General features: G+C 70.3%; 105 protein-coding genes and 5 tRNA genes (1 of these 110 cut by a window edge). 68 read left to right on the forward strand and 42 right to left on the reverse strand.

The genetic code is table 11. From position 1 onward, the window contains the following. The coding region (locus ACZ4UU_RS41155) for a helicase HerA-like domain-containing protein (RefSeq protein ID WP_471908565.1) at window positions 1-1731 on the reverse strand (1731 nt) is incomplete at its 3' end. Window positions 1732-2121: 390 nt separating this feature from the next. Here ACZ4UU_RS41155 and ACZ4UU_RS41160 point away from each other — a divergent pair. Beyond that, the gene (locus tag ACZ4UU_RS41160) at window positions 2122-2418 is read left to right on the forward strand and encodes a type II toxin-antitoxin system VapB family antitoxin (protein ID WP_003999914.1); all 297 of its coding nucleotides are present in this window, start codon (window positions 2122-2124) and stop codon (window positions 2416-2418) included. Window positions 2419-2565: 147 nt separating this feature from the next. Further along, window positions 2566-3189: a LytR C-terminal domain-containing protein gene (locus tag ACZ4UU_RS41165; protein WP_471908668.1), complete on the forward strand. Its 624-nt coding sequence runs from the start codon at window positions 2566-2568 to the stop codon at window positions 3187-3189. Between the two features lie 30 nt (window positions 3190-3219). On the opposite strand, the gene upp is transcribed toward ACZ4UU_RS41165, so the two are convergent. After that, entirely contained in the window at window positions 3220-3855 is a 636-nt protein-coding gene (upp, locus tag ACZ4UU_RS41170; protein WP_471908566.1) for a uracil phosphoribosyltransferase, read from the reverse strand. A 149-nt stretch (window positions 3856-4004) separates the two neighbouring features. Here upp and ACZ4UU_RS41175 point away from each other — a divergent pair, with 149 nt between their 5' ends. The 9 genes from ACZ4UU_RS41175 to ACZ4UU_RS41215 all read left to right on the forward strand — a co-directional run bounded on the left by ACZ4UU_RS41175 (window position 4005) and on the right by ACZ4UU_RS41215 (window position 9333). Further along, the gene (locus ACZ4UU_RS41175; RefSeq protein WP_471908567.1) at window positions 4005-4190 is read left to right on the forward strand and encodes a hypothetical protein; all 186 of its coding nucleotides are present in this window, start codon (window positions 4005-4007) and stop codon (window positions 4188-4190) included. Between the two features lie 318 nt (window positions 4191-4508). Beyond that, window positions 4509-5039, forward strand: coding sequence for a tRNA adenosine deaminase-associated protein (locus ACZ4UU_RS41180; protein WP_471908669.1), 531 nt, complete (start codon window positions 4509-4511; stop codon window positions 5037-5039). Between the two features lie 65 nt (window positions 5040-5104). Beyond that, window positions 5105-5536, forward strand: a complete 432-nt coding sequence (tadA, locus tag ACZ4UU_RS41185; protein ID WP_471908670.1) for a tRNA adenosine(34) deaminase TadA — start codon at window positions 5105-5107, stop codon at window positions 5534-5536. An 83-nt stretch (window positions 5537-5619) separates the two neighbouring features. Beyond that, window positions 5620-5704: transfer RNA gene (locus ACZ4UU_RS41190), tRNA-Ser, on the forward strand. 84 nt (window positions 5705-5788) lie between these two features. Next, a complete protein-coding gene (locus ACZ4UU_RS41195) occupies window positions 5789-5968 on the forward strand; it encodes a hypothetical protein (protein ID WP_471908568.1) in 180 nt (59 codons plus the stop codon). Window positions 5969-5979: 11 nt separating this feature from the next. Next, window positions 5980-6273: a Dabb family protein gene (locus ACZ4UU_RS41200; protein ID WP_471908569.1), complete on the forward strand. Its 294-nt coding sequence runs from the start codon at window positions 5980-5982 to the stop codon at window positions 6271-6273. 166 nt (window positions 6274-6439) lie between these two features. Then, a complete protein-coding gene (locus tag ACZ4UU_RS41205; RefSeq protein ID WP_471908570.1) occupies window positions 6440-7303 on the forward strand; it encodes an RNA polymerase sigma factor SigF in 864 nt (287 codons plus the stop codon). Between the two features lie 268 nt (window positions 7304-7571). Then, on the forward strand, window positions 7572-8459 hold the full coding sequence (locus ACZ4UU_RS41210; protein ID WP_217208751.1) for an RNA polymerase sigma factor SigF: 888 nt from the start codon (window positions 7572-7574) through the stop codon (window positions 8457-8459). A gap of 49 nt (window positions 8460-8508) precedes the next feature. Next, window positions 8509-9333 carry a hypothetical protein gene (locus tag ACZ4UU_RS41215; RefSeq protein ID WP_471908571.1) on the forward strand — a complete coding sequence of 275 codons (825 nt, stop codon included), beginning with the start codon at window positions 8509-8511 and terminating at the stop codon, window positions 9331-9333. A gap of 12 nt (window positions 9334-9345) precedes the next feature. Here the strand turns inward: ACZ4UU_RS41215 and ACZ4UU_RS41220 are convergent, their stop codons facing one another. Then, window positions 9346-9546, reverse strand: coding sequence for a hypothetical protein (locus ACZ4UU_RS41220; RefSeq protein ID WP_383449570.1), 201 nt, complete (start codon window positions 9544-9546; stop codon window positions 9346-9348). Window positions 9547-9751: 205 nt separating this feature from the next. On the opposite strand from ACZ4UU_RS41220, the gene ACZ4UU_RS41225 reads away from it, so the two are divergent. From ACZ4UU_RS41225 to ACZ4UU_RS41240, 4 genes are all read left to right on the forward strand, one after another. After that, window positions 9752-10216 (forward strand): MarR family winged helix-turn-helix transcriptional regulator, encoded by a 465-nt coding sequence (locus ACZ4UU_RS41225; RefSeq protein WP_471908572.1) that lies wholly within the window; start codon window positions 9752-9754, stop codon window positions 10214-10216. A gap of 88 nt (window positions 10217-10304) precedes the next feature. Further along, a complete protein-coding gene (locus ACZ4UU_RS41230) occupies window positions 10305-12755 on the forward strand; it encodes an MFS transporter (RefSeq protein WP_471908671.1) in 2451 nt (816 codons plus the stop codon). A 107-nt stretch (window positions 12756-12862) separates the two neighbouring features. Then, window positions 12863-13696, forward strand: a complete 834-nt coding sequence (locus tag ACZ4UU_RS41235; protein WP_471908573.1) for a YceI family protein — start codon at window positions 12863-12865, stop codon at window positions 13694-13696. A 4-nt stretch (window positions 13697-13700) separates the two neighbouring features. Continuing rightward, a complete protein-coding gene (locus ACZ4UU_RS41240) occupies window positions 13701-14171 on the forward strand; it encodes a PPOX class F420-dependent oxidoreductase (protein WP_471908574.1) in 471 nt (156 codons plus the stop codon). An 83-nt stretch (window positions 14172-14254) separates the two neighbouring features. Here ACZ4UU_RS41240 and ACZ4UU_RS41245 read toward each other — a convergent pair whose 3' ends face one another. From ACZ4UU_RS41245 to ACZ4UU_RS41270, 6 genes are all read right to left on the reverse strand, one after another. After that, window positions 14255-15031: a TetR/AcrR family transcriptional regulator gene (locus ACZ4UU_RS41245; protein WP_471908575.1), complete on the reverse strand. Its 777-nt coding sequence runs from the start codon at window positions 15029-15031 to the stop codon at window positions 14255-14257. Between the two features lie 127 nt (window positions 15032-15158). Further along, window positions 15159-16652 carry an MFS transporter gene (locus tag ACZ4UU_RS41250; protein ID WP_471908576.1) on the reverse strand — a complete coding sequence of 498 codons (1494 nt, stop codon included), beginning with the start codon at window positions 16650-16652 and terminating at the stop codon, window positions 15159-15161. Between the two features lie 96 nt (window positions 16653-16748). Then, window positions 16749-18908, reverse strand: coding sequence for an ArnT family glycosyltransferase (locus tag ACZ4UU_RS41255; protein WP_471908577.1), 2160 nt, complete (start codon window positions 18906-18908; stop codon window positions 16749-16751). Further along, entirely contained in the window at window positions 18905-20359 is a 1455-nt protein-coding gene (locus ACZ4UU_RS41260; RefSeq protein ID WP_471908578.1) for a bifunctional glycosyltransferase family 2/GtrA family protein, read from the reverse strand. The genes ACZ4UU_RS41255 and ACZ4UU_RS41260 overlap by 4 nt, the downstream gene beginning before the upstream one ends. Window positions 20360-20373: 14 nt before the next feature. Then, on the reverse strand, window positions 20374-21960 hold the full coding sequence (locus tag ACZ4UU_RS41265; protein ID WP_471908579.1) for a sensor histidine kinase: 1587 nt from the start codon (window positions 21958-21960) through the stop codon (window positions 20374-20376). Continuing rightward, window positions 21957-22697, reverse strand: coding sequence for a response regulator transcription factor (locus ACZ4UU_RS41270; RefSeq protein ID WP_234763872.1), 741 nt, complete (start codon window positions 22695-22697; stop codon window positions 21957-21959). The genes ACZ4UU_RS41265 and ACZ4UU_RS41270 overlap by 4 nt, the downstream gene beginning before the upstream one ends. A 307-nt stretch (window positions 22698-23004) precedes the next feature. On the opposite strand from ACZ4UU_RS41270, the gene ACZ4UU_RS41275 reads away from it, so the two are divergent. After that, window positions 23005-24312 (forward strand): M23 family metallopeptidase, encoded by a 1308-nt coding sequence (locus ACZ4UU_RS41275; protein ID WP_471908580.1) that lies wholly within the window; start codon window positions 23005-23007, stop codon window positions 24310-24312. 109 nt (window positions 24313-24421) lie between these two features. Here the strand turns inward: ACZ4UU_RS41275 and ACZ4UU_RS41280 are convergent, their stop codons facing one another. Together ACZ4UU_RS41280 and ACZ4UU_RS41285 are read right to left on the reverse strand one after the other, a co-directional pair. Further along, window positions 24422-25327 (reverse strand): DUF2797 domain-containing protein, encoded by a 906-nt coding sequence (locus ACZ4UU_RS41280; RefSeq protein ID WP_471908581.1) that lies wholly within the window; start codon window positions 25325-25327, stop codon window positions 24422-24424. 38 nt (window positions 25328-25365) lie between these two features. After that, complete coding sequence (locus ACZ4UU_RS41285; RefSeq protein ID WP_471908582.1) at window positions 25366-25746, reverse strand: HGxxPAAW family protein; 381 nt, start codon at window positions 25744-25746, stop codon at window positions 25366-25368. Between the two features lie 91 nt (window positions 25747-25837). On the opposite strand from ACZ4UU_RS41285, the gene ACZ4UU_RS41290 reads away from it, so the two are divergent. After that, a complete protein-coding gene (locus ACZ4UU_RS41290; RefSeq protein WP_471908583.1) occupies window positions 25838-26323 on the forward strand; it encodes a MarR family transcriptional regulator in 486 nt (161 codons plus the stop codon). Between the two features lie 287 nt (window positions 26324-26610). Next, window positions 26611-27171, forward strand: a complete 561-nt coding sequence (locus ACZ4UU_RS41295) for a GtrA domain-containing protein (protein ID WP_471908672.1) — start codon at window positions 26611-26613, stop codon at window positions 27169-27171. Here the strand turns inward: ACZ4UU_RS41295 and ACZ4UU_RS41300 are convergent. Genes ACZ4UU_RS41300 through rutA form a run of 3 tightly spaced genes read right to left on the reverse strand, consistent with a single transcriptional unit; the run spans window position 27084 to window position 29328 of the window. Further along, window positions 27084-27608 carry an NAD(P)H-dependent oxidoreductase gene (locus tag ACZ4UU_RS41300; RefSeq protein WP_471908584.1) on the reverse strand — a complete coding sequence of 175 codons (525 nt, stop codon included), beginning with the start codon at window positions 27606-27608 and terminating at the stop codon, window positions 27084-27086. The two genes, ACZ4UU_RS41295 and ACZ4UU_RS41300, sit on opposite strands and share 88 nt — an antisense overlap. Beyond that, window positions 27605-28264, reverse strand: a complete 660-nt coding sequence (locus ACZ4UU_RS41305) for an isochorismatase family protein (protein WP_471908585.1) — start codon at window positions 28262-28264, stop codon at window positions 27605-27607. The genes ACZ4UU_RS41300 and ACZ4UU_RS41305 overlap by 4 nt, the downstream gene beginning before the upstream one ends. Next, window positions 28261-29328: a pyrimidine utilization protein A gene (rutA, locus tag ACZ4UU_RS41310; protein WP_471908586.1), complete on the reverse strand. Its 1068-nt coding sequence runs from the start codon at window positions 29326-29328 to the stop codon at window positions 28261-28263. The genes ACZ4UU_RS41305 and rutA overlap by 4 nt, the downstream gene beginning before the upstream one ends. A gap of 163 nt (window positions 29329-29491) precedes the next feature. On the opposite strand from rutA, the gene ACZ4UU_RS41315 reads away from it, so the two are divergent. The 6 genes from ACZ4UU_RS41315 (at window position 29492) to ACZ4UU_RS41340 (ending at window position 37277) form a co-directional block, all read left to right on the forward strand. Beyond that, window positions 29492-32812: a SpoIIE family protein phosphatase gene (locus ACZ4UU_RS41315; protein WP_471908587.1), complete on the forward strand. Its 3321-nt coding sequence runs from the start codon at window positions 29492-29494 to the stop codon at window positions 32810-32812. Window positions 32813-32894: 82 nt separating this feature from the next. After that, entirely contained in the window at window positions 32895-33746 is an 852-nt protein-coding gene (locus tag ACZ4UU_RS41320) for a PP2C family protein-serine/threonine phosphatase (protein ID WP_471908588.1), read from the forward strand. Continuing rightward, entirely contained in the window at window positions 33743-34792 is a 1050-nt protein-coding gene (locus ACZ4UU_RS41325) for an MASE1 domain-containing protein (RefSeq protein ID WP_471908589.1), read from the forward strand. The genes ACZ4UU_RS41320 and ACZ4UU_RS41325 overlap by 4 nt, the downstream gene beginning before the upstream one ends. Window positions 34793-34800: 8 nt before the next feature. Then, complete coding sequence (locus tag ACZ4UU_RS41330) at window positions 34801-35025, forward strand: hypothetical protein (RefSeq protein ID WP_471908590.1); 225 nt, start codon at window positions 34801-34803, stop codon at window positions 35023-35025. A gap of 33 nt (window positions 35026-35058) precedes the next feature. Next, the gene (locus ACZ4UU_RS41335) at window positions 35059-35466 is read left to right on the forward strand and encodes a DUF6233 domain-containing protein (RefSeq protein WP_471908591.1); all 408 of its coding nucleotides are present in this window, start codon (window positions 35059-35061) and stop codon (window positions 35464-35466) included. Window positions 35467-36254: 788 nt separating this feature from the next. Next, window positions 36255-37277, forward strand: coding sequence for a hypothetical protein (locus ACZ4UU_RS41340; protein ID WP_471908592.1), 1023 nt, complete (start codon window positions 36255-36257; stop codon window positions 37275-37277). A gap of 78 nt (window positions 37278-37355) precedes the next feature. On the opposite strand, the gene ACZ4UU_RS41345 is transcribed toward ACZ4UU_RS41340, so the two are convergent. Both ACZ4UU_RS41345 and ACZ4UU_RS41350 read right to left on the reverse strand, forming a co-directional pair. Continuing rightward, window positions 37356-38030 (reverse strand): YdcF family protein, encoded by a 675-nt coding sequence (locus ACZ4UU_RS41345; protein WP_471908593.1) that lies wholly within the window; start codon window positions 38028-38030, stop codon window positions 37356-37358. Next, on the reverse strand, window positions 38027-38821 hold the full coding sequence (locus ACZ4UU_RS41350; protein ID WP_471908594.1) for a GntR family transcriptional regulator: 795 nt from the start codon (window positions 38819-38821) through the stop codon (window positions 38027-38029). The genes ACZ4UU_RS41345 and ACZ4UU_RS41350 overlap by 4 nt, the downstream gene beginning before the upstream one ends. A 578-nt stretch (window positions 38822-39399) precedes the next feature. On the opposite strand from ACZ4UU_RS41350, the gene ACZ4UU_RS41355 reads away from it, so the two are divergent. The 14 genes from ACZ4UU_RS41355 to ACZ4UU_RS41420 all read left to right on the forward strand — a co-directional run bounded on the left by ACZ4UU_RS41355 (window position 39400) and on the right by ACZ4UU_RS41420 (window position 49908). Then, complete coding sequence (locus ACZ4UU_RS41355) at window positions 39400-39669, forward strand: DUF6284 family protein (protein ID WP_471908595.1); 270 nt, start codon at window positions 39400-39402, stop codon at window positions 39667-39669. Next, window positions 39666-40112, forward strand: coding sequence for a Pycsar system effector family protein (locus ACZ4UU_RS41360; RefSeq protein ID WP_471908596.1), 447 nt, complete (start codon window positions 39666-39668; stop codon window positions 40110-40112). The genes ACZ4UU_RS41355 and ACZ4UU_RS41360 overlap by 4 nt, the downstream gene beginning before the upstream one ends. Then, the gene (locus tag ACZ4UU_RS41365) at window positions 40112-40396 is read left to right on the forward strand and encodes a hypothetical protein (protein ID WP_471908597.1); all 285 of its coding nucleotides are present in this window, start codon (window positions 40112-40114) and stop codon (window positions 40394-40396) included. The genes ACZ4UU_RS41360 and ACZ4UU_RS41365 overlap by 1 nt, the downstream gene beginning before the upstream one ends. Window positions 40397-40452: 56 nt before the next feature. Further along, on the forward strand, window positions 40453-41517 hold the full coding sequence (locus ACZ4UU_RS41370; RefSeq protein ID WP_471908673.1) for a conjugal transfer protein: 1065 nt from the start codon (window positions 40453-40455) through the stop codon (window positions 41515-41517). Window positions 41518-41864: 347 nt separating this feature from the next. Then, complete coding sequence (locus tag ACZ4UU_RS41375) at window positions 41865-42185, forward strand: hypothetical protein (protein ID WP_471908598.1); 321 nt, start codon at window positions 41865-41867, stop codon at window positions 42183-42185. Next, the gene (locus ACZ4UU_RS41380; RefSeq protein WP_471908674.1) at window positions 42182-42358 is read left to right on the forward strand and encodes a pRL2-8; all 177 of its coding nucleotides are present in this window, start codon (window positions 42182-42184) and stop codon (window positions 42356-42358) included. Before ACZ4UU_RS41375 ends, ACZ4UU_RS41380 begins: the two co-directional genes overlap by 4 nt. A 105-nt stretch (window positions 42359-42463) precedes the next feature. Then, window positions 42464-44593, forward strand: a complete 2130-nt coding sequence (locus ACZ4UU_RS41385; protein ID WP_471908599.1) for an FtsK/SpoIIIE domain-containing protein — start codon at window positions 42464-42466, stop codon at window positions 44591-44593. Between the two features lie 204 nt (window positions 44594-44797). After that, window positions 44798-45262 carry a hypothetical protein gene (locus tag ACZ4UU_RS41390; RefSeq protein WP_471908600.1) on the forward strand — a complete coding sequence of 155 codons (465 nt, stop codon included), beginning with the start codon at window positions 44798-44800 and terminating at the stop codon, window positions 45260-45262. Between the two features lie 11 nt (window positions 45263-45273). Next, window positions 45274-45696 carry a hypothetical protein gene (locus ACZ4UU_RS41395; protein ID WP_471908601.1) on the forward strand — a complete coding sequence of 141 codons (423 nt, stop codon included), beginning with the start codon at window positions 45274-45276 and terminating at the stop codon, window positions 45694-45696. A gap of 94 nt (window positions 45697-45790) precedes the next feature. Then, window positions 45791-46747 carry a bifunctional DNA primase/polymerase gene (locus ACZ4UU_RS41400; protein ID WP_471908602.1) on the forward strand — a complete coding sequence of 319 codons (957 nt, stop codon included), beginning with the start codon at window positions 45791-45793 and terminating at the stop codon, window positions 46745-46747. Continuing rightward, window positions 46744-47097, forward strand: a complete 354-nt coding sequence (locus tag ACZ4UU_RS41405) for a hypothetical protein (protein WP_471908603.1) — start codon at window positions 46744-46746, stop codon at window positions 47095-47097. The genes ACZ4UU_RS41400 and ACZ4UU_RS41405 overlap by 4 nt, the downstream gene beginning before the upstream one ends. After that, window positions 47094-48239 (forward strand): DUF3631 domain-containing protein, encoded by a 1146-nt coding sequence (locus ACZ4UU_RS41410; RefSeq protein WP_471908604.1) that lies wholly within the window; start codon window positions 47094-47096, stop codon window positions 48237-48239. The genes ACZ4UU_RS41405 and ACZ4UU_RS41410 overlap by 4 nt, the downstream gene beginning before the upstream one ends. A gap of 185 nt (window positions 48240-48424) precedes the next feature. Next, window positions 48425-48625, forward strand: a complete 201-nt coding sequence (locus ACZ4UU_RS41415) for a helix-turn-helix domain-containing protein (RefSeq protein ID WP_471908605.1) — start codon at window positions 48425-48427, stop codon at window positions 48623-48625. Next, window positions 48625-49908: a tyrosine-type recombinase/integrase gene (locus tag ACZ4UU_RS41420; protein WP_471908606.1), complete on the forward strand. Its 1284-nt coding sequence runs from the start codon at window positions 48625-48627 to the stop codon at window positions 49906-49908. The genes ACZ4UU_RS41415 and ACZ4UU_RS41420 overlap by 1 nt, the downstream gene beginning before the upstream one ends. Window positions 49909-49988: 80 nt before the next feature. Here ACZ4UU_RS41420 and ACZ4UU_RS41425 read toward each other — a convergent pair. Next, window positions 49989-50061 (reverse strand) — tRNA-Arg (locus ACZ4UU_RS41425). A gap of 207 nt (window positions 50062-50268) precedes the next feature. Then, window positions 50269-50359, reverse strand: a tRNA-Ser gene (locus ACZ4UU_RS41430). Window positions 50360-50563: 204 nt separating this feature from the next. Between ACZ4UU_RS41430 and ACZ4UU_RS41435 the strand changes: the two genes are divergently transcribed. Beyond that, complete coding sequence (locus ACZ4UU_RS41435) at window positions 50564-51070, forward strand: SSI family serine proteinase inhibitor (protein WP_471908607.1); 507 nt, start codon at window positions 50564-50566, stop codon at window positions 51068-51070. Between the two features lie 317 nt (window positions 51071-51387). Beyond that, window positions 51388-55662, forward strand: a complete 4275-nt coding sequence (locus tag ACZ4UU_RS41440) for a hybrid sensor histidine kinase/response regulator (protein ID WP_471908608.1) — start codon at window positions 51388-51390, stop codon at window positions 55660-55662. Between the two features lie 133 nt (window positions 55663-55795). Here the strand turns inward: ACZ4UU_RS41440 and ACZ4UU_RS41445 are convergent, their stop codons facing one another. From ACZ4UU_RS41445 to ACZ4UU_RS41470, 6 genes are all read right to left on the reverse strand, one after another. Further along, a complete protein-coding gene (locus ACZ4UU_RS41445; protein ID WP_471908609.1) occupies window positions 55796-57472 on the reverse strand; it encodes a long-chain fatty acid--CoA ligase in 1677 nt (558 codons plus the stop codon). A 141-nt stretch (window positions 57473-57613) separates the two neighbouring features. After that, window positions 57614-58174 carry a SigE family RNA polymerase sigma factor gene (locus ACZ4UU_RS41450; RefSeq protein WP_471908610.1) on the reverse strand — a complete coding sequence of 187 codons (561 nt, stop codon included), beginning with the start codon at window positions 58172-58174 and terminating at the stop codon, window positions 57614-57616. Window positions 58175-58320: 146 nt separating this feature from the next. Further along, window positions 58321-59487: a lipid-transfer protein gene (locus ACZ4UU_RS41455; protein WP_471908611.1), complete on the reverse strand. Its 1167-nt coding sequence runs from the start codon at window positions 59485-59487 to the stop codon at window positions 58321-58323. Further along, window positions 59484-59882 carry a MaoC family dehydratase gene (locus ACZ4UU_RS41460; RefSeq protein ID WP_471908612.1) on the reverse strand — a complete coding sequence of 133 codons (399 nt, stop codon included), beginning with the start codon at window positions 59880-59882 and terminating at the stop codon, window positions 59484-59486. Before ACZ4UU_RS41460 ends, ACZ4UU_RS41455 begins: the two co-directional genes overlap by 4 nt. Further along, window positions 59869-60861 carry a bifunctional MaoC family dehydratase N-terminal/OB-fold nucleic acid binding domain-containing protein gene (locus tag ACZ4UU_RS41465; protein WP_471908675.1) on the reverse strand — a complete coding sequence of 331 codons (993 nt, stop codon included), beginning with the start codon at window positions 60859-60861 and terminating at the stop codon, window positions 59869-59871. The genes ACZ4UU_RS41460 and ACZ4UU_RS41465 overlap by 14 nt, the downstream gene beginning before the upstream one ends. Before the next feature lie 390 nt (window positions 60862-61251). Further along, window positions 61252-61578, reverse strand: a complete 327-nt coding sequence (locus ACZ4UU_RS41470; protein WP_471908613.1) for a hypothetical protein — start codon at window positions 61576-61578, stop codon at window positions 61252-61254. A 375-nt stretch (window positions 61579-61953) separates the two neighbouring features. On the opposite strand from ACZ4UU_RS41470, the gene ACZ4UU_RS41475 reads away from it, so the two are divergent. The 5 genes from ACZ4UU_RS41475 to ACZ4UU_RS41495 all read left to right on the forward strand — a co-directional run bounded on the left by ACZ4UU_RS41475 (window position 61954) and on the right by ACZ4UU_RS41495 (window position 65314). Beyond that, entirely contained in the window at window positions 61954-62820 is an 867-nt protein-coding gene (locus ACZ4UU_RS41475; protein ID WP_471908614.1) for a bifunctional DNA primase/polymerase, read from the forward strand. A 52-nt stretch (window positions 62821-62872) separates the two neighbouring features. Continuing rightward, window positions 62873-63349 carry a hypothetical protein gene (locus tag ACZ4UU_RS41480; protein ID WP_471908615.1) on the forward strand — a complete coding sequence of 159 codons (477 nt, stop codon included), beginning with the start codon at window positions 62873-62875 and terminating at the stop codon, window positions 63347-63349. Between the two features lie 106 nt (window positions 63350-63455). Next, window positions 63456-63989: a DinB family protein gene (locus tag ACZ4UU_RS41485; protein WP_471908616.1), complete on the forward strand. Its 534-nt coding sequence runs from the start codon at window positions 63456-63458 to the stop codon at window positions 63987-63989. A 150-nt stretch (window positions 63990-64139) separates the two neighbouring features. Continuing rightward, window positions 64140-64538, forward strand: a complete 399-nt coding sequence (locus ACZ4UU_RS41490) for an amphi-Trp domain-containing protein (protein WP_471908617.1) — start codon at window positions 64140-64142, stop codon at window positions 64536-64538. A gap of 278 nt (window positions 64539-64816) precedes the next feature. Continuing rightward, complete coding sequence (locus tag ACZ4UU_RS41495; protein WP_471908618.1) at window positions 64817-65314, forward strand: GNAT family N-acetyltransferase; 498 nt, start codon at window positions 64817-64819, stop codon at window positions 65312-65314. A gap of 206 nt (window positions 65315-65520) precedes the next feature. Here the strand turns inward: ACZ4UU_RS41495 and ACZ4UU_RS41500 are convergent. Beyond that, window positions 65521-65610, reverse strand: a tRNA-Ser gene (locus ACZ4UU_RS41500). Window positions 65611-65724: 114 nt separating this feature from the next. Continuing rightward, a complete protein-coding gene (locus tag ACZ4UU_RS41505) occupies window positions 65725-67338 on the reverse strand; it encodes a S1C family serine protease (protein ID WP_471908619.1) in 1614 nt (537 codons plus the stop codon). A gap of 266 nt (window positions 67339-67604) precedes the next feature. Here ACZ4UU_RS41505 and ACZ4UU_RS41510 point away from each other — a divergent pair, with 266 nt between their 5' ends. The 3 genes from ACZ4UU_RS41510 to ACZ4UU_RS41520 all read left to right on the forward strand — a co-directional run bounded on the left by ACZ4UU_RS41510 (window position 67605) and on the right by ACZ4UU_RS41520 (window position 70371). Further along, window positions 67605-68432 (forward strand): glycerophosphodiester phosphodiesterase, encoded by an 828-nt coding sequence (locus ACZ4UU_RS41510; protein ID WP_471908620.1) that lies wholly within the window; start codon window positions 67605-67607, stop codon window positions 68430-68432. Window positions 68433-68637: 205 nt separating this feature from the next. Next, on the forward strand, window positions 68638-69276 hold the full coding sequence (locus ACZ4UU_RS41515) for an ATP-binding protein (RefSeq protein ID WP_471908621.1): 639 nt from the start codon (window positions 68638-68640) through the stop codon (window positions 69274-69276). A 129-nt stretch (window positions 69277-69405) separates the two neighbouring features. Beyond that, window positions 69406-70371 (forward strand): DUF5926 family protein, encoded by a 966-nt coding sequence (locus tag ACZ4UU_RS41520; RefSeq protein WP_471908622.1) that lies wholly within the window; start codon window positions 69406-69408, stop codon window positions 70369-70371. Window positions 70372-70623: 252 nt separating this feature from the next. On the opposite strand, the gene ACZ4UU_RS41525 is transcribed toward ACZ4UU_RS41520, so the two are convergent. Then, window positions 70624-71283, reverse strand: a complete 660-nt coding sequence (locus ACZ4UU_RS41525; protein WP_471908623.1) for a hypothetical protein — start codon at window positions 71281-71283, stop codon at window positions 70624-70626. Between the two features lie 56 nt (window positions 71284-71339). Beyond that, on the reverse strand, window positions 71340-71999 hold the full coding sequence (locus ACZ4UU_RS41530) for a bifunctional DNA primase/polymerase (RefSeq protein WP_471908624.1): 660 nt from the start codon (window positions 71997-71999) through the stop codon (window positions 71340-71342). 496 nt (window positions 72000-72495) lie between these two features. On the opposite strand from ACZ4UU_RS41530, the gene ACZ4UU_RS41535 reads away from it, so the two are divergent. Continuing rightward, window positions 72496-74007 (forward strand): PP2C family protein-serine/threonine phosphatase, encoded by a 1512-nt coding sequence (locus ACZ4UU_RS41535; RefSeq protein ID WP_471908625.1) that lies wholly within the window; start codon window positions 72496-72498, stop codon window positions 74005-74007. Between the two features lie 138 nt (window positions 74008-74145). Further along, a complete protein-coding gene (locus ACZ4UU_RS41540) occupies window positions 74146-75612 on the forward strand; it encodes an aminopeptidase P family protein (protein ID WP_471908626.1) in 1467 nt (488 codons plus the stop codon). A 127-nt stretch (window positions 75613-75739) separates the two neighbouring features. Here the strand turns inward: ACZ4UU_RS41540 and ACZ4UU_RS41545 are convergent, their stop codons facing one another. From ACZ4UU_RS41545 to ACZ4UU_RS41555, 3 genes are all read right to left on the reverse strand, one after another. Then, window positions 75740-76573 carry a triphosphoribosyl-dephospho-CoA synthase gene (locus tag ACZ4UU_RS41545; protein ID WP_471908627.1) on the reverse strand — a complete coding sequence of 278 codons (834 nt, stop codon included), beginning with the start codon at window positions 76571-76573 and terminating at the stop codon, window positions 75740-75742. 11 nt (window positions 76574-76584) lie between these two features. Continuing rightward, window positions 76585-77532 carry an intradiol ring-cleavage dioxygenase gene (locus ACZ4UU_RS41550; protein WP_471908628.1) on the reverse strand — a complete coding sequence of 316 codons (948 nt, stop codon included), beginning with the start codon at window positions 77530-77532 and terminating at the stop codon, window positions 76585-76587. A gap of 142 nt (window positions 77533-77674) precedes the next feature. After that, entirely contained in the window at window positions 77675-78124 is a 450-nt protein-coding gene (locus tag ACZ4UU_RS41555; protein WP_471908629.1) for an ATP-binding protein, read from the reverse strand. 259 nt (window positions 78125-78383) lie between these two features. On the opposite strand from ACZ4UU_RS41555, the gene ACZ4UU_RS41560 reads away from it, so the two are divergent. From ACZ4UU_RS41560 to ACZ4UU_RS41600, 9 genes are all read left to right on the forward strand, one after another. After that, complete coding sequence (locus ACZ4UU_RS41560) at window positions 78384-79247, forward strand: hypothetical protein (protein ID WP_471908630.1); 864 nt, start codon at window positions 78384-78386, stop codon at window positions 79245-79247. 194 nt (window positions 79248-79441) lie between these two features. Then, a complete protein-coding gene (locus tag ACZ4UU_RS41565) occupies window positions 79442-80179 on the forward strand; it encodes a YcnI family copper-binding membrane protein (RefSeq protein WP_471908631.1) in 738 nt (245 codons plus the stop codon). 97 nt (window positions 80180-80276) lie between these two features. After that, entirely contained in the window at window positions 80277-80930 is a 654-nt protein-coding gene (locus ACZ4UU_RS41570; RefSeq protein WP_471908632.1) for an SCO family protein, read from the forward strand. Next, on the forward strand, window positions 80927-81391 hold the full coding sequence (locus ACZ4UU_RS41575) for a copper chaperone PCu(A)C (protein WP_471908633.1): 465 nt from the start codon (window positions 80927-80929) through the stop codon (window positions 81389-81391). The genes ACZ4UU_RS41570 and ACZ4UU_RS41575 overlap by 4 nt, the downstream gene beginning before the upstream one ends. Window positions 81392-81404: 13 nt before the next feature. Then, window positions 81405-83441, forward strand: a complete 2037-nt coding sequence (locus ACZ4UU_RS41580) for a copper resistance CopC/CopD family protein (RefSeq protein ID WP_471908634.1) — start codon at window positions 81405-81407, stop codon at window positions 83439-83441. 8 nt (window positions 83442-83449) lie between these two features. After that, the gene (gene efeB, locus ACZ4UU_RS41585) at window positions 83450-84775 is read left to right on the forward strand and encodes an iron uptake transporter deferrochelatase/peroxidase subunit (protein WP_471908635.1); all 1326 of its coding nucleotides are present in this window, start codon (window positions 83450-83452) and stop codon (window positions 84773-84775) included. Between the two features lie 117 nt (window positions 84776-84892). Further along, window positions 84893-85825, forward strand: coding sequence for a prephenate dehydratase (gene pheA, locus ACZ4UU_RS41590; protein WP_471908636.1), 933 nt, complete (start codon window positions 84893-84895; stop codon window positions 85823-85825). A 655-nt stretch (window positions 85826-86480) separates the two neighbouring features. After that, window positions 86481-87758, forward strand: coding sequence for a serine--tRNA ligase (gene serS / locus ACZ4UU_RS41595; protein ID WP_471908637.1), 1278 nt, complete (start codon window positions 86481-86483; stop codon window positions 87756-87758). Beyond that, window positions 87755-88576, forward strand: a complete 822-nt coding sequence (locus ACZ4UU_RS41600; protein ID WP_471908638.1) for an HAD family hydrolase — start codon at window positions 87755-87757, stop codon at window positions 88574-88576. The genes serS and ACZ4UU_RS41600 overlap by 4 nt, the downstream gene beginning before the upstream one ends. A 250-nt stretch (window positions 88577-88826) precedes the next feature. Here the strand turns inward: ACZ4UU_RS41600 and ACZ4UU_RS41605 are convergent. The 6 genes from ACZ4UU_RS41605 to ACZ4UU_RS41630 form a co-directional block, all read right to left on the reverse strand. Continuing rightward, window positions 88827-88913: transfer RNA gene (locus ACZ4UU_RS41605), tRNA-Ser, on the reverse strand. 308 nt (window positions 88914-89221) lie between these two features. Then, window positions 89222-89464: an SGM_3592 family protein gene (locus ACZ4UU_RS41610; protein WP_471908639.1), complete on the reverse strand. Its 243-nt coding sequence runs from the start codon at window positions 89462-89464 to the stop codon at window positions 89222-89224. Window positions 89465-89610: 146 nt separating this feature from the next. Continuing rightward, window positions 89611-90330 carry an ABC transporter permease subunit gene (locus ACZ4UU_RS41615; protein WP_471908640.1) on the reverse strand — a complete coding sequence of 240 codons (720 nt, stop codon included), beginning with the start codon at window positions 90328-90330 and terminating at the stop codon, window positions 89611-89613. Between the two features lie 10 nt (window positions 90331-90340). Beyond that, window positions 90341-91252 (reverse strand): ABC transporter ATP-binding protein, encoded by a 912-nt coding sequence (locus tag ACZ4UU_RS41620; protein WP_471908641.1) that lies wholly within the window; start codon window positions 91250-91252, stop codon window positions 90341-90343. Next, a complete protein-coding gene (locus ACZ4UU_RS41625; protein WP_471908642.1) occupies window positions 91249-92157 on the reverse strand; it encodes an ABC transporter permease subunit in 909 nt (302 codons plus the stop codon). Before ACZ4UU_RS41625 ends, ACZ4UU_RS41620 begins: the two co-directional genes overlap by 4 nt. After that, a complete protein-coding gene (locus tag ACZ4UU_RS41630) occupies window positions 92147-93136 on the reverse strand; it encodes an ABC transporter ATP-binding protein (RefSeq protein WP_471908676.1) in 990 nt (329 codons plus the stop codon). The genes ACZ4UU_RS41625 and ACZ4UU_RS41630 overlap by 11 nt, the downstream gene beginning before the upstream one ends. A gap of 279 nt (window positions 93137-93415) precedes the next feature. On the opposite strand from ACZ4UU_RS41630, the gene ACZ4UU_RS41635 reads away from it, so the two are divergent. The 6 genes from ACZ4UU_RS41635 to ACZ4UU_RS41660 all read left to right on the forward strand — a co-directional run bounded on the left by ACZ4UU_RS41635 (window position 93416) and on the right by ACZ4UU_RS41660 (window position 99759). Then, complete coding sequence (locus tag ACZ4UU_RS41635; RefSeq protein ID WP_471908643.1) at window positions 93416-94267, forward strand: M24 family metallopeptidase; 852 nt, start codon at window positions 93416-93418, stop codon at window positions 94265-94267. A gap of 8 nt (window positions 94268-94275) precedes the next feature. Further along, entirely contained in the window at window positions 94276-96033 is a 1758-nt protein-coding gene (locus ACZ4UU_RS41640; protein WP_471908677.1) for an SDR family oxidoreductase, read from the forward strand. Between the two features lie 44 nt (window positions 96034-96077). Next, a complete protein-coding gene (locus ACZ4UU_RS41645; protein WP_471908678.1) occupies window positions 96078-97025 on the forward strand; it encodes a MerR family transcriptional regulator in 948 nt (315 codons plus the stop codon). Window positions 97026-97147: 122 nt separating this feature from the next. Further along, entirely contained in the window at window positions 97148-97729 is a 582-nt protein-coding gene (locus ACZ4UU_RS41650) for an RNA 2'-phosphotransferase (protein ID WP_471908644.1), read from the forward strand. A gap of 127 nt (window positions 97730-97856) precedes the next feature. After that, the gene (locus ACZ4UU_RS41655) at window positions 97857-98759 is read left to right on the forward strand and encodes an LLM class flavin-dependent oxidoreductase (protein ID WP_471908645.1); all 903 of its coding nucleotides are present in this window, start codon (window positions 97857-97859) and stop codon (window positions 98757-98759) included. A gap of 112 nt (window positions 98760-98871) precedes the next feature. Next, window positions 98872-99759 (forward strand): HAD-IIB family hydrolase, encoded by an 888-nt coding sequence (locus tag ACZ4UU_RS41660; protein WP_471908646.1) that lies wholly within the window; start codon window positions 98872-98874, stop codon window positions 99757-99759. Between the two features lie 8 nt (window positions 99760-99767). Here the strand turns inward: ACZ4UU_RS41660 and ACZ4UU_RS41665 are convergent, their stop codons facing one another. The 4 genes from ACZ4UU_RS41665 to ACZ4UU_RS41680 all read right to left on the reverse strand — a co-directional run bounded on the left by ACZ4UU_RS41665 (window position 99768) and on the right by ACZ4UU_RS41680 (window position 107066). Continuing rightward, window positions 99768-100850 carry a M23 family metallopeptidase gene (locus ACZ4UU_RS41665; protein ID WP_471908647.1) on the reverse strand — a complete coding sequence of 361 codons (1083 nt, stop codon included), beginning with the start codon at window positions 100848-100850 and terminating at the stop codon, window positions 99768-99770. Between the two features lie 144 nt (window positions 100851-100994). Beyond that, window positions 100995-104519, reverse strand: a complete 3525-nt coding sequence (cydD, locus tag ACZ4UU_RS41670) for a thiol reductant ABC exporter subunit CydD (protein ID WP_471908648.1) — start codon at window positions 104517-104519, stop codon at window positions 100995-100997. Between the two features lie 12 nt (window positions 104520-104531). Beyond that, window positions 104532-105536 carry a cytochrome d ubiquinol oxidase subunit II gene (cydB, locus tag ACZ4UU_RS41675; protein WP_471908649.1) on the reverse strand — a complete coding sequence of 335 codons (1005 nt, stop codon included), beginning with the start codon at window positions 105534-105536 and terminating at the stop codon, window positions 104532-104534. A 21-nt stretch (window positions 105537-105557) separates the two neighbouring features. Then, a complete protein-coding gene (locus ACZ4UU_RS41680; RefSeq protein ID WP_471908650.1) occupies window positions 105558-107066 on the reverse strand; it encodes a cytochrome ubiquinol oxidase subunit I in 1509 nt (502 codons plus the stop codon). Between the two features lie 142 nt (window positions 107067-107208). Here ACZ4UU_RS41680 and ACZ4UU_RS41685 point away from each other — a divergent pair, with 142 nt between their 5' ends. Continuing rightward, entirely contained in the window at window positions 107209-107601 is a 393-nt protein-coding gene (locus ACZ4UU_RS41685) for a cyclophilin-like fold protein (protein ID WP_471908651.1), read from the forward strand. A gap of 60 nt (window positions 107602-107661) precedes the next feature. On the opposite strand, the gene hisC is transcribed toward ACZ4UU_RS41685, so the two are convergent. Beyond that, a complete protein-coding gene (gene hisC, locus ACZ4UU_RS41690; RefSeq protein ID WP_471908652.1) occupies window positions 107662-108741 on the reverse strand; it encodes a histidinol-phosphate transaminase in 1080 nt (359 codons plus the stop codon). 467 nt (window positions 108742-109208) lie between these two features. Between hisC and ACZ4UU_RS41695 the strand changes: the two genes are divergently transcribed. Further along, window positions 109209-110321 (forward strand): LacI family DNA-binding transcriptional regulator, encoded by a 1113-nt coding sequence (locus ACZ4UU_RS41695; protein ID WP_217207677.1) that lies wholly within the window; start codon window positions 109209-109211, stop codon window positions 110319-110321. Window positions 110322-110587: 266 nt separating this feature from the next. Beyond that, window positions 110588-111025, forward strand: the 5' portion of a protein-coding gene (locus ACZ4UU_RS41700; protein ID WP_471908653.1) for a metallophosphoesterase. 639 nt of this gene lie beyond the right edge of the window; 438 of the gene's 1077 nt are visible here — the first part of the coding sequence; its start codon is at window positions 110588-110590; its stop codon lies off the right edge, out of view.

Genomic DNA, 111025 nt, shown 5'->3' on the forward strand with positions numbered 1-111025 from the left:
GGGGGGGGGGGGGGGGGGGGGGGGGGGGGGGGGGGGGGGGGGGGGGGGGGGGGGGGGGGGGGGGGGGGGGGGGGGGGGGGGGGGGGGGGGGGGTGTGGGGGGGGGGGGGGGGGGGGGGGGGGGGGGGGGGGGGGGGGGGGCGTTTTTTTCCCCCCCCCCCCCCCCCCCCCGCGCCGTACCGAAGACCGACCGGGTGATCTCGCGCCCGATCTGCGTACCTATCGACCGAGCCAGGGACTTGAACATGCCGCTTGAGACGACCTGTTCCACGACGGACGGCTTCTCCTGCCGCTCCCTGCCCCGGGCCGCCTCGCGCATCTCGTCCGGCCCCTTGGCGCCGCGCGCCCCCTCCAGCCTCTCGTACGCCGACTCCCTGTCCACAGCCTGTGCATACCGCCCGTACAACGCGGACGACGTCACCGCACGCTCCAGCACACCCGCCTCGATCGGCCCCATCAGCGACTCGGGAGCCCGCAGCCGGGTCGCCGCGACCGGCGTCGGGGCGCCCTTCTCGCTGAGCACCGTCACCACGGCCTCGCCGGTGCCGAGGCCGGTGAGGAGTTCCTCCAGGTCGTACGCCGAGTTGGGGAACGTCTTCACCGTGGCCTTGAGGGCCTTCTGATCGTCCGGGGTGAAGGCGCGCAGCGCGTGCTGGACGCGGTTGCCCAACTGGCCGAGCACCTCGGCCGGGACGTCCTTCGGCGTCTGCGTCACGAAGAAGACACCGACCCCTTTCGAACGAATCAGCCGCACGGTCTGCGCGATCGAGTCGAGGAAAGCCTTCGAGGCGTCGTCGAACAGCAGATGAGCCTCGTCGAAGAAGAACACGAGCTTCGGCCTGTCGGCGTCCCCGACCTCGGGCAGATCGTGGAAGAGGTCGGCGAGCAGCCACATCAGGAACGTCGAGAACAGCTGCGGCTTGTCCTGTACGGCGGGCAGTTCGAGGACCGACACCACGCCCCGCCCGTCCGGCGCCGTCCGCAGGAACTCGCTGGTGTCGAACTCCGGCTCACCGAAGAACCCGGCCATGCCCTGGGCCTCGAAGGCGGTGAGGGACCGCAGGATCACACCCGCCGTGGCGGTCGAGAGCCCACCGATGTTCCTCAGCTCAGCCCTGCCCTCGTCCGAGGCCAGAAAGGCGACGACCGCCCTGAGGTCCTTGAGGTCGACCAGCTCCAGACCCTTCTGGTCCGCGTAGTGGAAGATCAGGCCGAGTGACTGCTCCTGGGTCCGGTTGAGCTGGAGGACCTTGGACAGCAGAACCGGGCCGAAACTGGTGATCGTGGCCCGTACGGGGGTGCCGCGGCCGATGCCGCCGAGGGCGTAGAACTCTGCGGGGAAGCCGGTCGCCGTCCACTCCTGGTGCACCTCGGCGGTGCGGGAGCGCACCTTGTCGTTGGCCTGCCCCGGCTCCGCGAGGCCGGAGAGATCGCCCTTCACGTCCGCCAGGAACACCGGCACGCCCTGCGCCGACAGTTGCTCGGCGATCAACTGGAGCGTCTTGGTCTTGCCGGTGCCGGTGGCCCCCGCGACCAGTCCGTGCCGGTTCAGCATGGCCAACGGAACGCGGACCCGCGCATCGGGCAGACACACACCGTCCCAAAGCAGCGCCCCCAGCTCCAGGCCGGGCCCACCGAAGGCATACCCGGCGGCGATCTCCAACGCCTCCCGCGGCAGCGCGGCCCCACCACCCCGCTCCGCCCCTACGACCGCCCTCTCCCGATCCCTCATCCAACCCACCACCTTTCCTCGCCCCCGCCGCCCCTACCCGTCCCATCCTTCTGGGGCTCCGCCCCAGACCCCGCTCCTCAAACGCCGGAGGGGCTGAGTACTCCCGAACCCCCACCCACCCGCAGGGAGCTACGCCGGGACGGCTGGGCTTTTCAGCCCGTCCGGCGTTTGAGGACGAGGCCCGCAGGGCCGAAGCGGGGGTCTGGGGGCGGCAGCCCCCAGGGATGGGACGGGTAGGGGCGGCGGGGGCGTAACCCTCCGTTCCCCCTCCCGATCCACCCACCACTTCCTCCGGCTTTGCCGATTCATCCCCATTTGCCACCTCTTTTCCAGCGTCGCACTCCGTCGTCATGGCTGCGCCCGGAAGGTCTTGACCGGTAGGCTTTCCGTGTGATCTTCAAGCGCATCGGAAACGGCCGGCCGTACCCCGACCACGGCCGGGAAAGCACCCGGCAGTGGGCGGACGTCGCGCCGCGCCCGGTCCGCCTCGATCAGCTCGTGACGACCAAGGGTCAGCTCGATCTGGAAACACTGCTGGCCGAGGACTCGACCTTCTACGGCGACCTCTTCGCGCACGTCGTGAAGTGGCAGGGCGACCTGTACCTGGAGGACGGCCTCCACCGCGCGGTGCGGGCTGCGCTCCAGCAGCGCCAGGTGCTGCACGCGCGCGTCCTGGAACTGGACTGACCCGAGCCCGGACCGACGCGGCCGGGCGTCACGGCGTAGCCAGTTGCCCCTTTCGGGTTGGACCACGCGTCCTCGAATGATCATCTAGTAGGCATTGCCGCTCGCGCGCACTACGCTGCGCCCATGAGCATGCTGACTCCCCCGGGCATGGGCGGCCAGTACCGGATCAAGGGGGACAAGTACCCGCGTATGCGCCGTCCCCGGCGCCGCGGCAGGCTCGTCGTCGCCACCGTCGCCTCCGCCGCCGCGGTCGGCCTGATCGGCTGGGGCACACTGCAGCTCATCGACGTCTTCACGGGCGGCGGCGGAGAGGCCTCGGCGGCGGGTCCCAAGGCCGACTGCCGGACCGGCGCGACCCCGTCCGCCACGCCCACCGCCCCCGCCGCAGTGCCCAAGCCGGGCAAGGTCACCGTCAACGTCTTCAACGCCACGACCCGCAGCGGCCTGGCCAAGCAGACCGCGGACGAGCTGAAGAAGCGCGGCTTCAAGATCGGTGACGTGGGCAACGCGACCAAGGAGTTCGACAAGAAGGTCAAGGGCACCGGCCTCCTGCTGGGCCCGGCCGCGTCCCTGAACACCTCGCTGCCCGTCCTCGCCACCCAGCTCAGCACCGCCGAACGCCGCACCGACCCCGCCCGCAAGGGCGAAGCCGTCGACCTCATCATCGGCAACGGCTTCAAGGAGCTGAGAAAGAAAGCGGACGCCGACCAGGCCCTGGCCGCCCTGGCCAAGCCCAAGCCGACGCCCGGCGCTTCAAAGAGTGCCTGCTGAGCAACGCCCCAAGGGGCGAACGATCCCGCCCTACTCAGCAGCCCCGTAAAGACGATCCCCGGCGTCCCCAAGCCCAGGGACGATGTACCCGTGCTCGTTCAGATGGTCGTCCACCGCGGCCGTCACCACCGTCACCGGCGTCCCCGCCAGCTCCCGCTCCATCAGCTCGACACCCTCGGGCGCGGCGAGAAGCACCACGGCCGTCACATCGTCCGCGCCCCTCTTGATGAGCTCCTGGATCGCCGCGACCAGCGTCCCACCCGTGGCGAGCATCGGGTCCAGGACGTACACCTGACGCCCCGAGAGGTCCTCCGGCATGCGCGAGGCGTACGTGGAGGCCTGCAGCGTCTCCTCGTTGCGGATCATGCCCAGGAAGCCCACCTCGGCGGTCGGCAGCAGCCGGACCATGCCGTCCAGCATGCCGAGACCGGCCCGCAGGATCGGCACCACCAGCGGGCGCGGGTGGGAGAGCTTGACGCCGGTGGTGTCGGTGACCGGGGTCGTGATGTCGACCGCTTCGGTGCGCACGTCCCGCGTGGCCTCGTAGGCGAGCAGGGTGACCAGCTCGTCGGCCAGCCGACGGAAGGTCGCGGAGTCGGTGCGCTGGTCGCGCAGCGTGGTGAGCTTGTGGGCGACCAGGGGGTGGTCGACGACGTGGAGACGCATGTCCACAACAGTAACCGGGCCGGGTGCGCCCAGCGTCCTCACGCGCGGCAAGCCCCGGGCCAACACTTCACTCCTGTGCTGGCATCAAACCGCCCATCAGAGGGAAAGTGGGAGGGACGTACCGGGGGTAGTCCGGGGGTGGTGTGCCCGTGCCTGATCGTGAGTCCCCAGCGGACACCGCGCAGGATGAGGCGGACGCCGCACGTCGTCGGCGCCGTGCCCAGTTCCTGCGGGAACTCGCCGAGGCCCGCGCCCTGCGGGACCGCGTCCAGCCGCGCCGCGCCAAGGCGGCCCGGCTGCGCCACGCCCTGCGCATGCGAACCTTCCGCTGGTAGGGCGGGCGAGGTCCCGGGGAAGATCCGCACCCTTCGGAGGAGCCTGCGCGGTGAGCGTGCGTGGACAGCCGGAAAAGCCGCGTACGATCCGCACGTGGCGGCAACGAGTGTGCTGGTGAGTCCTTCACGGACATGCTCGCGGACCCCCTCGGGCCAACGCGATCAAAACTGCCGGACACAGGGAGCCGAAGACGTCCCCTGAACGCCTTGTTTCTGCCACGATTCCGAGTGGGTGGGCTCGGAGCACAGCTCTCCCCGCCCCAACCTCCGCCGGGGGGACCCCCAACCGGCACGCCTATGACCAGTGGGAGAGTCACGGTGTACTTCGCCGCACTGCTCGCGCGCACCGAAGACGGGTGGGAAGCGAGCGACACAGAGCTCGACGATGTGGAGACCCTGTCGGACCTGGCCGACCTGGCCCGTGAAGCCTCGCCGGAGGACGACACGGTGCTCGTGCTCATCGAGCAGGAGGACGCCTGGTTCGGGGTCGTCCGGATCGACGGCGAGGACGACCCTCGCATCTACGTCTCGGACGCCGCCGCCGCTGCCCGCAGCAGCTACGGGGAGATCCTGCTCACCGACGAGCTGCTCGGAAGGGAGCCCGGCGACGACAGCGCCGACCTGGACGCCCTGGACCTCGACGGCACGGAGGAGCCCGACGGCGACTCCGACGACGACGAGGACGGCGGCTCCGCCGAAGCCGTTCCGCACAGCCCCGTCGGCGATACCGAGATCCTCGACGACCTCGGCGTCGGCGAGAAGGAACTGAAGGCCCTGGACGCCGAGGACGCGCTCGGCGCGATCGCCGAGGCGCTGGGCGCCTCGGAGGTGCTGGAGACCGTCCGCTGACCTCGTCCGACCAGGGGTCGACGCCCGAGGTGCCCGACCCCGTACGCGACCGCTGGCGGGCCGCGATGCGGCTCGCCCTGGACCAGGCCGAACTGGCCGTCCGGGGCGGGGACGTCCCCGTCGGCGCCGTCGTGCTGTCCGCCGACGGCACGACCGTGCTCGGCGTCGGCCACAACGAGCGTGAGGCGACCGGCGATCCGACCGCGCACGCCGAGGTGCTGGCGATCCGGCGGGCTGCCGCAACGGTCGGCGAGTGGCGGCTGTCCGGCTGCTCGCTCGTCGTCACGCTGGAGCCCTGCACCATGTGTGCCGGAGCGATCGTGCAGTCCCGGGTGGACCGGGTCGTGTACGGCGCCCGGGACGAGAAGGCCGGCGCGGCCGGCTCCCTCTGGGACGTCGTACGCGACCGGCGGCTCAACCACCGGCCCGAGGTGATCGAGGGCGTGCTCGCCGCGGACTGCGCCCGGATTCTCACCGAGTTCTTCCGGGACCGGTGAGCCGAGGGCCCGCCAAGGACGGTGCTGGGACCCGGCGAAAACCGATTTCAGAGCACGGCCCGGCGTGCTGTAAGGTCTCCCTCGGTAGCGTGTCCGAGCGGCCGAAGGAGCTCGCCTCGAAAGCGAGTGTGGCGCAAGTCACCGAGGGTTCAAATCCCTCCGCTACCGCTCTCAGAAGGGCCCCGTCGAAAGACGGGGCCCTTCGTGCGATCATGTCCGGTCGATGGGGCAAAAGTGACAGGGGAGGCCGCCGTGGCGGTGAATTCGAAGAAGGTCGCCGTCTACGTCGTCGTGGTCTTCGTGTTCTACGTGATCATCACGGACCCGAAAGGGGCCGCCGGGTACGTCGAGATAGGGTTCCAGGGCATATCGGACGCCGCCAAGGCCATCGGCGACTTCATGACATGGATCGCCAACGGAGGCGAAAGCTAGGGAGTACGCACATGATCCGCCACCTGGTCCTCTTCAAGCTCGACGAGGGCGTCGAGCGCGACGACCCGCGGGTCGTGGAGGGCGTCGAGGCCTTCCGGTCGCTGGAGGGCAGGATCCCCGAGCTGCGGCACTGGGAACTCGGCTGGAACATCAGCGACCGCCCCATCGCCTACGACTTCGCGATCAACTCCGCCTTCGAGGACCCGGCGGCCCTGCGCGCGTACGTGGAGCACCCCGAGCACCAGGCGGGCGTCACGCTGTGGCGCGAGTTCGCCACCTGGGTGATCGCCGACTACGAATTCTGAGGCCCGGCGCTCCGGTCCGCCCGGAACCCCCCCCGAGCCCTCCGCCGGAACGGCGGGGGGCTTTCGCGTGTCTTACGCACCGATCCATTCCCAACACGGGATTATGCGGTACTTGAACACAATGAACTGTCTTGTGATGCTATGACCGCTTTTGACGGATGAGTTGATGGATCACGAGGTGGAGTTGACCGTGCCGGCCAGTACTGCGCCTCAAGCCCCGACCCACTCACCCCAGGAGGACACTCCCGCGGCCACGCCGCCCCGCAGCCGCGGCGCGGACACCCGGGCGCTCACCCAGGTGCTCTTCGGAGAGCTCAAGGAGTTGCAGCCGGGCACGCCGGAGCACAACCGCGTGCGCGGGGCGCTCATCGAGGCCAACCTCCCGCTCGTGCGCTACGCGGCCGCCCGCTTCCGCTCCCGCAACGAGCCCATGGAGGATGTGATCCAGGTCGGCACCATCGGGCTCATCAACGCCATCGACCGCTTCGACCCGGACCGGGGTGTGCAGTTCCCGACGTTCGCGATGCCGACCGTCGTCGGCGAGATCAAGCGGTACTTCCGCGACAACGTCCGCACGGTCCACGTACCGCGCCGGCTGCACGAGCTGTGGGTCCAGGTCAACAGCGCGACAGAGGACCTGACCACCGCCTTCGGGCGCACCCCCACCACCGCCGAGATCGCCGAGCGGCTGCGCATCACCGAGGACGAGGTGCTGTCCTGCATCGAGGCCGGACGCTCGTACCACGCCACCTCGCTGGAGGCCGCGCAGGAGGGCGACGGGCTGCCCGGACTGCTGGACCGGCTCGGCTACGAGGACCCCGCGCTGGACGGCGTGGAACACCGCGACCTGGTCCGGCATCTGCTGGTGCAACTCCCCGAACGCGAGCAGAGAATCCTGCTCCTGCGCTACTACAGCAACCTCACCCAGTCGCAAATCAGTGCGGAACTCGGGGTGTCGCAGATGCACGTTTCGAGGCTACTCGCGCGTAGCTTCCAGCGGCTGCGTTCGGCGAACCGGATCGACGCCTAACCGCAAACAGGAGCGACCGGTCACCGTCCCGAGCGAATCGCTCACCAGGGCGGATCCCGACAGTTCTGGGCCGAAAGGCCGTCAGACCCCCTTTATCCAGGGCCGATTCGAGTCTCACATGTCGACATGTCACTACAGCGTGTTGCCGACATGTGACATTCTTCGGGAAGCGCGTTTGCCGTGGCCTCGGCTCCGGTATTCAGGTGAAGGCTGGCGTTCCTCGATCGGAGCGTTCGCCACGACCGTCCCGCGACCCAAAGGGGGTGGCATGTCCGCAGACCAGGGCAGCTCGAAGGTGCTCACGCTCACAAAGAGCGAGTCCGCGCCCGACGCCGTTCTCGACGACGTCACGGCTCTGGAGGCCGTGCCGGCCCCGGCCCTTCCGACGTCGGATTCGATCGACACCCGCACCCTGTCCCGCTCCCTGTTCCTGCGGCTCGCCGCCCTGGACGAGAACAGCCCCGAGCGCGCCTACGTCCGGGACACCCTGATCGAGCTCAACCTCCCGCTCGTGCGCTACGCGGCGGCCCGCTTCCGCTCGCGCAACGAGCCGATGGAGGACATCGTCCAGGTCGGCACCATCGGCCTGATCAAGGCGATCGACCGCTTCGACTGCGAACGGGGCGTGGAATTCCCCACGTTCGCGATGCCGACCGTGGTCGGGGAGATCAAGCGGTTCTTCCGTGACACCTCCTGGTCGGTGCGCGTCCCGCGCCGGCTCCAGGAGCTGCGCCTGGCCCTCACCAAGGCCAGCGACGAGCTCTCCCAGAAGCTGGACCGCTCCCCGACGGTGACCGAACTCGCCGCCGTGCTGGGCGTGTCCGAGGAGGACGTCGTCGACGGCCTCGCGGTCGGCAACGCGTACACCGCCTCCTCGCTGGACTCCCCGGCCCCGGAGGACGACGGCGGCGAGGGCTCCCTGGCCGACCGGCTCGGCTACGAGGACACCGCCCTTGAAGGCGTCGAGTACCGCGAGTCCCTCAAGCCGCTGCTGGCCAAACTGCCGCCCCGCGAGCGGCGGATCATCATGCTCCGCTTCTTCGCCAACATGACGCAGTCGCAGATCGGCGAGGAGGTCGGCATCTCCCAGATGCACGTCTCCCGGCTGCTGACCCGGACCCTGGCCCAGCTGCGCGAGGGCCTCATCTCCGACTGACCCCGTCCGCTCCCTTCATATTTGACGGAGCGTCAGCCACCATGGCCCGATGCTTGGCCGGATGTGGACGACCACGACACCTGGCCGTCGGTGCGCCCTGATCGGCGCGTCGACGGCCGTCGTCTGCCTGGGCGGGGTGCTGGCCGCGTGCGGTGGCGGCGGGAGTGGTGACGGGTACGTCGCGACGGGGGCGGCGGGCGGTCCGCCGAGGGTGTCCGGTACGGCTGCCGCGCCCACCGGCGAGGTGACGCTGGTGCCGCTGGACGGGCCGGAGGGCGGCAGCGGTGAAGGTGGCGGTGGCGGTTCCGGCAATTCCCGGGGGCGGGGCGGGAGTCGGGCGCCGGCATCCTCTCAGGGAGCGGAACGCGAAGAGACGGAGAGTCCCGTCCACCCTTCGAGCGGCACCCGAGGCACCCGCGGCCCCGCGGTCACACCGTCCGCCTCGACCGCCCCGCCCAGCAGTCCACCCGACCCCTCGACCTCCGCTCCCTCGACCTCCGCTCCCACGGCCTCCGCACCCGCGACGTCCACGCCCGCGAAGCTGACCGTGAGCGACCCCGTACGGGAGCCCACCGACCGGCGCTGGTGCGAGAAGGTCACCCTCGACTTCCACAACTCGGGCGGCACAGCCGTGCGTTCCGGCACCGTCACCTTCGGCACGCACGTCATCGGCGCGCTCGGCATCGACTGGGCGACGGTCGAGTCCACGCGGAAGCTCCCGGCGCCGATCGGGGCCGGGAAGCGCGAGGAGCGGACCTGGACGGTGTGCGTCGACGCCATGGGGGTCCCCCCGCTCGAGCGCATTCGAGAGTGGGGGAGGGTGCCGCTGGGCATGCACATCGAGACGCGGGACGTCACCGTCCGGTGGCAGTAGCGGCCGTACGGTCTACTTGAACGCCAGCCACGCCACCGCGGCGACGACCGCCACGGCGACGACGACGCCGAGGATCAGGCCGATGCGAGGGCCGGAGGAGGCGGCGGCCTGCTGCTGACGACCGGCCTGGGGGCCCTCGTCGACGAACGCGCGGAACATCTGGGTGCTGCCTGCGGGGTCGTGGTTGCCCTGGGGGCCCTGGGTGTTAGCCATGGGCTGAGACCCTAGCGAATTCGCCCGTTCGGCCCAAGTGGGGGCTCCCGCCCTGCACAGGGGGTCACAGGACCCACCCCACCTGCACATTTACGGTCGCAATACTTGCCTTTGCCAAGTTTTTGCGGCGCACCCACGCCTATTGTTTGCCTGCAGCAACCAATCGCTTCTATGGTTGCCCTAAGCAACAAATGACGGAGGTGTGATGGCCGAGCAGGCGCAGTACGAGGAGCTGGTCCGTCAGTTCAGCGCCTTCGGTGCCGTGAAGCGGGAGATGGGACGGACGCTGCCGCCCGACTGCCCCGCCGGTTCCGCCGCCGTACTGACCTTGTTGAGCCGCCACGGGCACATGCGCATGAGCAAGCTCGCCGAGCTGCTGGCCGTGGACATGTCGGTCACCAGCCGTCATGTGGCCCATGTGGTCGAGCGGGGCTGGATCGAGCGGTCCCCCGACCCGGCGGACAAGCGCTCACGCATCCTGCGTCTCACGCCCGCGGGCGTGGCACAGGTGGACCGGTTGTCCCGGTGCACCACCCAGATGCTCGCCCGGCGCCTGAGCGACTGGACCGACGACGAGGTGGCCCAGCTCACCCGGCTCATGGCGCGACTGAGGTCGTGCTTCGACGAACCGTCCCCCCGTACACCCGCGACACCCGCGATCACCCAGTAAGAGAAGGAAGCCCATGGCAACGACCACACCAGCCGGTGTGCGGGCCCACGCCAAGCACTCAGGAGGCGCCCACGCCGACGGCGCTCCGATGTCGCACCGGCAGATCATGGAAGCGCTGACCGGGCTGCTGCTCGGCATGTTCGTGGCGATCCTGTCGTCGACGATCGTCTCCAACGCCCTGCCCGACATCATCAAGGACCTCGGCGGTGGCCAGAGCGCCTACACCTGGGTGGTCACCGCGTCGCTGCTGGCGATGACCGCGTCCACCCCGCTGTGGGGCAAGCTCGCCGACCTGTTCTCCAAGAAGCTGCTCATACAGCTGGCCCTCGTGATCTTCGTGGCCGGCTCCGCGCTGGCCGGTCTGTCGCAGAACGCCGGGATGCTCATCGCCTTCCGCGCCGTCCAGGGCATCGGCATGGGTGGTCTGTCCTCGCTGGCCCAGATCATCCTGGCCGCGATGATCTCCCCGCGTGAGCGCGGCCGGTACAACGGCTACCTCGGCGCCACCTTCGCGACCGCGATGGTCGGCGGCCCGCTGATCGGCGGCGTCATCACCGACACCGACTGGCTCGGCTGGCGCTGGTGCTTCTACGTCGGCGTGCCTTTCGCCGTGATCGCCCTCATCGTGCTGCAGCGCACCCTGCACCTCCCGGTCGTCCGCCGGAAGGTCAAGGTCGACTGGGCGGGCGCCTTCTTCATCACCGCCGCGGTCTGCCTGCTGCTGGTCTGGGTGACCTTCGCCGGTGACAAGTACGACTGGCTGTCCGGACAGACGTACGCGATGACCGGTGGCGCGCTCGCGCTGCTGCTGGTCTTCATCCTCGTCGAGTCCAGGGCGAGCGAGCCGATCATCCCGCTGCGCCTGTTCCGCAACCGGACCATCACGCTGGCCTCGCTGGCCTCGCTGTTCGTCGGCATCGCGATGTTCGCAGGCACGATCTTCTTCAGCCAGTACTTCCAGCTGGCGCGCAACGAGTCACCGACCATGTCCGGCGTCCTGACCATCCCGATGATCGTCGGCCTGTTCGTCTCCTCGACCGTCTCCGGCCAGGTCATCACCCGCACCGGCCGCTGGAAGGCCTGGCTGCTGGCCGGCGGTGTCCTGGTGACCGCGGGCCTAGGGCTCCTCGGCACGATCCGCTACGACACCGAGTACTGGCACGTCGCGATCTTCATGGCCCTGCTGGGTCTCGGCGTCGGCATGATGATGCAGAACCTGGTCCTCGCCACACAGAACCAGGTGGACCCGAGCGACCTGGGCGTCGCCAGCTCGGTGGTGAACTTCTTCCGCTCCCTCGGCGGCGCCATGGGCGTCTCGGCGCTCGGCGCGGTCCTCAGCCACCGCATCACGCACTACGCCGAGGAGGGGCTGACCAAGCTCGGCGTGCAGGGTTCGTCGGGCCACGGCGAGATCCCCGACCTCGACGCGCTGCCCGCGCCCGTCCGCACGGTCATCGAGAGCGCGTACGGCCACGGCGTCGCGGACGTCTTCCTCTACGCCGCTCCGCTCGCCTTCCTCGCCCTCCTGTTCGCCCTGTTCATCAAGGAGGTCCCGTTGAAGACGAAGGGCGCTCTGGCCCAGGCCGCCGAGGGCGGTGAGCCGGTGACGCCGGAGCCCGCCGAAGCCGCCGAGGCTGCCGCTGCACCGGCCGCCGCGCAGGAGCGGGTCCCGAGCTGGGCCACCGCCGCCTCCGACACCGAGGTCTCGACGGAGGGCACTCAGCAGCTCGCCGCCGTGGCCACGGTGGCCCGCCCCGAGGAGACCACCGGTTCGTCCGGCGTCCCGGTCCGCGGCTTCGTCCGGGGCGCCGAGAGCGCGCCCGTGCCGCAGGCGGCGGTCACGCTGATCTCGCTGGCCGGACGGCAGCTGGGCCGGTCGGTCGCCCAGGCCGACGGTTCGTACGCGGTCGACGCGCCGGGCGCCGGATCGTACGTCCTGATCGCCTCCGCCGACGGCTTCCAGCCGCAGGCCTCCACCATCGTCGTGAACGGCGACGAGCCGGTGGCGTACGACATCCTGCTCAGCGGCACCAGCGGCCTGAGCGGTGTGGTCCGGGCCGCGGGGAGCGCGCTGGCCGTCAAGGACGCGATGGTGATCGTCACCGACGTGCGCGGTGACCTGCTGGCCACGGCCGCCACCGGTGAGCAGGGCGAGTTCGGCTTCGCCGAGCTGGTGCCGGGTGCCGTGACCGTCGCGGTGAACGCCGCCGGATACCGGCCGCGCGCCCTGCCCGTCGAGATCGGCGGCACCGGAGTCACCCGGATCGAGGTCGACCTGGAGGCAGGTGCCCAGGTCCAGGGCGTCGTACGGGCGCCGCACGGCCCGCTGGCCGACGCGCGGGTCACCCTGGTCGACGCAGCCGGCAACGTGGTCGGCACGGCGACGACCGGGCCGGACGGGGCGTACGCCTTCACCGACCTGGACGGCGGCGAGTACACGGTCATCGCGACCGGCTACCCGCCGGTGGCGACGGCGCTGACGGTGACCGGCCGCGGCACGGACGACCACGACATCACGCTCGCCCACCCGGGCGATTAACAAGACCCCGGCCCGTGGTGCGCGGCGCGCTCTGAGCGGAGGTGCGCCCCGCCACGGGCCGGCTTCTTCATGGCCAATTTGTAAGTCTTTGCAGGGAGTTGGACGGGATGGGACTGACGGGGCTGACCGCGAGGATCCGTACCCGGGACGGGTGGGCCGTGTCGCACGCGGTCGTCACGGTGACCGACATGACCGGAACGCAGGTGCTGCGTGCGGAGGCGGACGCGGAGGGGGCCGTACGGGACGCGAACCCGCTGGCGCCGGGGGCGTACACCGTCATCGTCACCGCCGTCGGCTACGCGCCGGCCGCCGCGAGCGCGATCGTCACGGCGAGCGGGCGGGCCGAGGTCGGCACGGTGACCCTGGCCCGGCAGGGCGGCACGGAGCTGCCGCCGCCCGGACCGTGGACCGTCGACCCGGCGCACTCCAGCGTGGCCGCCGTCGCCCAGCACCTGGGGATCTCCAGCGTGCGGGGCCGTTTCACCCGCTTCTCCGGCGCCATCGAGATCGCGCCTGACGACGTCACCAAGTCCCGCGTGGAGGCGGTGATCCGGGCCGACTCGATCGACACGGGCAACGACATGCGGGACGGGCATCTGAAGTCGCCGGACTTCCTGGACGTGGAGCGGTTTCCCGAGATCACCTACCGGTCGACGGGGGTCACCGCGGCCGTGGGCTCCGACCGCTGGACGGTCCACGGAGAGCTGGGCATGCACGGTGTCGTACGGCCCGTGGACCTGGACCTGGCCTACCTCGGCACCGGCGCCGACCCGTGGGGCGGGACCCGGGCGGCGTTCCGGGCGACGACCGAGCTGCACCGGGACGACTTCGCCATGAACTACAACCAGGTCGTACAGGCCGGCATCGCGGCCATCGGGACGACGCTGAAGGTGGAGCTGGACATCCAGGCCGTGCAGGGCGAGTCGCTGCCCCTAGGCTGAGGTCATGGCACCGAACATCGCTACGAACACCCGCGTATCGCTCGAAGAGTTGCTGGACTTCGTACGGCCCCGTCATCGCGCCCTGCTGCTGACCAGGCGGGCCGACGGCAGCCCGCAGGCCTCGCCGTTGACCTGCGGGGTCGACGACTCGGGGCGGATCGTGGTCTCCACGTACCCCGAACGGGCCAAGACGCGCAACGCCAAGCGGGATCCCCGGGTGAGCGTCCTGGTCCTCAGCGACGACTGGAACGGGCCGTGGGTGCAGATCGACGGTTCCGCGGAGGTGATCGACTCGCCGGAGTCCGTGGAGCCGCTCGTGGAGTACTTCCGGAACATCTCGGGGGAGCATCCGGACTGGGACGAGTACCGGGAGGCGATGGTGAAGCAGGGGAAGTCGATCATCCGGGTCACGCCGGAGTCGTGGGGGCCGGTGGCGACGGGTGGGTTTCCAGCGCGGCTTGCTCCGCAAGGGTGAGCCGGTTCGCCTAGGAGCTCGGGGGTGCGGATCGTCTGGCGGCTGCGGGTTGGTTGTGGCTGGTCGCGCAGTTCCCCGCGCCCCTAGGGGCGTTGCTCGCGCCCCTCTTTTTCAACCATCGCCTCGATGCCTGCGACCAGCAGGTCCAGGGCGAACTCGAAGTCCCGTTGCCACATTTCCTCGACCGTGTCGCCGCCGCGGGCCTGCATGAGTTCCGCGGAGTCCTGGACGATGTCGGCGGTGTCGGGGGCCTGGGTGACCGTGCTCATGGCGTGCTTGAAGTAGTCGTCCGGGGTCATGCCGAAGGCGGCGCTGCGGGTGATGAAGTGGCCCTCCATCGTGCCGAAGCCGTAGACGAACTGGAATACGGCGGAAATGGCGGCCACCAGGCCGTGTGCGGGCAGGCCGGTCTGGCGGATGACGCGCTGGACGAGGCGGGAGAACTCAAGGCTGTTCGGGCCGATGTTGACGTAGGTGCCGATCAACGGCGACAGCCACGGGTGGCGGACCAGCAGGTCGCGGTAGCCGCGGGCCAGTCCGCGCAGCTGGTCCTGCCAGTCCGCGTCCGCCTCCGGGTCGGGCAGCGTCAGTTCGCCGAACGCGGCGTCGAGGGCGAGTTCGAGGAGGTCGTCCTTGGTATCGACGTACCAGTAGACGGACATCGCGGTCACGTTCAGCTCGGCCGCCAGTCTCCGCATGGAGAACTTGGCCAGCCCCTCGGCGTCCAGCAGCCGTACGGTCACCTCGGTGATCCGTTCCCGGTCGAGCCCGGAGGGCTGACTGCCCCCACGCCCGCCTCGCCGCTCCTTGCCCTCCAGCCAGACGCTGGTCCGCGCGGCCTGCCGACCTGCCCTAGCCATGGCACACCTTCCTAGACTCCATCAGCTGATCAAGATGCTAGGCGGCCGCGCCCCTGAGGGGCGCGGGGAACCGCGCGACCAGCCACGGCGGACCCGCGGCCGCCCAACAACCGTATGAACCGAGCTCTTAGGCGATATCTGCCCTCTCCGCCCGCCGCAACAACGCCCCGGCGACCAACCCACCGAGCAACACAGCCAACGCCCCCACCAGCAAACTGGTCTCCAGCCCGGAGGAAAACGCCGCCAGCACCCGTTCCCTCTCCCCGGCCGACCCCGCAGCCGCCAACGCCGCCGGCAGGGACGTCGCAGCCACCGGAATCAGCGCCGCGAACCGGGAGTTGAGCAACGCCCCCAGCACGGCGACCCCCAGCCCGGTGCCGAACTCCGCCACCGTGCCGTTGATCCCCCCGCCGACCCCCGCCTTCTCCGGCGGAATCGCGCTCATGATCGCGTGCGACATCGCCGGGCTCGCCACCGCCGCGCCGGTCCCGATGAGCACCAACCCCAGCAGCGTGCCGGTGTAACCGCCGGAGGACACCGTGGCGACGGACGCCAGACCCGCCGCCATCACCGCCATGCCGAGCCCGATGGCGAGCGGGGTGCCCAGCCGGGCCGCCCACCTGGCCGCCACGCCGGTGAAGTTCAGCGCCACGATCATCAGGGCGAGCGGTGCCGTCCGCAGCCCGGCCTCCAGGGGCTCGTAGCCGAGCACGAACTGCATGTGCTGCGTGAGCAGGAAGAGCGAGCCTCCCATCCCGAAGGTGATCAACACACCTCCCGCGATCGCTCCCGTGAACTGCCGGTTCCGGAAGAAGTGCAGGTCGAGCATGGGGTACGGGATCCGGCTCTCCCAGTAGCCGAAGGCGACCAGTACGACGACGGCCACGGCGGCCGTCAGCAGGACCTGGCCGGACAGCCAGCCGTGCTCCGGCCCGGAGATGATCGCGTAGACCAGCGAGGCCATGCCGATCGTGGAGAGCACCGCGCCCAGCAGGTCGGGGCGGTCGCCCTGCGGGTTCTTGGACTCGGGGACGAGCACTATGACGGCCACCAGGGCGAGCAGCGCGACCGGGATGTTGATCAGGAAGATCGCGCCCCACCAGAAGTGGTCCAGCATGAAGCCGCCGAGGAGGGGTCCGGCCGCGAAGCCCAGTGAGTTCACCGCGGCCCAGATGCCGATCGCCTTCGGCTGCTCCTCCGGCGTGAAGATCTGGATCGCCACGGCCAGGACGGTGGTCATCAGCAGCGCGCCGCCGACGCCCATCCCGGCGCGCGCCGCGATCAGCTGGCCGGTCGACTCGGCGAGGCCGGCCACGAGGGAGCCCACGCCGAACAGCGCCAGTCCCGCGGCCAGCATCTTCTTACGGCCGTAGCGGTCGGCCGCACTGCCCGCCGTGAGCAGCAGGCCCGACTGCACCAGCGAATAGGCGTTGATCATCCACTGGATGTCGGAGGTGGCCGCGCCCAGTTCGCTGGTGAGCGAGGGGATGGCCACGTTCAGGACGGTGTTGTCGAGCACCACGGTGAGCACCGCGAGGCAGAGGACACCGAGGATCAGCCAGCGCTGGGGGTGGCCGTCCTCGGCCGCGGCCAGGGTCTTTTCCTGGGGAGACGTCGACATGCCATACACCGTAGAACATCTCTCATACACTGTACAACGGGGTTACGAGAAAGGGCGGCGGCCATACACGGCCACCGCCCTCCTTCTCCGGCTACGTCAGCTGCTCGCCTTCTGCGTCAGGTCGTAGAACGTCGCCGAACCGACCGTCACCTGCTTGAAGTTGGCCAGGACCCATTCGCTGATCTGCGAGGAGGTGCCGTTGCTGCTGCCGCCCATGCCGCCGCCGCTGCCGCTCGCGATGAAGTAGTGGATCTTGCCGTCCTCCACGTACTTCTTGAACTCGGCCAGCGTCGGGGACGGGTCGGTGCCGTTGAAGCCGCCGATCGCCATCACCGGGTCGCCTATGGAGAGCTGGTAGCTCGCGGCGTTCTGGGCGCCGATGGCCGCGGCCGTCCAGGTGTAGTCACCCGCATTCTTCTCCAGGAGCGCCTTGGCCTCGTCGCTGACGCTGGCGCCGTTGAGCAGGCCACCCATGCCGCCGCCACCGCCGCCGTCACCCATGCCGCCGCCGGGCATTCCGCCCTGCTGGTTCTGGCCCTGGCCCTGCTGGTTGTTCTGGCCCTGCTGACCAGGCGTGCCGCCACCGGGGAAGCCGTTGCCGTTCTGCTGGTTCTGGCCCGGCATGCCGCCGCCGAAGCCACCGCCGCCACCACCGGGGCCGCCGCCACCGCCCGGGCCGCCCCGACCGCCCGCGACCGACGGGCCGGCCGTCACGATCGAGCCGGTGTGGCCCTCGTTCACCGTGGTGAGCGTGTACGCGGTCGGTCCGGCCAGCGCGGCGGCGAGGCCGAGGCCGACGACGCCCAGGGTCAGTTGACGGCCGAGCTTGCCGGCGAAGATCAGGCCCAGCGCCGCCGCCAGACCGCCGACCAGGACGAACCACTTCAGCCAGGGCAGGTAGTCGGAGGAGCGGTTGAGCAGGACGTAGCCCCAGACCGCGGTGGCCGTCGTCGCGGTCGCGAGGCTCAACGACGCCCAGACCTTGTCGCGCTTCTCCCAGAGCAGCGCCGCGCCCATGCCGATCAGCGGGGCGACGTAGGGGGCGAGGGCGACGGTGTAGTACTCGTGGAAGATGCCCTGCATATAGCTGAAGACCAGCATGGTCGTGATCAGCGCGCCGCCCCAGACGAGGAACGAACCGCGGGTCACCGATGTGCGCTTGGCCTTGCGCGTGGCCACCAGGCCCGCGATCAGCAGGATCAGCGCGGCCGGGATCAGCCAGGAGATCTGGCCGCCGATGGAGGAGCTGAAGAGGCGGTCCCAGCCGGTCTCGCCCCAGTTGCCGCCGCCGTTCCCGCCACCGCCGCCACCACCGACGCTGCCGGTCTCCTCGCCGTTGAGCCGGCCGAGGCCGTTGTAGCCGAAGGTCAGTTCAAGGAAGGAGTTGTTCTGCGAGCCGCCGATGTACGGGCGGGAGGAGGCGGGCCACAGCTCGACGATCGCGACCCACCAGCCGCCGGAGACGACGATCGCCACCAGCCCCGCGGCCAGTTGCCCGATGCGCTTCTTCACCGACACCGGCGCGCAGACCGCGTACACGATCGCGAGCGGCGGCAGGATCAGAAAGGCCTGGAGGGTCTTGGCGAGGAACGCGAAGCCGATCGCGACACCGGCCCACACCAGCCACTTGGTACGGCCGTCCTCCAGCCCCCGGATGACGAGGTAGCAGGCCACGGCCATCAGCAGGGCCAGCATCGCGTCCGGGTTGTTGAACCGGAACATCAGCGCCGCGACGGGGGTGAGCGCGAGCACCGCGCCCGAGATCAGGCCGGCCGCGGGGCTGAACCGGCGGCGTACGGCCGCGTAGACCACGGCCACGGTGCCGACGCCCATGAGGACCTCGGGGAGCAGGATCGCGAACGAGCTGAGGCCGAAGAGGCGGACCGACAGGGCCATCGGCCACAGGGAGGCCGGGGGCTTGTCGACGGTGATGGCGCCCGCCGCGTCCAGCGAGCCGAAGAAGAAGGCCTTCCAGGACTGGCTGCCGGCCTGGACGGCCGCCGAGTAGAAGGAGTTGGCGTAGCCGGAGGCGGTGAGGTTGTAGAGGTAGAGCGCGAGCGTGGCGAGGAGGAGGCCGAGGAAGGCCGGGCGGGCCCAGCGGGGGTCCTCGGGGCGGCCGCGCCACATCCGCCGTACGAAGGGCTGCTTGGGCTCACCGGAGGCGGGGGCCGGGGGAGGCGCCCAGGTGGCGGGGCCCGCGTCTCTGCCGTAGGTCTCGTGGGGTTCGTGGGTCTGCTGGTCGTAGTGGATGGTCATCGGGAGTCCCTCGGGTCGGTGTCGTGCGGGCGCACCGGCTGCAGCTGCATGGTGGCGTCCCGCCAGGTGCCGTCCGCGGCTTCACCGGCGCGGAACCGTGCGGTGTCGTACGTGTACGGGGAGAGCGGGCGGTGCCCGGCCATGGAGTAGGTCGATGAGGACGGGCCCGGCACCGGCAGGTGCGAGGCGACGACCGTCGAATCGGTGTCGTCGCGACGGTCGGGGAACACCCACGCCCGGAAGAGCAGGAAGCGCAGCACCGTCGCCGCGAGGTTGGCGGCGATGAGGACCGCGAGTTCGGTGGAGTGCGTGGGGTCGCTGCTGGCCGCGTTCAGGGCGGCGAGCGAACCGCTGGTCAGGGCGAGGCCGATACCGAAGACGACCAGGCCCTGCGCCTGGTGCCGTACGGCGCCGCCGCGGCCGCGCACTCCGAAGGTGAGGCGGCGGTTGGCGGCCGTGTTGGCGATCGCGGAGACCAGGAGGGCGAGCGCGTTGGCGGTCTGCGAGCCGGTGAAGACGCGGAAGCCGCTGTAGAGGAGGAGGTAGAACAGGGTGGACAGGGCGCCGACGACGCAGAAGCCGACGAGCTGGCGGGCCAGGCCCTTGGGTACGTCCTTGATCTCGCGGTCGCGCGGGTCGTCGCCGAAGGGCCGGGCGAGCCGGTCCAGCGGCAGCGAACCGGTGGCCAGGGCCCTGCCGACCCGCCACACGCCCTTGAGGTCGTCGGTCGCCGTCTTCACGATGTGGACGGTGGAGTTCGGGTCGTCGACCCAGTCGACCGGCACCTCGTGGATCCGCAGCCCGGCCCGCTCGGCGAGGACGAGCATCTCGGTGTCGAAGAACCAGCCGGTGTCCTCGACCAGCGGCAGCAGAGCCTGCGCGACATCGCGCCGTATGGCCTTGAAACCGCACTGGGCGTCCGAGAAGCGGGCCTGGAGCGAGCCGCGCAGGATGAGGTTGTAGGCCCGGCTGATGAACTCCCGCTTGGGCCCGCGCACCACCCGTGAGCTACGGGCCAGCCGGGAGCCGATCGCCAGGTCCGAGTGGCCGGAGATCAGCGGCGCGACCAGCGGGAGGAGGGCGTTGAGGTCGGTCGACAGGTCCACGTCCATGTAGGCGAGGATCGGGGCGTCCGAGGCGGACCAGACGGTCCGCAGCGCCCGGCCGCGGCCCTTCTGCTCCAGCCGGAAGGCCCTGACCTCCGGGAGCTCCGCCTCCAGCCGCTGGGACACCTGGGGGGTGGTGTCCGTCGACGCGTTGTCCGCGATCGTGATGCGGAACGCGTACGGGAATGTGCGCTTGAGGTGATCACGCAGTCTCAGCACACACGGCTGGAGGTCCTTCTCCTCGTTGTAGACGGGGATCACTACGTCCAGGACAGGCGTACCGGCGTCGCCGGCCGGGAGGTGCTCCCGCGCCGGCAGGGTGCCGGGAGAAGAGTCGGTTCGCATGGAACCGACTTTTGTCAGGCGCCCTGTTCCGCCCATGTGGTGACGCTGTGTTGTGCCTGTGAGTGCTGTTGCCAGCTCATTTCGGGCCGCGGCTGCGCGGGCAGCGCAGGCAGATGCACCGTAAACGCAGTCCGTCCCGGCACGCTGTCGACGGTCACGGCGCCGTCGTGCGCGGTCGCCACGGCCTGCACGATGGCCAGTCCGAGGCCGGTCGAGCCGGAGGCACGCGAGCGCGAGGAGTCGCCGCGCGCGAACCGTTCGAAGACGTGCGGGAGCAGATCGGCCGGGATGCCCTGCCCGTCGTCCTCCACGTCCACGCACATCCACGGACCCCGCCGCTGAACACGGGCTGTGACCGTGGTCCCGGGTGGGGTGTGGTTACGGGCGTTGCCCAGCAGATTGACGAGGACCTGTTGCAGCCGGGCCGCGTCCGCGGACACGAGCGCGGGTTCGTCGGGCAGGTCGAGCCGCCAGTTGTGGTCCATGCCGGCCGCGCGGGCGTCGCTGATGGTGTCGACGACGAGCGGGATCAGGTCGGTCTGCTCGAACTGGAGGGGGCGGCCCGCGTCGAGCCGGGCGAGCAGGAGGAGATCCTCGACGAGGAGGGTCATCCGCCCGGCCTCGGACTCGATACGGCCGAGCGCGTGCCGGGTGTCGGGCCCGACCTCTTCCCTTCCGCGTCTGGTCAGCTCGGCGTACCCCCGGATGGAGGCGAGCGGGGTGCGCAGCTCATGGCTGGCGTCTGCCACGAACTGCCGTACCCGCGTCTCGCTCTGCTGGCGGGAGTGCAGGGCGGCGTGGACATGGTCCAGCATCCTGTTGAGCGCCGCGCCGACCTGCCCGACCTCGGTGTGCGGGTCGGTCTCGGACTCGGGGACCCGCTCGCTGAGGTTCACCTCGCCGGTGTGGAGGGGGAGTTCGGAGACGCGGGTGGCGGTGGCGGCGACTCGGCGGAGGGGGCGGGTGGCCACGCTGATGAGGACGGAGCCCGCGATGGCGGCGGCGACCAGGCCGGCGCCGGTGACACTCACCTCCACGAGGATGAGGGTGCTGATGGTGGTGGTGACCGACTCGGTGGGCAGGGCGACGTAGTAGCCGCCTCCATCGGGTCCGGGGACGTACTGCACCCGGTACTCGCCGAGGCCGGGGACCTCGACGGTGTGCATGCCCGTGGTGGGCACCTTCGCGAAGGCGGACTTCTGCTCGTCGGTGAGCGCGATGGCCGAGTTCCGCTGGAAGGGACCGTCGTCGCTGGAGGCCTCGGCGATGAACGCCCGGGCGACCGTCCCGCTGGTGCCGACCTCGGCGGCGATGGTCTTCGGCTGCGCCGGTCCTTCGACGAAGCCGGTGAGTCTGTCCCTCCCGTCGGGGTCGTCCTCGGTGCCGGGCTTCATGGGTCCCGACAGACGATTGCCGACGTCGTCGACCTGGTCGTTCAGCTGCTCGTACAAATGCGAACGCAGCGCCAGCGTCGTCACCGTACCGATCACCGCACACACCACGGCGATCAGCACCACCGACGCGACGACGAGCCGCGCCCGCAGTGTGCGCGGCTGACCCGCTCGTCTCCTCTGCGTAAGCGGTCGTCGCCGCCCGCTCATGACGCGGCGGGCTTGATGAGATAACCGGCACCGCGCCGGGTGTGGATCATCGGCTCCCGGCCGGCGTCTATCTTCCGCCGCAGATAGGAGATGTAGAGCTCGACGACGTTGGCCTGCCCGCCGAAGTCGTACGACCACACGCGGTCGAGTATCTGAGCCTTGCTCAGCACACGCCGCGGATTACGCATCAGGAACCGCAGCAACTCGAACTCGGTGGCGGTGAGGTGGATGTTCTCCCCGGCTCGTGACACCTCGTGGCTGTCCTCGTCGAGCGTGAGGTCTCCGACGACCAGCATGGAGTCGGATCGCCGGTCGGCGGCGCCGGACCGCCGGATGAGCCCGCGCAGCCGTGCGACGACTTCTTCGAGCGAGAACGGCTTGGTGACGTAGTCGTCCCCTCCGGCGGTGAGCCCGGCGATACGGTCTTCCACCGCATCCTTGGCCGTCAGGAACAGCACCGGCACGTCCGGCAGCTCCCGCCGCAGCCGCCCGAGGACGGCCAGCCCGTCCATGTCCGGCAGCATCATGTCCAGGACGACGGCGTCGGGCCGGAACTCCCGTGCGGTCTGCACCGCGCCGGTGCCGTCACCGGCACTCCGGATCTGCCAGCCCTCATAGCGAAGGGCCATGGACAGAAGTTCGGTGATCGACAGCTCGTCGTCCACCACAAGCACTCGGACGGGGCTCCCGTCCGGCCTCAGCAGTTCGGTGCGCCCCTGGGGCGAGGTCGTGGTCATGCTGGACACGATGTCGAGGTCCTCTGAGAACACGCTTTCTGAAACCTGTGATTTCCCTGAGAAACGCACAGGAGGTTCTCAGGGAGTGCTGGGGAAGTCCTTGGCCAGGGGCGCATCGGCGGAATGGCGATGCTGCCGCCGTGAGGCGAGGACTCCGTGGTCGATGCCGCTGGACGGGTGCAGTTCGGCGCCTGACTCGGTGCCCTCCGACCGGAGCGGGGCGCCGGCGGATTACATGGGCCTGCGCCTCGGCGCGGGGCGTGCCGGTGTCCTTCACGGCCCCGGATCCGACGGATGAAAGAGCGCAATGGCAGAGCGCGACCCTCGCAACCGCACTGGCCGCAGCCCGCTACTTCGCGGGCTCGCCGCTGCCGTGCTCGCGGCCGGCATGCTGCTGGCCTCAGCGGAACCCGGATACGCGACCGGCGCGGCCACTCCGGCGCCCGGACACGGGACCGGTGCGACCACTCCGGCGCCCGGCGCACAGTTCACGCCGTTGACGGCGGCAGTGATGACCGAGCCGACGCCGTTCGTCGCCACGGACGGCAAGACGCATCTCTCGTACGAACTGCTCACCACGAGCTCACTGCCCAGCAGCACGCCGTTGCGGCTCGACCGTGTCGACGTCCTGGACGCCCGCACGCACCGGGTCCTCGGTTCGCTGAGCGGGCAGGCACTGGCCGCGGCAGCCAATCCGGTGGGCGACCCCCTGCCGGGCGCGGACGGGTACACCCCACCACCCCCGGCGCCGACGCCGACCGTCATCCAGGGCTCCCAGCAGTGGGTCATCTGGCTCGACCTGATCCTCGGCCGGGGTCAGCCGGTGCCCAAGGTCCTCGAACACCGTCTCTCGGGTGCGGTCCTGGCCCCCTCCGGCCCCTCCGCCTTCGCGGAGACGGTGCAGGCCACCCCGACCTCCGGCACCCCGCCGTTGAACCTGGGCCCGCCGGTCCGCCCCGGCACCTGGTACTCCAGCGAGTCGTGCTGCGGCAACACCCACCACCGGCGCGGCCTCGCCCCGATCAACGGCCGCTTCTCTGTGCCGCAGCGGTTCGCGATCGACTGGTACCGGGTCGGCAGGCAAGGGCAGACCTGGGAAGGCGATCCCACTCAGCTCACCAGCTACCTGAGCTACCGTCAGCCGGTCGTGGCCTCGGCCGGCGGCAGAGTCGTGGAGGTCCAGGACGGAATCGCGGACAACCCGCCGCCCGTCACGCCGCCCGTACCGCCGATCGAGAACACCGTCGGCAACCACGTCACCCTGGAAGTCGCGCCGGGCCGCTACCTGCTCTACGCCCATCTGAAGCCCGGTTCGCTCAAAGTCCGCGAGGGCGACCGGGTCGCCCCCGGCCAGGTCCTCGGGCTGATCGGCAACAGCGGCAACTCGACCACGCCGCACCTGCACTTCCAGGTGATGACCACAGCCGAGTTCTTCCCGACCGACAGCCCGCCGTTCACCTTCCGGCACTTCCGCGTCCTCGGGCAGGTCGAACCCCGGCTCTGGGACGACAACCTGGGCCTGCAGCCGACCGGCGTCCTGCCGATCACGCCCTCGCCGTACGAGGGCTTTCACCGTGCCCGGTATCCGCTCGACCGCGAGGTGCTGGAGTTCTGACCGGACTCCGGTCGAGCCGACGGCCGGGCGTAAGACTCTCGTGCTCCGTATGCGGGGGCCCAGAGGGGTCCCCCCTGGGCCCCCGCCGCGAACGCACAAGCCAAGCCCTTCAGAACAACCCGTCCTGCACCCCCACCCCCCGCTCCTCGAACTCCCGCACCGGCACCGTCACTCCCCCCACCGCACCCGCCGGCACCAGCTCCCACCCCGTCATCAACCGCGTATCAACCACGACCACCCCGCCCCCACCGTCTCCCCCGTCTCCACCAGCGCCCGTCTCCAGATGCAGATCCGGCCCCGCGGCGGCCACCAACCGCCCGCTCACCACCCCGCCCGCGACCAGCTCGGTCACCGCCCCGACTGCAGGTGGCAGGTCGGCCAGGCCGAACACCCCGGCGTGGTCGACCGGTTGGCAGGGCTCGCGGGTGAGGGACTCGGGCCAGCCCCGCAGCGCAACGGCGCGGGCGTGCAGGTCCGCCACCTCGGTCGCCCGCTCCTCCGCCGACGTCGGCAGCGCGGACCGTACGGCCCGTTTGTCGGCGTAGGGAATGCGGTCCGGTACCCGGAGTGCGGCCCGCAGGAGTTCCTCGGTGCGGCGGGCCGCCATCAGGGGGCCGACGCCGAGCCAGGTGAAGCAGATCGCCCCCTGTTCCAGCAGCCGGGCCGGGCCGCGTTCGAGGGCGGTGATGCCGACCTTGGTCATGCTGGGGCCGAACCAGGCCAGATAGACGTGGTAGGGACGGGGGTCGTCCGCGATCGTGTCGGCGGCGACCGAGTGCGCCCGGTCCAGCCGCGCGCACTCCTCGCAGCGCGCCCCCGTACTGCGCCCCGGCACGGTCGCCCGCAGCGGACACGCGTGCCCCCGCGCGCCCACGCAGGTCCGCACTCCCCCTTCCGTGACCGCGAAGGCCACCCGTTTCCCCCAGGTCAGCGGGGAGCGCCGACCGCCGTCCCACGCCAGTTCGGGGCCGTCCGCCGACCACCGCAACCCCGAGCATCTCCATGCCTGTGCCATCGCTCCCGAGCGTAGAGGCAGGCACTGACAACGCCCGTTCAGCGACCAGTCTCCGCCGCAGCCACCTCCGGCTCCCCCACCACCGGGGCCACGACCGCCACCTCAGCCGTACGCAGTTCCCGCCCCCGGCCCCGTCCCGCCAATCGGCACCCCCAGCACTCCGCATGCCCCGCCCGCGCGGTCAGGTCGCGTGCCCCCATCCGCCACTGGTCCCGCGGCCGTACGCCCGGAGGCTTGCCCCAGCCGGACAGGTGCAGGGCCCAGGTGACGAGGACGCTCGCCGCCGCGATGCCGAGTCCGCCCGCGATCAGCGGGGCCGACACCATGCACACCCCGGCCCCCAGCACGGCGGAACCGATCGTCGCGATCGCGGTTCCGGTCCATCCTGCGACCGTATGTCCCTCGTCATACTGGCTCATGTGCCTGCTCCCTCCCGTAGGCAGCAAAACTTCCTCACGATGTAAGAAGTTTAGAGACTAAATCTCTCACGAGCTAAGGCAATTAGAAAAGATGCAAGCCAAGCCGCCGCGTCCCACCGCCACCCCGGCCCAGGCGCTGGACGCGATGGACTCCCTCATCGCCGCCCACCTGCTCGGTCAGCAGGAGATGGCCCAGCGGCTGGGCCTGAACATCACCGACCTGCTCTGCTTCGGCTGCGTCCTGAAGGCCGGCGAGAACCTGCTCACGGCGGGCGACCTCGCGGAGCACGCCCACGTCACGACCGGCGCGATGACCGGCATCCTCAACCGGCTGGAACGCGCCGGCTTCGTCACCCGCCGCCCCGACCCGAACGACCGCCGCCGGGTCCGCGTAGCCGCCGTACCGGCCGCCGTCGCCCGGGTCGAGGAACTCTACGGCCCCTACTACGCGCGCCTGATCGACCTCTTCGCCGACTACTCCACCGACGAGATCGCCGTACTCACGGACTGGTTCACGCGGACGACCGGCCTCGCGCAGGGCTACATCGACGAACTCCGCGTGCAGGACAAGGCCTGACGAGCGGTCCGGCGAGTGGATACCCGACCTCTCGTGGTGGGGTCTGCCCCACCATCGGTTCGGCAGAGCACTCCATCGTTTCCACGGGCGGACAACGGAATCGTTGGCCTCGGTTGATCCCGGCCGAACCGGTCGACGCGGGCTGAAGCCCCGTTGATACCGGCTGAAGCCCGACTGAGGCACCGCTGAAGCCGCGCCGGGATGAGCTGAGTCCCTCAGAGGACAGGCCCGCCCGGAAGGAAACCGTCATGGAGTCGCAGCGCCCGTCGATACCGAGCCACTCGGTGATGGCGAGCCGATCGGTGAGGCCGAGCCCGTCGACACCCGGCCCCCTCTCCTCCTTCGCCCGCTTCGTCGTGTGCGGCGGCGGTGTCGGACTCCTCTCCAGCGCCGCCGTTCCCCTCCTGGCCGCCGCGATGCCCTGGGCGCTGGCGAACGCCCAGATCACCATCGCCTCCACCCTCCTGTGCACCGAGCTGCACGCCCTGTTCACCTTCGGCACCGGACGCCGCCCGGGCCTGCGGCAGCATCTGCAGTCCTCCGGGTCGGCCGTCGCCGCCTACCTCGCCACGACCGCCGCGATGTTCGTACTGCACACGGTCCAGCCGTCCCCCACGCTGCTCCGGGAACAGGCCGTCTACCTCACCGCCTCCGGACTGGCCGGCATCGGACGGTTCCTGGTGCTGCGGCTGTTCGTGTTCGCCGAGCGGGGGAGGAAGGCGGCCCCGGCCCGGACCACCCCGGCTCAGGCGGCACCGGCTCAGCCCTTCGGCGCCCTGACCGTCAACGCCCTCAACACCGGCCCCCACCGCCCCGCGTACTCCGCGATGACCCCGTCCGTCGCATAACCGCTGTCCCTCAGATACAGACCGGGCGCCGGCGTGATCGCGCCGAGTTCCACCAGGACCGGCTTGAGCAGCAGGTCCGGGGCGAGGGCATGGGTCGGGCCCGCGCCCAGCATGAGGGGCACCGCGACCACGTCCCGCAGGCCGTCGCCGGTCGCGAACTGGTCCAGGAACAGCTTGAGGACCCCGCAGTACGTCGCCTTGAAGGTGGGACTGGCCACGACCACCAGGTCCGCCGCCGCGACGGCCCGTACGGCGTCCGCCACCCGCTCGTCGCCCCGGCCCAGCAGCCCCGCGCCCAGGTCGATCACGTCGACGACCGTGGCCGGAGGCCGCCCGGCGAGCTCCGCCGCGAGCCTCGTGGCCGCGTCGAGGGTGCGCGAGGCGGGCTTGGGGTTGCCCGCGACCACCGCTGTCGTCAAGGGCGCCACGGCTGTCATGGGCGCTCCTCTTCCCGTACGGCTCCGAGGTACTCCTCGATCCGGGCCATCGGCCACACCTCACCGATCTTGTGCCGGATGTCGAAGAGGTTCGCCGCGTGCACGTCCGGGTCCCGGTCGCCGACCGCCTCCTCCGCCACGACCGGGACGAACCCGTGCTGCATGGCGTCCAGCGCGCTGGCACGTACACAACCGCTCGTGGTCAGGCCGGCGATGAGAAGGGTGTCGATTCCGCCCGCGGTGAGGTACGCCGCCAGCGCCGTGCCGAAGAAGGCGCTCGGGTACTGCTTGGTCACCGTCAACTCGTCCGGCGCCGGGGCGAGTCCGTCGATGAAGTCGCCGTACGGGCTGCCCTCGGCGAACACCCGTAGTGTCGGCACCTTGCGGAAGAAGACCCCGCCGTCGCGGCCGTCCGACCGGAACCGTACGCGCGTGACGACCACGGGAATCCCCGCTCGCCGCGCCGTCGACAGCAGCGCCCTCATCGCCTCCACGGCCGGTTCGACCCCGGCGTAGAGCGGGCATTCGCGGTCCACGTACGCGCGGGCCGGGTCGACCAGGAGCAGGGCGGGGGAGGTGCCGGGGGCCAGGTGCCCGGCGAGTCCGGCCCGCTCGTAGTCCGCGTCCGCGTCCGTCTGCCGCGGTAACCCGCTCACGCCTGGCGGCACTTCATCAGCGGCTGGATGCGCGTGCCGAAGTTCTCGATGCCCTCCAGGAAGTCGTCGAAGACCAGCATGATCCCCTTGGTGCCGTTGACCTCGGCCACCTCGTCGAGCATCTTCGCGACGGTCTCGTACGAGCCCACCAGCGTGCCCATGTTGAAGTTCACCGCGCCCTCGGGCAGCACGATGGTGCGGGCGGTCGAGGAGTCGTCGGCGTTGGTGTCCGAGGCCGATTCGCCCGCCATGTACGCGAGGGCGGCGCGGTCGGCGTTGTCGTGGTAGTCGCGCCACTTGGCCTGCGCGGCCTCGTCGGTCTCGTCCGCGATGACCATGAAGAGGGACATCGCGCCGACGTCCCGGCCGGTCTCGCGCGCCGCGTCCACCAGCGTGGCCGTGGTGTCGGCGAACGCCAGCGGGGTGTTGACGCCGCTGCCGAGGATGAAGTTGTAGTCGGCGTGCTCGGCCGCGAACCGCATGCCGGTGTTGCTCTGACCGGCCGCGACGATGTCGATGTGCCCGTCCGCCGGCCGCGGGGACAGCACGCAGTCGTCCATCTCGTAGAACTCGCCCTTGAAGTTGCTGACGCCCTCGCGCCACAGCTCCTTCATCACGGTGACGTACTCGACGGCCCGGTCGTAGCGGTTGCCGAAGTGCTCGTCGCCGGGCCACAGGCCCATCTGGGAGTACTCGCCGGGCGCCCAGCCGGTGACGATGTTGATGCCGAAGCGGCCGGGGGCGATCGAGTCGACGGTCGTGGCCATACGGGCGACGATCGCCGGGGGGAGGACCAGGATCGGCGTGGAGGCGTACAGCTTGATCCGGTCCGTCACCGCCGCCAGGCCCGCCATCAGCGTGAACGACTCCAGGCAGTGGTCCCAGAACTCGGTCTCGCCGCCGAACCCCTTGAGCTTGATCATCGACAGCGCGAAGTCGAGCCCGTGTTCCTCGGCCTTCTGCACGATGGCCTTGTTCAGCTCGAAGGTGGGCAGGTACTGAGGCGAACTCTTGGATATGAGCCAGCCGTTGTTGCCGATGGGGATGAATACGCCGATGTCCATGACACTCCTCAGCGGGTCGGGGGATCCCGGGTGATGCTAAGCGGAGTACATCAACTCAGCGTTGGATATTGGCTGTTGACGTCGTGTCGACCGGCCGGGTACGGGGCGTGAGGATCTTGCGAACGATCGATTCGGTTGAGTGCGGAACGGTAGGGTCCACAACATGAACGCTCGGCTGACCCTGCTTGGCACGGTGGCGCCCGGTGTCGCGGAAAGCGAGGTCTTCCGGCTGGCCCTGCAGCATGCGGTGGGCGAGCTGGGTGCTCTGGGCGGCATGATCCATCTGCGGGGACCGATGTCCGCGCTGCGCCTGGTGTCGACGGCCGGGCTGCCGGCCACCCTCACCCGTAGCTGGGAGATCATCGACCAGGAGGGCCCGCTGGCTCCGGCGCGTGCGCTGCACGAGGGGGGCGGGGTCTGGGTCCCTATGGGGGCGGCCGGGATGCCCGGGGCGAGTGGGGTGGCCGGGACGAGTCGAATGTCCGGGGCGAGTGGGGTGGCCGGGGCAAGTCGGTCGGCCGGTTCCAAGGCCGACTCCGCGCCCGGCTCATTGACCGGTTCCGTGCCCGGCTCACCGACCGGTTCCGCGCCCGGCACCCGCTCCGGCGGTCCGGCAGGCCCTGCGCCAGGTTCCCCGACCAGCTCGTCGGCGGGCTCCCGGACCGGTTCCACGGCGGGCCCTTCGATCCCCTCCCCGTTCAGCTCCCCGGCCCACTCCTCGACCGGCTCACCGCCCCACCCCCGCACGGGCTCCTCCCCGACCGGCACCACGACCGGGTCCATGACCGGCTCCCCGACCGGCTCCCCGACCGGCTCCCTGGCCGCCCCGACGCCCGACGCCCCGAGTCCCGCCTGGCCCGGCACCGGCATCGCCGCCCTGCCGATGTACCGGGGCAGGCGCAGCACCGGAGCCCTCAGCGTCCTGATGGGCGACCAGGGCGAACCGAGTCCCGAGCACTGGGAGTTCCTGCGTGCCGTCATCGCGTGGACCGAGGAACGCATGGTCCAGGCACCGCCGACGGCCGGCCCCTCCCGGCCCGTGCAGCCGGAGCAGAACGGCGAGCGGCTGCGCCAGGCCCTGAAGGAGGTCAGCGTCGGCTCCTGGGACTGGAACATCCAGACCGGCGAGCTGCTCTGGGACGAGGCCGCGCTGGAGCTGTACGGCACCCGGCCGGAGGAGTACACCGCCCTGGTCGAGAACTGGATGAGATGCGTCCACCCCGACGACCTGGCGCCCACGCTGGCCCTGGTGGACCGGGCGATCCTGGAGCACGGCGTGTTCGAGGCCGAGTACCGGGTGCGCAAGCTGGACGGCAGTTGGGGCTGGACGCAGGCCCGCGGCAGGGCGACGTACGACGACAACGGCGAGCCGCACCGGATGATAGGCGTCGGCTGGGACAGCAACGAGCCACGGTCCGCCCGTGACGCGCTCGGCCGGGCCCTGCGTCACATGAGCGATGGCTTCCTCGCGATGGACGACGACTGGCGGATCACTTTCGCCAACCTGGAGGCCGAACGCACCCTGGGCTTCTCCGAGGAGGAGCTGTTCGGCCGGCTGCTGTGGGATCTGCCCGCCGCCGAGCAGGTGCCCGGCCTGGAGATCCGCTGCCGGCAGGCCGCCGCCGCGGAGAAGTCGGTCAGCTTCGACGTACGGCTGCCCAACGGCCGCCTGTGCCACCTCCGGTTCGTGCCGGGCCCCGACGGCCGCACCATCTACTTCACCGACGTCACCGAGAAGCGGCGGCTGGAGGAGGAGCGCCGGTCCGCCGAGCGGGCGGCGTCCGAACGGGCGGCACGGATAGCGGAGTTGACGGCCGCGCTGGCCAAGGCGACGACCTCGAAGGACGTGGTGGACGCGGTCGCCCGCCGGGTGCTGCCGCCGTTCGAGGCGACCGGCCTGGTGGTGCAGGCCGTGGAGGGCGAGCGGCTGCACACCGTCGGATCCGTCGGCTACCCGCCGGACATCCTCGCCATCCTCGACGGCCGCGAGCGTACGGAACCCAGCCCGCTGTGGGACGCGGTCCGGGCCGGCACACCGACGTTCATGTCCTCCCAGCAGGAGTTCGCCGCCCGCTACCCCGAGCTCGCCGACCTGCCCGCCCGCGCCGGCAAACAGGCCTGGGCGCTGCTCCCGCTGACCGCCTCGGGGCACACCTTCGGCGTCTGCGCGGTCACCTTCGACCACCCGCGCCGCCTCACCAACGAGGAGCGCACCCTGCTCACCGCCACCAGCGCCCTGGTCGCCCAGGCGCTGGAACGGGCCCGTCTCTTCGACGCCGAGCACACCCGGTCCCGCGAGCTCCAGCGCAGCCTGCTCCCCCGCGACCTGCCCGACCTGCCCGCCTGCACGGCGGCCGCCCGCTACCTTCCGGCCGGGCAGGGCATGGACGTGGGCGGCGACTGGTACGACATCATCCCGCTGTCGGGTGGCCAGGTCGCCCTGGTCGTCGGCGACGTCATGGGCCACGGCCTGCCCGAGGCCGCGACGATGGGCCGGCTGCGCACCGCCGTCCACACCCTCGCCGACCTCGAACTGCCGCCCGACGAGATCATGAGCCACCTCAACGACATCGTCGGCGGCATGGGCGAGGAGTCGTACGTGACCTGTCTGTACGCGCTCTACGACTCCACGACCCGCGTCTGCTCCATATCCAGGGCGGGCCACCCGCCCCCGGCCCTGCTGCACCCCGACGGCACCGTGGTGTTCCCGCCCCTGTCGGCGGACCCGCCGCTCGGCGCGGCCGAGCCCCCCTTCGAGACGACGGAGATCCCGGTCCCCGAGGGCAGCGTGCTGGTGCTGTACACCGACGGCCTGGTGGAGTCGTCCAAGCGTGAGATGGACGAGGGCATGGCGGCGCTCGCGGACGTCCTGCGCACCGCGCACGCGGACGGCACGGTGACGAACCTCGAGCACCTCTGCGAGCGGGTCACCTCCGCCCTGCTGCCCGCCGACCACCAGGCGGCCGACGACGCGGCCTTCCTGCTGGCCCGCCTGCACGCGCTGCCCACCTCCCGCATGGCCTCCTGGCCCCTGCCCAAGGACCCCAAGGCGGCGGGGCAGGCCCGCAGCCTGATCCGCAAGCAGCTCGCGGCCTGGGGCCTGGAGGACCTCACCCCGACCACCGAACTCCTGGCCAGCGAACTCGTCGGCAACGTCATCCGCCACGCCAAGGGCCCCCTGCGCCTGCGCCTCCTGCACGACGCCAACCTGATCTGCGAGGTCTTCGACGGCAGCCTGACCATGCCGCGGATACGCCGCGCGACGGAGACGGACGAGGGCGGCCGCGGGCTCCAGCTGGTCACCGCACTGTCGCAGCGGTGGGGCACGCGGTACACGCCGACCGGCAAGTGCATCTGGACGGAACAGGCCGTACAGCCGACGGCGCCGGACCCCCTGGAGGGGATGTTCCCGGGCGTGGCGGGCCTGGGGGAGGACTTCGACGGCGATCTGGACGCGCTTGCTTGGGGGGACCAGGAGTTCTGAGGAGGGAGCCCCTCTCGTCACGGGAGTACCGTGAGAACGCCGCATATGGCGCGGCGCTCCGCAGGAACCGGAGTGTGATGCCATGGCCCACCGCCGCACCGATTCGGCCGGTGCCACCAGAGAGCTGCTCCAGAAGCTCGGGGATCTCACCGGCCGGATACTGGACCAGATCAAGTTCCAGCAGGCCCGCGTCGAACTCGCCGCCGCACTCCAGCGCCAGGTCCTCGCCGCGGAGCTCCCGGTGCTGCCGTATCTGCGCGCGGCCGGGCGGTACACGCCCGCACGGGTCGGGCTGGACATCGGGGGCGACTGGTACGACGGCTTCGTGATGCCGGACGGTTCGGTGGGGTTCGCGATCGGGGACGTCCAGGGCCATGACGTCGAGGCCGCTGCGCTCATGGGACAGGTGCGCACCTGTCTGCGCGCCGTCGCGACCGCCACCACGGACCCGGCGGAGGTGCTGGGCCGTACGAACGACCTGCTCGTCGCGATGGCCACCGAACTCTTCGTGACCTGCTCGTTCCTGCGTTTCGACCCGGCCACCGGAGAGCTCTGCGACGCCCGCGCCGGACACGTCCCGGCCGTCTGGGCCACGACCGACGGCCGCTGCGAGATCGTCCTGAACGAAGGCGGTCTGCCCCTGGGCATCAACGCCGGCGAGCACTACCCGTCGTCCCGCCGGATGCTGACCGAGCCGGGCGCGTTCGTGCTGCTCACCGACGGTGTGGTGGAGGGCCCCGAGTACCCGCTCGAGGACGGGATGAAGAAGGTGGCCGAACTGGTCGGCGACGCCTGCTGCACCGACCCGGACGAACTGGCCGCCGAGGTGATCAAGGTCGCCGACCTCACCGGCCACAACGACGACGCCGCCGTCCTGGTCCTGCGGCACGGAAGGCTCGGGGAACGATCGGGAAGCGGCGGCGAGCCGGGATGACCGACCTGGCGTCCGACGGGCGGCTCCGGCAGTACGGCACCGAGGCCTTGAAGCTGGCCGCCGTGACCGCCGCGTACTACGGCAGCGCCAAGCTCGGCCTGGAGCAGCAGCTCGTACGCGGTCAGGTCACCCCGTTCTGGCCGCCCACCGGCATCGCCCTCGTCGCCCTGATGCTGTGGGGCCTTCGGATGTGGCCGGCCATCGCGCTCGGGGCGTTCGTGGTGAACGTGACGCTCGGGCCGTCGATCCTCCCCGTCCTCGCCATCGCGGCGAGCAACACCATCGCCCCGATCTGCGCCTGCCTCCTGCTGCGGCGCGTCGGATTCCGCACCACGCTCGACCGCCTCCAGGACGCCCTCGCCCTGGTCTTCCTCGGCGCCCTGGCCGGGATGCTGCTCAGCGCGACGATCGGCACCGGCGTCCTGGTGGCCTCCGAAGCGCTGTCGGCCGACGACTTCTGGCCGACCTGGTCGGTGTGGTGGACCGGCGACGCCATGGGGGTCCTGTTCATCACACCGCTCCTGCTGGCCGCCCGCACCGCCCGGCTGCCCCGCGGCTCGCCCGTGTGGCGCTGGGCCGAGGCCCTGCTCCTGCTCGGCGGCACGGCGGCGGTCGCCGTGTTGGCCACCCGCACCTCGATCAACCTCCTCTTCCTCGTCGTCCCCTTCCTGATCTGGGCGGCCTTCCGCTTCCAACTCCTCGGCGCCGCGCCCTGCGCCCTGATCGCCTCGCTGATCGCGATCCACGCCGGTGCCATCGGCTCCGGCCCCTTCGTCGGCCACAACCTCCTCGCCAAGATGGTCATCCTCCAGGCCTTCAACGGCACCGTGGCCCTGACGGCCCTCCTCCTCTCGGCGATCGTCGCCGAACGCGACCAGACCCTCCGGGCCCTCCAGGATGCCTGCGACGACCTCGCGGAAGCCCTGTCACGACTCGTCCCGGACCAGCCACCGCCAGTGCGCCCGACCGCCCCGACGCCTACGGGGGACACCGGGGACACGGGGGCACGGCGTCGCGATGGCACAGAAAATCGAACACATGATTGAATCCAGCCATGCGACCGCGACCGTTCCCCGACGACCTGGTCCAGGCACAGCAGGAGTGGTGCCACACCTACCACCAGCTCGCCCAGCGACCCGGCCGAACCGAGCTGCGCCGCCGCCTGAACAAACTGTCCACCGCGGTCCTCTTCCACCCCTACTGGCAGGAGCGCGGCAGAACACCGGCGGCATGGTGGGAGCTCCGGAGCCTGGGCCGTGGGGAAGGGAGCTGGAGGTGAGGATCTCCACCGCGCACGGCGACGGTACGGGCGATGGCCGCGCTACCGCCTGACGCCCGACGCCTGCGGGCCATCCTGGCCTACCTCGAGGCCCGGATCGCCGAGAACGAGACCGTCGGCATCTATCTGCGACTCCAGAGCGACGCCGTACGCACGGCACTCGCCGGCGCCGAGGAGGCCCCCCGAACACCGCCCGCCCCCGAACGACGCCGGCCGACGCTCCCCTCCTTCGCTCCCGGCCACCCCGGCACCTACGTCGTCCAGCAGAAGCGCACGCCCGACGGCCCGGAACCCGCCGTGATCCACACGACCGACTGCACGATGACCGAGGGCACCCCCCACCCGATCAGACCCCACGAGGCCCGCGCCGCCCTCACCGACCCCAACATCGAACCGTGCGCGTTCTGCCGCCCCGACAGCGAGTTGGGGATCCTGGACTAGCCCCCGGCACCTCGGCACCGCCAACAGGCTTTCCGGCAACCCGAAAAACCCAGAGGCCCCGGATCTCTCCGGGGCCTCTGGTCTGTGTGCACTCGGCAGGATTCGAACCTGCAACCTTCTGATCCGTAGGCGGGTGCGTCGTCACCCATGTGTCACGGTGACGGCCTAAAGCGATGCCATGCAGGGCGTTGTGTCCACCAGAGCAGCCGGTCGACGTGCTTCAGTGTGCGCCGCTGTTGATGTCAGCCGCTGATGTCAGCGGATCCAACCGTGAGCACCCTGCAACTAACTGCGAATCGCGGTGATCAAGGCCGCCATGGCGGCGATCAGCCCTGTGACTGGTGGCAAGACAACCAGCCACAGCTTGCCCCACGTTGGCGCGCTGTCGTTACGCTCCTCGGTGGGAGGGCTTTGCGACTCCATCTTCCGTGTCCTCCTAACTCCGCGAGCCTGCTAGGTAACCGCCACGAGGCTCGTTCAGGTGAGGCCCCGCTCCAGTCAATGTCGAGAGCGGGGCTTTGCTGTCCAACAGGTATGCCTGTCCGCTTGCGCGACCGCGACCTAGGCGGCCACTTCCGGCAACACCCGGACTCCGTAGGGCCAGTTGGCATAGGCTCCAGCAGCCAAAGGCGGACGCCTCCGGACAGACCCGGACGGCCCCGGACGTCATCTGAACGGAGCCATGGATGGACCTGGCTGCTCAGCTCCGCGCACTGCGAGCTAGTGCCGGCAACCCCTCGTACCGGTCCTTGGAACGACTGATCGCGCGTCAATCCAGACGACAGCGCATGGCCCGGTCCACAATTCAGGAAAAGTTCGCGGGCGCCAGCTCACTAAACCTCCCACAGGCACTCTCAATTGTTGAGGCAATAGCTGAACACGCACGAGAGAACAACATCTCACTCCCCGCCAGAGAGACCTCCCAGGAGACTTGGCGAGAAAGAATCGTCATAGCTGCGGCGACCAGTAAAGCAAAGTCTCAACCTACCCAGCCCAGCGCAGCACACGAGAAAAGCGAAGTTCTGTACGACATCGGGCCGTTGAGGCAAGCAGAAATGCACGACCTAGTCGAGCTCATATCGCAGAATAGAGGAAATCCACCCGCCACTTGGCTTCCCTCCGTCATTCGAGGAATGCTTGACGCCGAGATGACGATCACAGACTTCTTGAAGAAAGCAGCTGAAGAATCCCCGCCCGCTGTCGTCCAAGTTCTTAGAGCGCTAGAGGATGAGTTTCCCTACCACGCAGCATCGGACATTCCCTGGGAACAAGACAGAAGGAATCACGAAAACACGGTTACAGTTGGTCAGCTAGTACGCCTAGTGGCCCCGAAGCATGGGGCTAGCGCCTCACCAGCCATCATCGTCGGACTCCGGCGACAGAAACTGGGTCACCATGTCGACGATTTTCTGACCCGAGCGGCGACCTGGTATTTAGCCCCCAATCTAGAAAAGATCATAAATCATTTGCGGGCGGCAGCACTAAAGAGCGACAGCTTGCGCCTCTTACGCGCCATCGGTTCAAATCGACGCGCAGACCGCGTCGCAGAGGTTTTGGAGCACTTTTCGAAGGCAGGAAAACAGGACGACGTAGATCAAATCCTGGTAGGAATCGGCTCCAGCGACAAGTACCGACTCCGAACTGTCGCCCAGGAGCTAGAAAAGTCCGGCATTTCCAACGAAGCGCGCCACAAAATCGCTAAGGCCATCGAGTACGATAAACACGAGGAGTACGCCCAGCTTCTCGATGAGTCCGGACTTGCGGATTGGGCAAAGGTCGTGAGAGAACATTCAGACGACCTCCCCTTCTAGAATTACCCGGCCGAAGTCACGATTTCTTTTGCGGAAACCGTGACTCAATGGCCCTCGTTGTGCCCCGCATGCCGATCGTTACACGCCAGGACGGGCAGCAACGTCGGTCGGCATGAGTCGGCTAGTGAAGCCGTCAATGCACAGCCGCTCATAGGCGGCTACGACGGCGGCCGGGACATCCTGCTCGATGGCCAGGCCCAGCCTCGGGAAGACGAGCACTCGTTGCAGGGCGCCCGCGATCATGTCGATCACCATGCGAGCGTCCCCGATGGAGTCGGCGTACTCCTCCAGGCCCATCGATGTGGACGCGCACACCACTTCGACCTCGGGCCACTTCTTCCGCATCATGGCGTACGAGCGCCGCTCTTCGTACGGCTTGCTCACGAGCAGGACGGACGAGACCTTGACGTCGACCTCCGCCAGCACCGCTTTCGTGAACTCGATGTTCTCGCCCGTGTTCGTGGCACGCGGTTCCAGGAGTACTGCGGAATCTGGCACCCCTAGCTGCAACGCCCGCTCTCGGTAGTGGACAGCCTCACCACGCGGCATGCGCGCCCGGGTCGTAGGGCTGGTGGCCCCCGTGAAGACGATGACCGGCGCCATGCCCTGGTGGTACAGATCCGCTGTCACGTCGGCCACACCGAGGTCGTGACTGCCCAGACCCACGGCCACCGAACACGGCCGTGGCTCGTGGTGCATGAAGTGGTAGTCCCACAGGAGTCGAGCATCCGCCCATGCCTGTGCCGAGATCATTCCTGCCCCTTCCTGTCCTGTGCCGAGTCGGGAACCTTGAAGTCGTACTCCCACGCGAAGCGGGAAGCTGCATGGAGGCCCACCGCGAACTCAACCACCGTGCCATCTGCCGTGTACGTGGTCCGGTGCAGCTCGACTACGGGCTCACCGACGGGGAGCTGCAGGAGCTGCACTTCGTCCGCCGTCGGGACACGGGCGAACAGTGCCTCCCGCATGTGGTCGATCTCGTATCCGGCGTCGTAGAGGACTCGGAATCCGCCGCCACGGCCGGCAGGCCCCGGGGTGGGGTCGACGATGCGTGTCCCCTCGACGTGCTCCGGCCTGTAGTAGCTGGTCAGGGTGTGAGTCGGCTGCGTCCCTTCCTTCACGAGTCGGGCGCGTGCGTACACATCGGAGCCGACTGGGACACCCAGCCCCTCCGCTACAAGGCTGTCTGCCTCGACACGACTCACGGTCTGCGTTTGCTCGTTGCGCTTGTACGCCCGTCCCGATGCGACGCGGTCAGCGATGAACGCGACTTCGTCGCCGTCGCGCCACTTCACCTTGTCGTACCGGGCGATGCCCAGCCGCTTGAGCGGAGTGCGTGGACGCACGACGGTGCCGTGTCCGCGCGTCGACGTCACGAGGCCTTCAGCCTCCAGGGCCTTGTATGCCTTGTGGACGGTCTCCTTTGAGCCTTCCCCGGCCTCGACTAGCTCTCTGATCTGGGGCAACTGGGCGCCCGGCGGGTACTGACCGCCCTTGATCTGCTCCGCGAACTTGTCCGCCAGCTCGCGCCACTTCGGTGCCACGCAGCACTCCTCTCGACGCGAACCAGTGAACCACAGTCCTAGGACTGTTGACAGTCCTAGGACAGCGTGCCATCGTCATCTCAGGCCGCTCGCAGTCCTAGGACAGCGGGTCGGAAGGGGCCTTCTTTGGGCTGCCTTCGGGCCACACGAATGCAGAGGGCGGGGACGCTGCAATCCCGCTAAAGGCCAGGTGGAACAGGGTTTCGGCCCGTACTGGCGAGGTGGCCCGGCGACCGCGAGCAACGGCCGGAGTGTGGGGACGTGGTCCCCCTTGCAGTGCAGTTCCTCGTTCCTTCGATCTTCAGGAGTTCCGATGCCTCAACGACAGCTTTGGGCCTCGCCGTGATGGACCGGCCGGCGTCGCCTGTGCAGTAGCTCGGTCCGCTTCTCTTCCAGCCCTCGCGGCGGCTCTGGCCGCGTCGGTTGCCTCCCCCGGCCGTCCGGGCCCGCACCTGCGGAGTCCGTACGGGCGGGGCGTGGGGAGCCGGATGTTCCGACTTCAACGGCAAGCGCCCCCGGTGCTCGAACACCGGGGGCGCGGTTCGGGCCGTTGCCACCTTGCAGGGAGAACACGACCCATGAAGCCCATCGTCACTGTTCAGGACGCTGTTACCGCGTTCGTCGACTTCATTGAGCCGACGGATGCGGAGCTGGACGCGATCGAGCAGGAGTTGCCCGTCATCCTGGCGGAGGTCGACCTGCTGGACGCGCAGATCATCACCCTCGACCGGACGCCGACCGAGCTGGACGCCCGCCGCATCCGCCGCGCACGCAACCGGGTGCTCACCGCCCGGCGCGACGTGGCCAACCGCACGGCTGGCGTGACCCTGCCGGGCGGTGCCGCATGAGCACCACCGTCCGGAGCCTGGCGGCCGCGCACGCTGAGGTGAAGGCGGAGATTGCGCGGACGGACGCCAAGGCGGGCCTGTTGCTGGCGTTCGTGGGTGCCGTGCTCGCCGGTACCTGGACGGTCGCCCGTGACCTCCCGCTGACCGTACCCGCCGCCGTCGTGGGCGGGCTCGGGATGGCGCTGCTGGTCACCGCTGCTGGTCTGCTGCTGCGCTCCACGCGGCCGAACGTGCGCGGTCGGCACGGCTTCCCGCTGTGGGCGACGCTCACGGCCGAGGAGATCACCTCCGCCGTCGCGACTGATTTGGCTGCCGACATCGCCGGGCTGTCCCGGCTCGCGGTCGTCAAGTTCACCTGCCTGCGCCGCGCGGTCGACCTCACGTTGACCGGTGGCGCCCTGCTCATCCTCGCCGCCCTGCTCACACTCGGGGGTGCCGCGTAATGGGTCGCCGGTTCAAGGACATGCAGACCCCGGAACTGCAGTGGGCCGCCCAGCAGGCGCCGCGCCTGCGTGGCATGGCCTACCAGGCTGAGCAGGAGTCGGAACGGCAGCAGATGACCGCCGACGTGTACGGGCGCCAGGGGCGTGACTACAGCGATCCGGTGAAGGCCGCCCGCGCTCAGCGTGAGGCCGACCGGCTGAGGTCGCGCGGCAAGGCGCTGCGGGACACCGCAAGCCGTGCCGAGACCGAGGTCAAGCCGAAGAAGCGGGGGTGGTTCCGTTGAGCGCAACCAAGCTGACCCGTGTTCAGATCGGTGTGCTGGCGGCCGCGTTCGTGCCGATGCTCGGCACGGGCGTGTTCGGCGGTATCGGCACGTACAGCAATATCGGGCACTCCTACGGCAAGGGGACCGCGCTCGGTGCGCTCGCTGCCGGTGAGGGCGCTACCGCCGTGCTCGCCCTGGTCCTGCTCGGTCTGACCATGCTGGGCCAGTCCTCGCCGCGCATCGTCCGCATAGGGTTGTGGGCGCTGCCTGCTGCTGCCGCTGTCATGGGCGCGATGGCCGCCCCCGATGCGGGCCGCACCGTGATCTACGCCCTGACCCCGATGGGCATGTCCGTATCGGCGGAGGGCATGGCCTTCCTCGCGCGGCGGATCGTGGTCCACACCGACGGGCGTGACGCTGAGCACGAGCGGCGCACCGCCGATCTGGTGCAGGCGCTCGCCTACCACCGGGCCCGCGCCACGCAGCATCCGAGCGACCGTGTCAGGAAGCGGTCCGATCGGACGTCGTGGCGTCTGGCGCGCAGGGTCGGTGTCGGGGATGTGGCGCTCGGATCGAGGCTGCTGGAGGTGCAGCGCGATCGGGTCACGGCCGGTGCTGATGCCGCGCTCGCGTCGATGTTCGGCGGCACGGCCCCGGCCCCCGCCCTCGATCCAGCAGTGGGGGCGAATGTGGATGAATCCACCGAGACCGCAATGAAACGGTCTATGGCTGAGCTGCGGGAATCGACCCCGGAACCCGTGGTGACGCTGACCCGACTGCCGGTGCCGGATCCGGTCCCGGTCGACCTGGGCAAGTCGATTCCCCCCATCAAGCCCCTGCCCGCCATCGCCGCCCCGATCGAGCCTGCGGTCGTGGCGCCCGTGCGCACGACAGTTCCGGCGGAGTCGACCCCGCGTCGACGGGCGACTGGTCGACTCCCCGAGGCGGCCCGAGCGCCCCGCCCGAAGCGCACCCCGGATCAGTTGCTCGATGAGGCACGCAAGGCCACCGCCGATTGGCCGGACGCGAAGGTGACCGGTGAGGGCATCCGTCGTGCGATCCGCACCTCGCCCGCGAACGCGCGCAAGCTGCGTGATGCCCTGCTCGCCGAGCGGGCCGCCGCCGCTTCGACCGGCTGATGGCGACGCTGCCGGTGTTCCGGTAACGCCTCGCCCCGAACGGCGTGGACACGCTGCCGTTCGACGACTGGGACTCCGGCTGTGATTCCAGCTGGTGCATGACGTGACCGGCTAGAGGTTGTCGAGGAACCTCCCGACCGCCGACAAAACCCCGTACCGCCGGCGATGTGCCCGGCTGCAGAACCGACGTCGACGCCAACGGCCCCGAGGCTGCTGGACCGGTGCATCGCACCACTTACACGGCCGCGTCTCGCGCTCTGGTCCCCCGCCCACATCCCAACCGTAGCGGGCCGTTGCCAGGGCGCCCCATCCACCGATCACTGACTTCTTCCCAGGGAGCACCTGACATGGGCAACGCCGACATCCGCCGCCTCGACAAGGAGATCCGGCGCACGCAGAACAAGCTGAATGCCGTCAAGCGGGGCGAGTGGTGGCCGCTGACCGCCCGCGAACGGCTCGACATGACCCGCGCCATGGCCGGTGGCGCCCGCAGCATCCACCAAGGCCGCAGCACGGCCGGTGCGGAGAACCGGATGGACTCTGTCGGCTCCGCCGTCGAGACGCGGCTGACCGCCGAACTGTCCGCCCTGATCGGCGAGCGTCAGCGGCTGATCACCGAGGCCGCGCGCGCCAAGGCGACCAAGAAGTCGTCGGGTTGGGGGTGGTGACCGTGGCCGTCAAGGAGACGCCTCCGGGTGAGTGCCCGCAGTGCTGGCAGCACGCCCACGACCGGCGCGCGCACCGCCACCTGAAGCCGCGTGAGGACTGCCCGCAGTGCGTGGACCACATGCGCAACGGCCACCCCTACCTGGTGCCCAAGCCGAAGTCCCGCTGGTTCTGACCAGCCACAACACCCGGGGTGGCCGCCTCTTTCCACGGACACGGCCACCCCGGAGCCTCCCGCAAACTCCCGCCCCACACAGGGGCAGTCAGGAGACATCTCAGCATGACCGAGAACGTCGTTCACCTGCACAAGAACACCGAACCGCCGACCGGTGAGGCGTCCGTGACCACGCTGACTGTGGTCCCCGAGGCGCCGCCCGCCCGTCCGGTGCCGCTGTGGGTGCGCTCCGGCCGTGCGGTGAAGACCGCCGCTACCCACGAGCGCACCAAGACGGCTGGCCGAGCTGTGGTCCGCCACGGCCTGTACACGTTCAACGGGGGTCGGATCGTGGCCCGCCGCGCGTGGGACGGCCGTACCGGTGCCCGTTACGAGCGCATGATCCGGGCCGCCGAAGCCGCGGGAAACAACGAGCTGGCGGAGGAGTGGGAGGAGCGCCTTCAGCGCTTCCGTGACGCCCGCCACCGCCGCCGCATGGACCTGCTGCACTCCCCGGTGGAGGTCGCCAAGGGGGCCGCCGTCGGCACTGGCATGGGCATCGGCACGCTGGTGGCGCTCGGGGTCGTGATGGCCATCAACAACGGCGACGTCAAGGACGTGATCACGCCGCTTACGGCCACCATCGACTTCATCGGCCTGCTGATCCGGATCGTGCAGGTGGTGTGGGGTCCGGCCCTCACGATCGGCCCGTTCCTGGCCCTGCTCGCGCTGTGGGCCGTCGGCAGCAAGCAGCAGGCCGCACCCCAGTGGGCGCTGCCCGCCAACGTCCGCTCCGGCGAGGGTGAGCCGATCACCCCGTCGATCGTGGTCAAGGCCCTGCGGGACCTCGGCATCGCTCCGCTGAAGAACGCCATCAAGGAGATGGGCGACGCCGGCGCCTCCATGCTGTCGCCGATCACCATCGCCGGATGCGGCGTGGAAGTCGACGTGACGCTGCCCTCCGGGGTGGCCACGAACGAGGTGCAGAAGCGGCGCCGCAAGCTTGCCGAGAACCTGACCCGGCACGAGCACGAGGTGTTCATCACCATCCCACCGGCCGCGCGGACGGTCAGGTTGTGGATCGCCGACTCCGGTGCGCTGGACGAGCCGATCGGCCCGTCCCCGCTGGTCACCGACGAGACGCTGACCGCGAACTACAAGACCGGCAAGGCCCCGTGGGGTCAGGACCTGCGCGGGGACGCCGCTGAGCTGAGCGTGTATCAGCGCCACCTGCTGGTCACGGGTCTGTCCAACCAGGGCAAGACCGCCGCGCTGCGCGCGCTCGCCCTGTGGCTTGCCCTGGACAGGTCGGTGCAGTTCTGGATCGCCGACCTGAAGGGCATCGGCGACTGGGCCATGTTCGACGGCATCGCGCAGATCCTGATCGAGGGTCCCTCCGATGACCACGTGATCCAGGCAACCGAGATGGTCGAGGACGCGGTGGAGGAGATGAACCGGCGGATCGAGGCACGCCGCCAGGACCCGGCCGTCGTGTTCCCGCCGCTGATCGTGCTGGTGGACGAAGCACAGCTGGCGTTCATGTGCCCGGTCGTGGGCGAGGACAAGCGACCCTACGGCGGCTCCAAGGCCACGTCCCGGTACTTCATGGCCGTCCGCAAGATCCACAACCAGGGCCGTGCGGTCGACGTGCTGATGTGGCAGGGCACGCAGGACCCCACCGACCAGAACCTTCCCAAGCTGGTCCGCGAGGGTGCCCACACCCGCGCGTCCCTCGTACTGGGCACCGACACGCAGTCCCGGATGGCGCTCGGGGACAAGGCCGTCAACGGCGGCGCCGCCCCGCACCTGCTGCGCCAGGGCCTGGACAAGGGAACCCTCGTGGTCGCCTCCGACGGGATCGCCATCCCGGCCGGGCAGGCGTCCATCACGGTCCGCACCCACTTCATCGACGACGAACCGGCCGCCGAGATCGCCGACCGGGCCAAGGCCCTGCGCGACGGCGCCACGACCCTGCGCGTCATCGAACGCGACGACGAGCGGGACGCACTCGCCGACGTCGCCCACGTGATCGGCGACGCGTCCCGGCTGCGGACCAACGAGGTCCTCAAGCGGCTGCACGCCCTGGACCCGAGCGCCTACGGCGACCAGTGGACCAACGACCGGCTCAAGAGCCTGCTGGAGGAGCACGGCGAGGAGCCGAAGAAGTCGCACGGGGTCATGGTCGTCCACCGCGATCACGTCCTGCGGGCGCTCGCCAACCGCGACGACGAGGGTTCCGCTTCCGCCGCCCAGTAGCGGGGAGGCACGGCCGTCCGGCCCGGGGAGGCGGGGAGAACTCCCCAACCCCCTCCCCGGGCCGCCTCCCCCACGTTGATCAGCGAAAACACCGCTTCGGGGAGGCGGGGAGGCACCGCAGGTCAACCCCCGAAAACCCCCTCCACAGCGACCCCGGCAGGGGGTGCCCCTGCCTCCCCAACCGAGCACCGGAAGGGATTCCACATGTACCCCGAGCACACCCGCCACACCGCCGCCCACGGGGCCGTGGAAGTCCACCAGCCCACCCCCATCACCCCCGCCGCCATCACGCCGGCGCCGCTCGTTCCCCTCCAGCCGGGCACCGTCCCGGCCGTGGCGAGCATCGTCCTCCCGGACGGCCGCGTCGTCACCGGCTACGCCATCAACCCCGCCCAGCCCGAACCGCTCGCGGCCAAGCCAGCCGTCTCCCGCGCGGCCGTCAACGTCGCACTCGGAGGTGTCGGGTTCCTCGCCGTGTGCGGCGGACTGCTGCTACTGACGACGTTCATCGCGGCGCTGACCGCGCTGGTGACGCAGCTCATCACGCTCGCCGCCGTGGTCTTCGGTGGATACGCCGCCGTGCAGATCTTCAAGCCTGTCGACGCCAAGAGCGGGATCACCTTCCATATCCGCAAAGCGATCTTCAAGCGCAACCACTTCAACGGCTGACAGGAGCCTTCGTGTTCGAGATTCGCGTCATCTGCGACCCCAAGGACGTCACGAGCGTCAGCACCGCGCTGACCCTCACGTTCAAACTGACCAGCCGGATCAGCGACCAGCCCGCCCGCGACGGCAAGCGTCGCCGCCTCTACACCGAGGCCAACCACCGCACCGTTCCCCCGGTGCAGTGCGGCCTCTGCGGTGAGGGCATCCAGCGGGTGGGCCACACCTCTTCGGAGGGCTGGTGGGTTCACGCCCACATGGACACGCCCGATCACGAGGCCGTCCCCGCTGTCTGGAAGAACGGCGACCGGCTCATGGAAACGATCGCCGCCGCCGTCCTCCACCACTGCCGCACCGACGCCAACGGGCTCGTGCACGCCGCCCCGCAGGACATCGCCGCCGTGGCCGCGTCCATCGCCCGTCTCCTGCCCGACGCCTAACTCCAGCAACGCCTAGGGCGGCCCCCTCGTCTCGCCAAAGTCGCGGGGCCGCCCTTGTCTCCGGTCCTCAACAGACCTGTGGAGGTCTCCCAGCATGACCCAACCGACACAGATCCGGCGAGCCCCCGGCTCGCCGCCGACAATCCCCAGCGTCGACCTGGAGTGTCTGCCGCTGCTCGCGTCCGCCCTCACGGCGGCCGAACACGGCTGGCCCGTCATCCCCCTCCAGCCCGGCAGCAAGCGCCCGGCGGGCCACGCCGAACGAGCCTGCCCCAACACCGGACGCTGCGCCGGCGGGCACCGCACCCCGGAGGAGCGGGCCACCACCGACCCCGAGCTGATCCACGCCGCGTGGGCCCACCAGCCCTACAACGTCGGGATCGCGACCGGCCCGGCCGGACTGCTCGTCATCGACCTGGACCCCCTCAAGGCGGAAGAACCAGAAGGAGCGCCTGACGGCGCCACTTCCTTGCAGGCGCTCTGCGAGCGCGCCGGGCAGGTTCTCCCCGACACCTACCGGGTGCGGACCGCGCGCGGTGAACACCTCTACTTCACCGCCCCCGCCGGGGTCAGGTTGAAGTGCAGCGTCGACCGCCTCGGGCCGCACATCGACACCCGCGCGTGGGGCGGCTACGTCGTCGCCCCCGGCAGCGCCATCCCCGACGGCACGTACGAGGTCGCCCACGACGTACCGGTGGCCGAACTCCCGGACTGGATCGCCGCGTTGCTCACGGAGCCGCACAAGCCCGCCCCGGTGCCTGTCCGCGTCCAGGACGGCACCCGCGCCGCACGAGTCGCCCTGCAACGCGAGTGCGCCGTCATCGCCTCCGCGTCCGAGGGCGGGCCGCACGGCCGCAACAACACCCTCCACAAGAGCGCCTGCAAGGTGGCCCGGTTCGTGGCGTGGGGCGACATCCCCCGGCACGTGGTGGAGCAGGCAATCCAGGGGGCGGGGGAGGCTACGGGCCTGCCGCCGGCCGAGTGCCGCACCACCATCCGCAGCGCCATGGACTGGGTCATCGCCCACGCCACCCCACGGGAGACGGCATGACCGCGCCGACTACCCCCGCCCTGGATTGCCCCACCACCACCCCGACCGTCCCGCACGCCGCACCACAGCATGCGGACGCCACGGCCGTGGGCGGCCGAAAAGGTGTCGCCGAAGGCGTCCCCATTGCTGTTCGCCCTGACCCTCGCCGCAATGACGGCCGCTACCCCGTGGCCTGGCTCCGCATCACCGCCCCCCGCGGTGCCACCCCCACCGCCACCTCGAAGTGCCTGTGCGGTCGCGACCGCAGCGCCATTGGTCGCCGCAAGGTGCTCGCCCTGATCGACGACCACGAAGCCCACCGCGACCTCTGCCCGCTCCGCAACCCCCAGGAAGGAAGGGCCGCCGCATGACCCCCACCATCGACGGGGCCGCGCTGCTCGACGAGGTGGAAGCCTTCCACCGCCGCTTCAACGTCTTCCCCCACGAAGCCGCCTACGTCGCCGTGACGCTGTGGGACGCGCACGCCCACCTGCTCGACTGCTTCGACTCCACCCCCCGGCTGGCGTTCCTGTCGCCGGAACCGGGGTCGGGGAAGTCCCGGGCGCTGGAAGTCGTGGAAACCCTCGTTCCCCAGCCCATGACGGCCGTCAACGCATCCGCCGCCGCCCTGTTCCGGTCCGTCTCCAACCCCAACGGGCGCCCCACGATCCTGTTCGACGAAATCGACACGATCTTCGGCCCCAAGGCAGGCGACAACGAGGAGCTGCGCGGCTTCCTCAACGCCGGACACCGCCGCACCGGGGTCACCTACCGGTGCATCGGCGACGGCGGCAACCAGACCGTTCAGGCCTTCCCCTCATACTGCGGGGTCGCGGTCGCAGGACTCGGCAACCTGCCCGACACGATCATGACCCGCTCGGTGGTGATCCGGATGCGGCGCCGGGCACGCAACGAACGCGTGGAAGCCTTCCGAGCCCGCATCCACGAGGCCGAAGGGCACGAGCTGCGTGAACGGCTCGCCAAGTGGGCCGAACACGCCCGCGGGTTCGTCATGGGCGCCTGGCCCGACATGCCCGACGGCGTTTCCGACCGGCCGGCGGACGTGTGGGAACCCCTGCTCGCCATCGCCGACGCGGCCGGAGGCGACTGGCCCGAGCGAGCACGCGCGGCCTGTGTGACGCTAGTGACCGCCTCCAAGGCCAACGACAAAGGCAGCCTCGGTGTCCGCCTGCTCACCGACCTACGCGACCACGTCATGGTCGGCATCGACCGCCTTCCCACCGTGGCAATCCTCGACCGGCTCAACGCCCTGGACGACGCACCCTGGGCCGACCTGCACGGCAAGCCGCTCGACAACCGGCGCCTGTCGAAGATGCTCGCGGAGTACATGACGGCCGACAACGAGCCCATCGCCTCCCGCAACATCAAGACCGCCGGAAGCGTCCTCAAGGGCTACTACGCCGCCGACCTCGCCGACGCGTGGGCCCGCTACTGCCCCCCACCCCCGGAAAGTCCGCTACCTCCGCTACCCGGCATCGAAAACGCGGCCTGACCTGCAACAACGCGGTAGCGGCAACCCGCCTCGATTGCCGCTACCGCCCCGCTACCCATCCGCTACCGCTACCCCTTCCCGCTACCTCCACCAGGCCCCTGACCTGCGAGGTAGCGGAGGTAGCGGAAGTAGCGGCCCTCAGAAGGGGGCCCAGGAAGGCCCTTCCGTCTCCCCGGAGGTTCCGCGTGCTTACCGCCGTCCCGAGCGACCCCCAAGCACTCACCGTCCCGGAGGTCATGACCGCGCTGAGGTTGAGCCGCAGCAAGGTCTACGACCTGATCCGCTCCAGGCAGCTCCCCAGCTACACGTCCGGCCGCGCCCGCCGCATCCCGGTCGATGCCGTCCGCCATTACATGCAAGACCGACTTGAGGAGAACGCAGCCTGATGGCCAAGCGACGCGCCAACGGCGAAGGAACGATCACCAAGCGCGCAGACGGCCGCTATCACGCCGCCGCGTACGTCTACCGTCCCGACGGGACCCGCACCCGGAAGTTCGTCTACGGCAAGACCCGCGACGAAGTAGCCGACAAGCTCACCGAGATGCAGGAGAAGACCCGACAGGGCATCCCTGCCGCTTCGTCCACGATGGCGTTCGGGGACTACCTCACGTACTGGCTCGCAGCCATCGCGCCGGAGCGACTCAAGCCGTCCACGCTCAACAGCTACGAGGGGCTCACCCGCCTCTACATCCGCCCCGCGCTCGGCAAGAAGAAGCTGAACCGGTTGACGCCGGCGGATGTGCGCCGCTTCCTCACCGAGTTCAAGACCGCCTGCCTGTGCTGCCTCCGAGGCGCGGACAAGGAACGCCCGGAGGACAAGCGATCCTGCTGCGCCGTCGGCCGGTGCTGCGAGCGCCGCCCGTCGGCCCGCACCGTTCAGTACATCCACGCCGTGCTCCGGTCCGCCCTACAGCAGGCGATGCGAGAGGAACTGATCGCTCGGAACGTCGCGCGCATCGTCGAAACGCCCACCGTCACGCCCAAGGAGGTGCGTCCGCTGAACGCCGCTGAAGCCCGCCTACTCCTCAAGACCGCCCGATCCCACCGCCTCTACGCCCTGTGGCTGCTGCTCGTGTCGACCGGCCTGCGCCGAGGTGAGGCTCTCGCGCTCACGTGGTCGGACGTCGACCTCACAAACGGCCAGCTCCGCGTCCGCCGGAACGTGCAGCGCATCCGGCGGGAGCTGATCTTCGGCAGCCCCAAGACCACACGGTCGATCCGCACGGTCCCCCTGCCGAAGCACTGCGTGCGAGCACTCACGCAGCATCGCGACCAGCAGGAACGGGAGCGCAAGGTCGCGGGCGAGAAGTGGCAGCCCACACCGGGGCAGCCGGACGGGCTGATCTTCACCACGACGACCGGTCGCGTCACGGACCCCCGGAGCCTGAACCGCATGCTGACCATCCTGTGCAGGGACGCCCATGTGCACCGCGTGCGGGTGCACGACCTCCGCCACACGTGCGCCTCACTCTTGCTCGCCCAAGGTGTCGACGCCCGCACGATCATGGAGACACTCGGGCACAGCACGATCACGATGACGCTGGACACCTACGCGCACGTGATGGACACGACGCTGAGGGCGGCCGCCGAGCGGATGGATGACGCCCTGAACCTTGACGGGTCCGACGAGAATTCGGAGGGCGAGGCGGAGTCGGATACCGACGGCTGAACGCCTTCTCCGAACGCGTTGATGTCAACCGCTGATGTCAAAGGCCCCTTGGGATGATCCCAAGGGGCCTTTGACCTGTGTGCACTCGGCAGGATTCGAACCTGCAACCTTCTGATCCGTAGTCAGATGCTCTATCCGTTAAGCTACGAGTGCTTGTTCTGTTTTCCGTCGCTCCCGGCCCTTCCGGCCCGCTCGCGGCGACAGGAAGAACATTACATGACTGCCGCCGCCATGTGAAATCCGTTTGCCGCACCCCTTGCGACCTGCGAAAACAGTCATATGAGGCGTTGAGTGGGCAGGTGCAGAACGGTGGGAACGACGAAGCCCCGGTCCAGTGGACCGGGGCTTCGTGATCTGGCGCGGAGGCGGAGGGATTTGAACCCTCGATGGGCTTTAAGGCCCAAACCGCATTAGCAGTGCGGCGCCATAGACCGGACTAGGCGACGCCTCCAGCACAGCCGCCCGCGCGAGCGCGAGTGGTGCGTGCAGATGATGACACAGTCGAGCGTGCTGTCACCAATCGACCTCCACGGTACTAGGCGGGGAGGCCGCAGGGCAAAGCTCTTCCCGGCGTGCTTCGCGGCCGTCGGGGCGGGGGAGGCAACCAGGCCGGGGGTGGGCGCAACGTCCGGGGGTGTGCGGCGTTAGTCAGGTCATGTTGCAGGTCAACCGTTCCGCCGCGGCCGGGCGCCTTCGCCGGGCTCTCCTCGTCACCGCCGGTTCCCTCGCCGCCGTCGGCTCCACCGCCCTCGCGCCCGCCGCGCACGCCCACGCCGCGCCGCTCTCCCTCGCGTCCCCCTCCCTCCAGGACGCCGGCCGCTCCGGCGATCACCTCACCGTCACCGTCCGCGACGCCGGCGGCGCTGCCGACGGGACGTACGAGCTGTCCTGTCATCCGGCCGGGGGCGATCACCCCGACGCCGGCGGCGCCTGTGCCGCGCTCGATCGCGGTACCCGGTGGGGCAAGGACACCTTCGCCCCCGTACCGCAGGGCAGCCTCTGCACCATGCAGTACGGCGGGGCGGCCACCGCCCATGTCACCGGCACCTGGGCCGGGCGGCCCGTCGACGCGCGGTTCGATCGCGGTGACGGGTGCGAGATCGCACGGTGGGACCGGCTGGTGCCGCTCCTTCCCGACCTGCGGCAGACGGGACAGCCGTAGCTCAACCGGTCAGGCCGCCCCGTCAGGGAAGCGGGGGGTCCGGTACGTCGTCGCACAGACTTTCCATGGAGGAAGCACCGGCCCCGTAAAAGTCCCGCGAAGGTCTCGCGAAGCAGGACTGACAGCGGAAGTACCCAGGAAAGGACGTCGGCAGGGGCGGTCATACGTTCTGGTTCACTTCGTCGTGCGACCTGCCTCTCATCCGGCGTCGCGAGCGCAACCCCAGCCCTTAGACTCCCTCGCGTGACACGCCGCGGGCCGGTTGGCAAGATGGCCCGAGCGGTCGGCAAGGTGCGGTAACAGGGAGGAAGCGTCTCGTGAGCAGCAGGCCATCCCGAGGCGCTGCTCGCCTCGCAGCCATACTCGACGCGCTGCCCGACGCGTTGGTGCTGGTCAACGCCAATGGGACCGTCGTCAACGCCAACACCATCGCCCTGGAGGCCTTCGAGGCACCGGGCACGGCTCTGGTGGGGCGGGGGCTGCTCGATCTGCTGCCGCAGTTCGACTCGAAGCTGATTCCGGGGTCCATGCGGCGGCCCGACCACATGGACCCGCAGGGACGGACCAAGCCGACCCGGATGATGGCCCGGCGGACCGACGGCGGCGAGTTCCCGGTCGAGGTCACGTCCGCGAATCTGGAGAACAGCCAGCAGGCCTACGACAGCTACGGCTACAGCGGTGACGAGCTGCTGATGCTCGTCGTTCGGGATCTGACCGGGACCGTCGACACCGAGGCCGAGCTGGCGCGTTCGCAGCGGCAGACCGAGATGATCCTGCGCGCCGCCTCCGAGGGCGTCGTCGGTACGGACACCGACGGGCGGATCGTCCTCGTGAATCCGGCCGCCGCCCAGATACTGGGTTATCGGGCCAGCGACCTGGGCGGCCGGGAGCTGCACACGCTCGTCCTGCACTCCCGTCCCGACGGCTCCCCCTTCCCGTACGAGGAGTCCCCGCTCGCCGACACCCTGCGCTCCGGGCGCAAGCACCGGGTGCGCGGCCAGGTGCTGTTCGCCAAGAACGGCGACAAGGTTCCGGTCGACCTGACGACCGCGCCGGTGCGCGACGGGGACCAACTCGTCGGCGCCGTGATGACCTTCGCCGACCGCCGGCCCTTCGACGCCCTCGCCGAGGAGAAGACCGCCGCCGAGGAGCAGCACGCCGAGGAGCTGGAGCGGCTCGCCGAGGAGCACGCGTCCGAGCTGACGGCGCTGCGGCAGAAGCAGGTCGCCGAGCTCGAGGAGCTCAAGGAGCGGCACGAGGAGGAACTCGCCGCGGGCGAGGAGCGGTACGCCGCGCTCGGGGAGCGGGAGAAGGACCGGTACGAGGCACTGGCGGGCCGGCATGAGCAGCTGCTGACCCTGCTCGCCCGTTCGCTGCGGGGCCCGCTGGACGAACTCCGCCGGGAGCTGGCCGCGCTCGCCGCGGACGACGCGGGGCAGTTGTGGCCCGAGGCCAACCAGGTGCTGCACCATCTGTCGGCCGGCTATTCGCGCATCACGACGCTGATCGACAACGTCCTCGGCTACCAGCAGCTCGAAACGGGCGGCGACGCGATCGTCCGTACGAAGGTGATGCTCGACGCCGTCGTCGCCGCGGGTGTCGACGGGGCCGTCGAGCTCATCGGGCCCGGGCGGGTGCAGTTCGCCGTGCACGCGCCGCCCATCGAGGCCGAGGTCGACCCGCGGCGCCTCGCCACCGCGCTCGCGCATCTCGTCGCGGACGTGGCGGGAGTCGACGCGACCGGGAACTCTCCGGTGTCGGCGGGCGGTTACATGGACAACACCGTCGTGGTCGCGGCGGCGCAGCGGGGTGAGGTCGTACGGATCGAGGTGCGCGGGCCGTATGCCGGGGGAGACCCGGTGCACGAGCCGATCGTGCGCGGGATCGTGCGGTCCCACGGCGGTGTGCTCCAGACGCACGACGTGCCGGGGATGAGCGGCAGCGCGTACGTCCTCGAAGTGCCCATCGGGGGCGGTGCCGGTGCCGTTCCCGCGGCCCCCGGCGGACCTGCCGCCATCGAGGCGGGTGACGGGACCGAGGGCGCCACCCAGGGTGCCGAGCAGGGCTTGGAGCAGGGTGCCGGTGGCGGTCGGCGGCGGGCCAGGCGGTCCTCCGTGGACGCCTTCCTGGAGAGCGACACGCCCGGTGCCGACGCCGAGGGCGGCGCCGCGGATGCCGAGAGTGCGGCGCCCACCGGGCGTCGGCGCAGGCGCGCGGCGGCAGCGCCCGAACTGCCCCAGGGTGCCGAGGACGCGGTCGGCGAGGCGTCCGGCGGTACCGGACGGCGGCGCGGTCGGCCGGCCGAGGACGGCCAGGACGGCGCGGAGGGCGGTGACGGTGTCTCCGAGGGGGCGGTCGTCACGGCCGCCGAGCATGCGGCGGGGACCGCGGCCGCCGGGAACAACCTGGGCGGGACCGTGCCGCCGCAGGGCGTGCCCGCGCCCAGCGGACGACGTGCCCGGCGCGACGGCGGGGAGCAGCACGCTCTGCCGCCTGCCCTGCCCGCGGCCGGTGACGCCGCTCAGACTCCTTCCGGCGCCGGTACGGCCGGCCCGGGCGAGGCTCCTCAGCCGACGGGACGGCGCCGACGTGCGCTCGCCGCGGCGGCCGAGCGCAGTGCCGCGGCCGCGCAGGCGCAGGAGGCTGGGCCCCGCCCGGTGTTCGCGCTGCCGCCTGCCGAGGCGGACCGTGTTGCTGCCGCGCCCGCGGAGGGGCCGGGCGACGGCGGCTCCGAGCCGGCCGCGCCCGTGGCTCCGGCCGGCCACCCGAACATGACCCCGGCTTCGCCGGTGGCTGCGGCTCCGGTCCCGACTCCGGGGCAGGCACCGGTTCCGGCCCCGGTTCAGGTTCCCGGCCAGGGGGCTCCCGGGGACGTTCTCGCCGACGAGGGCCGGCACGATGCCGTGCCGCACGACCAGGCCGAGGACCACACCCCGCCTCAGCCCCACCCCACCAGCGCGCCGACGGGGCGTCGCCGACGGGCCGTGGGGCAGCCCGCGGAGGCGGTTTCGGCACAACCGGCTGTTGCACAGGCAGCCGCGGCAGCCCCGGTGCAGGCCGGGCAGGCTCAGCCCGCCCCGGGTCGGCCGCTTCCCGCCGAGGCTCCCGAGCAGGGCACTGGGGCGCAGAGCGCCCCGGCCCCTCAGCCGTGGCCCGCCGCGGACGACACCCCCGGCGCCGGTACCGCCGTACCGGCGAACGTCGCCGCCACCGCCGTGCCGCCGCATCCGAACGCCCCCCAGCCCGCCCCCGGCACTCCGGCGCCGGGCACGCCGCTGCCGCCGGAAGTCGCGGCGGCTGCCGGGGCCGGTCGGCAGGAGCGGGCGGCGGCCCAGCCGTTGCCGGCCGAGGCCGGTGCTTCCGGCGCCGCTGCCGCCGCACCGGTGGACCCGAACTCGACGCAGGGGCGCGCGATCAGTGTGCGGACCCTGGGGCAGGGTGTGCCGTTCACGCGGCAGGCGGCGCAGGTGCAGCAGCCCGCGCCGCCCGCGCCTTCGTCGGCGACGCCTCCCCCGCATCAGACCAACGGCGGTCGGCGCCGCAAGCTCGGTACGCCGCCCGACCCCGCCGCGCGGGCCGGTGCCTCGGCTGAGCAGGCGGCGCGCCCCCATCCGTCGGCCGAACAGCCGCCGGTGCCCGCGCAGCCACAGTCCCAGCCACAGGCGCAGGCCTCGCTCGGCGGGCAGCCTCAGCCCCAGCCGTCGTCGGCCGGGCAGTCGCGGCTCGCGCCGATGACCGAGGGTGCCGGACGCTCGTACGCCATAGGCGCCCCGGACGAGAACGCCGCCGAAGGGCCCGAGCCGTTGGACGGGCCGGGCGGGGCCGTCGAGGTCGCGGACACTCCGCGGCCGCAGCCGATGGACGACGAACTGCCGCCGGAGCCGCTCGACAACCCGCGGCGGCTGCTGGTGTGGCCCGCGCCGGACGTGACGACCCAGCAGGCGCTGAGCGACCGCGGCTACCGGCCGGTCATCGTGCACTCACGCGAGGAGGTCGACGCGCAGATCGCGGCGTTCCCGGCCGCGCTGTTCGTCGACCCGCTGACCGGGCCGATCACGCGGACCGCGCTTCAGTCGTTGCGGCAGGCCGCGGTCGCCGCCTCGGTGCCGGTGATGGTGACGGCGGGGCTGGGACAGGCCTCGCGGGAGGCGGCGTACGGCGCTGATCCCGCCGTACTCCTCAAGGCGCTGGCGCCTCGGGACAGTGAGCAGCACCCGCCGCGTGTGCTGCTGATCGAGGAGCACGCGGAGATCGCGCTGGCGCTGACCGCGACGCTGGAGCGGCGCGGGATGCAGGTGGCGCGGGCCGCGAGTGACGCGGACGCGGTGGCGCTGGCCGGTGACTTCCGGCCGAACCTGGTCGTGATGGACCTGATGCAGGTGCATCACCGCCGGGCCGGGATCGTCGACTGGCTGCGCGCGAACGGGCAGCTCAACCGCACCCCGCTCGTCGTCTACACCGCCGCCGTCGACCAGGCGGACCTGCCGCGGCTGGCCTCCGGCGAGACGGTGCTGTTCCTGGCGGAGCGGTCGACGAGCGGTGAGGTGCAGGGCCGGATCGTGGATCTGCTGTCGAGGATCGGTACGAACTGAGGGACGGTGCGGCAGCGCCCTCTGAGGGGCGCGGGACTGTGTCGATGTGCGGCTAACGCCGCGTGGGCGCGGCCGGCCACGGACAACCCGCGGCCGGCCGACGACAGTTCCCCGCCCCCGTGACGGCGCCCCGTCAGAGCTGGGTGACGTCCAGCCCACCCTCCGCGTACTGCCTGCGCAGCACCTTCTTGTCGAACTTGCCCACGCTCGTCTTCGGCACCGCCGCGATGACCGTCCAGCGCTCCGGCAGCTGCCACTTGGCGATCTTGCCCTCCTCCGCGAGGAAGGTACGCAGGGCCTCGAAGTCGGTGGAGGAGCCCTCCTTCAACACGACCGTGGCCAGCGGGCGCTCGCCCCACTTGTCGTCCGGAACGGCGACGACGGCGGCCTCGGCGACGTCCGGGTGGGACATCAGCGCGTTCTCCAGCTCGACCGAGGAGATCCACTCGCCGCCGGACTTGATGACGTCCTTGGCGCGGTCGGTGAGGGTGAGGAAGCCGTCGGGGGAGATGATGCCGACGTCGCCGGTCTTCAGCCAGCCGTCCTCGCTGAACTTGTCGGCGGGGCGCAGGGGTTCGGCGCCGGGGCCGTTGTAGTAGGCGCCCGCGATCCAGGGGCCGCGGACCTCCAGCTCGCCGGCCGACTCGCCGTCCCACGGGATGCGCTCGCCGCCGGGGCCGGTGAGGCGGGCCTCGACGCTCGTCGGGAAGCGGCCCTGGGTCAGCCGGTACGCGAACTCCTCCTCCGTGCCGACCGCGTGGGCCGGCGGCCGGGCGACCGTGCCGAGCGGGGAGGTCTCCGTCATGCCCCAGGCGTGGCAGACCCGCATGCCCAGTTTGTCGAACGCCTCCATGAGCGAGGGCGGACAGGCCGAGCCGCCGATGGTGACCTGGCCGAGGGTGGAGACGTCCCGTGGCTTCGCGGTGAGCTCGGCGAGCAGACCCTGCCAGATGGTGGGCACGGCGGCGGCGTGGGTCGGCTTCTCGCCCTCGATCATCTCGGCGAGCGGTGCGGGCTGCAGGAAGCGGTCCGGCATCAGCATGTTGACGCCGGTCATGAAGGTGGCGTGCGGCAGGCCCCAGGCGTTGACGTGGAACTGCGGCACCACGATCAGCGAGGTGTCCCGGTCCGTCAGACCCATCGACTGGGTCATGTTGACCTGCATGGAGTGCAGATAGACCGAGCGGTGGGAGTAGACGACGCCCTTCGGATCCCCGGTCGTCCCGGAGGTGTAGCACATGGAGGCGGCCTGCCGCTCGTCCAGCTCCGGCCAGTCGTACGTCGTCGGCTTCCCGGCGATCAGTTCCTCGTACTCGTGCACCTGCACGGCCGCGCCCGCCAGGCCGGAACGGTCACCCGGACCCGACACCACCACGTGCTCCACCGTCTTGAGGTGGGGCAGGAGCGGGGCGAGCAGGGGGAGGAGCGAACCGTTGGCGATCACGACCCGGTCGGCCGCGTGGTTGACGATCCAGGCCAGCTGCTCGGCCGGGAGGCGCAGGTTGAGGGTGTGCAGGATCGCGCCCATGGAGGGGATCGCGAAGTAGGCCTCGACGTGCTCGGCGTTGTTCCACATCAGGGTTGCGACCCGCTCGTCGCCGGTCACGCCCAGGTCCTCGCGCAGGGCGTGCGCCAGCTGTGCCGCCCGGGCCCCGACCTCGGCGAAGGAACGACGGTGCGGCTCGGCCTCGCCGGTCCATGTGGTGACCTGCGATGTGCCGTGAATCGTCGACCCGTGGGTCAGGATCCTCGAGATCAGCAGCGGTACGTCCTGCATGGTGCTCAGCACGGCGTCCTCCCGGGGCGACATTGCCTGCGCGGTAGTAAGGGTTGCGAAGATTCTGCGCGCATACCGCGCGGTATGTCACTAGGGGCGGGCGATCGATCATGTCACGTTGCGTTCACAGAGCTCTCCCGGTAGGGGTGGGGTGAAACCCGCCGAGCCTCTGCACTACCGGGCCAGCACCAGCTCAGGGTCCTCGCGCAGCTTCCCGAGCGCTCTCGACACCGCTGACTTCACGGTGCCGACGGAGACGCCGAGCACCTCGGCCGTCTGGACCTCGCTGAGATCCTCGTAGTACCGCAGGACGACCATGGCCCGCTGCCGCGCGGGCAGCCGCATGATCGCGCGCCACATGGCGTCGTGCAGCGCCTGCTGCTCGGCCGGGTCGTTGTCGTGGCCGGGCATCGGCTCCGGCTCCGGCAGCTCGTCGCAGGCGAACTCGTCGACCTTGCGCTTGCGCCACTGCGACGTCCGCGTGTTCAGCAGTGCCCTGCGCACATAGCCGTCGAGCGCGCGATGGTCCTCGATGCGCTCCCAGGCCACGTACGTCTTGGTGAGCGCGGTCTGCAGCAGGTCCTCGGCGTCGCTCGGGTTCGCGGTCAGCGACCGGGCGGTACGCAGCAGCACCGGCTGGCGGGCCCGCATGTACGACGTGAAGGAGGGATACATCGCGTTCGCAAGGGACCGCGTCGCGGCGTCGGAAGCGCTGGTGCAGACGGGTGTGGTCATGGCTCCACGCTATGAGCGGGCCCTGCTTCAGCGGATCGGCCGCAGGTGCCGAAGCCACGTCCGACTCAGGTTGTAGGGGTGGGGCTGACTCCACCTCCTGAAGGTGGACGAGCGGGGGACGGCTACTGCGGGATTACCCCTGGGGGTCATCGGTCGACAGTAAGGACCAGCCCCGACGTCGGCACCCCGGTCCCCGCCGTCACCAGCACTCTTTCCGCCCCGGATATCTGGTTCACGGACGTCCCGCGCACCTGCCTCACTCCCTCCGCGATCCCGTTCATCCCGTGCAGATACGCCTCCCCGAGCTGCCCCCCGTGCGTGTTGAGCGGCAACCGCTCCTCGGCCACGAAGCCCCCTCCCTCTCCCTTCCCGCAGAACCCGAACTCCTCGAGCTGCATGACGACGTAAGGGGTGAAGTGGTCGTACAGAATTCCCACGTCGATCTCCCCCGGCCCCAGCCCCCCGGTCCGCCACAGCTGCCGCGCCACCACGCCCATCTCGGGAAGGCCGGTGAGATCGTCCCGGTAGAAGCTCGTCATCTGCTCCTGCCCGCGGCCGGCACCCTGGGCCGCCGCCGCTATGACGGCCGGCGGGTGGGGCAGGTCACGGGCCCGCTCGACGGAGGTGACGACGATCGCCTGGCCGCCGTCCGTCTCCTGGCAGCAGTCCAGCAGCCGCAGCGGCTCGACGATCCAACGCGAGGCCGCGTGGTCGGCGAGGGTGATGGGTCTGCCGTGGAAGTAGGCGGCCGGGTTGGTCGCCGCGTACTTGCGGTCGGTCACCGCCACGTGCCCGAACACCTCCGGCGTCAGCCCGTAGGTGTGCAGATACCGCTGGGCCGCCATCGCCACCCAGGAGGCCGGGGTGAGCAGCCCGAACGGCAGGGACCAGCCCAGCGCCACGCCCTCCGCCGAGGGCTCCCGGTGCTGCACGCCCGAGCCGAATCTCCGACCCGACCGCTCGTTGAAGGCCCGGTAGCAGACCACCACCTCCGCGACGCCCGTCGCCACAGCGAGCGCCGCCTGCTGGACCGTCGCGCAGGCAGCGCCGCCGCCGTAGTGCACACGGGAGAAGAAGGACAGCTCCCCCATCCCGCAGGCCTGGGCCACGGTGATCTCCGGGCTGGTGTCCATCGTGAACGTCACCATCCCGTCCACGTCTCCCGGCGTCAGCCCGGCGTCGTCCAGGGCGGCCCGCACCGCCTCCACGGCCAGCCGCAGCTCGCTGCGCCCGGAGTCCTTCGAGAAGTCGGTGGCCCCGATGCCCGCAATCGCAGCCCGCCCGGCCAGGGCGTCCCTAGCGCGCACGCTCATTCCATGCCCTCCGACCGCGGCACCGTGACCGTCACCGTGCCGGTCACGTGCTTGCCGATGCCGTTCGCGCCGATCACCCGGACCGTCACGGTGTCTCCGTCGATCTCCTCGACGCGCCCCGTCAACACCATCGTGTCCCCCGGGTAGTTGGGTGCACCAAGTCGTATGGCCACCCTGCGCAGTTCGGCCGTCGGCCCGAAGTGGTCGGTGATGTAGCGGCCGACCAGGCCGTTCGTCGTCAGGATGTTCATGAAGATGTCCGGGGAGCCCTTCTGACGGGCCAACTCCGCGTCATGGTGGACGTCTTGGTAGTCGCGTGAGGCGATGGCCCCGGCGACGATCAGCGTGCGGGTGATCGCGATCTCCAGCGGGGGCAACTCGTCACCGGCGTTCATACAGCCCCTCCTGAGCGGTCCCCTCTTGGGCGCACCAGATCGGCAGCACCAACTCCTCGTCGCACTCCCGGAATTCGAGCCGCACCGGCAACCCGATCCGGACCTTGTCGTATGGCACGCCCAGCACGTTGCCGATCATCCGCACCCCCTCGGCCAGTTCGATCAGGCCGACCGCGTAGGGAGGGTCGAAGGCGGGGAACGGCGGGTGGTGCATCACGACGTACGAATAGACCGTCCCCTCACCGCTCGCCTCGACCGTGTCCCAGTCCGGTCCGCCGCACGCGTTGCAGCCGGGCAGCCAGGGGTGGCGGAGCGTGCCGCAGCCGGTGCAGCGCTGGATGAGGAGTCGGCGCTGCTGGACGCCCTCCCAGAAGGCGGCGTTGTCGCGGTTGACGACGGGGCGGGGACGTGAAGGCTTCTGCGACAGGTCGCGCCGGGTCGGACTGCCTCCCGGGCGGTCTGCCCGACGTCGCGGCGCGTACTTGAGGATGCGGAAGCGGTGGGTGCCCGCGAGGTCGGGTCCGACGCGGATGTCCATACGCGTCGTGACGAAGTACCCGGTGCCGAGCTTGGTCGCCTTCTTCTCCGAGACCGACTCGATCACCGAGTCGTAGGTGATCTCGTCCCCGGGGCGCAGGGGCCGTAGATACTCCTGCTCGCAGTCCGTGGCGACGACGGAGGTGTAGCCGGCCCCGTCGAGCAGGCCGAGCAGCTCGTCGTACGCGTGTGTGCCTCTCGTATGGCCGGAGAGGCCGCTCATGGTCCACGCCTGGAGCATGGTGGGCGGCGCGATGGCGTCCGGCCCCGAGTACGCCGGGTTGGTGTCGCCCATCGCCTCGCACCAGTGCCGGATCATGGGCACGTTGACGGGGTCCTTGCCGGCCCGGGCCACGGCGGCGCGCCGGCCCTCGTAGACCTTCAGCCGCGTCTCGAACGCCTCGGCCGCCTCGCCGGTCTCCACGTCCGCCTCATGGCTCACCACCGGTTCGTAGCTCACCGTCGCCCCCTCGCCCTCATCGCCCTCATCGCCCCACGGCGCATCGCACTGACACTTCTGGTACACCACGCACGCCGATCCGGTTCCCACGATTTTTCCCGGGTCCACGAAGATTTCTGACTGTCCGTCAGATATGGCGCACTGTCAAGGCGGCGAAGAGCAGCGGAAGGCAGTGGAAAGCAGAGGAAGGCAGCGGAAGACAGGGGAGGCAGCGGAAGGCAGTAGAAGCAGTGGAAGCGGTAGAAGGCAGTAGAAAAACGCCTGCGCGGCGGTACCGAAGTACCGCCGCGCCGACGCGTTACACCCCACAGAGCACACCCCGCACAAATCCGAGGAGGCCGGTGCTGAGCACCGGACACCGGCCCCCTCAGCTCACCACCAGAGAGGCGTGAAGTTGACGGACGTGTTGTCGTTGCCCTGGTTGACCGCCGTGAAGGCGGAGCCGTTGACCTGGGCGGTGTTGCTCTGGTTCGAGGCGCCCGAGCCGGTCGCCTGCTGCTGCGTGGTGGCCGAGTTGCCGTAGTTGTCGCCGCCGACCCCGCTGCCGATGAGGCCCTGCGCGGCGTTCGTGACGGCCGCGCTGGATCCGTCGTCCGCGATGGCACCGTTGTCCGCCGTCGCGACGCCGGCGAACAGGACGGCGGCCAACGGGAGGGCGGAGACGGCGGCGATGACGCGGGCGGTACGGATGCTTGCCATGTTGTTCCTCCAGAACAGGTGCGCCCAGGCTCCCCGCCGGACGCATTGGTGGTGCATGAAGTACTGCGCTTTCCAAGGCAGTTGGCCGACCGCCTCGGAGTTCTGCACGACGTCGCGAGATCAGAGTTGCCCACCGAATCCCCGGCGAACCACCCCGGAAGCCCCTATTCGCCCTGAAGCGTGATGACAAGTCGATAAACCCCTTTCGCCACTTCCGACGCTCACGTCAGGGCAGGACGGACAGTTCCACCCAAGCGCCCCAAGAGGGGAAAGGTTCCGGCACCCTTCCGGCCATGCACCAAGGACCGGCGCGTCGGCGCCAGGTCACACCCGTCACCTCTTCCCTTTTTCGAACACTCGTACGAACATAGAGGCATGGCCACCACCGACCGGCAGGCCACGACGCTGGCCCTCGCACACGCCCTGTCAGCCGCCGAGCGCGGACTGGCCGTCATCCCCCTGTCCCGGACGAAGCTCCCGGCCCTGCGTTCCCCGCACCGCGACGACCCCGACCCAGCCCCCTGCCACGGCGAGTGCGGCCGCTTCGGACACGGGGTCTACGACGCCTCCACCGACCCCGCCCGCATCCGCGAACTCTTCGCCGCAGCCCCCTGGGCCACGGGCTACGGCATCGCCTGCGGCCTGCCCCCGCACCACCTCATCGGCATCGACCTCGACACCAAATCGGGTACGGACGCCTCCGCCGCCCTGCGTGAACTGGCCCTGCGCCACCTGTTCACGATTCCGCCCACAGTCGTCGTCCTGACCCCGAGCGGCGGCCGCCACCTCTGGCTGACCGGCCCGCCGGAAGCCGTCGTCCCCAACTCGGCGGGCCGCCTCGCACCCGGCATCGACATCCGCGGCGCGGGCGGCTACCTCGTCGGCCCCGGCTCCCGCACCGACCACGGCGTCTACAGCACTGCCCCCGGCACCTCCCACATCGGCCCCGCGCCCTGTCCGCGCGCCCTCCTGCGCCTTCTGCTCCCTCCGCCCCGCACGCACCACTTCACGCCTCCCTCGGCCGGTGGCCACGGCCAGGGGCTCGTCCAGTTCGTGCTCGCCGCGCACGAGGGCCAGCGCAACACCCGCCTGTTCTGGGCCGCCTGCCGCGCCTACGAGGACGGCATCGGCCCCGCGCTCGTCGACCCCCTGGTCGAGGCGGCACTCAACACCGGCCTGACCGAACGCGAGGCCCGCGCGACGATCACGTCGGCGGCGCGGATGACGGGGCACCGGCCCTGACGGGCGCCGACGCCAGACGCCCGACGGGGGCTTGAAATCGCACGGGAGCACGATGCACCACCGCCCAAAGGCGCCGACCATGTCGCTGGCCCGCGTCGTCCTCGCCTCCGGCCGCTCGCTCGACCTCTCCGAGCTGCGGCTGTCCGCGACGTACGGCGGCATGCTCGGCATGCTCGGGACGCCGGAGGGCTACCCGTGCAAACCGGTCAACGACCTGAAGATCAAGGGCCTCGTCCGCGCCGCGGCGCGCGCCCACCCTTCCGTGCCGGTGCACCTCGTGCCGCCGCCGCGCGAGTATCCCGACCAGTACGCCGGCGTGTTCGGTCCGGTCGAGATGCTGCCCGCCGTGGCGTGTGTCGGCGCCTTCCACTCCACGGCCCTCGACCGCGGCCACGACCCGGCCCTGCGCCGCTCCGCCCTCACGATCGTCTGGTTCCAGCCCACCGCGCGCGTGCCGGACGGCTGGGACGCGGAGGAGACGCTGCGGGGTGTGGACTGGGAGGGTTTGGCGCGGGACTACGAGTTCTGAGGGCGCCGGGCTCAAGGCGGTACCCGGAACCGGCCGTACTGGAACCGGCCGGGGCGCAGAAAAATCGGCTTGCCCCGGAAGGGAGCCCCTGTGCCAGGCTCGGCCGATGAGCGCTTCCCGACGTGATCTGCTGCGCTGGCAGTTCGACCTGACCTGGGCGTTGTTCGAGTACCACCTGGAACGGCTGCGGCCCGAGGACTTCCTGTGGGAACCCGGGCCGCTCTGCTGGACGGTGCGTCAGGCCGCCGACGGCTCCTGGGTGCCGGACTGGGCGGACACCGAGCCCGACCCCGTCCCCGTGCCCACGATCGCCTGGGTGAGCTGGCACATCGGCTGGTGGTGGAGCGTGGCCGCCGACCATCTGCACGGCCGCCCGCCCCGGGAGCGCACCGCCGTCACCTGGCCCGGCGACGGCGAGTCGACCGTCGCCTGGCTGCGCGACCTGCGCACGGACTGGCTGGCCGCTCTGGACGCGCTCGACGCCGACACGGCCCTGGACGCCGAGGCCCAGTTCCCCTCGCCGAACGACCCCCAGTACACCCTCGCCCACATGATCGGCTGGGTGAACGCCGAACTGATGAAGAACGTCGCGGAGATCGGGCAGCTACGGCTGCTGCTGCGGACTCGGCCGGAGCGCTGAGCCGTCCACGCTGAGCCGCCCGCACTGGGCCGTCCCCACTGACGGCCACTGACGACCTCACTGACGACCACACAGGGACCGAGATGTCCCATTTGCCTACTCGCTCCAGAATATGAATGTCAGCTGTTCGCATGCTGGATCGGAGAGGCCATGACGGACCTCAAGTTTGAGCAGAAGCGCTCGCTGTCACGCCTTGAGGCGGCTGACCAGCTCACGGCGCTCGCGGCCGCGTTGCGACAGGGCGGGGATGCCGAGCTGGAGCTCGAACCGTGGAAGCTGAGCCTCCGGGTCCCCTCCGACCTGCACAGCGAAATCGAGGTCGAGGTCGGTGACGGGGAGATCGAGCTGGAGATCGAGCTGGAGATCGAGCTCAAGTGGTCGATCTCGCCGGAAACCCGGTCCACGGCGTCCCGGACGTCCGAGGGCACGGAGAAGGCCCGGGGCACGGAGAAAGCCGGAGGCAGGCGCAAGAGCGCGGCCGCCAGTGCCGGGGGGTCACGCGCCGGTGCAGGCAGAACCACGAAGCGGACTGCCGCGAAGAAGTCCTGATCGGTTCGGTCACAGCCGCTGACGCCGAAGACCCCGTCCGATTCCGCTGGTCAGGGGCCTTCCGGACTGCTTGTCGCGTTGTCGCGGTGAGTGGTGGCCGAGGTCGCGTGGGAATGCCGGCCGAGTTGTGGCGTGCGCGGGGAGCTGGGGTGAGGGGTGGTGAAGGCATGATGCCGTCTTCGGCAAACTCGAAGATCAGGGGTTGCCATGGGGGAGCCTGCTCGCGGGCCGCGTGAAATCAGATGTACGGGGTTGAGGAAGGCTGCCATGATCGCGAGATGCAGGAGGATGCGGCGTTCCAGGTCTCGCATGTGGTGGCTTCTACCGAACTGGCGACGATCACCGCCAGGCTGCTCGACCAACTCCCGGCATGGTTCGGTAGACCGGAAGCGAACGCGCAGTACGTGGAGTCGGCTCGTACTCTGCCCGGAGTCCTTGCCCGCAGCTCAGACGGCGAGCCGGTCGGGATCCTGCTGCATCGGCGGCACTTTGCGGAGGCGGCAGAGATCCACCTGATGGCGGTAGCCCCGGACTGGCACCGGCGGGGCATCGGGGCGGCACTTGTCAGTGCGGTGGAGGCGAAGTTGCAGACGGACGGTTGTCGGATGCTGCATGTGAAGACTCTGGGGCCTTCGCATCCTGACAGCGGGTACTCGCTCACGAGGGTGTTCTACCGGGCTATCGGATTCGTCCCGATCGAGGAGACGAACGATCTGTGGCCAGGGACACCGTGTCTGATGATGGTGAAGATGCTGCCAGCCCTCCATGGTCGATGACCTACGCGCGGGCTCGCAGCATGGGAGAGTCGGCGCGGCTGCGACCGCAGGCCGCGACATCGCGACGAGGATCTCAGTGGGTGATCAGAGGTACCTGCCCCTGCCGTGCCCGATCGACCGGTACTGACGGGGAACCACGGTGGTTGACGGACTGCGCGCACGAGAGCGGCCCCCGACCGATTTACCTGGTCAGGGGCCGTTTCGCCTGGCGGTGGGTGTGGGATTTGAACCCACGGTGACATCGCTGCCACGACGGTTTTCAAGACCGTTCCCTTAGGCCGCTCGGGCAACCCACCTCGCCCCGGCCCACCAGGGGCGGAGCGCGTACAGACTACCGGCCTCGCCCGCTGTACGGGGATGGTGATCCCCTCTTGTCGAAGCCGGACCGTACGCGCGCGTGGGCGGTCGGGTCAGCTATCGCCCGTGCGGGCGCCCAGGGTGACGTCGACGGTGCGGGTCTGGCCGCCTCGTTCGTAGGTGATCGTGACCTTGTCGCCGGGCTGGTGGGTCCAGATCTCGCCGATGAGGGTGGGGCCGGAGTCGATCACCGTGTCGTCGAGCTTGGTGATGACGTCGCCGGGCTTGAGGCCGGCCTTGTCGGCGGGGCCGCCCGCCTCGACCGCGTCCGAGCCGCTGGTGCGCTGCTCGATGATCTTGGCGCCGTCGGTGGTGTCCTCCAGGGAGACGGAGGCGCCGATCTTGGCATAGACCGGCTTACCGGTCTTGATCAGCTGCTGGGCGACGTACTTGGCCTGGTTGACCGGGATGGCGAAGCCGAGGCCGATCGAGCCGGACTGGCTGGTGCCGCCGAGGCCGTTGGCGGCGGACTGGATCGCGGAGTTGATGCCGATCACATTGCCCTGGGCGTCCAGCAGCGGGCCGCCGGAGTTGCCGGGGTTGATCGAGGCATCGGTCTGGAGGGCGCTCATGTAGGACGCGTTGCTGCCGGTGCCGTCGCTGGAGGCGACCGGGCGGTTCTTGGCGCTGATGATGCCCGTGGTGACCGTGTTGGAGAGGCCGAACGGGGCGCCGATCGCGATGGTCGAGTCGCCGACCGCCACCTTGTCGGAGTCGCCGAGCGTCAGCGGCTTGAGATCCCGCGGGGCGTCCTTGAGCTTGATCACCGCGACGTCGTAGCCCTGAGCGTGGCCGACGACCTCGGCGTCGTACTTCTTGCCGTTCGGGAAGGTCGCCGTCAGCTTGCCGCCGTCGACCGCGTCGGCCACCACGTGGTTGTTGGTGAGGATGTGGCCCTCCCTGTCGAAGACGAAGCCCGTGCCGGTCCCGCCCTCGCCCGCGCTGCTCTCGGCCTGGATGGTGACGGTGCTCGGCAGCGCCGTGGCGGCCACGCCCGCGACGGTGCCCGGGTCACGCTTGAGCGAGCCACCGCTGTCCGAGGCGGAGACGGTCGTCGAGGAGGTGTTGTCGTTCTTGGCCAGCGTGTAGCCGAGGCCGCCGCCCAGGCCGCCCGCGACCAGCGCGGCGATGAGCACCGCGGCGAGCAGGCCACCGCGCCCGCGGCCGGACTTCGGCTCCGGCTGCTGGTACGTCGCGCCCCAGCCCGGCCCCGCACCGGCTCCACCCGCTCCCGCTCCGCCCATACCGGCGGCGCCCATGCCCGCGGCGCCCATACCGGCACCGGCACCCGCGGGGGCACCGGCATCGGCGTACGGCGGCGTGCCGGGCGGCGGCGGGGGCGGCCAGGAGGCGTCGGGGGGCGAGCCCTGCGACGCGGTCGGGCCGGCCGGAGCGGTCGGCTGGGCTCCGTTCGAGGCGGGCGCGGCGTGCGTCGGCTGCGATCCGCTGGCCGGCGCCTCGGCGCCGTGGGGCTCGGCGCCGTGCGGCTGGGCGCCGTTCGCGTTCGCCGGTGCGTCGCTCGGCATCGGCGGCAGCGGGGTGGTCGGGGCGGCACCGGCCTCGGGAGCGGAGGGCTCCTGGGGCGCCGGAGCAGCAGGAACGTCGACCGGCACGGGGGGTGCGGACGGGGCCGGGGGTACCGCGGCGCCCTCGTTCTCGGTGCTCACAGCTTCTCTCCTCGATCCACGGCTGGTTTTTTCGGTCGCACTCGGTCACGCCCGTTCACGCTTGTCCACGGCCGGTGCGCTCAGCTGTGCATGCCTTTGTGTATGCGGTCAGCTTTTCCCACGGGCCGTCAGAGCACCATAAGCGGTTGCTGTGCGTCCACGGCCACTCCTTACATAGGTCATGTGCGACCAAAAAGGCACAATCTCAGTGTCCTCGTACCTTCTCCGCTCGCACGTCTACCCCTGTGCGGTGGCACCATGACGCGGTGACCCACGCACGGCAGCACCAGATCCAAGTCGTCGCCCATCGCGGAGCCTCCGAAGACGCTCCTGAGCACACCCTGGCCGCGTACAAGAAGGCGATCGAGGACGGTGCGGACGCCCTTGAGTGCGATGTACGCCTCACCGCGGACGGCCATCTCGTCTGCGTCCACGACCGCCGGGTCAACCGTACGTCCAACGGCCGCGGCGCGGTCTCCGCACTGGAGCTCGCCGAGCTCGCCGCCCTGGACTTCGGCTCCCGCAAGAACCGTGACTCGTGGAAGAACCGGGCCGAGGAGCCCGACTGGGAGTTCCGGCCGGAGGACCCGGAGGACACCTCCGTACTCACCCTGGAACGGCTGCTGGAGCTCGTCGCGGACGCGGGGCGGCGGGTGGAGTTGGCGATCGAGACCAAGCATCCGACCCGGTGGGCGGGGCAGGTCGAGGAACGGCTGCTGGTTCTGCTGAAGCGCTTCGGGCTCGACGCGCCCCCCACGGCCTCCGACTCCCCTGTGCGCGTCATGAGTTTCTCCGCCCGCTCGCTGCATCGCGTGCGTGCCGCCTCGCCGACGCTGCCGACGGTCTATCTGATGCAGTTCGTCTCACCGCGGCTGCGGGACGGGCGGCTGCCCGCGGGCGTGGACATCGCGGGCCCCTCGATCCGGATCGTGCGCAGCCACCCCGCGTATGTGGAGCGCCTGAAGCGAGCCGGCCACCAGGTGCACGTCTGGACCGTGAACGAGCCCCAGGACGTCGACCTCTGCGTCGAACTGGGCGTCGACGCCATCATCACCAACCGGCCGCGCGCGGTGCTGCACCAGCTCGGCCGCTGACACACGCGCGCGTGGGGTGCTCAAAGGCGGGTCTCAGGCAAAGCGTGCACTTGGAAACCACTGAAACCTCACCAATCCCTGCGCAACCTATTGACCCCTGAGCCCCTCCAGGCCCATCCTCCACTCTCAGCCACACCGACGGATTTCAGCCATCCCGATTACAGGGTGTGCTCCGGCGCGTTCGTTCCGTGTTCGATCGTTGCGAATGCGTCACCGGACCTTGATTGGCCGGTTTCCGGTACAGGCCAATGGGGCATCCACACCGTGGCGTGGGGCAAAGGAGGTCTCGGGGGTGGCGTTGGTGGTGGCACAGGAGGTGCCCACGTCGTCGAGCATGGCCGTACCCCATGGCCCTGCGGGCGTGAGGGAAGCGAGACACCGTATGCGCTCACAGTTGCGCAGGGGTGGCGTGGCGGAATCGGTCATCGACGATGCCGTACTGATTCTTTCCGAACTCTTGAGCAACGCGTGCAAACACGGCCGACCACTGGGTGACGCACTGGCCGGGGACGGCGACGTCCGGGCCGAATGGCGGGTGGACGCGAGCGGCAGGCTCACCGTGGAGGTGACGGACGGCGGCGGACCCACTCGCCCTGCTCCGGCCACGCCCTCGGTCACCGCACACGGCGGCCGCGGGCTGAACATCATCACCGCCCTGGCCGACGACTGGGGTGTCCGGGACGACGCCCGGGGCGAGGTCACGGTCTGGGTCGTGGTCCATGACGACGTTCACGATCCCGACGCGGGGCATCGTCGCACCGACTTCGCTACGCGCGTCGCGGCACCGGCGGTGAGCGCGATATCCGGCCTCGACTTCGCGGACGCCTTCGACAACCTGGACTGAAGGGCACCCGGTTGCCGAACCACCGTTTCCGGCACGACCCGTGGGTTGTCCACAGGCTCCCGTCGACGATGGCGTGAACGGCTAGGCTCGCGCCCGTACGAGACGAGCCGTAACCGGGAGACACCCACGATGGCCAAGAAGCGACCCCAGACCAAGGCCAAGCGCCCGCAGCTCAGCGACGCAGAGATCCCGGTGGTCGGCGCGCGCGAACCCTGCCCCTGCGGCAGCGGCCGGCGCTACAAGGCCTGTCACGGCCGGGCCGCCGCGCACGCGGTGACCGAGCTGGTGCAGCGCCCGTTCGAGGGACTGCCCGGCGAGTGCGACTGGGTGGCGCTGCGCGAGCTGGTGCCCGCCGCCACCGTCGAACTGCCCCTGAAGGGCGGCCTCCCCGAGGGCGTCCCGTCCGTCACGCTGGCCACGGTGCTGCCGATGGCCTGGCCGGCCCTGCGCCGCGACGACGGCTCGGTGCTGCTCGGCCTTCAGAACGACACGGCGTCCGGCGACATCAGCCGCGACCTCGCCGACACGCTCCAGCAGGCGCTCACCGCGAAGCCCGGCACCCCGGTCCAGGGCCGGCGCGCCCCGGCCGACGGTCCGCGGCTGCAGGATCTACTCGATCCCGAAGGCGCGTTCGAGCCAGTTGTGCACTCGGGCTTCGAGTTCTGGGTCCCGGACGCGGAGAACGCCACTCCGGAGGTGACCGCCTCCCTGGAGCGGGCCAACGCCGCGGCCATCCCGACCGTGAAGCTGACCGGCGTGGACGCCGCGTACTGGTGCGAGACGCCGGAGAAGAACCACCTGCGCTGGGTCATGCCGCACTCCGAGGAGCAGCTTCTGGACGCCCTCGCGCGGCTGCACGCGGCGGGGAAGTCGAGCCTCGGCGAGGGCACCCGTCTCGTGGGCTCCTTCCGCGCCCACGGCCTCACCGTGCCGGTCTGGGACCTGCCGAGCGGTGTCGGCGCCGAGGATGTGGAGAAGCCGGCGGCCGAGTTCGCCGAGCGCCTCGCGACCGCCCTCGCCACTAACGCCCCGCTCACTCCTGACGAGCGTCGCGCGCGGGGCGGCCTGACCAACCGGCAGGTCACGCTCAGCTGACACGCGCCGCGGAGATCGGGTTCGGCTGAACGGCCGTTCAGCCGAACCGGCCCGCGCCGAGAGGGTGAATCCGATCACAACTCCCATGCGGAGCAAGGGAATCCGTGACTGGAAAGCCCGGATCGAATTTGCGAACCGCCGATCTCTTGTTACCGTTCCATTAGCCCGGTTGCTGGTGCATCCCCCGTCGCCAGCAACCGGGTCTTTCCATGTGCACGTTCCTTTACGGAACGGCGCCACATGTCAACGGCCCTAGGACTCCTCGGAATTGTCCCGCTCGGCGTTGCTCGCGGAACGCAGCAGCAGCGCCCCGCGCCCGGCCCGCTCCGCGAACTCCGTGACCGCCGTATAGGCGTCCGAGCCTCCGCGAGTGCGCTCCCGAGGCGTCTCGCACGTTCCCGGCTCGTCCTCGGCGCCCACGACGCAGCGCATCTGAAGCGTGCGCCCCCCGGGCCCCATGAGGCTCAGCACGGAGTCCAGCGCACCGCCCGTCGCATTGCGGAAGTACGTGCGCGCCCAGGTCTCCTCGCCCTGGGTGAGGACACAGGTCTGCGCCTCGATGCCCTCGGGTGAGGTGAGTTCGGGACCGCAGCGCACGGCGGTGGACAGGCCGAGGTCGAGCAGCAGCGCGGTGCCGGTCGGGTCGGCGGAGGGCGCCTTGGCGTCGCCGCGCGGCGACGGACGAACGGCGCCGCCCTTCGGGGCGGGCGAGGAGGGCCGTACGGCCTCTCGATCGCTTGCCCCCACGGCGGCCCGGCCCGCGTCGACGACCTGGCCGGCGGCCGCCCAGGCCAGTGGCAGGGCGACCGCGGCCGCCGCGACGGACGCGAGGGCGATCAGACGGACTCTTCGGTGGTTCGGCCCGCGGCGATGCGACGACGGTGCCCTATTTCCCCTGGTATGACGCGGCATACAGCGGAATGTAACGACCGCACGGGCATGTGCCGTTCCGCGCACGCCGGATGGCCCTACAACTCGGGCGCGCTCACACCCGTACGAGTGAGGGCCTCGACCACGGCGTCGACCACGGCCTCGACATCGGGCACCCACGGGGAGGCCGAGCCGGGGAGGGGGGCGCGCTGCCAGGTGATGGGGCCCTGGCCGGTCTCGGACGGAGGGAGGGCGATGTAGCCGCCTTCGCCGTGGAAGCGCAGGGAGCCGGGGACGAAGTCCTTGGCGTACAGCAGTTCGCCCAGCTGTTCCATGGAGTACGGCTTCACCAGGATCGACCAGCGGGCGGGCGAGGCGACGACCGGGCCGAGGCGCATGCCCATGCGGTCGAGTGCGGTGAGAGCGTGCGCGGCCGGCAGGGCGGGCAGGCTGACCGCGCAGGGCGCCGTACCGCCGGTGGCGAGGATGATCGGCGCCGTCGGCCGGTTGGCCCACCACCAGCGCACCATGCGCTCGTCGGTCGAGGCCGCGAGGAGTCCGGGATCGAAGGGGTGCGCGCCGGGCACCGTGCAGTCAGGGTCGGGGCAGCCGCAGCGGGAGTGTCCCTGCGGGTGCGTCGTCACGCCCGGGAGTACGGGCCAGCGCCATTCCGTCGCGAAGGTCAGGGCCGCGCTGATCAACTCAGACTTCCCGTCGCCGCGCAGAAGCCTGCGTCGCCTTCCGAGGATCTCGCGCATGAGCGCTCGTTCCTTTCCGTTGCACCGCTGGCAACACCGTGGTCACATCACACCATGTGTCGATCACTTCACTGTGCGTACCTGTAGGCGCATCACACCCCTGCCGCGAGCAAGGGGATCCCCTATGGGCCGAGCGTTGGCTGCTTCAGCGGCAGCCTCGTCCATACGTCGTCCATCAAAAGCACGTGCGTGGGGTGGCGAAGTATGGCGTTTGCCGTCGCGCGTATTTCTCTTCGCCTCCGCCACGGGAGGATGGGGCACGATCGTCGGTGGCTAAGACGCCCGGGTCCGTCACCAGGTTCCGGGTGGTTGTCAACCACCCCTGGCCTTCACCGAGTACGTACCCATCACGACCGCTGTGACGCTCTGTGGAGCGAAACCAGTCGACCGCAATACCCCGTTCCCTGAGGCAGTTTTAAGCCAACTTTGCCTTTACGCAAGAGGTCTACGACGAGTGCTCAGGTTACCCACGGACACCAGGAATCCCAGCAGGACAATGCTGGACATCCCCTTACGAGTGCGTGTACATGTGGAGACACTGCTAGCGGCGCAGAATGACATGGGGGTTTGCGATGCTTTTGAGCAATACGCACCGGTCGGAAAGCCGGACGCCATGAACGCCCCTCACTCTTCGAAAGTGGCCGGAATCGATTCCACGGTTCCCTCGCCCGCACACACTGTCGCGCCCGCGCCCGCGGCCCCGGGAACCCCGGCGGTCCCCCCGCCGAACGCACCCGGCGCGGTGCTCCAGGACCGCCTCGCCGGCTGGGTCTCGGACCTCACGACCCTCCACGAACTCACCGAACGCCTGGCCCGTACGGACGCACTCGCCGACGCCCTCCAGGAACTGCTGCGCGCCGGATCCGCCCTCGTGGGCGCCCGGCGCGGCCTTGTCGTACTGGAACCGGCGGACGGACTGGGCCCGGACACCACCATCGGGCTGGGCCTCGCCCGCGCCGACCTCGGGCACATCGAGACCGTGCCGCGCAGCGCGATGTCGTACGGCAGGATCCTCGACGGACTGCCCGGCGGCGACGGCGAGATCGCCCAGCCGGACCTGCTCTCCGAGGACGGACTCGACCCCCGCCACCGCGAGGTCGCCGCCCGCCTCGGCTACGCCGCCAGTTACGCCCTGCCCCTGTCCACCGAGGCCGCCGGCCGCCTCGGCGCCGCCGTCTGGCTGTACGACGAGCCCGCCGAACCGGCCGAGCGCCAGCGCCACCTCGTCGGCCTGTACACCCGCTACGCCACCGAGCACCTGTCCCGGCTGCTGGAGATCGAGCGCACGCGCGCGTGCATGAAGACGATGGCCGAGGAGCTGCTCCCGTCCCGGCTGCCGCGGATGGCCGGTGTCCAGCTCGCCGTGCGTCACCGCACCGGTCCGCGCGGGGGCGGCGACTGGTACGACGCGCTGCCGCTGCCGGACGCCGCGCTCGGCCTGGCGGTCGGCTCGGTGACCGGGTCCGGGCCCAGCGCCATCGCCGCGATGGGACGGCTGCGGGCCAGCCTGCGGGCGTACGCCGTGATGGAGGGCGAGGACCCGGTCGCGGTCCTGTCCGATCTGGAGCTGCTGCTCAGACTCACCGAGCCCGCCCGCTGCGCCACCGCCCTGTTCGCCTACTGCGAGCCCTCCCTGCGCAAGATCACGCTCGCCGGGGCCGGCCACACCCCGCCGCTGCTGATCGGCGAACGGCGCACCGAGTTCGTGGAGACCTCCGTGTCCGCGCCGCTGGGCATGCTGGCCTGCTGGGAGGCGCCGAGCGTGGAGCTGATGACGGAACCCGGAGAGACGGTTCTGCTGTACACCGACGGGCTGCTGCACCGCACCGGCGACCCCACCGACCGCGCCTTCGCCCGGCTGCACGCGGCGGCGGCCGGCGCACCCAGGGCGATCCGGCACGACCCGGACGCCGTCGTCGACCACGTCCTGCGGACCGTGCTGCCCGACGGGATGGACCGGGCGGACAGCGAGGAGGACGTCGTCCTGCTGGCGGCGCGCTTCGAGTAGCGGTTCGTGGCCCTCGGTGACCCACCCATAACAGGCGCGTGGCCTGCGCCATAGCAGCGGTGGGCGAGCGGTCCTCCACCCTGGGCGCTCCTCTGCGCGACCGTACGATGGACGGGGTCGAATGCCGTATCGAGGAGGATGACCGTGGCGGACGAGCTCACCCCGGAGACCCCGGAAGCTGAGTCTGAGGAGCCGATCAAGCAGCGCAAGAACGGCCTGTACCCGGGCGTGTCCGAAGAGCTCGCCGAGAACATGAAGTCCGGCTGGGCCGACACGGAGCTGCGCGACCTGCGGCCGATCGCCCAGGCCGCCGAGACCGCTGCCCGCCGTGCCGCGCTGTCGGCGCGGTTCCCGGGTGAGCGTCTGGTGATCCCCGCGGGCAATCTGAAGACCCGGTCGAACGACACCGAGTACGCCTTCCGCGCGTCCGTGGAGTACGCGTACCTCACCGGCAACCAGACCGAGGACGGCGTGCTCGTCCTGGAGCCCAGGGGCGAGGGCCACGAGGCCACGATCTACCTCCTGCCGCGCTCCGACCGGGAGAACGGCGAGTTCTGGCTCTCCGGCCAGGGCGAGCTGTGGGTCGGCCGCCGGCACTCGCTCACCGAGGCGCAGACGCTGTACGGCATCCCCGCCTCCGACGTGCGCGAGCTCGCGGACAAGCTGCGCGAGGCCACCGGTCCCGTGCGGGTCGTGCGTGGCTACGACGCCGGCATCGAGGCCGCGCTGACCGACAAGGTCACCGCCGAGCGGGACGACGAGCTGCGGGTCTTCCTGTCCGAGGCACGGCTGGTCAAGGACGACTTCGAGATCGGCGAGCTCCAGAAGGCCGTCGACTCGACCGTGCGCGGCTTCGAGGACGTGGTGAAGGTCCTCGACAAGGCCGAGGCGACGAGCGAGCGCTATATCGAGGGCACGTTCTTCCTCCGCGCGCGTGTCGAGGGCAACGACGTCGGCTACGGCTCGATCTGCGCCGCCGGCCCGCACGCCTGCACGCTGCACTGGGTGCGCAACGACGGGCCCGTTCGCTCCGGTGACCTGCTGCTGCTCGACGCGGGCGTCGAGACGCACACGTACTACACCGCCGACGTCACGCGCACGCTGCCGATCAACGGCCGCTACAGCGAGATCCAGAAGAAGATCTACGACGCCGTGTACGAGGCCCAGGAGGCCGGTATCGCGGCGGTGAAGCCTGGCGCGAAGTACCGGGACTTCCATGACGCCTCGCAGCGGGTGCTCGCCGAGAAGCTGGTGGAGTGGGGGCTCGTCGAGGGGCCGGTGGAGCGGGTGCTGGAGCTCGGGCTGCAGCGGCGATGGACGCTGCACGGGACCGGGCACATGCTCGGCATGGACGTGCACGACTGCGCTGCCGCGCGGACCGAGACGTACGTCGAGGGTGTGCTGGAGCCCGGGATGGTGCTGACCGTCGAGCCCGGGTTGTACTTCCAGGCCGATGACCTGACCGTGCCGGAGGAGTACCGGGGGATCGGGGTGCGGATCGAGGACGACATCCTCGTGACGGGGGACGGGAACCGGAACCTGAGCGCTGCGCTGCCTCGGCGGTCGGACGAGGTCGAGAGCTGGATGGCCTCTCTGAAGGGCTGACGTTGGACTGATGGCCGGATACCGAAGTGGTGTCCGGCCATCGTTGCGGGGTGCCGGCCCGTGGGGGCTGGTCGCGCCCGCGCGGCGGTAGCCGCAGATTCAGCGCTGTCCCGCGCCCCTGAGGGCGTCAGACAGCCGTCGCCAGTCCCATGACCGGCAATGCGTCCAGGAAGAGCGCGCCTGCCAGGAGGCCCGCACTCCCCCGTGGGCTCCACGCGCGCGCGTGCAGGTCGGCGTCGAGTGCCGTCAGGGCCGCCGCGCCCGCCTCCGTCGCCGTGCCGCCCGCTTCCATGACTCCCCGGGCGCCCGCCTGGACGTGCCGCAGCCCGATGGGGCCCGCCGTGTAGAGGAGTTCGGTGTCCTGGAGGGTGGACATCACGGTGAGCAGGGCGTCCAGCCGGGCCTGTTCCTCGGTGGCGCCGGCCGAGCGGACTGTGGCGAGGGTGTCCAACGCACGGCGTACGTGCGGGAAGCCGGCCCGGGCCTCGCCCCGCGCCCCGGCGGCGCCGTACTTCGCGGACACCGAGGAGCCCCGGGAGGGCCTGCGCGGGGCGCGCTTGTCGGTGTGGGCGGCGATGCGCTTGGCGGTCGCCGCGACGTCCCGCGCGCCGGCCCGCGGGTCGAGCGCGGCCGCGGCGACCAGCAGGCCCAGCGACCACAGTGCGCCCCGGTGGCCGCCGCCCGCGAGGTGCACCGAGTGCTCGGTGCACCTGCCGATCGCGCCGAGCTCCGCGCGGAGCGAGGGCGTCGGCTCGCCAGTGCGGCGGGCGGCAGCGGCCATCGCCGCGAGGCCGGGCGCGAGCGCCTTGGCCGACCAGCGCAGCATCCGGTGGTCCCGGCGGCTGACACGGGCGCCCAGGTCGCGCGGGTCGGGCAGGCCCGGCTTGGGAGCCAGGGCCAACTGCCCGACGAGCGCGGTCACGGCGGTCTGCGCGAGCGCCTCGTCCTCGCGGCTGCTCATGGCCGTATCCCCTACGAGGAGGTTGAGGCCGAGGCCGACGGGGCGTCGCTGGGCGGGGTGCCCGTCGGGGCGCCGCTCGGCGGGGTGCCGCCCTCGCCTCCCCCGCCGCCGCTGCCCGCGCCCGTGTTCTCGGCGTCGGGGTCGACGGCGACCGTGAGGAAGCCCTTGTAACCCCTGGACGGGTCGGCCTTCTTGACCGGCTTCAGGGTGAGCAGACCGCTGGAGGCGCCGCCGCCGTCGTAGACCATGTCGTTGTCGAGGGTGGTGTAGCTGCCGGAGTGCTTCGAGTAGGGCTCCAGCGTGAAGATCTCCTCGGCGATGTCGTCGGCGAAGAACAGCTGGCCGGTGTAGTTGACCTTGCCGCCCTCGTAGGTGCCGTCCTCCTTCTGGCCGCCCGTGTGCACCTTGAGGTGGATGTGGCAGGTGCGGGGCGTGTACCAGCCGGGGAAGATCGTCTCGAACTTGACGACCCCGTTGGCGTTGGCGATCTGGTAGCCACGCAGATATGTGTTGTCGTTCGCGGTCGAGCCGTCCTCGCTCTCGGCGGGCGCGGAGCCGCCGGGGTTGGCGGTGGTGTAGCCGGAGTAGTAGCCCCAGGCGTCGCAGTGCCAGATCTCGACGGCGGCGCCCTTGACCGGGGTGCAGCCGTCGGCGGCGTCGACGACGGTGAGGCGCAGCGTCAGCGGGACGCCGCTCTTGCCCTCGGTGATGTCCTTTCGCACCAGGGCGCCGTCGAGGTAGTACGGGCCCTCGGTGACGCTGGACGTCAGCGTCATGCAGCCGGTGCTCTCCGAGGCCGTCGTGGTGGCCGTCGCCGCCATGCCGGTCGCGGTCGTGCCGGCGTCGGCGAAGGCCGCCTGGTAGCCCGCGACGGCGAGCCCGCCCGCCGCGACCGTGCCGCCGGTCACCGCGATGGCGCGGCGCCGGGTGATCGACTTGTCCTTGTGGTTTCCCGTCATGGCCAGGAAATTAGGAACGTCGGCCGTCAGGACCATGGGGTGGCGCTGTGCGGGGGCTGTGAGTCCTGGGAAAGCTGAATCCGGCGGCGCCTGCCGTGCGTGCCGTGCCCTACGGGCGGGTCGGGCGGGCGGTCCGTCGGCGCTACACCGCCATCAGCGACGGGTCCTTCTTCCACTTGAGGATCTTGTCGAAGCTCACCACCGCACCGCTGCGGCCCGGCTTGTTGCCGATCGAGACGTGGTCGGCGAGTTCCTGGATGAGACAGAGCCCCCGGCCGTGCTCGGCGTCGGAGGTCGCCGGGCGGGGCGGGCGGTGCGGTGCGGTGAAGCCGGGGCCCGAGTCGGTGACCTCGATGTGGCACTTCTCGCCGTCCAGGTACGCCGTGACGCGGTACGCCGGTGGGGAGCCGTCGAGCGTGGTGTCACCGCCGTGTTCGACGGCGTTGGCGCAGGCCTCGCTGAGGGCGACGGAGAGGTCGTAGGACACGTCGGGGTCCACGCCCGCGGTCTCCATGGTGCCGATCAGCAAGCGCCGGGCGAGCGGCACGCTCGCGGCTTCCCGCCGCAGATGGAGTGACCACCAGATGCTCATGCTCCAGCCTCCTGGCTGCGGCTCGACATACCGTTACGTATTGCCGCGAGTGCCCGGCTGTAAGCACATCATTGACGTGATGCCGCCCATATGGTCGATGCGCCTACGAGGGAATCGGTGTATGTGGGGTCGGGCCACACCAGAGAGTGACCTTCCGGTCGTACAACCCCTATGCCCCCGTACGTCCCCAAGCGCTCGTTCGTCATCTTGCGGACCTGCCGTATGGCGGCCATAAGGCCAGTGCGATGATGAGCCCGCCATGAGTGCCCCCCACCCGCGCACGACGCGCTCCGGACGTGATCTCCGGATACTGCGGGCCGCGGTGTTCGCCGCGGTCTGCGTCGTGCTGGCCGGGGTCGGGCATGTGCTGGGCTCCTGCGCCGCGATCCCGCTGTGGACGCTGGGCGCGGGGTTCCTGGGAGTCCTGCTGGTCACGGTGCCGTTCACGGGTCGCGAACGCTCGCTGCCCGGGATAGCCGCGCTGCTCGCGGCCGGCCAGACCGTCCTGCACACGCTGTTCGGACTCGGACAGCACGGGGCGGTCGCCGGTGCGTCCGCCGCGTCCTCCGCGTCCGCAACCGCCTCCGACGCCGCCCTGGTCGAACAGGCCGCGCGGCTCCTGTGCGGGACCGCAGCGGCGGCGATCAGCCCGGCCCAGGCCCAGCGGATCCTCACCGAGGCACGGATCGGCACGGGGACCGGCACGGGCGCGGGAGCGGGGGCGCATGTCGCGCACCGGTCGGCCGACGCCATGTCCGTCGCCGCCGACTCCTCCGCCTCCTCCGTCGCACTGCTGCCGTCCCTGCCGATGCTGCTCGCCCACGTACTCGCGGCGGTGGTCGCGGGGTGGCTGCTGCGCCGCGGGGATCTGGCCCTGCTGCGGATCGCCGAGATGTCCACGCTGTCGGCGCATTCGGTCGCCGAGGGCACGTTCGTACGATCCCTGCGCGGGGCGCTCGCGCTGGTGCGCGCTCTGTGTGCCGGGCTGCCGGGCGCGCCCGAGGCGGGCCCGCGCTTCCTGCGCACCGAGTCACTCGCGCGCCCCGCGCCCCGTACCGTCGCCCTCCAGCACACGGTGATCAGGCGCGGGCCGCCGGCCACCGCGCTCATCCTCGCCGCCTGACACGACGCGACCGCCACTCCACTTACGTGGGTTGAGGGCCGCCGTCGTGCGGCACGCGCGCGTACCCGTGTTCTCGATCGAGGGACGACTCCTTGCCGTCTTTTCCGTCGGTCCCGCCTGATCGGGCACCCCCACGCACGCGTACTCCTCTTCACCACCGGAATCCGAATCTCACTCACAGTGGAGTGCTCCGAATGAAGGCCTCTCGCCTCGCCGCCGCCGGCGCCCTCGCCGGCACGGCCGTGCTCGCCCTGTCCGCCCCCGCCTTCGCCCATGTCAGCGTGCAGCCGGAGGGCACGGCCGCCAAGGGCGGTTACGCGGTCGTCGACTTCAAGGTCCCCAACGAGCGCGACAACGCGTCGACCACCAAGCTCGAGGTCAGCTTCCCGACCGACCACCCGCTGGCCTCCGTGATGCCGCAGCCCGTTCCCGGCTGGAAGCCCGAGGTCACTAAGTCCACGCTTGACAAGCCGCTGGAGATGCACGGAAAGAAGATCACGGAGGCCGTCACCAAGGTCACCTGGACCGCGGACGGCAAGGGCATCGAGCCCGGCTTCTTCCAGAAGTTCCCCGTCTCCATCGGCCAGCTCCCCGAGAACACCGACGAACTGGTCTTCAAGGCGATCCAGACGTACTCCAACAAGGAGGTCGTCCGCTGGATCGAGGTGCCGCAGGAAGGCCAGGAGGAGCCCGAGAACCCGGCGCCGGTGCTCGCGCTGTCCGCCGCCGAGGACGACCACCACGGCTCGTCCTCCGCCGGCAAGGCCTCCGACTCCGACGATGCCGAGGCCGCCTCGGCCAAGACCGACGCCGCCGAGCCGGCCGACAGCACTGACACCACCGCCCGCGTCCTGGGTGTGGTCGGCATCGTCGTGGGCGCGCTGGGCGTGGCGTACGGCGTGCTCGCCGGCCGTCGGCGCACCGAGGCCTGACAAGCCCCTCTGTTCACGGCGCGCGCCGGGGCACGCCCCCGGTGCGCGCCGGAGCACTCACCACTGGGATGTTTTTTCATGCGTAAGAAGAACTGCCATGCGTAAGAAGACCTTCGCCGCGGCCGCACTGCTCGCCGCCGCCACCCTGACCCTGTCCGCCTGCGGCAACGGCGACGACAGCGCCTCGCCGGTGACCGTGGTCTCCGAGGAGGCCGGCTCGGACAAGGCCGCCATCGTCCTCGACAAGCCGTTCGAGAAGCCGGACCTGGTCCTCACCGACACGAACGGCAAGAAGTACGACCTCCGCAAGGAGACCGAGGGCCGGCCGACGCTGATCTACTTCGGCTACACCAACTGCCCCGATGTCTGCCCGCTGACGATGAACAACATCGCCGTCGCCAAGAAGCAGCTGCCCAAGGCCGAACAGGACAAGCTGAGCGTGGTGTTCGTCACCACCGACCCGGAGCGCGACACCGCGTCCGCCCTCGGCGAGTGGCTCAAGGGCATCGACCCGCAGGTCGTCGGCCTGACCGGCGACTTCGACACCATCCAGGCCGGCGCCCGCACCCTCGGCATCTCCATCGAGCCGCCGCACAAGGACAAGAACGGCAAGATGGTCTCCACCCACGGCACCCAGGTCGTCGCGTTCTCTCCGAAGACCGACGCCGGGTACGTCCTGTACACCGAGGACGCGACCGTCGACGACTACATCAAGGACCTCCCCAAGCTCATCAAGGGAGCAAAGCCGTGAGGCGGTCCGCCCCGGTGACCGCGGCCGCGGCACTGGCCGGAGCGCTCGTCCTGGCCGGCTGCGGCTCCGAGGACTCCCCGGCCGACTCCAAGGCGGAACTGTCCGTCAGCGGCGCCTACATGCCGCAGCCCGTCTCCGACTCCATGGCGGCCGGCTTCCTGACGGTCACCAACAAAGGCGGTACGAAGGACGAGTTGACCTCGGTCACCAGCGACGTCGGCGAGGTGACCGCGCACGAGACCGTCGGTTCGTCGATGCAGGAGGCCACGGACCTCGCCGTCCCCGCCCACGGTCAACTCGTCTTCAAGAGCGGCGGCAGCCATCTGATGTTCGAGAAGCTGAAGCACAAGCCCGAACAGGGCGAGAAGGTGACCGTCAGGCTCCACTTCGCCGAGTCCGGCACGGTCACGGTCGAGATGCCGGTGAAGTCGGCGACGTACAGCCCGAAGACCGGACACTGAGGGAGAGATCGCCTTGACCCAGACCATCGTCCCCCACGTCCGGCCCCGGGTACTGCCGAGCGTCCGGACCCTGGTGCTGCTGCTCCTGGCCGCCACCGGCCTGCTTCTCGCCGGTGCCGGGCCGGTCTCCGCGCACGCCGCGCTGACCGGCAGCGACCCCCGGCAGGGGGCGGTGGTCGACAAGGCGCCCACGCAGGTCTCGCTGACCTTCTCCGAGAAGGTCGCCCTGTCCAACGACTCCCTGCGCGTGCTCGACCCCAAGGGCAAGCGCATCGACCGCGGCGACCCGGCCAACGTCAGCGGCACGACGTACGCCGTGAAACTCCACAGCGGCCTGCCCGACGGCACGTACACCGTCACCTACCAGGTGGTGTCCGAGGACAGCCATCCCGTCGCCGGCGCCTACACCTTCTCCATCGGCGCGCCCTCCCAGACCACCGTCTCCGTCTCCGACCAGACCGCGGGCGGCGGGGTCGTCGGCGCGCTCTACGGCTTCGGCCGGTACGTGTCGTACGCCGGCTTCATCGTCATGGTCGGCGGAGCCGCCTTCGTGCTCGCCTGCTGGCAGCGCGGGTCGGGTGTGCGGGTCCTGCAGCGGCTCGTCGTCTCCGGCTGGCTGGCCCTCACCGCCGCCACGCTCGGACTGCTGCTCCTGCGCGGCTCCTACACCAGCACCGGGAAGGTCGGGGACATCTTCGACCTGGAGCTGCTGGGGCAGGTCCTCCAGACCAAGACGGGTGCCGCGCTGGTTTCCCGGCTGCTGCTGCTCGCCGCGGCGGCCCTGTTCATCGCCGTGCTCTTCGGCGCGTACGACAAGCGCGAGGACGACGAGAAGCGGGACCTCACCTTCGGGCTCGCCATCGGCGGGACCGTGGTCTCGGCGGGGCTCGCGGCCAGCTGGGCGATGTCCGAGCACGCCTCGACCGGACTCCAGGCCGGGATCGCCATGCCGGTCGACGTCGTCCACCTGCTGGCCGTCGCCGGCTGGCTCGGCGGGCTCGCCGCGCTCCTTGTCGCCCTCTACCGGGCGCCCGTGGACACGCCGGTCGACGGGACCGCCGTACGACGGTTCTCGCGCCTGGCCTTCGGCAGCGTGATCGCGCTGGTCGCGACCGGGATCTACCAGTCCTGGCGCCAGCTCGGCTCGTGGTCGGCGTTCACCGGCACGCGGTACGGACAGCTGCTGCTGATCAAGATCGGGCTCGTGGTGCTGCTGGTGGGGATCGCGTGGATCTCCCGGCGCTGGACGGGGCGGCTGGCCGAGAACGAGGACGGGACAGCCGAGCAAGAGGCAGTGGCGAGCAAGGCGGCCAAGGACAGGGCGGTCGAGAGCGACAAGGAGCACGCGGCCGCCCGGGGCGGCACCTCGGCCTCCGCAGCCTCCGCCTCCGCCTCCGCCTCCTCGGCAGCATCCGTCTCCTCCTCCGCCTCCGCCGGCGGCCAAAAGGGCGGCGCCTCCAAGGGCGGTGGCTCGCAGCGCGCCGCCCAGCTCGCCCGGCAGCAGGCCGCGATCGACACGGCACGGCAGAAGCAGCGGCGCGACGCCGACCCGAACCGCTTCGGGCTGCGCCGCTCCGTGCTCGCCGAGGCGGGCGTCGCCGTCGTCCTGCTCGCCGTCACCACGATGCTGACGTCGACCGAACCGGGACGTACGGAGGAGGAGGCCAAGGCCGCCACGGCCGCGTCGTCCGCCGAGGCGTCCTCGACCGGGGCACTGACGCTGGACATGTCCTTCGACACCGGTGGCCAGGACGGCAAGGGCGTCGTACGGATCGACATCGATCCCGCGCGCGTGGGCGGCAACGAGATGCACGTCTACGTACAGCGGCCCAACGGCCGTGCCTTCGACATCCCCGAGGTGAAGGTGGCCTTCACCCTGGAGTCCCAGGACATCGGGCCACTGCCCGTCGTCCCCGACCACATCTCCACCGGACACTGGTCGGCGAGCGGAGTGCAGATCCCCATGGCGGGCGAGTGGAAGATCGCCGTGACCGTGCGGACCTCCGACATCGACCAGACCACCGTCTCCAAGAACGCGCAGATCGGCTGAACGACACCATGGCTGACCAGTCCATTCCGGAGGCCCGTACTCCCGCCACGGCCGAAACGGCACTTAATGACGGCGTTTCCGAAGGCGCCTCCTCGAGGAAGGACCCTTCACGCAAGGAGGGCCTGTCGCGGCGGCGGCTGCTCGGGACCGCCGGTGCAACCGGGCTGGTGCTCGGTGCGGCCGGCGCTGCCGTGGGATACGCCGCTCGGCCGGCCGAGGCGACGCCGCTCACCTCGCTGGGCGCCGATCAGGTGATGTTTCACGGGAAACATCAGCCCGGCATCCTCCAGGGCCTCCAGGCACGCGGCCACGTCGTCGCCTTCGACCTGGCGGCGGGCGCGGGCCGCAAGGAGGCGGCCGCGTTGCTGCGCCGCTGGTCGGAGACGGCTCGGCGACTGATGGCGGGTGAGCCGGCCCAGCAGGACGACACGGATGTCGCCCGGGACGCCGGGCCCTCGGCGCTGACGATCACCTTCGGCTTCGGGCACAGCTTCTTCGCACGGACAGGCCTGGAGAAGCAGCGTCCTGTCGCCCTGGACCCGCTGCCCGACTTCTCCTCCGACCAGCTCGACAAGACGCGCAGCAACGGCGACCTGTGGGTGCAGATCGGCGCGAACGACGCCCTGGTGGCCTTCCACGCCCTGCGCGCGATCCAGACGGACGCGGGCAACGCCGCCAAGGTGCGGTGGCAGATGAACGGCTTCAACCGGTCGCCGGGCGCCACCGCGCACCCGATGACTGCGCGCAACCTGATGGGCCAGATGGACGGCACGCGCAATCCGAAGCCGACCGAGTCCGACTTCGACGAGCGGATCTTCGTGCCGGAGTCCGGCACGAAGGACCCCGCGTGGATGGCGGGCGGCTCCTACGCCGTCGTACGCCGCATCCGCATGCTCCTCGACGACTGGGAGCAGCTCTCGGTCAATGAGCAGGAGGACGTCATCGGCCGCCGCAAGTCCGACGGGGCACCGCTGTCCGGGGGCACGGAGACCACCGAGATGGACCTGGAGAAGACGGACAGGGCCGGAAACCTGGTCGTCCCCCTCAACGCCCACGCGCGCATCACCCGGCCCGACCAGAACGGCGGCGCGGCGATGCTGCGGCGCCCGTTCTCGTACCACGACGGCATCGACGCGGACGGCGCCCCCGACGCCGGGCTCCTCTTCATCTGCTGGCAGGCCGACCCGCTGCGCGGCTTCGTCACCGTCCAACGCAAGCTCGACCGGGGCGACGCGCTCTCGAAGTACATCCGCCACGAGGCGAGCGGACTGTTCGCCGTGCCGGGCGGAGCGGCGGAGGGGGAGTACGTGGGGCAGCGGCTGCTGGAGGGGTGACGGTGACGGGAGGGTCGTACGGTGGTGCACAGGTGTACGACGGTGAGGTCGCCCTGGGGAGTGGCCCTCGGTCGAGAGTCGTGCGCCGCTCCACGCCAGGCCCATTAGGGTGAGGTCATGCCAGCGAGCTATGCCTATCTAGGCCCCGAAGGCACCTTCACCGAGGCCGCCCTGCGCACCCTCCCCGAGGCCGCGACCCGGGAACTGATCCCCTACGTGTCCGTGCAGTCCGCGCTGGACGCGGTGCGCGTCGGCGAGGCCGAGGCCGCGTTCGTGCCGATCGAGAACTCCGTCGAGGGCGGCATCACGACCACGCTCGACGAGCTGGTCGCCGGCGCACCGTTGATGATCTACCGCGAGGTGCTGCTGTCGATCACCTTCGCGCTGCTGGTCCGGCCGGGCACGAAGCTCTCGGACATCAAGACGGTCTCCGCGCACCCGGCCGCACAGCCGCAGGTGCGCAACTGGCTCAAGAACAACCTTCCCGACGCCCACTGGGAGTCGGCCGCCTCGAACGCGGACGCCGCCCGCCTGGTCCAGGAGGGCCAGTACGACGCCGCTTTCGCGGGCGAGTTCGCCGCCGCGCTGTACGGCCTGGAGGCCCTGGAGACGGGGATCCACGACGCGGAGAACGCCCAGACGCGGTTCGTATTGGTGGGCCGGCCGGCCCGGCCCGCGGCGCCGACCGGCGGGGACAAGACGTCGGTCGTGCTGTGGCAGCGCGACGACCATCCCGGTGGGCTGCGCGACCTGCTGGGCGAGTTCGCCACGCGTGGCATCAACCTGATGCTGCTCCAGTCCCGGCCGACCGGCGCGGGCATCGGCAACTACTGCTTCTGCATCGACGCCGAGGGCCATATCTCCGACCGCCGGGTGGCCGAGGCGCTGATGGGGCTCAAGCGGATCTGCCTGGAGGTGCGCTTCCTGGGTTCGTATCCGCGCGCGGACATCAAGCCGGCGGACGCGGAGCGGCCGCGCCTCGGGACGTCGGACGAGGAGTTCGTGTCGGCGGCGGACTGGGTGGCCCGGTGCCAGGACGGGCGGTTCTGAGCGAGCCGTGAGGCCGTGGCAGGCGGTTCCGGGAGACCTTGACAGGCGCCCCTGACAGGCGACTCTGACAGGCGGTTCCGGGCGGCTCCGACGAGCGTCTGGGACCGGATCCGGCATGCTGTTGCGGCCGGTACTACCAGCTGATTGTCGTTATCCACAGAAGTTATCCACAGGTACTCATCTCGACCTGGGGACAAGTCGACAAGCAAGGGTGAGTCTGTCGACAAATCGGTCTCTGGAGCCCCTCTGTGTCCACCGCCACGCAAGTCACCCTTCGTCCACTCTTTTCCTTTGAGCAATCCTTTGGGGCGACCGCTTTCCACTCGAACGTGGGGATGAGGGGGGTTTGTCCTGGGAATCCTCGACTTGCTCGGCACGTCACGGAGTGATCAATTCCGAAGTCCACAGTCCATCCACACACCCTGTGGATAACTCTCGGGAGGCTGGGGATCCCTGTGGACAACCGAAGCCCAAGTCCCGTTCCCCACAAGGGAATCGAGTCAACCTGCCGCCTCGCACCTGCCCCGTTCCAGGGAGTGAGACGCCTTTTATTGACACGATTGGCAATTCCCCCACGACGGAACGTAAGCCATCTAAGCCGCAGCTCGGAATAGTGAGTCGTTCGCTGTCACCCTGCCCCGGTAGCCTTGAGCGCGTGATTGACCTTCGCCTGCTTCGTGAGGACCCCGACCGAGTGCGCGCCTCGCAGCGCGCCCGTGGAGAGGACGTCGCGCTCGTCGACTCCCTCCTGTCTGCCGACGAGCGGCGCAGGTCGTCCGGCGTCCGCTTCGACGAGCTGCGTTCCGAGCAGAAGTCGCTCGGCAAGCTCATCCCCAAGGCCTCCCCCGAGGAGCGCGCGGAGCTCCTGCAGAAGGCGGAGCAGCTCAAGGCCGACGTCAAGGCGGCCGAGGCCGCGCAGAACGACGCCGATGAGGAGACCAAGCGCCTCGCGCTGCAGCTCGGCAACCTCGTCCACCCCGATGTCCCGGTCGGCGGCGAGGAGGACTTCGTCGTCCTGGAGACGCACGGCACCATCCGCGACTTCGGCGCCGAGGGCTTCGAGCCCAAGGACCACCTGGAGCTCGGCGAGGCGCTGGGCGCCATCGACGTCGAGCGCGGCGCCAAGGTCTCCGGCTCGCGCTTCTACTACCTCACCGGCGTCGGCGCCCTGCTGGAGCTGGCCCTGGTCAACGCGGCGATCGCCCAGGCCACCGAGGCCGGGTTCACCCCGATGCTGACCCCGGCGCTGGTCCGTCCGCGCGCCATGGAGGGCACGGGCTTCCTCGGCCAGGCCGCGGAGAACGTCTACCACCTGGAGAAGGACGACTACTACCTGGTCGGCACCTCCGAGGTCCCGCTCGCCGCGTACCACATGGACGAGATCCTCGACGCCGACAAGCTGCCGCTGCGCTACGCGGGCTTCTCGCCGTGCTTCCGACGCGAGGCCGGCACCTACGGCAAGGACACGCGCGGCATCTTCCGCGTGCACCAGTTCGACAAGGTCGAGATGTTCTCGTACGTCGCCCCCGAGGACGCGGAGAACGAGCACAAGCGGCTCCTGGAGTGGGAGAAGCAGTGGCTCACCGGCCTGGAGCTGCCCTTCCAGGTCATCGACGTGGCCTCGGGCGACCTGGGTGCGTCGGCCTCCCGTAAGTACGACTGCGAGGCGTGGATCCCGACCCAGGGCAAGTACCGCGAGCTGACCTCGGCCTCCAACTGCGACGGCTTCCAGGCACGCCGGCTGTCCGTGCGCATGCGCGACGGGAAGAAGGTGCAGCCGCTCGCGACGCTCAACGGCACGCTGTGCGCCGTACCGCGCACGATCGTGGCGATCCTGGAGAACCACCAGCAGGCCGACGGCTCCGTCCGGGTGCCCGAGGTGCTGCGCCCGTACCTGGGCGGCCGAGAGGTCCTGGAGCCGGTCGCCAAGTGAGCTCCGCCTCGCCCATCGCCGGGTTCCCGTACAAGCTGATCGCGACCGACCTCGACGGAACGCTCCTGCGCTCCGACGGGTCGGTGTCCCGCCGCACCCGGGACGCCCTCGCCGCCGCCACCGCGGCGGGCGCGGCGCACATCGTCGTCACGGGCCGGGCGGTCCCCTGGACCCGCCCCATCCTCGACGACCTCGGCTACGAGGGCCTCGCCGTCTGCGGCCAGGGCGCCCAGGTGTACCACGCCGGGGAGCAGCGCCTGCTGACGTCGGTGACCCTGGACCGGCAGCTGGCGGGCGTGGCCCTGGCCAAGATCGAGGCGGAGGTCGGGCCGCTGTTCCTGGCGGCGAGCCGCGACGGCCTGGACGGCGACGTCCTGGTCGGCCCCGGCTACGCGGTGACGGGCCACCTCCCGTCGGTCCCTTTCACGGACGCGTCGGATCTGTGGAGCGCCCCGCTGAACAAGATCTACATACAGCATCCGGAGCTCTCTGACGACGAGCTGGCCGAGGCCGCCCGCCAGGCCGCGGGCGGCTTCGTCACGGTGGCGATGGCGGGCGAGGGCATAGTGGAACTGCTGCCCCTGGGCCTGTCCAAGGCAACAGGCCTGTCCCTGGCCGCCCGCCGCCTGGGCCTCAAGGCCGCGGACACGATCGCCTTCGGCGACATGCCGAACGACATCCCGATGTTCGCGTGGTCGGCCCACAGCGTGGCGATGGCCAACGCCCACGCGGAGCTGAAGGCGGTGTCGGACGAGGTGACGTCCTCCAATGAGGAGGACGGGATCGCGGTGGTGGTGGAGCGGTTGCTGGGCGCCTAGAGGCGCGCGTGGCCGAGGGACAGCCGCGTCCCGGTCCCGCGGTGGCTGAGGACAGCAGCGTCCCAGCCGCGTACGGCAACCACGCCGTCGACACCCGCGGGCATGCGTGCCTCCCGGGACGGCACGGGTGGGCGCGGGCGGCAACCCGGAACGCCGGGCCGCACAGCCGACCTCTCGGCCGCGGCGCCGGGCGCCTTCTCGACGCGCCCCAGCTCCTGGACCACGGCCCAGCCCCTGTGACAACGTCTTGCGGAGGATGCACGAATCGAACGTGCGCGGGCCTTCAGACCCGACCTTGGCTTAGCAAGCCAGTGCCTTACCACTCGGCCAATCCTCCGGGTGGGCGACCCACGCGAGAGCGACATCGCGTGCTCGAAGCGGCCGCCCCGGGCAGCTCCCCGTGCGGTACGGACTCTGCGGAGGGGTAGCGATTACTCCGGAGTCCGCCGCCGGCTGCCCTGTCGGGAGCTCGACGTACTGCCGTGCATGGACATCGTCGCGCTCCTCTCCCAGAACGTGGCGCCGAACTCGTCGTCCGGCGGTGTGGACACAACCACTGTGCCTGTACGCCGAGTTGAGTGCCACCGATTTAAGGGCCGGTGAAAGGCCGCGCACGCCCCTCCGCACGCCTCCTGCGCACGCCCCTTACCGGCGGCGCCACTTGCGTCGGCGCCCCTTGCTGAAGAACCATCCGGCAGGCGGCTCGTCGGCCCGCCACGGCTGCGGCTCGGGGTCCTCACGGCGCCAGCGCGCGGCCAGCATGCGGGCGCGGGCGGACGGCTCGGCGGTCTCGGCCGCGCGTATGAAGTCGTCGTCCAGGACCAGGTTGCTCCAGGTGTCGTCCCCGGACTGTTCGCGATCCTCGTGCTGCGCCATGCCGCCTGCCATCGCCGTCCTCCAGTTCGTGCCGTGCATCCCCTTTGCCCAGTGTGCCCGGGCGCAGGTGAAGCCCCCGTCAAGAGCGGGCCCGTTCAAGGGCCCGGCTCCTTATCTCCTCGCCCGCTCCACTCCCCGCCCCCTACTCCTCGCCCGCCTTACTCCTCACCGGCCAGCGTCAGCGACCGCAGCTTCTGTCCCGCGTACCAGGTCGCGAGGACGGTGACCACGGCCAGCAGCACCGTCGCCGTGGGCAGGGCGACGTCCGACGTCACCAGGTCCCCGCCCGCGACCTTCTGAGCCACGGCCAGCGCCCACTGCTGGACGCTCAGCGTGCGCGCACCGGACACCAGGGAGCCGAACAGGGCCTCCCAGACGAGCGCGTAGACGAGGCCGAAGACCACCGCGTGCCGGGACACCGTGCCGAGCAGCAGGAAGATCGCGGCGTAGGCGATGGAGGCGACGAGTGCCGCCACCGTGTAGGCGACGGCGATCTGCTGGCCGTTGCCGTTGAGGATGAGGCCCGCGATGAAGATGGGCAGCGCCGAGAACACCATCGTCACGGCGATCGCGACGATCAACTTGGTGAAGATGATCGTCGGCCGCTTCACCGGCTTGGACAGCAGGTACACCACCGAGCCGTCGTCGATCTCGGGCCCGATCGCGCCGGTGCCGGCGATGACGCCGATGATCGGCACCATGGTGGCCAGCGCCAGTCCGCCGAGCAGGTCGGACGCGGTCTGGTCGTCGGCTCCGGCGAGGCCGCGCACGACTACGGAGATGCCGATGAGCAGCAGCGGCAACGCGCCTAGGATGAGGGCTCGGCGGCGGCCGAGCAGGGCTCGATAGGTGAGCCGGGCGACTGTGGGGTCGTACATCTTCGGCCTCCTACGCCGCGACCAGATACGAGAAGACGGACTCGAGGGACTCGTCCGACGGCGAGACCGTGAGCAGTCGGATGCCGTGGTCACGCGCCACCTTCGGCAGCAGCGTGGTGAAGCGGCCGAAGTCGACGGCCTGGATGTGCAGCGCGCCCTCCGCCAGGTCGACCTCGATGCCGGAGGTCGACGGGTCGGCGATCAGCGCGGCCGCGAGGGTGCGGTCGTCGCTGGAGCGCACCAGGTAGCGGTGCGGGCGGTCGGTCATCAGACGGCGAATCTTGCGGAAGTCGCCGCTCGCGGCGTGCCGTCCGGCGACCACGACCTCGATGTGCCAGGCGAGTTGCTCGACCTCTTCGAGGATGTGGGAGGAGAAGAGGACCGTGCGGCCCTCGTCGCCCATCTTCCGCAGCAGGTCCATCAGCTGCATGCGCTGGCGCGGGTCCATGCCGTTGAAGGGCTCGTCGAGCAGCAGCAGCGAGGGGTTGTGGACGAGGGCGCTCGCCATCTTGACGCGCTGGCGCATGCCCTTGGAGTACGTCTGGATCTTGCGGTCCTGCGCGTACTCCATCTCGACCGTGGCCAGGGCCTTTTGGGCCGCCTTGGCGCCCAGGCCGTGCAACTCGGCGTTGGCGACGACGAATTCGCGCCCGGTGAGGAAGTCGTACATCGCCTCGCGCTCGGGGACGATGCCGATGTGCTTGTAGATGGACTCGTTGCGCCACACCTGCTGGCCGTCGAGGGTGACCGTGCCGGTGGAGGGGGCCAGGAAGCCGCCCATCATGTTGATGAGGGTGGACTTTCCGGCGCCGTTGGGGCCGAGGAGGCCGGTGACGCCGGGGCCGATCGTCATGGTGATGTCGTTGACGGCGACCACGTTGCCGAACCAGCGGGAGACATGGTCGATCTGGAGCGTGGTCACAGTCCCACCTTCTTGTAGCGGCGCATCAGGAGGCCGTAGCTGGCGGCGATCAGGCCGAGCGTGACGAGGACGTAGACCGCGCCTTCCCCATTGGTGGGGCCGACTCCCCCCGGGAAGGCGGAGGTGGCTCCCAGGAAGGCGGACTGCACGCCGTCGATCAGTGTGACCGGCGAGAACAGGCCGATCCAGGCGATGGCGCCCGAGCTGTTCTGCACCTCGGCGATGGCCTGGAGCGTGGACACGGCACCGTAGGAGATGGTCAGCACGGCGATCACGGCCGCGATGCCGAAGCCGCGGCGGGGGGTGACCGACGCGATGACCAGGCCGATGCCGGCGAAGAGCAGCGAGAGCAGTGCCACGGAGACCAGTCCCTGCGCGAATCCCTTGGTCTGGTCGGCGAAGTCGAGCTTGGCCAGCAGCGCGCCCACGTAGAGCACGATCAGCGGTGCCGCGGTGAGGATGAACATCGCGGAGGCCAGCGCCGCGAACTTCGCGCGGACGTAGTCGGCGGTCTCGATGGGCCGCGAGAAGTACAGCGGCACGGTCTTGAAGCGCAGGTCGCGGGAGACGGACTGGGGTGCCTGCGAGGCGATGTACAGGCTGATCACGGCCTGCATGACGATCGCGTAGCGCGTGTAGTCGACGGGGAGGTCGTTCGCCTTGGTGGCGACCGCCACGGCGACCATGATGGCCGCGGGCACGCACATCACCACGAACAGCAGCATCGGCAGCACCTTGGACTTCACCGAACGGCCGAGGCCGTAGGCGCCGCGCAGGGACTGCGAGTAGAGGGACCGCGTGGCATACGAGCGGCCGAGGCGGGGGCCGTCGTAGCTGCGGTAGCCGATGTTGTGGATGCGGGTCTGGTCACCCGGCTGTGCGGCTACGGGGTGCTCAACTGCCATGGCCGACCGCCTCCTTCCGCTGTGCTTCGGTACTCTGCTCGCCGCCCTGCTCGCTGTCGGTGAAGACCTCCGAGATGTGGTGCCGGCGCTGTTCCATGCGGACCAGGCCGAGACCGAGGTCGGCGACGACGTCGCGCACCAGGTCGTACGTCTCCTCGCCCTGCGCGGTGAGCAGCAGGATGTGACCGGCGCCGGGGAGGCCGCCGCTGCCGTCGAGGACGTCCACCCCGCGCGCGTGGAGCGCGTCGCGCACCGCGCGGGTGCCGTCCGGGTGGTCGTCGCTGTCGGTGACCTCGATGGCGAGGGTCGTCGTGGTCTGCGTGAAGTCGGTTGTGGAGCTGGAGCGCAGCAGCTTGCCGCCGTCGACGACGACCACGTGGTCGCAGGTGCGCTCCAGTTCTCCCAGCAGGTGGGAGGTGACCAGGACCGAGATGCCGAAGTCGGTGTGGATGCGGCGGATCAGGCCGAGCATCTCGTCGCGGCCGACCGGGTCGAGGCCGTTGGTCGGCTCGTCCAGGAAGACCAGCTGCGGGTCGTGCACCAGGGCCTGGGCCAGCTTCACGCGCTGCTTCATGCCGGTCGAGTAGCCGCCGATGGGGCGGTAGCGCTCCTCGTACAGACCGACGTGGCGCAGCGTGTCGGCGGTCCGCTCGCGCGCGGCGGTGGGCGGCAGGCCGGACATGCGTGCCATGTGCACGACGAACTCGGTGGCCGAGACGTCGGGCGGCAGACAGTCGTGCTCCGGCATGTACCCGACCCGCTCGCGGATGGCGGCGCCGTGGGTGGCGACATCGAGTCCGAGCACTTCGGCTCGGCCCTCGGTGGCGGGGGACAGACCCAGCAGGATCTTGATCAGTGTGGACTTGCCGGCTCCATTGGCTCCGACGAGTCCGGTCACACCGGGCCCGACGTCCACGGAGAGCCGGTCAAGCGCGGTCACCCTCGGGAACCGCTTGCTCAGGCTTTCGGTCGCGATCACAGTCACGCTTCGAAGGTAGTGACACGGACCACGCCGGTCGTCACCCCGCAGAGCTGTATTGAAGTCAGACTCCAGGACTACGGGGCCCTAGGGGTCACCCCCGAGTCGAACACCGCGCCCCTGATTTTCCACATCGACGGGGAGCCGGCGGGGGCGTCGGCGGAGTTTTCCACAGCCCTTCGGCAGCCCTATTGACGCAGCCTCTAACAACTGTCACATTCGCCAGTGTCAAGTTACGGGCACGTACCGCAGTCAGCGTGGACAAAGTGGGGCGGTGGCATGACTACGGCGGTGACAGGCGAACTCTCCGTGGACTCGGCGCAATTGCGCGGGTTCAGGCGGGTCCAGCAGCTGGCCTACGAATGCGCGGAGGCCGTCGCGGCGCGGCTGGAGCCGGGCATCACCGAGCGTGAGGCGGCGCGGATGCAGCGCGAGTGGCTGCGCGAGCGCGGCGTACGCGACTGGTTCCATCTGCCCTTCGCCTGGTTCGGCGACCGCACGGCGTTCGTGAACTTCCGGATCCCGCTGCAGTTCTTCCCCACGAACCGCCGGCTGGAGCCCGGAATGCCGTTCATCCTCGACATGGCCCCGGTCTACGACGGCTACACGGCCGACATCGGCTACTCCGGCTCGCTCGGCATCAACCCCGTGCAGGACAAGCTGATGGCCGACCTGGAGGCCCACCGGGAGGTGATCCTGCGCGAGGTGCGCGAACGGCGGCCGCTGCGGGAGATCTACGAGGACGTCGACCGGCTCATGGTCCGCCAGGGCTACGCCAACCGGCACCGCGCCTATCCCTTCGGTGTGATCGCCCACAAGGTCGACCGCGTCAAGGAACGCCGCTGGTCACCGCATGTCTTCGGGTTCGGCACGCAGTCCCTGAAGGGCCTGGCGGGCGACGCGCTGCACGGCCACCGGGACGGCTGGTCCCCGCTGTGGTCGCCGTACCGCTTCTCCGACCACCCGCCGCAGCCGGGCCTGTGGGCGGTCGAACCGCACCTCGGATTCCGGGGGACGGGTGCGAAGTTCGAGGAGATCCTCGTCGTCACCGACTCCAGGGATCCCGAGCAGAGCGCCTTCTGGCTGGACGACGATCTGCCGCACGTGCGGCGCTGGGCGGAGGAGAAGTGACGGTGCCGGTGACTCTTGAAGGCGCGCGTGAGCGTCGGGTGCGGACCGGCGGGGTCGAGCTGTGCGTCGCCGAGCTGGGCGATCCCGGGCAGCCGACGGTGATCCTGATCCACGGCTATCCGGACAGCAAGGAGGTCTGGTCCGAGGTCGCGACGCGACTGGCCGGCCGCTTCCATGTCGTGCTGTACGACGTCCGGGGCCATGGCCGGTCGACGGCACCGAAGCCGCTGCGCGGCGGGTTCACGCTGGAGAAGCTGACGGACGACTTCCTGGCCGTCGCCGACACGGTCAGTCCGGACCGGCCCGTGCACCTGGTGGGGCACGACTGGGGCTCGGTGCAGGCTTGGGAGTTCGCCACGGTCAAGCGCACCGAGGGCCGGATCGCCTCCTTCACCTCGATGTCCGGACCTTCCCTGGACCACTTCGGCCACTGGATCAGCAGCCGCCTCAAGCGCCCCACCCCGCGCCGGATCGGCCAGCTCCTCGGGCAGGGCGCCAAGTCCTGGTACGTGTATCTGCTGCACACGCCCGTGCTGCCCGAGCTGGCCTGGCACGGCCCTCTCGGCAAGACCTGGCCGCGCATCCTGGAGCGCGTCGAGAAGGTCCCCGGTGACGGCTACCCGACCTCGTCCCTGCCGACGGACGCGGCGCACGGGGCGTGGCTGTACCGGGACAACGTCCGGGCCCGGCTGCGCCGTCCGCGCCCGGACGCGTACTCCCACGCGCCCGTGCAGCTCATCACGCCCCTCGGAGACACCTTCCTCTCGGAGCGGCTCTACGACGAACTGGAGCTTTGGGTTCCGCAGTTGACCCGGCGCACACTGCCGGGGAAGCACTGGATCCCGCGCTCCCGCCCCGACCAACTCGCCTCCTGGGTCACCGAGTTCGTGACCTCCGTGGAGGGCGGCCGACCGGAGGGGGTGACGACGACCGGGAAGTACGCCGACCGTTTCGGCGGGCAGCTCGTGCTGGTCACGGGCGCGGGCAGCGGCATCGGCCGGGCGACGGCATACGCGTTCGCCGAGGCAGGCGCGCGCGTGGTGGCCGTCGACCGCGACGCCGAGGCCGCGATCCGCACCGCCGAGATGTCACGTCTGATCGGCGCACCCGAAGCCTGGGCGGAGACCGTCGACGTCTCCGACGAGCAGGCCATGGAGAAGCTCGCCGCGAAGGTCGCCACCGAGTACGGCGTGGTGGACGTTCTGGTGAACAACGCCGGGATCGGCTTGTCGGGCTCCTTCTTCGACACGACTTGCGAGGACTGGAAGAAGGTTCTCGACGTCAACCTGTGGGGCGTCATCCACGGCTGCCGGCTGTTCGGCAAGCAGATGGCCGATCGCGGACAGGGCGGCCACATCGTCAACACCGCGTCGGCGGCGGCGTATCAGCCCTCCAAGGCGCTGCCCGCCTACAGCACCTCCAAGGCGGCCGTGCTGATGCTGAGCGAGTGCCTGCGCGCGGAGCTGGCGGGACAGGGCATCGGCGTGACCGCGATATGCCCCGGCCTCGTCAACACCAACATCACCTCGACCGCGCACTTCGCCGGGGTCGACGCCGAGGAGGAGAAGCGGCGCCAGAAGAAGTCCGCCCGGCTGTACGGGTTGCGGAACTATCCGCCGGAGAAGGTCGCCGACGCGATCCTGCGGGCGGTGGTGCGCGATGAGGCAGTGGTTCCGGTGACGCCGGAGGCACGGGGCTCGTATCTGATGTCGAGGTTCACGCCGAGGGCGCTGCGCAGGATCGCGCGGCTGGAGCCACCCCTGTGAGCGAGGGCGGCCGCCCGGCCGAACAGCGCGGTGAGGGCGGCCGCATGGCCGAGGGGGCGCCCCCGCCCGCCTACCGGATCGAGGACCTCGCCCACCTCAGCGGCGCCACCGTCCGCACCATCCGCGCCTACCAGGACCGGGGCCTGCTCCCCCGCCCCGAGCGCCGTGGCCGCGCCAACCTCTACTCCGACGCCCATCTCGTCCGTCTGCGCCAGATCGCCGACCTCCTCGACCGTGGCTACACCCTGGCCTCCATCAAGGAGCTCCTGGAGGCCTGGGACGCCGGTCGAGGCCTCGGCGGGGTACTCGGGCTCGTCGCCGAGGTCGACGGGCCCTGGACCGACGAGGAGGCGGTACGGATCTCGCGCGCAGAGCTGGACCGGCGCTTCGGCGGCAAGCCCGACGACGCGGCGGTGGCCGAGGCCGTGGAGCTCGGCGTGCTGGAGCCGGCCCCCGACGACCAGGACACCTTCGTCGTGCCGAGCCCTCAAGAGCTGGCCGTGGCAGTCGAGTTGCACGCGGCAGGAGTCCCGTTGTCCGCTATCTCGTCCCACCTAAGGGAGTTGAGGGGCCAGGTCGAGCACATCGCCGCCCGTTTCCTGGAGTTCACCACCGAACATGTCTTCGCCCGCTACCTCGACGGAGCGCACCGTCCGACAGACGCGGAAGCGGCCGAGGCGGCCTCTCTCGTACGACGGCTGCGCCCACTCGCCCAGCACACGGTGGACGCCGAACTGGCCCGCGCAATGCGTACGTTGGCCGTACGCCATCTACGGCAGCAACTGGGGAGTCCAGAGGCGCCGCTTCCTCGAAACCGAACTAGAGCGGTGCTCGTTCCTGAGGAGACAATGCGGGCCGTTGAGGCCCTGGTTGGCCCGCAGCATGTCGCGACGTTCGTCGCGCTTGCCGCCGAACGGGAGGTACGCGCCCGCACCTTGGACCACATGGCCTCAAATCACAGCTCATCAGCTGATCTTGACGAAACCCCTTGAGTGGACGGTTCGTTGTCCACAGAATCACCAATTCCCCTGTGGATAACGTTACTTGCTTGTGGATCAAACATCCGGAGCGAAATCGTTCGCGTGATTCGTGCCGCTCCCGGCAGGCTGGTGGCATGGACGAAAGACGCACTGTGAAGGTGTCGAAGTACCTCTCAAAACACCTTCGCCACCAGCCCGTGGGGGCCCCTCCCACGCCATCAAGGCAGTGGGGGAGCATCGGGCTCACTCTCGACGACGGCGGCTGGGTCGAGATCGACACGCTGATCGCCGCCGCCACCGCGCACGGATTCCGGTTCACCCGGGAAGAGCTGGACCATGTGGTGGCCGCCAACGACAAGCGGCGCTTCGCGATCGAAGGCTCCCGGATCCGCGCCAGTCAGGGCCACAGCATCGACGTCGACCTCGGACTGGCCCCCGCGACGCCGCCGCCGTACCTCTACCACGGCACCGTGGCCCGCAACCTGGACGCGATTCGCAGCGTCAGCCTCAAGCCGATGAACAGGCACGATGTGCACCTCTCGGCCGATCGCGAGACCGCGACGCGGGTCGGTGCCCGGCGCGGGCGCCCCGTGGTGCTCTCCGCGGACGCCGGCGCCATGCACCGCGACGGCCATGTCTTCCACCTCAGCGCGAACGGGGTGTGGCTGACGAAGGCCGTGCCACCGGAGTACCTGCGCTTTCCCGAGTCGCACTGATCTGCCTCCGGGCCCACCGCGGCAACGGGAGTGCACCCGGCTCCCCCGCGGCCTCGCTCCGTGGCGGGGCGGCCGCGCGCGGTGACTGTTTCACGTGAAACCCGTTCGGCCGCATAGGCTCGACCATATGAGTCTGCGCCTGAGCACCGTGATCCTCCCGTACCGCCGCTGGTCCGAGGGGGGCCGCGAGGCATGGCAGCGCGCGGAGCAGCTCGGCTTCCACGCCGCGTACACCTACGACCACCTGTCCTGGCGGAGCTTCCGTGACGGTCCCTGGTTCGGTGCGGTGCCGACGCTGACCGCAGCCGCTGCCGTCACCGATCGTCTGCGGCTGGGCACGCTGGTCACCTCGCCGAACTTCCGGCATCCGGTGCCCTACGCCAAGGAACTGATCTCTCTGGACGACATCTCCGGCGGCCGTTTCACGCTCGGTGTGGGCGCGGGCGGCTCCGGCTTCGACGCCACCGTGCTCGGCCAGGACCCTTGGTCGCCGCGCGAGCGGGCCGACCGGTTCGCCGAGTTCGTGCAGTTCCTGGACCGACTGCTGACCGCGGACTCGGTGTCCTACGAGGGCGACTTCTACTCGGCGCACGAGGCGCGCAACATCCCGGGCTGTGTGCAGCGCCCCCGGCTGCCGTTCGCGGTGGCCGCGACCGGGCCGCGCGGGCTGCGGCTCGCGGCGCAGTACGGGCAGGCCTGGGTGACCACGGGCGACCCCAAGCTGTACGAGAACGGCACTCCTGAACAGTCGGTTCAAGCCATTCGCGGACAGGTCGAGAAGCTGGCCGACGCCTGCGCCGCGATCGGCCGGGACGCGGCTGCACTCGACAAGGTCCTGCTCACCGGATTCACCCCGGATCGTGCCCGGCCGCTGGAGTCCCTCGACGCGTTCGTGGACTTCGCGGGGCGCCATCAGGAGCTGGGGTTCACCGAGATCGTGGTCCACTGGCCGATCCCCGACTCGGACTTCGCGGCCGACGAGAAGGTCTTCGAACAGATCGCGATGGAGGCGGCGGCGCAGCTGCGGTGAGATCGACTGGTGTGACAGTGCTGGTCAGGGCCCCGGGAGCAGTGTGGTCAGGGGCGGTTTCTCCTCAGCCGGCCCCTCAGATGTGCGGACTCCCGCACGGTCGTGCAGGCATATGCGGGAGAATGAGCCGGTGACCTCAGCGACTCGACAGCCCCAGACCCCGGCGGCCGCTGTCCGCCCGCGGCTCATCGCCACCGACCTGGACGGCACCCTGCTGCGGGACGACAAGTCCGTCTCCCCCCGCACGATCGCCGCGCTGGCCGCCGCCGAGGAGGCGGGCATCGAGGTGTTCTTCGTCACCGGCCGCCCGGCCCGCTGGATGAACGTCGTCAGCGACCACGTCCACGGTCACGGTCTGGCGATCTGCGGCAACGGCGCCGCCGTCGTCGACCTGCACGGCGGCCCCGGCACCCACCGGTTCGTGAAGGTGCGGGAGCTGGCCCGGGAGAACGCGCTGGACGCCGTACGGCTGCTGCGCGACGCGGCTCCGGGCACGGTGTACGCGGTGGAGCAGACGTACGGCTTCTACCAGGAGCCGGACTATCCCAAGCTGCACATGGAGATACCGGACAGTCTCGCGCCGGCCGAGGACCTCCTGGCGCCGGACGCTCCCGGGGCCGGCGAACCGGTGCTCAAGATCCTCGCCTACCACCCCTCCCTCGATCCCGACGCCTTCCTCACCCTCGCCCGGCTCGCCATCGGCGACCGCGCCGACGTCACCCGGTCCAGTCCCAGCGCCCTGCTGGAGATCAGCGGCCCCGGCGTCTCCAAGGCCAGCACGCTCGCCCTGTGCTGCGCCGAGCGGGGGATCTCGCACGAGGAGGTCGTGGCCTTCGGCGACATGCCCAACGACGTCGAGATGCTGACCTGGGCGGGCCAGTCGTACGCGATGGGCAACGCACACCCGGATGTGATCGCCGCCGCGTCGGGGCGGACGGTCGCCAACAACGACGACGGTGTGGCGGTCGTGATCGAACAGCTGCTGGCGGAACGGCAGTAGGCCTGGGCCTAGCCGACCGGCGCCTCCCGCTCCGTCAGCCACGGCACCGGATCGACCGCCGAGCCCATCTCCGGCGTGACCCGCACCTCGAAGTGCAGGTGCGGGCCGGTGGAGTTGCCGGTCGTGCCCGACTGGCCGATCCACTGCCCGGTGTCGACCCGCTCGCCCTGGTCCACCGCGACGGACGCGAGATGGGCGTACTGCGTGAAGTAGCCGTCCGCGTGCCGGACGACGATCTCCATGCCGAAGGCGCCTCCGCACGCCACCTTGACCACCCGGCCGTCCCCGACCGCGCGCACGGGCGTACCGATCGGCACCGCGAAGTCCTGTCCGGTGTGCCGGTGCGCCCACCGCAGCCCGCCGGTGCCGAACGCGGCGGACAGTTCGTACTTCTCCACCGGAGTGACCCATGCGCTCGCGCGGTCCGTCTTCTTCTGGTCGAGCCGCACGGCACCCGGGCAGGAGCCCGCCGCCACAGAGGCGTCGGCCTGTCCCTGCAACTGCCACCGCGCCTGTTCGAGCTTGTCCTCGATGCCCTGCTTCAGCCGGGCAAGCTCGGTGTTGCGCTTCTCCAGCGATTGCCAGGCCGCCGCTGACCTGGCCTCGTCCCGGGAGAGCCGGGCCTCGGCGCGGCGGCTCTTCTCGATGGCGTTGCCGACGGCCAGATTCGTCTGCGAGAGCACGTGCTGGCCGCGCATCAGCTGGTCCGGGCTCGTCGCGAGGATGATCTGCGCGGTGAGCGGCATCCCGCCACCGCTGCGGTACTGGGCACGCGCGAGCCGGCCCAGGTCCTCGCGCAGGACGCCGATCTCCCGTCGCTCCCGTTCGAGCAGCTTCTCGATCCGCAATGCCTCCGCCCGCTGTGCCTCGGCCGCCTGGCGTCCCGCCTGGTACCGCTCCGCCGCCAGCGCCGCGTCCTCGTACAGCTGCACCACCTGCGCGCTGAGAGCCGAGTCACCGCCCGTTCCGGAGCCGTTGCGGTTCGGTCCGCCCTTGCCGTCGCCGACGGCGTCGACGGGTCGGGCGACGATGGAGGTGATCGCGCACAGGAGCGCCGGAACGACCAGGAGGCGACGGCGATGTGAGCGCATGCCAGCGATCCTGGCTCGCGGATCGGGTCTGGGCCTTGTTCAGGTCGTACGCCCGGGGGACGGGTTGCTGCGGATGGGTCAGTACGGCCGTTGACGCGGACTCCGGCAGAAGCGCGAAACCGCCGGAGCACCGAAGCGCGGGCGCTACGGCGCCCCCACCAGCAGGTCGGCCTCCTCCTCCCGCGCCACCATCGTCCGCAACGGCCCCTCCACCACGGCCAGCTCCGCGAATGCCCCCCGCTGCGCCACCCGCCCCTGCTCCAGCACGACCACCTCGTCCACGGCGTCCAGCCCGGCCAGCCGGTGGGTGATGAGCAGTGTCGTACGGCCCTCGGTGGCGGCCAGCAGGTCGGCGGTGAGGGCGTCGGCGGTCGGCAGGTCGAGATGCTCGGCGGGCTCGTCGAGGACAAGGACGGGGAAGTCGGCGAGCAGGGCACGGGCCAGCGCGAGCCGCTGCCGCTGGCCGCCCGAAAGCCGTGCCCCGTGCTCGCCCACGAGCGTGTCCAGCCCGTCGGGCAGCCCGTCGGCCCAGTCGAGCAGCCGGGCGCGTTTCAGCGCGTCGCGCAGTTCGGTCTCGGTGGCGTCCTTCTTGGCGAGGAGCAGGTTCTCGCGCACGGAGCTGTCGAAGAGGTGCGCGTCCTGCGCGCACAGCCCGACGAGCCGCCGTACGTCGTCGCCGTCCAGCGCGTACGCGTCCACGCCGCCCAGCGTGTACGAGCCCGCGTCGGCGTCCAGGAAGCGCAGCAGCACCTGCGCCAGCGTCGTCTTGCCGGATCCGGACGATCCGACGACGGCGATCCGACGGCCCTCCTCCAGGGTCAGGTCGAGGCCGGCGAGCGCGTCCCGGCCCTGGCCCGCGTGGCGGGCGGTCAGACCCCTGACGGCGACCGGGAACGGCGACGCGGGCGCCTGCCGGGGCTGCTCCGGTTCCCGTACGGGCTCGGGCGCGTCCAGCACCTCGTACACGCGCTCGGCGCTCTTGCGCACCCGCTGCCGGTACTGCACGGCGAGCGGCAGGCCCAGGACGGCCTCGAAGGCGGCCAAGGGGGTGAGGACGACGACGGCCATCGTGACGCCGCCAAGCCGTCCGTCGGCGACCGCCTGGGCGCCCACGAAAGCGGTGGCGGTGACGGTGAACCCGGAGATCAGCGCGGTGAGTCCGTCGCCGAGCGCGGTAGCGGTGGCGGCCCGCGAGGCGATCCGGGTGAGCGTCCCGTCGGCCCGCCGTGCTTCGGCGGTACGGCTGGGCAGGGCGCCGGCGACGGTCAGCTCCGCGGTGCCGGTGAGCAGATCCGTCACGCGGGTCGCGAGCAGACCTCGGGCGGGGGCCAGCCTGCGTTCGGCGCGTCGGGCGACGGTGCCCGTGACGAACGGGACTCCGGCGCCGGCGACGAGCAGCCCGGCCGCGAGTACGGCACCGGCCTCGGGCAGCAGCCAGGCGGTGAAGCCGACGGCCGCGGCTGACACGACGGTCGCGGAAGCCGCGGGCAACAGCCAGCGCAGCCAGTAGTCCTGGAGCGCGTCCACGTCGGTGACGAGCCTCGCCAGCAGATCGCCCCGCCGGGTGCGGCGCAGTCCTGCCGGTGCAAGCCGCTCCAGCCTCCGGTACACGGCGACCCTGGTGTCGGCCAGCATCCGCAGCACCGCGTCATGCGACACCAGGCGTTCGGCGTACCGGAACACGGCCCGCCCGATACCGAAGGCCCGCGTCGCCGTGACGGCCACCATCAGATAGAGCACGGGCGGCTGCTGCGAGGCCCTCGAGATGAGCCACCCGGAGGTGGCCATGAGCCCGACGGCGCTGCCGAGCGCGAGGCTCCCGAGCAGCAGCGCGAGCACGAGGCGGCCGCGCCGGGGACCGGACATGGCACGGACACGGGCGAGGGCGCCTCGCGGGTCCGCCGTGGGGGACACGATCTCAACGTCGACCGGAGCGGTCCGGGCCCTGTCCTCAGCGGCGCCGTCGTTCCCTTCCGGTTCGATCGGGCGGCCGGCGGACACGGACGTCTCGGGCGATGCGCTCGCCCGCCCGGGCGACTCCGCCTCCGTCAGCCGCACCACCCGGTCGGCCACGCCCAGCAGCGCCGGCCGATGCACCACGAGCAGCACTGTCCGCCCGACCGCCAGCCTCCGTACGGCCGCCACGACCTCGGCCTCGGTCGCCCCGTCGAGAGCGGCCGTCGGCTCGTCCAGGAGCAGGACGGGCCGGTCAGCGAGGAACGCCCGTGCCAGCGCCAGCCGCTGCCGCTGCCCTGCGGACAGCCCGGCCCCGTCCTCGCCCAGCACGGTGTCGGTGCCCTGGGGCAGGCCGCCCACGAACTCGAGTGCCCCGGCGTCCACCAGCGCCTGACGTACCGCGGCGTCGTCCGCGTCGGGACGCGCCAGCCGTACGTTCTCGGCGATCGTCCCGGCGTACAGATGCGGCCGCTGCGGAACCCAGGCGATGCGCGAGCGCCACTCCTCGAGGTCCAGCTCGGCGAGATCGGCGCCTCCGACCAGGACGCGCCCCTCGGTCGGCCGTACGAACCCCAACAGCACATTCAGCAGCGTCGACTTGCCCACGCCGCTCGGCCCCACGAGCGCGACCGTCTCACCGGGTTCGACGGCGAAGGACGCGCCCGACACGGCATCGAAGGACCGCCCGGGGTAACGGACCGCGACGCCTTCGAAGGACACCGCCCCCGTCGGCACCGCAGCGGTCCCCGTCGCCGGCGCCACAGTCTCCAGCACCTCGAAGATCTCCTCGGCCGCCGACAGCCCCTCGGCGGCCGCGTGGTACTGCGCGCCCACCTGGCGCAGCGGCAGATAGGCCTCCGGCGCCAGGACGAGGATGACCAGGCCGTCGTACAGATGCATCTCGCCATGCACGAGCCGCATGCCGATCGTCACCGCGACCAGGGCCACCGAGAGCGTCGAGAGCAGCTCCAGCGCGAAGGAGGAGATGAAGGCGATCCGCAGGGTCCGCATGGTCGCCCTGCGGTATTCGCCGGTGATGCGCCGGATCGACTCGGCCTGTGCCTTGGCCCGCCCGAACACCTTCAGGGTGGGCAGTCCGGCGACGACGTCCAGGAAGTGCCCGGACAGCCGGGACAGCAGCTGCCACTGACGGTCCATCCGGGACTGGGTGGCCCAGCCGATCAGCATCATGAAGATCGGGATGAGCGGAAGGGTGCCGACGATGATCGCCGCCGAGACCCAGTCCTCGGTCACGATCCTCGCCAGCACCGCCACCGGCACGACGACCGCGAGCCCCAACTGCGGGAGGTAGCGGGAGAAGTAGTCGTCGAGGGCGTCGACCCCACGTGTGGCCAGGGCGACCAGCGATCCCGTCCGCTGTCCGCTCAGCCAGCCGGGCCCAAGCGCGGCCGCCCGCTCCAGCAGCCGCCCCCGCAGCTCCGACTTCACCGCCGCGCTCGCACGGTGAGCGGCGAGCTCGGTGAGCCACGCGATCACCGCGCGGCCGACGGCGACAGCCAGCAACAGCAGCAGGGGAGTGCGCAATTCGGCTGGGGACATCCCGTGCTGGAACGCCCCGACCACCGCCTCGGCGATAAGCATGGCCTGAGCGATGACCAGTGCCGCGCCGACGGCGCCCAGGCCGACGACCGCGATCAGGAAGAGCCGGGTGGCGTGGGCGTATCGGAGGAGACGCGGGTCGATTGGTTTCACGTGAAACACACCTCAGTGCACGGTTTCAGCAATGTGCTGCGTACCGATCCGCTTGCGGAAGACCCAGTAGGTCCAGCCCTGGTAGAGCATGACGATCGGCGTGGCGATCACCGCGCACCAGGTCATGATCTTCAGGGTGTAGGGGCTCGACGAGGCGTTCGTGACCGTGAGGCTCCACTCGTCATTGAGCGAGGACGGCATGACGTTCGGGAAGAGCGTCAGGAAGAGCATCGCCACGGCGGCCACGATGGTGACGCCGGAGAAGGCGAACGACCATCCCTCACGCCCGGCTTGGTTCGCCACCAGTGCCGCCACCAGCGCGGCAACGGCCACGGCCAGCGCGACGAGACTCTTGCCGTCGCCGTTCTCGATCTGCGTCCAGAGCATGAAGATCAGCGCGAACACGGCCGCGACCAGGCCGACCCACAGAGCCAGCTTCCGCGCCCGCTCCCGGATCTCCCCGACGGTCTTGAGCGCGGTGAACACCGCACCGTGGAAGGTGAACAGCGTCAGCGTCACCAGACCGCCGATGAGCGCGTACGGGTTGAGCAGGTCCAGGACGTTGCCGACGTACTCATGGTTCTGATCGAGCTTCACGCCCCGCACGATGTTGCCGAAGGCGACGCCCCACAAGAACGCCGGGATCAGCGAGCACCAGAAGATGGCGTGCTCCCAGTTGCGCTGCCAGTTCTCCTCGGGTCGCTTGGCCCGGTATTCGAAGGCGACACCCCGGACGATCAGGGAGACCAGGATGACCAGCAGCGGAAGGTAGAAGCCCGAGAAGAGCGTGGCGTACCACTCGGGGAAGGCGGCGAAGGTGGCGCCGCCCGCCGAGAGCAGCCACACCTCGTTGCCGTCCCAGACGGGGCCGATGGTGTTGATCAGCACCCGCCGCTCGGGCCGGTTGCGGGCGAGCAGCTTGGTGAGGACACCGACCCCGAAGTCGAAGCCCTCCAGGAAGAAGTAGCCGATCCACAGGACGGCGATCAGGACGAACCAGACGTCGTGCAGTTCCATGACTTGTGCAGCTCCCTCGGCCTAGTACGAGAAGGCCATCGGCTTGTCGGCGTCACGGGAGTCGCCGCCGATCTTCGTGGGCGGGTTCAGGTCGGCCTCGGTGAGCTCGGGCGGGCCGGCCTTGACGTACTTCACGAGCAGCTTGACCTCGACGACGGCGAGGATGGCGTAGAGCGCGGTGAAGACGATCATCGAGGTGAGGACCTCGCCCTGGGAGACACCGGGGGAGACCGCGTCGCGAGTGCGCAGGACCCCGTAGACGACCCATGGCTGACGGCCCATCTCGGTGAAGATCCAGCCCCAGGAGTTGGCGATCAGCGGGAAGCCCAGGGTCAGGACGGCGATGCGCCAGTACCACTTGGTGAGCTTCGGGCCGAGGGCCTTCTTCGGCAGCAGCACGAGATGCGGCACCTCGTCATCGCCGACCCTCAGGTGCTGCGGCAGCATGAACTTCTTGCGGGTGAGCCAGAGTCCGAGCAGGCCGATGGCGAACGACGTCATGCCGAAGCCGATCATCCAGCGGAAGCCCCAGTAGGCGACGGGGATGTTGGGCCGGTAGTCGCCGGGGCCGTACTTCTCCTGCTCGGCCTTGTTGACGTCGTTGATGCCGGGGACGTACGAGCTGAAGTCGTCCTTGGCCAGGAAGGACAGCAGGCCGGGGATCTCGATGGCGACCTTGTTGTGGCCCTTGTCGACATCGCCGTAGGCGAAGACGGAGAAGGGCGCCGGCGCCTCACCGTCCCACAGGGCCTCGGCGGCGGCCATCTTCATCGGCTGCTGCTCGTACATGATCTTGCCGAGGACGTCGCCGCTGATCGCGGTGAACATGCCGCCTATGACGACGGTGACCAGGCCGAGCCGCAGCGAGGTCTTCATCTCGCGGATGTGCTTCTTGCGCAGCAGATGGAAGGCGGAGATGCCGACCATGAACGCCCCGCCGGTGAGGAACGCCGCCGAGAGGGTGTGGAAGGCCTGGGCGAGCGCGGTGTTCTGGGTCAGTACGAGCCAGAAGTCGGTGAGCTCGGCCCGCCCCTTCGCCTCGTTGATCCGGTAGCCGACCGGGTGCTGCATCCAGGAGTTGGCCGCGAGGATGAAGTACGCCGACAGGATCGTGCCGATGGAGACCATCCACATACAGGCCAGATGGATCTTCTTCGGCAGCTTGTCCCAGCCGAAGATCCACAGGCCGATGAAGGTCGACTCGAAGAAGAAGGCGATCAGAGCCTCGAAGGCCAGCGGCGCACCGAAGACGTCACCGACGAAACGGGAGTAGTCGGACCAATTCATGCCGAACTGGAACTCCTGCACGATGCCGGTGACCACACCCATCGCGATGTTGATCAGGAAGAGCTTGCCCCAGAACTTCGTCGCCCTGAGGTACTTCTCCTTCTCCGTGCGCACCCAGGCGGTCTGCAGACCGGCCGTGAGGGCGGCCAGCGAGATCGTCAGGGGGACGAACAGAAAGTGGTAGACGGTGGTGATACCGAACTGCCAGCGCGCCAGAGTCTCCGGCGCCAAAGCCAGGTCCACGTCGCCGCTCCTTACTACCGCTTGTGAAAGCGTTCACATTCACAAGCAATTATGCAGCACCCTCCTCCAGCCCCTCAAAGGGGGGTCCCTCCTCCATCTCGCCCCCTTGGCGCGAACTTCAACATATTGTTGAATCAGCAGCATGCAGACACCTACGCCGACACACATACGGATCTCCTGGCCCGCAGGCCACCTCACCGCGACCCTCGACGACACCCCGACCACACAGGCCCTCGCCAAGGCCCTGCCCCTCGTATCCACCGCGTGCACATGGGGCGAGGAGGTCTACTTCGACACGGGCATCGCCGTTCCACGTGAAACCAACGCCCGGCAGGTCGTCGAGCCGGGCACGGTCGCCTTCTGGACGGACGGCGACGCGCTCGCCCTCCCCTACGGACCCACACCGATCTCGCGAGACGACGAGTGCCGCCTCGCGAGCCCGTGCAATGTCCTCGGCCACCTCGACGGCGACCCCCGACTGCTGGCGACCGTCCGCGCCGGCGACCCCGTGCGCGTGGAACTCGTGGACGCATAACCTGCCGACGGAGCCCTACAGCTCCTCCTGACAGGCCCTACCGCTCCTTCTGACCGAGCCCTACAGCTCCTTGCGGAACCCTTCCGCCACCTTCAGGAAGATGTCGTTCGCCTCGGCCTCCCCGACCGTTACCCGCACACCCTCGCCCGGGAACGGTCGGATCACCACGCCCGCCTGCTCACAGGCCTGAGCGAAGGCGACCGTGCGCTCCCCCAGCCGCAGCCACACGAAGTTGGCCTGGGTCTCGGGCACCGTCCAGCCCTGAGCGCGCAGCCCGTCGACCACGCGGTTGCGCTCGCACACCAACGAGCCGACCCGGCCGATCAGTTCGTCCTCCGCACGCAGCGAGGCGATGGCCGCTTCCTGCGCGATCTGGCTCACGCCGAAAGGAACGGCCGTCTTGCGCAGCGCCGCCGCGACCGGCTCCTGGGCGATCGCGAAGCCGACACGGAGGCCGGCGAGGCCGTACGCCTTGGAGAACGTCCGCAGGACACAGACGTTGGGCCGCTCACGGTAGATCTCCACACCGTCCGGCACCTCGGGGTCACGGATGAACTCGCGGTACGCCTCGTCCAGCACCACCAGCACATCGCCGGGCACCCGGTCGAGGAACCGCTCCAGCTCGGCCCGCCTGACCACCGTGCCCGTCGGGTTGTTGGGGTTGCAGACGAAAATCAGCCGGGTGCGGTCGGTGATGGCGGCGGCCATCGCGTCCAGGTCGTGCACATCGCCCGGCGTCAGCGGCACCTGGACGGACGTGGCGCCGCTGATCTGCGTGATGATCGGGTACGCCTCGAAGGACCGCCAGGCGTAGATGACCTCGTCGCCGGGGCCGGCGGTGGACTGGATCAGCTGCTGGGCGACGCCGACCGAGCCGGTCCCGGTCGCCAGGTGGGCGGCCGGGACGCCGAAGCGCTCGGACAGCTCGTTCATCAGCCCCGTGCACATCATGTCCGGGTAGCGGTTGAAGGACGAGGCCGCGGCCGTCACGGTCTCCATCACGCCGGGCAGCGGCGGATAGGGGTTCTCGTTGGAGGACAGCTTGTAGGCCACCGGCCCACCGGCCGCGGCGGGCTTGCCCGGCTTGTAGGTGGGGATACCCTCCAGCTCGGCGCGCAGCTTGGGGCTCGTCTCGCTCACCGCAGTCCTCCTCGCGACCACCGGCGGCCCATCACCACCGCCGGCTCCAATACTTCTCACCTTATGAGGATTCGGCGCCGATGCGTACAGGTGCGGGCGCCCGTCTGCTGACCTCGTGCCGACCCCTGCTCAGTCGTATTGAGCCTGCGGATCCCAGCTGTCACACCTGCATCAGGGGCATCGGCGTACGAAGGCATACGAATTAGGGGGCGCATCACACATATATCTATGCGCCGGTGGCTCACGCCGTGGCGCGCATCACCCGTGAAGGTGAGTTGAGACCTCTTCGAAACATCGGGCACTTGGCAGGCCCAAGCGTGCCGACAAGTCACGTCTTGCCATTGGATCGTTCAACTCCCTTGCATTCCACGGTTTTTGACGCCTGATGACCTTGCAGAAACGTGCCTGTCAACGGCTGCATATGCGTCCGCACTACCCCACCGAATGAGCCCTACTATCGGCTCGCCATGACAGCAGCAGGGAAGCACCAGGTGAGCCGCGCGGAAACCTCACGTCGAGGCAGTCGGCCCGGTCGGGCGGGCATCAGAGACGTGGCGGCCGCCGCCGGGGTCTCCATCACGACCGTCTCCGACGCCCTCAACGGAAAGGGCCGGCTCCCCGACGCCACCCGACGCCATGTCCGCGAAGTCGCCGACCGGCTGGGCTACCGCCCCTCGGCCGCCGCCCGGACACTCCGTACCGGCAAGTCAGGACTCATCGGCCTGACCGTGACGACCTACGGGGATGAACCTTTCACCTTCACCGAGTTCGCGTACTTCGCCGAAATGGCCCGCGCCGCCACCTCGGCCGCGCTCGCCCGCGGCTACGCCCTCGTGATCCTCCCCGCGACCTCGCGGCACGACGTCTGGTCGAACGTCGCCCTCGACGGCACGGTCGTCATCGACCCGTCCGACCAGGACCCCGTCGTCAGCGAGCTGGTCAGACAGGGCCTCCCAGTCGTTTCCGACGGCCGCCCGGCCGGCTCGCTCCCGGTCACCGCCTGGGTCGACAACGACCACGAGGCCGCCGTACTCGGCATCCTCGACCACCTGGCCGACGCCGGCGCCCGACGGATCGGACTGCTGACGGGCACCACTACCGACACGTACACCCATCTGTCGACCACCGCTTATCTGCGCTGGTGCGAGCGGGTCGGCCAGGACCCGGTGTACGAGGCCTACCCGGCGCACGACCCGTGCGCGGGCGCCGTCGCCGCCGACCGGCTGCTCGCCCGCCCCGACCGGCCCGACGCGGTCTACGGCCTGTTCGACCCGAACGGCACCGACCTGCTCGCCGCCGCGCGCCGCTACGGCCTGCGCGTACCGGACGACCTGCTTCTGGTGTGCTGCAGCGAGTCCACGGTGTACGCCAACACCGAGCCGCCCATCACCACGCTCTCCCTCAAGCCGCGCCGTATCGGCACGGCCGTGGTCCAGCTCCTCATCGACGCCATCGAGGGGGTCGACTCGGACCACCCGGTCGAGCAGGTGATACCGACCGAACTGATCGTGCGTACCTCGTCCCAGCGACGCCCTCCGCGAACGACGGTCAGCCCGCCCCGGTCGCCCGAGGAACGGTAGGAGCGGGCCCCGCGGGGCGGCTGAACCCAGGTCGAGGGGCAGCGCGAGCGAGGGCGAGGGGCGGCGGGATCGAGGCCATCGAGCGGCCTAAGCCCGGCCCAATCGGGGCGAAAGCCGCGGTGAACAGGAGTCCTGCTCCGATTCACCACCCCTGGGTCATCACATGGCGCGATCGGCATTCCTATGATGGGCGGACGACACCCGCGGGCCGCTGCGACCAGGCAGTCCGATGCGGTGCAGCTGCGGCGCGATGGTGGAGGGGTCTGATGACTCAGGGGGCCGGTCAGGGACCCGAGGTGGAGCGGACGGCGACGTTGCGCGACTTCCGGGTGCCCGCTTACGTGCACGAGACCGGTCCGTACGCCCACAGCACACACACGGGCGAGGTCGCCCCGCCCGCCGACGAGGCCTACCCGGAGGGGTACACGCCCACCCAGCGGGACCTGCCCGTGATCAATCGCGGCGACACGGTCCAGGTGCACGTCGACCCCGCCTCCCTGCCGGCCCCGCAGCCGGTGGACGGTCCCGGCCCGCTGTTCGTCGTCGGCGATGTGCACGGCTACCTCGACGAGCTGGTGGCCGCCCTCCAGGAGAAGGGCCTCATCGACGCGGCGGCGAACTGGTGCGCCGGCACCGCCCGCCTGTGGTTCCTCGGCGACTTCACCGACCGCGGCCCCGACGGCATCGGCGTCATCGACCTCGTG

The sequence above is a fragment of the Streptomyces sp. NPDC028907 genome, from assembly GCF_055564995.1.

Excerpts from the sequence above, each read along its gene's own strand:
- ACZ4UU_RS41410 (WP_471908604.1), top strand. The coding sequence starts at position 47,094 with ATGACCCCCACCATCGACGGGGCCGCGCTGCTCGACGAGGTGGAAGCC.
- ACZ4UU_RS41560 (WP_471908630.1), top strand. The coding sequence starts at position 78,384 with ATGAGTGCCCCCCACCCGCGCACGACGCGCTCCGGACGTGATCTCCGG.
- ACZ4UU_RS41280 (WP_471908581.1), bottom strand. The coding sequence starts at position 25,327 with ATGGCACAGGCATGGAGATGCTCGGGGTTGCGGTGGTCGGCGGACGGC.
- ACZ4UU_RS41240 (WP_471908574.1), top strand. The coding sequence starts at position 13,701 with ATGGCACCGAACATCGCTACGAACACCCGCGTATCGCTCGAAGAGTTG.
- efeB (WP_471908635.1), top strand. The coding sequence starts at position 83,450 with ATGGCTGACCAGTCCATTCCGGAGGCCCGTACTCCCGCCACGGCCGAA.
- ACZ4UU_RS41480 (WP_471908615.1), top strand. The coding sequence starts at position 62,873 with ATGCACCACCGCCCAAAGGCGCCGACCATGTCGCTGGCCCGCGTCGTC.
- ACZ4UU_RS41555 (WP_471908629.1), bottom strand. The coding sequence starts at position 78,124 with ATGAGCATCTGGTGGTCACTCCATCTGCGGCGGGAAGCCGCGAGCGTG.
- ACZ4UU_RS41490 (WP_471908617.1), top strand. The coding sequence starts at position 64,140 with ATGACGGACCTCAAGTTTGAGCAGAAGCGCTCGCTGTCACGCCTTGAG.
- ACZ4UU_RS41250 (WP_471908576.1), bottom strand. The coding sequence starts at position 16,652 with ATGTCGACGTCTCCCCAGGAAAAGACCCTGGCCGCGGCCGAGGACGGC.
- ACZ4UU_RS41255 (WP_471908577.1), bottom strand. The coding sequence starts at position 18,908 with ATGACCATCCACTACGACCAGCAGACCCACGAACCCCACGAGACCTAC.
- ACZ4UU_RS41535 (WP_471908625.1), top strand. The coding sequence starts at position 72,496 with ATGCTGGACATCCCCTTACGAGTGCGTGTACATGTGGAGACACTGCTA.
- ACZ4UU_RS41230 (WP_471908671.1), top strand. The coding sequence starts at position 10,305 with ATGTCGCACCGGCAGATCATGGAAGCGCTGACCGGGCTGCTGCTCGGC.
- ACZ4UU_RS41300 (WP_471908584.1), bottom strand. The coding sequence starts at position 27,608 with ATGACAGCCGTGGCGCCCTTGACGACAGCGGTGGTCGCGGGCAACCCC.
- ACZ4UU_RS41635 (WP_471908643.1), top strand. The coding sequence starts at position 93,416 with ATGACTACGGCGGTGACAGGCGAACTCTCCGTGGACTCGGCGCAATTG.
- ACZ4UU_RS41355 (WP_471908595.1), top strand. The coding sequence starts at position 39,400 with ATGAAGCCCATCGTCACTGTTCAGGACGCTGTTACCGCGTTCGTCGAC.
- ACZ4UU_RS41610 (WP_471908639.1), bottom strand. The coding sequence starts at position 89,464 with ATGGCAGGCGGCATGGCGCAGCACGAGGATCGCGAACAGTCCGGGGAC.
- ACZ4UU_RS41345 (WP_471908593.1), bottom strand. The coding sequence starts at position 38,030 with ATGATCTCGGCACAGGCATGGGCGGATGCTCGACTCCTGTGGGACTAC.
- ACZ4UU_RS41695 (WP_217207677.1), top strand. The coding sequence starts at position 109,209 with ATGACAGCAGCAGGGAAGCACCAGGTGAGCCGCGCGGAAACCTCACGT.
- ACZ4UU_RS41360 (WP_471908596.1), top strand. The coding sequence starts at position 39,666 with ATGAGCACCACCGTCCGGAGCCTGGCGGCCGCGCACGCTGAGGTGAAG.
- ACZ4UU_RS41435 (WP_471908607.1), top strand. The coding sequence starts at position 50,564 with ATGTTGCAGGTCAACCGTTCCGCCGCGGCCGGGCGCCTTCGCCGGGCT.
- pheA (WP_471908636.1), top strand. The coding sequence starts at position 84,893 with ATGCCAGCGAGCTATGCCTATCTAGGCCCCGAAGGCACCTTCACCGAG.
- ACZ4UU_RS41530 (WP_471908624.1), bottom strand. The coding sequence starts at position 71,999 with ATGCGCGAGATCCTCGGAAGGCGACGCAGGCTTCTGCGCGGCGACGGG.
- ACZ4UU_RS41455 (WP_471908611.1), bottom strand. The coding sequence starts at position 59,487 with ATGAGCGTGCGCGCTAGGGACGCCCTGGCCGGGCGGGCTGCGATTGCG.
- ACZ4UU_RS41460 (WP_471908612.1), bottom strand. The coding sequence starts at position 59,882 with ATGAACGCCGGTGACGAGTTGCCCCCGCTGGAGATCGCGATCACCCGC.
- ACZ4UU_RS41265 (WP_471908579.1), bottom strand. The coding sequence starts at position 21,960 with ATGAGCGGGCGGCGACGACCGCTTACGCAGAGGAGACGAGCGGGTCAG.
- ACZ4UU_RS41550 (WP_471908628.1), bottom strand. The coding sequence starts at position 77,532 with ATGACGGGAAACCACAAGGACAAGTCGATCACCCGGCGCCGCGCCATC.
- ACZ4UU_RS41165 (WP_471908668.1), top strand. The coding sequence starts at position 2,566 with ATGGGCGGCCAGTACCGGATCAAGGGGGACAAGTACCCGCGTATGCGC.
- ACZ4UU_RS41365 (WP_471908597.1), top strand. The coding sequence starts at position 40,112 with ATGGGTCGCCGGTTCAAGGACATGCAGACCCCGGAACTGCAGTGGGCC.
- ACZ4UU_RS41450 (WP_471908610.1), bottom strand. The coding sequence starts at position 58,174 with ATGACCACACCCGTCTGCACCAGCGCTTCCGACGCCGCGACGCGGTCC.
- ACZ4UU_RS41330 (WP_471908590.1), top strand. The coding sequence starts at position 34,801 with ATGCGACCGCGACCGTTCCCCGACGACCTGGTCCAGGCACAGCAGGAG.
- ACZ4UU_RS41245 (WP_471908575.1), bottom strand. The coding sequence starts at position 15,031 with ATGGCTAGGGCAGGTCGGCAGGCCGCGCGGACCAGCGTCTGGCTGGAG.
- tadA (WP_471908670.1), top strand. The coding sequence starts at position 5,105 with ATGCGGCTCGCCCTGGACCAGGCCGAACTGGCCGTCCGGGGCGGGGAC.
- ACZ4UU_RS41445 (WP_471908609.1), bottom strand. The coding sequence starts at position 57,472 with ATGTCGCCCCGGGAGGACGCCGTGCTGAGCACCATGCAGGACGTACCG.
- ACZ4UU_RS41220 (WP_383449570.1), bottom strand. The coding sequence starts at position 9,546 with ATGGCTAACACCCAGGGCCCCCAGGGCAACCACGACCCCGCAGGCAGC.
- ACZ4UU_RS41290 (WP_471908583.1), top strand. The coding sequence starts at position 25,838 with ATGCAAGCCAAGCCGCCGCGTCCCACCGCCACCCCGGCCCAGGCGCTG.
- ACZ4UU_RS41565 (WP_471908631.1), top strand. The coding sequence starts at position 79,442 with ATGAAGGCCTCTCGCCTCGCCGCCGCCGGCGCCCTCGCCGGCACGGCC.
- ACZ4UU_RS41260 (WP_471908578.1), bottom strand. The coding sequence starts at position 20,359 with ATGCGAACCGACTCTTCTCCCGGCACCCTGCCGGCGCGGGAGCACCTC.
- ACZ4UU_RS41315 (WP_471908587.1), top strand. The coding sequence starts at position 29,492 with ATGAACGCTCGGCTGACCCTGCTTGGCACGGTGGCGCCCGGTGTCGCG.
- ACZ4UU_RS41615 (WP_471908640.1), bottom strand. The coding sequence starts at position 90,330 with ATGTACGACCCCACAGTCGCCCGGCTCACCTATCGAGCCCTGCTCGGC.
- ACZ4UU_RS41235 (WP_471908573.1), top strand. The coding sequence starts at position 12,863 with ATGGGACTGACGGGGCTGACCGCGAGGATCCGTACCCGGGACGGGTGG.
- cydB (WP_471908649.1), bottom strand. The coding sequence starts at position 105,536 with ATGGAACTGCACGACGTCTGGTTCGTCCTGATCGCCGTCCTGTGGATC.
- ACZ4UU_RS41685 (WP_471908651.1), top strand. The coding sequence starts at position 107,209 with ATGCAGACACCTACGCCGACACACATACGGATCTCCTGGCCCGCAGGC.
- ACZ4UU_RS41570 (WP_471908632.1), top strand. The coding sequence starts at position 80,277 with ATGCGTAAGAAGACCTTCGCCGCGGCCGCACTGCTCGCCGCCGCCACC.
- upp (WP_471908566.1), bottom strand. The coding sequence starts at position 3,855 with ATGCGTCTCCACGTCGTCGACCACCCCCTGGTCGCCCACAAGCTCACC.
- ACZ4UU_RS41340 (WP_471908592.1), top strand. The coding sequence starts at position 36,255 with ATGGCCCGGTCCACAATTCAGGAAAAGTTCGCGGGCGCCAGCTCACTA.
- ACZ4UU_RS41525 (WP_471908623.1), bottom strand. The coding sequence starts at position 71,283 with ATGCCGCGTCATACCAGGGGAAATAGGGCACCGTCGTCGCATCGCCGC.
- ACZ4UU_RS41470 (WP_471908613.1), bottom strand. The coding sequence starts at position 61,578 with ATGGCAAGCATCCGTACCGCCCGCGTCATCGCCGCCGTCTCCGCCCTC.
- ACZ4UU_RS41320 (WP_471908588.1), top strand. The coding sequence starts at position 32,895 with ATGGCCCACCGCCGCACCGATTCGGCCGGTGCCACCAGAGAGCTGCTC.
- ACZ4UU_RS41650 (WP_471908644.1), top strand. The coding sequence starts at position 97,148 with ATGGACGAAAGACGCACTGTGAAGGTGTCGAAGTACCTCTCAAAACAC.
- ACZ4UU_RS41405 (WP_471908603.1), top strand. The coding sequence starts at position 46,744 with ATGACCGCGCCGACTACCCCCGCCCTGGATTGCCCCACCACCACCCCG.
- ACZ4UU_RS41200 (WP_471908569.1), top strand. The coding sequence starts at position 5,980 with ATGATCCGCCACCTGGTCCTCTTCAAGCTCGACGAGGGCGTCGAGCGC.
- ACZ4UU_RS41390 (WP_471908600.1), top strand. The coding sequence starts at position 44,798 with ATGTACCCCGAGCACACCCGCCACACCGCCGCCCACGGGGCCGTGGAA.
- ACZ4UU_RS41225 (WP_471908572.1), top strand. The coding sequence starts at position 9,752 with ATGGCCGAGCAGGCGCAGTACGAGGAGCTGGTCCGTCAGTTCAGCGCC.
- ACZ4UU_RS41385 (WP_471908599.1), top strand. The coding sequence starts at position 42,464 with ATGACCGAGAACGTCGTTCACCTGCACAAGAACACCGAACCGCCGACC.
- ACZ4UU_RS41370 (WP_471908673.1), top strand. The coding sequence starts at position 40,453 with ATGCTCGGCACGGGCGTGTTCGGCGGTATCGGCACGTACAGCAATATC.
- ACZ4UU_RS41400 (WP_471908602.1), top strand. The coding sequence starts at position 45,791 with ATGACCCAACCGACACAGATCCGGCGAGCCCCCGGCTCGCCGCCGACA.
- ACZ4UU_RS41660 (WP_471908646.1), top strand. The coding sequence starts at position 98,872 with ATGCGGGAGAATGAGCCGGTGACCTCAGCGACTCGACAGCCCCAGACC.
- ACZ4UU_RS41485 (WP_471908616.1), top strand. The coding sequence starts at position 63,456 with ATGAGCGCTTCCCGACGTGATCTGCTGCGCTGGCAGTTCGACCTGACC.
- ACZ4UU_RS41285 (WP_471908582.1), bottom strand. The coding sequence starts at position 25,746 with ATGAGCCAGTATGACGAGGGACATACGGTCGCAGGATGGACCGGAACC.
- ACZ4UU_RS41645 (WP_471908678.1), top strand. The coding sequence starts at position 96,078 with ATGGCCGAGGGGGCGCCCCCGCCCGCCTACCGGATCGAGGACCTCGCC.
- ACZ4UU_RS41375 (WP_471908598.1), top strand. The coding sequence starts at position 41,865 with ATGGGCAACGCCGACATCCGCCGCCTCGACAAGGAGATCCGGCGCACG.
- ACZ4UU_RS41540 (WP_471908626.1), top strand. The coding sequence starts at position 74,146 with ATGACCGTGGCGGACGAGCTCACCCCGGAGACCCCGGAAGCTGAGTCT.
- ACZ4UU_RS41215 (WP_471908571.1), top strand. The coding sequence starts at position 8,509 with ATGCTTGGCCGGATGTGGACGACCACGACACCTGGCCGTCGGTGCGCC.
- ACZ4UU_RS41325 (WP_471908589.1), top strand. The coding sequence starts at position 33,743 with ATGACCGACCTGGCGTCCGACGGGCGGCTCCGGCAGTACGGCACCGAG.
- ACZ4UU_RS41205 (WP_471908570.1), top strand. The coding sequence starts at position 6,440 with ATGGATCACGAGGTGGAGTTGACCGTGCCGGCCAGTACTGCGCCTCAA.
- ACZ4UU_RS41270 (WP_234763872.1), bottom strand. The coding sequence starts at position 22,697 with ATGACCACGACCTCGCCCCAGGGGCGCACCGAACTGCTGAGGCCGGAC.
- ACZ4UU_RS41655 (WP_471908645.1), top strand. The coding sequence starts at position 97,857 with ATGAGTCTGCGCCTGAGCACCGTGATCCTCCCGTACCGCCGCTGGTCC.
- rutA (WP_471908586.1), bottom strand. The coding sequence starts at position 29,328 with ATGGACATCGGCGTATTCATCCCCATCGGCAACAACGGCTGGCTCATA.
- ACZ4UU_RS41625 (WP_471908642.1), bottom strand. The coding sequence starts at position 92,157 with ATGGCAGTTGAGCACCCCGTAGCCGCACAGCCGGGTGACCAGACCCGC.
- ACZ4UU_RS41475 (WP_471908614.1), top strand. The coding sequence starts at position 61,954 with ATGGCCACCACCGACCGGCAGGCCACGACGCTGGCCCTCGCACACGCC.
- ACZ4UU_RS41545 (WP_471908627.1), bottom strand. The coding sequence starts at position 76,573 with ATGAGCAGCCGCGAGGACGAGGCGCTCGCGCAGACCGCCGTGACCGCG.
- ACZ4UU_RS41210 (WP_217208751.1), top strand. The coding sequence starts at position 7,572 with ATGTCCGCAGACCAGGGCAGCTCGAAGGTGCTCACGCTCACAAAGAGC.
- ACZ4UU_RS41420 (WP_471908606.1), top strand. The coding sequence starts at position 48,625 with ATGGCCAAGCGACGCGCCAACGGCGAAGGAACGATCACCAAGCGCGCA.
- ACZ4UU_RS41495 (WP_471908618.1), top strand. The coding sequence starts at position 64,817 with ATGCAGGAGGATGCGGCGTTCCAGGTCTCGCATGTGGTGGCTTCTACC.
- ACZ4UU_RS41515 (WP_471908621.1), top strand. The coding sequence starts at position 68,638 with ATGCGTCACCGGACCTTGATTGGCCGGTTTCCGGTACAGGCCAATGGG.
- ACZ4UU_RS41335 (WP_471908591.1), top strand. The coding sequence starts at position 35,059 with ATGGCCGCGCTACCGCCTGACGCCCGACGCCTGCGGGCCATCCTGGCC.
- ACZ4UU_RS41295 (WP_471908672.1), top strand. The coding sequence starts at position 26,611 with ATGGCGAGCCGATCGGTGAGGCCGAGCCCGTCGACACCCGGCCCCCTC.
- ACZ4UU_RS41665 (WP_471908647.1), bottom strand. The coding sequence starts at position 100,850 with ATGCGCTCACATCGCCGTCGCCTCCTGGTCGTTCCGGCGCTCCTGTGC.
- ACZ4UU_RS41520 (WP_471908622.1), top strand. The coding sequence starts at position 69,406 with ATGGCCAAGAAGCGACCCCAGACCAAGGCCAAGCGCCCGCAGCTCAGC.
- ACZ4UU_RS41275 (WP_471908580.1), top strand. The coding sequence starts at position 23,005 with ATGGCAGAGCGCGACCCTCGCAACCGCACTGGCCGCAGCCCGCTACTT.